At 64.4% G+C, this 115,343-nt stretch carries 102 protein-coding genes (2 of these 102 running past the window's edge); 24 read left to right on the forward strand and 78 right to left on the reverse strand.

Annotation, left to right across the window (positions count from 1 at the left end; genetic code table 11):
- Both DOM54_RS11765 and DOM54_RS11770 read left to right on the forward strand, forming a co-directional pair.
- Positions 1-215, forward strand: the 3' end of a protein-coding gene (locus DOM54_RS11765; RefSeq protein ID WP_110716484.1) for a DNA topoisomerase III. The gene continues 1,813 nt to the left of window position 1, outside the view; 215 of the gene's 2,028 nt are visible here — the last part of the coding sequence; the start codon falls outside the window, past its left edge; the stop codon is at positions 213-215.
- Between the two features lie 26 nt (positions 216-241).
- Positions 242-1,165, forward strand: a complete 924-nt coding sequence (locus DOM54_RS11770) for a ketopantoate reductase family protein (RefSeq protein ID WP_240613873.1) — start codon at positions 242-244, stop codon at positions 1,163-1,165.
- Positions 1,166-1,239: 74 nt separating this feature from the next.
- Here DOM54_RS11770 and DOM54_RS11775 read toward each other — a convergent pair whose 3' ends face one another.
- The 9 genes from DOM54_RS11775 to cysM form a co-directional block, all read right to left on the reverse strand.
- Positions 1,240-2,670 (reverse strand): sugar porter family MFS transporter, encoded by a 1,431-nt coding sequence (locus DOM54_RS11775; RefSeq protein ID WP_110716486.1) that lies wholly within the window; start codon positions 2,668-2,670, stop codon positions 1,240-1,242.
- Between the two features lie 69 nt (positions 2,671-2,739).
- On the reverse strand, positions 2,740-3,423 hold the full coding sequence (locus tag DOM54_RS11780) for a nucleoside/nucleotide kinase family protein (RefSeq protein ID WP_110716487.1): 684 nt from the start codon (positions 3,421-3,423) through the stop codon (positions 2,740-2,742).
- A 188-nt stretch (positions 3,424-3,611) separates the two neighbouring features.
- The gene (locus DOM54_RS11785; RefSeq protein WP_110709148.1) at positions 3,612-3,917 is read right to left on the reverse strand and encodes a chaperone modulator CbpM; all 306 of its coding nucleotides are present in this window, start codon (positions 3,915-3,917) and stop codon (positions 3,612-3,614) included.
- Positions 3,914-4,903, reverse strand: coding sequence for a DnaJ C-terminal domain-containing protein (locus DOM54_RS11790; RefSeq protein WP_110716488.1), 990 nt, complete (start codon positions 4,901-4,903; stop codon positions 3,914-3,916). Before DOM54_RS11790 ends, DOM54_RS11785 begins: the two co-directional genes overlap by 4 nt.
- Before the next feature lie 92 nt (positions 4,904-4,995).
- Positions 4,996-7,659 (reverse strand): phosphoenolpyruvate carboxylase, encoded by a 2,664-nt coding sequence (ppc, locus tag DOM54_RS11795; protein ID WP_110716489.1) that lies wholly within the window; start codon positions 7,657-7,659, stop codon positions 4,996-4,998.
- Positions 7,660-7,805: 146 nt separating this feature from the next.
- Complete coding sequence (gene mazG / locus DOM54_RS11800) at positions 7,806-8,702, reverse strand: nucleoside triphosphate pyrophosphohydrolase (RefSeq protein ID WP_110716490.1); 897 nt, start codon at positions 8,700-8,702, stop codon at positions 7,806-7,808.
- Positions 8,703-8,710: 8 nt separating this feature from the next.
- A complete protein-coding gene (gene relA, locus DOM54_RS11805) occupies positions 8,711-10,960 on the reverse strand; it encodes a GTP diphosphokinase (protein ID WP_110716491.1) in 2,250 nt (749 codons plus the stop codon).
- Position 10,961: 1 nt separating this feature from the next.
- A complete protein-coding gene (gene rlmD / locus DOM54_RS11810; protein WP_110716492.1) occupies positions 10,962-12,401 on the reverse strand; it encodes a 23S rRNA (uracil(1939)-C(5))-methyltransferase RlmD in 1,440 nt (479 codons plus the stop codon).
- Positions 12,402-12,403: 2 nt separating this feature from the next.
- Entirely contained in the window at positions 12,404-13,300 is an 897-nt protein-coding gene (gene cysM, locus DOM54_RS11815; RefSeq protein WP_110716493.1) for a cysteine synthase CysM, read from the reverse strand.
- Positions 13,301-13,552: 252 nt separating this feature from the next.
- Here cysM and DOM54_RS11820 point away from each other — a divergent pair, with 252 nt between their 5' ends.
- Positions 13,553-16,078 carry a response regulator gene (locus DOM54_RS11820; protein ID WP_162619844.1) on the forward strand — a complete coding sequence of 842 codons (2,526 nt, stop codon included), beginning with the start codon at positions 13,553-13,555 and terminating at the stop codon, positions 16,076-16,078.
- Positions 16,079-16,083: 5 nt separating this feature from the next.
- Here DOM54_RS11820 and pdxJ read toward each other — a convergent pair whose 3' ends face one another.
- The 10 genes from pdxJ to rpoE all read right to left on the reverse strand — a co-directional run bounded on the left by pdxJ (position 16,084) and on the right by rpoE (position 26,674).
- The gene (gene pdxJ / locus DOM54_RS11825; protein WP_110716495.1) at positions 16,084-16,869 is read right to left on the reverse strand and encodes a pyridoxine 5'-phosphate synthase; all 786 of its coding nucleotides are present in this window, start codon (positions 16,867-16,869) and stop codon (positions 16,084-16,086) included.
- 85 nt (positions 16,870-16,954) lie between these two features.
- On the reverse strand, positions 16,955-17,665 hold the full coding sequence (gene recO, locus DOM54_RS11830; protein WP_110716496.1) for a DNA repair protein RecO: 711 nt from the start codon (positions 17,663-17,665) through the stop codon (positions 16,955-16,957).
- Between the two features lie 70 nt (positions 17,666-17,735).
- Positions 17,736-18,635 (reverse strand): GTPase Era, encoded by a 900-nt coding sequence (era, locus tag DOM54_RS11835; RefSeq protein WP_110716497.1) that lies wholly within the window; start codon positions 18,633-18,635, stop codon positions 17,736-17,738.
- On the reverse strand, positions 18,632-19,315 hold the full coding sequence (gene rnc, locus DOM54_RS11840) for a ribonuclease III (protein ID WP_281430470.1): 684 nt from the start codon (positions 19,313-19,315) through the stop codon (positions 18,632-18,634). Before rnc ends, era begins: the two co-directional genes overlap by 4 nt.
- Before the next feature lie 180 nt (positions 19,316-19,495).
- Positions 19,496-20,284 (reverse strand): signal peptidase I, encoded by a 789-nt coding sequence (lepB, locus tag DOM54_RS11845; protein ID WP_110716498.1) that lies wholly within the window; start codon positions 20,282-20,284, stop codon positions 19,496-19,498.
- A gap of 12 nt (positions 20,285-20,296) precedes the next feature.
- Positions 20,297-22,114: a translation elongation factor 4 gene (gene lepA / locus DOM54_RS11850; RefSeq protein WP_110600057.1), complete on the reverse strand. Its 1,818-nt coding sequence runs from the start codon at positions 22,112-22,114 to the stop codon at positions 20,297-20,299.
- A 218-nt stretch (positions 22,115-22,332) separates the two neighbouring features.
- The gene (locus DOM54_RS11855) at positions 22,333-23,748 is read right to left on the reverse strand and encodes a DegQ family serine endoprotease (RefSeq protein ID WP_110716499.1); all 1,416 of its coding nucleotides are present in this window, start codon (positions 23,746-23,748) and stop codon (positions 22,333-22,335) included.
- Between the two features lie 233 nt (positions 23,749-23,981).
- Entirely contained in the window at positions 23,982-25,019 is a 1,038-nt protein-coding gene (locus DOM54_RS11860; RefSeq protein WP_110716500.1) for a MucB/RseB C-terminal domain-containing protein, read from the reverse strand.
- Positions 25,019-25,786: a sigma-E factor negative regulatory protein gene (locus DOM54_RS11865; RefSeq protein WP_110716501.1), complete on the reverse strand. Its 768-nt coding sequence runs from the start codon at positions 25,784-25,786 to the stop codon at positions 25,019-25,021. The genes DOM54_RS11860 and DOM54_RS11865 overlap by 1 nt, the downstream gene beginning before the upstream one ends.
- 282 nt (positions 25,787-26,068) lie before the next feature.
- Positions 26,069-26,674 carry an RNA polymerase sigma factor RpoE gene (rpoE, locus tag DOM54_RS11870; RefSeq protein ID WP_110716502.1) on the reverse strand — a complete coding sequence of 202 codons (606 nt, stop codon included), beginning with the start codon at positions 26,672-26,674 and terminating at the stop codon, positions 26,069-26,071.
- Positions 26,675-27,007: 333 nt separating this feature from the next.
- Here rpoE and DOM54_RS11875 point away from each other — a divergent pair, with 333 nt between their 5' ends.
- Positions 27,008-28,090: a 3-deoxy-7-phosphoheptulonate synthase gene (locus tag DOM54_RS11875; RefSeq protein ID WP_110716503.1), complete on the forward strand. Its 1,083-nt coding sequence runs from the start codon at positions 27,008-27,010 to the stop codon at positions 28,088-28,090.
- Between the two features lie 123 nt (positions 28,091-28,213).
- On the opposite strand, the gene dinG is transcribed toward DOM54_RS11875, so the two are convergent.
- Positions 28,214-30,367, reverse strand: coding sequence for an ATP-dependent DNA helicase DinG (gene dinG, locus DOM54_RS11880; RefSeq protein WP_110716504.1), 2,154 nt, complete (start codon positions 30,365-30,367; stop codon positions 28,214-28,216).
- 123 nt (positions 30,368-30,490) lie between these two features.
- Positions 30,491-31,780, reverse strand: a complete 1,290-nt coding sequence (rhlB, locus tag DOM54_RS11885; RefSeq protein ID WP_110716505.1) for an ATP-dependent RNA helicase RhlB — start codon at positions 31,778-31,780, stop codon at positions 30,491-30,493.
- A gap of 357 nt (positions 31,781-32,137) precedes the next feature.
- On the opposite strand from rhlB, the gene DOM54_RS11890 reads away from it, so the two are divergent.
- The gene (locus DOM54_RS11890; RefSeq protein WP_110716506.1) at positions 32,138-32,374 is read left to right on the forward strand and encodes a hypothetical protein; all 237 of its coding nucleotides are present in this window, start codon (positions 32,138-32,140) and stop codon (positions 32,372-32,374) included.
- Positions 32,374-33,192 (forward strand): exodeoxyribonuclease III, encoded by an 819-nt coding sequence (gene xthA, locus DOM54_RS11895; protein ID WP_110716507.1) that lies wholly within the window; start codon positions 32,374-32,376, stop codon positions 33,190-33,192. Before DOM54_RS11890 ends, xthA begins: the two co-directional genes overlap by 1 nt.
- A gap of 75 nt (positions 33,193-33,267) precedes the next feature.
- Here xthA and DOM54_RS11900 read toward each other — a convergent pair whose 3' ends face one another.
- From DOM54_RS11900 to DOM54_RS11925, 6 genes are read right to left on the reverse strand one after another with little or no spacing between them, the layout of a single operon-like run.
- Positions 33,268-34,479: a tetratricopeptide repeat protein gene (locus DOM54_RS11900; protein ID WP_110716508.1), complete on the reverse strand. Its 1,212-nt coding sequence runs from the start codon at positions 34,477-34,479 to the stop codon at positions 33,268-33,270.
- On the reverse strand, positions 34,479-35,246 hold the full coding sequence (locus tag DOM54_RS11905; protein WP_110716509.1) for an energy transducer TonB: 768 nt from the start codon (positions 35,244-35,246) through the stop codon (positions 34,479-34,481). Before DOM54_RS11905 ends, DOM54_RS11900 begins: the two co-directional genes overlap by 1 nt.
- Positions 35,246-35,653: an ExbD/TolR family protein gene (locus DOM54_RS11910; RefSeq protein WP_110709296.1), complete on the reverse strand. Its 408-nt coding sequence runs from the start codon at positions 35,651-35,653 to the stop codon at positions 35,246-35,248. The genes DOM54_RS11905 and DOM54_RS11910 overlap by 1 nt, the downstream gene beginning before the upstream one ends.
- Complete coding sequence (locus tag DOM54_RS11915; RefSeq protein ID WP_110716510.1) at positions 35,646-36,179, reverse strand: MotA/TolQ/ExbB proton channel family protein; 534 nt, start codon at positions 36,177-36,179, stop codon at positions 35,646-35,648. The genes DOM54_RS11910 and DOM54_RS11915 overlap by 8 nt, the downstream gene beginning before the upstream one ends.
- Positions 36,163-37,584 carry a MotA/TolQ/ExbB proton channel family protein gene (locus tag DOM54_RS11920; protein WP_110716511.1) on the reverse strand — a complete coding sequence of 474 codons (1,422 nt, stop codon included), beginning with the start codon at positions 37,582-37,584 and terminating at the stop codon, positions 36,163-36,165. Before DOM54_RS11920 ends, DOM54_RS11915 begins: the two co-directional genes overlap by 17 nt.
- Entirely contained in the window at positions 37,581-38,378 is a 798-nt protein-coding gene (locus DOM54_RS11925) for a DUF3450 domain-containing protein (protein ID WP_240613874.1), read from the reverse strand. The genes DOM54_RS11920 and DOM54_RS11925 overlap by 4 nt, the downstream gene beginning before the upstream one ends.
- A 404-nt stretch (positions 38,379-38,782) precedes the next feature.
- Here DOM54_RS11925 and DOM54_RS20420 point away from each other — a divergent pair, with 404 nt between their 5' ends.
- The 6 genes from DOM54_RS20420 (at position 38,783) to DOM54_RS11950 (ending at position 43,024) form a co-directional block, all read left to right on the forward strand.
- Positions 38,783-39,067: an AraC family ligand binding domain-containing protein gene (locus DOM54_RS20420; protein WP_240613875.1), complete on the forward strand. Its 285-nt coding sequence runs from the start codon at positions 38,783-38,785 to the stop codon at positions 39,065-39,067.
- 66 nt (positions 39,068-39,133) lie between these two features.
- The gene (locus tag DOM54_RS20425) at positions 39,134-39,634 is read left to right on the forward strand and encodes a helix-turn-helix domain-containing protein (RefSeq protein ID WP_240613876.1); all 501 of its coding nucleotides are present in this window, start codon (positions 39,134-39,136) and stop codon (positions 39,632-39,634) included.
- Between the two features lie 270 nt (positions 39,635-39,904).
- Positions 39,905-41,203: a TonB-dependent siderophore receptor gene (locus DOM54_RS20270; protein ID WP_206019076.1), complete on the forward strand. Its 1,299-nt coding sequence runs from the start codon at positions 39,905-39,907 to the stop codon at positions 41,201-41,203.
- 10 nt (positions 41,204-41,213) lie between these two features.
- Entirely contained in the window at positions 41,214-42,107 is an 894-nt protein-coding gene (locus DOM54_RS20275) for a TonB-dependent siderophore receptor (RefSeq protein WP_206019077.1), read from the forward strand.
- Between the two features lie 73 nt (positions 42,108-42,180).
- Positions 42,181-42,636, forward strand: coding sequence for a hypothetical protein (locus DOM54_RS11945; protein WP_110716514.1), 456 nt, complete (start codon positions 42,181-42,183; stop codon positions 42,634-42,636).
- Positions 42,623-43,024 (forward strand): hypothetical protein, encoded by a 402-nt coding sequence (locus DOM54_RS11950; RefSeq protein ID WP_110716515.1) that lies wholly within the window; start codon positions 42,623-42,625, stop codon positions 43,022-43,024. Before DOM54_RS11945 ends, DOM54_RS11950 begins: the two co-directional genes overlap by 14 nt.
- 213 nt (positions 43,025-43,237) lie before the next feature.
- On the opposite strand, the gene DOM54_RS11955 is transcribed toward DOM54_RS11950, so the two are convergent.
- Positions 43,238-44,164, reverse strand: a complete 927-nt coding sequence (locus DOM54_RS11955; protein WP_110716516.1) for an electron transfer flavoprotein subunit alpha/FixB family protein — start codon at positions 44,162-44,164, stop codon at positions 43,238-43,240.
- A 14-nt stretch (positions 44,165-44,178) separates the two neighbouring features.
- Positions 44,179-44,940, reverse strand: a complete 762-nt coding sequence (locus tag DOM54_RS11960) for an electron transfer flavoprotein subunit beta/FixA family protein (protein ID WP_110716517.1) — start codon at positions 44,938-44,940, stop codon at positions 44,179-44,181.
- Between the two features lie 395 nt (positions 44,941-45,335).
- Between DOM54_RS11960 and DOM54_RS11965 the strand changes: the two genes are divergently transcribed.
- Positions 45,336-47,003 (forward strand): electron transfer flavoprotein-ubiquinone oxidoreductase, encoded by a 1,668-nt coding sequence (locus DOM54_RS11965; RefSeq protein WP_110716682.1) that lies wholly within the window; start codon positions 45,336-45,338, stop codon positions 47,001-47,003.
- A 162-nt stretch (positions 47,004-47,165) separates the two neighbouring features.
- On the opposite strand, the gene DOM54_RS11970 is transcribed toward DOM54_RS11965, so the two are convergent.
- The 15 genes from DOM54_RS11970 to DOM54_RS12040 all read right to left on the reverse strand — a co-directional run bounded on the left by DOM54_RS11970 (position 47,166) and on the right by DOM54_RS12040 (position 60,808).
- Entirely contained in the window at positions 47,166-47,981 is an 816-nt protein-coding gene (locus DOM54_RS11970; protein WP_110716518.1) for a sulfurtransferase, read from the reverse strand.
- Between the two features lie 46 nt (positions 47,982-48,027).
- Positions 48,028-50,307, reverse strand: coding sequence for an ATP-dependent helicase (locus DOM54_RS11975; protein ID WP_240613877.1), 2,280 nt, complete (start codon positions 50,305-50,307; stop codon positions 48,028-48,030).
- A complete protein-coding gene (locus DOM54_RS11980; protein WP_110716519.1) occupies positions 50,304-50,837 on the reverse strand; it encodes a DUF1285 domain-containing protein in 534 nt (177 codons plus the stop codon). Before DOM54_RS11980 ends, DOM54_RS11975 begins: the two co-directional genes overlap by 4 nt.
- Before the next feature lie 58 nt (positions 50,838-50,895).
- A complete protein-coding gene (locus DOM54_RS11985; RefSeq protein ID WP_110716520.1) occupies positions 50,896-51,702 on the reverse strand; it encodes a TatD family hydrolase in 807 nt (268 codons plus the stop codon).
- Between the two features lie 67 nt (positions 51,703-51,769).
- Positions 51,770-52,753, reverse strand: coding sequence for a DNA polymerase III subunit delta' (locus DOM54_RS11990; RefSeq protein WP_110716521.1), 984 nt, complete (start codon positions 52,751-52,753; stop codon positions 51,770-51,772).
- Positions 52,744-53,400, reverse strand: a complete 657-nt coding sequence (gene tmk, locus DOM54_RS11995) for a dTMP kinase (protein WP_110716522.1) — start codon at positions 53,398-53,400, stop codon at positions 52,744-52,746. Before tmk ends, DOM54_RS11990 begins: the two co-directional genes overlap by 10 nt.
- 34 nt (positions 53,401-53,434) lie before the next feature.
- On the reverse strand, positions 53,435-54,439 hold the full coding sequence (gene mltG, locus DOM54_RS12000) for an endolytic transglycosylase MltG (protein ID WP_206019078.1): 1,005 nt from the start codon (positions 54,437-54,439) through the stop codon (positions 53,435-53,437).
- Positions 54,440-54,494: 55 nt separating this feature from the next.
- Positions 54,495-55,301: an aminodeoxychorismate lyase gene (gene pabC, locus DOM54_RS12005; RefSeq protein WP_110716523.1), complete on the reverse strand. Its 807-nt coding sequence runs from the start codon at positions 55,299-55,301 to the stop codon at positions 54,495-54,497.
- 3 nt (positions 55,302-55,304) lie between these two features.
- Complete coding sequence (gene fabF / locus DOM54_RS12010; RefSeq protein WP_110710365.1) at positions 55,305-56,543, reverse strand: beta-ketoacyl-ACP synthase II; 1,239 nt, start codon at positions 56,541-56,543, stop codon at positions 55,305-55,307.
- A gap of 337 nt (positions 56,544-56,880) precedes the next feature.
- Positions 56,881-57,114, reverse strand: coding sequence for an acyl carrier protein (acpP, locus tag DOM54_RS12015; protein WP_110600108.1), 234 nt, complete (start codon positions 57,112-57,114; stop codon positions 56,881-56,883).
- Positions 57,115-57,210: 96 nt separating this feature from the next.
- A complete protein-coding gene (gene fabG / locus DOM54_RS12020) occupies positions 57,211-57,951 on the reverse strand; it encodes a 3-oxoacyl-ACP reductase FabG (protein WP_110716685.1) in 741 nt (246 codons plus the stop codon).
- Between the two features lie 11 nt (positions 57,952-57,962).
- Positions 57,963-58,925, reverse strand: a complete 963-nt coding sequence (gene fabD / locus DOM54_RS12025; RefSeq protein WP_110716524.1) for an ACP S-malonyltransferase — start codon at positions 58,923-58,925, stop codon at positions 57,963-57,965.
- 5 nt (positions 58,926-58,930) lie between these two features.
- The gene (plsX, locus tag DOM54_RS12030; protein WP_110716525.1) at positions 58,931-60,049 is read right to left on the reverse strand and encodes a phosphate acyltransferase PlsX; all 1,119 of its coding nucleotides are present in this window, start codon (positions 60,047-60,049) and stop codon (positions 58,931-58,933) included.
- A gap of 30 nt (positions 60,050-60,079) precedes the next feature.
- Positions 60,080-60,250 (reverse strand): 50S ribosomal protein L32, encoded by a 171-nt coding sequence (gene rpmF, locus DOM54_RS12035; protein WP_110716526.1) that lies wholly within the window; start codon positions 60,248-60,250, stop codon positions 60,080-60,082.
- Between the two features lie 30 nt (positions 60,251-60,280).
- Complete coding sequence (locus DOM54_RS12040; RefSeq protein ID WP_110716527.1) at positions 60,281-60,808, reverse strand: YceD family protein; 528 nt, start codon at positions 60,806-60,808, stop codon at positions 60,281-60,283.
- Between the two features lie 145 nt (positions 60,809-60,953).
- Here DOM54_RS12040 and DOM54_RS12045 point away from each other — a divergent pair, with 145 nt between their 5' ends.
- Positions 60,954-61,562, forward strand: coding sequence for a Maf family protein (locus DOM54_RS12045; protein ID WP_110716528.1), 609 nt, complete (start codon positions 60,954-60,956; stop codon positions 61,560-61,562).
- Here the strand turns inward: DOM54_RS12045 and sppA are convergent.
- Genes sppA through DOM54_RS12060 form a run of 3 tightly spaced genes read right to left on the reverse strand, consistent with a single transcriptional unit; the run spans position 61,550 to position 64,304 of the window.
- Positions 61,550-62,614 (reverse strand): signal peptide peptidase SppA, encoded by a 1,065-nt coding sequence (gene sppA, locus DOM54_RS12050; protein ID WP_110716529.1) that lies wholly within the window; start codon positions 62,612-62,614, stop codon positions 61,550-61,552. The two genes, DOM54_RS12045 and sppA, sit on opposite strands and share 13 nt — an antisense overlap.
- Before the next feature lie 60 nt (positions 62,615-62,674).
- Positions 62,675-63,367, reverse strand: a complete 693-nt coding sequence (locus tag DOM54_RS12055) for an HAD-IA family hydrolase (RefSeq protein WP_110716530.1) — start codon at positions 63,365-63,367, stop codon at positions 62,675-62,677.
- The gene (locus tag DOM54_RS12060) at positions 63,357-64,304 is read right to left on the reverse strand and encodes an RluA family pseudouridine synthase (protein ID WP_110716531.1); all 948 of its coding nucleotides are present in this window, start codon (positions 64,302-64,304) and stop codon (positions 63,357-63,359) included. Before DOM54_RS12060 ends, DOM54_RS12055 begins: the two co-directional genes overlap by 11 nt.
- Before the next feature lie 777 nt (positions 64,305-65,081).
- On the opposite strand from DOM54_RS12060, the gene rne reads away from it, so the two are divergent.
- Positions 65,082-68,489, forward strand: coding sequence for a ribonuclease E (gene rne, locus DOM54_RS12065; RefSeq protein WP_110716532.1), 3,408 nt, complete (start codon positions 65,082-65,084; stop codon positions 68,487-68,489).
- 338 nt (positions 68,490-68,827) lie between these two features.
- Here the strand turns inward: rne and murB are convergent, their stop codons facing one another.
- From murB to DOM54_RS12100, 7 genes are all read right to left on the reverse strand, one after another.
- Positions 68,828-69,862, reverse strand: a complete 1,035-nt coding sequence (gene murB, locus DOM54_RS12070; RefSeq protein WP_110716533.1) for a UDP-N-acetylmuramate dehydrogenase — start codon at positions 69,860-69,862, stop codon at positions 68,828-68,830.
- Positions 69,862-70,356: a low molecular weight protein-tyrosine-phosphatase gene (locus tag DOM54_RS12075; RefSeq protein ID WP_110716534.1), complete on the reverse strand. Its 495-nt coding sequence runs from the start codon at positions 70,354-70,356 to the stop codon at positions 69,862-69,864. Before DOM54_RS12075 ends, murB begins: the two co-directional genes overlap by 1 nt.
- A complete protein-coding gene (kdsB, locus tag DOM54_RS12080) occupies positions 70,353-71,126 on the reverse strand; it encodes a 3-deoxy-manno-octulosonate cytidylyltransferase (protein WP_110716535.1) in 774 nt (257 codons plus the stop codon). Before kdsB ends, DOM54_RS12075 begins: the two co-directional genes overlap by 4 nt.
- Positions 71,123-71,323 (reverse strand): Trm112 family protein, encoded by a 201-nt coding sequence (locus tag DOM54_RS12085; RefSeq protein ID WP_187775931.1) that lies wholly within the window; start codon positions 71,321-71,323, stop codon positions 71,123-71,125. The genes kdsB and DOM54_RS12085 overlap by 4 nt, the downstream gene beginning before the upstream one ends.
- A 205-nt stretch (positions 71,324-71,528) precedes the next feature.
- Positions 71,529-72,593: a tetraacyldisaccharide 4'-kinase gene (lpxK, locus tag DOM54_RS12090; RefSeq protein WP_110716536.1), complete on the reverse strand. Its 1,065-nt coding sequence runs from the start codon at positions 72,591-72,593 to the stop codon at positions 71,529-71,531.
- Positions 72,590-74,329 (reverse strand): lipid A export permease/ATP-binding protein MsbA, encoded by a 1,740-nt coding sequence (gene msbA / locus DOM54_RS12095; RefSeq protein ID WP_110716537.1) that lies wholly within the window; start codon positions 74,327-74,329, stop codon positions 72,590-72,592. Before msbA ends, lpxK begins: the two co-directional genes overlap by 4 nt.
- Before the next feature lie 123 nt (positions 74,330-74,452).
- Entirely contained in the window at positions 74,453-76,759 is a 2,307-nt protein-coding gene (locus DOM54_RS12100) for a DNA internalization-related competence protein ComEC/Rec2 (protein ID WP_110716686.1), read from the reverse strand.
- Positions 76,760-76,906: 147 nt separating this feature from the next.
- Here DOM54_RS12100 and DOM54_RS12105 point away from each other — a divergent pair, with 147 nt between their 5' ends.
- Positions 76,907-77,437, forward strand: coding sequence for a DUF2062 domain-containing protein (locus DOM54_RS12105; protein ID WP_110716538.1), 531 nt, complete (start codon positions 76,907-76,909; stop codon positions 77,435-77,437).
- A 112-nt stretch (positions 77,438-77,549) separates the two neighbouring features.
- Here the strand turns inward: DOM54_RS12105 and DOM54_RS12110 are convergent, their stop codons facing one another.
- Both DOM54_RS12110 and DOM54_RS12115 read right to left on the reverse strand, forming a co-directional pair.
- Complete coding sequence (locus tag DOM54_RS12110) at positions 77,550-78,263, reverse strand: ABC transporter ATP-binding protein (protein WP_110716539.1); 714 nt, start codon at positions 78,261-78,263, stop codon at positions 77,550-77,552.
- Positions 78,256-79,497 (reverse strand): lipoprotein-releasing ABC transporter permease subunit, encoded by a 1,242-nt coding sequence (locus DOM54_RS12115; protein ID WP_110600142.1) that lies wholly within the window; start codon positions 79,495-79,497, stop codon positions 78,256-78,258. Before DOM54_RS12115 ends, DOM54_RS12110 begins: the two co-directional genes overlap by 8 nt.
- 280 nt (positions 79,498-79,777) lie before the next feature.
- Here DOM54_RS12115 and DOM54_RS12120 point away from each other — a divergent pair, with 280 nt between their 5' ends.
- The 3 genes from DOM54_RS12120 (at position 79,778) to DOM54_RS12130 (ending at position 82,798) form a co-directional block, all read left to right on the forward strand.
- Positions 79,778-80,830, forward strand: coding sequence for an agmatine deiminase family protein (locus tag DOM54_RS12120; RefSeq protein ID WP_110716540.1), 1,053 nt, complete (start codon positions 79,778-79,780; stop codon positions 80,828-80,830).
- A 9-nt stretch (positions 80,831-80,839) separates the two neighbouring features.
- Positions 80,840-81,739: a carbon-nitrogen hydrolase gene (locus tag DOM54_RS12125; RefSeq protein ID WP_110716541.1), complete on the forward strand. Its 900-nt coding sequence runs from the start codon at positions 80,840-80,842 to the stop codon at positions 81,737-81,739.
- Positions 81,740-81,886: 147 nt separating this feature from the next.
- The gene (locus tag DOM54_RS12130; RefSeq protein ID WP_110716542.1) at positions 81,887-82,798 is read left to right on the forward strand and encodes a DNA replication terminus site-binding protein; all 912 of its coding nucleotides are present in this window, start codon (positions 81,887-81,889) and stop codon (positions 82,796-82,798) included.
- Positions 82,799-82,858: 60 nt separating this feature from the next.
- On the opposite strand, the gene sthA is transcribed toward DOM54_RS12130, so the two are convergent.
- From sthA to DOM54_RS12180, 10 genes are all read right to left on the reverse strand, one after another.
- Entirely contained in the window at positions 82,859-84,250 is a 1,392-nt protein-coding gene (gene sthA, locus DOM54_RS12135) for a Si-specific NAD(P)(+) transhydrogenase (RefSeq protein ID WP_110716543.1), read from the reverse strand.
- A 73-nt stretch (positions 84,251-84,323) separates the two neighbouring features.
- Positions 84,324-84,581, reverse strand: coding sequence for a (Na+)-NQR maturation NqrM (nqrM, locus tag DOM54_RS12140; RefSeq protein ID WP_110716544.1), 258 nt, complete (start codon positions 84,579-84,581; stop codon positions 84,324-84,326).
- Between the two features lie 11 nt (positions 84,582-84,592).
- Complete coding sequence (locus DOM54_RS12145; protein ID WP_240613878.1) at positions 84,593-85,576, reverse strand: FAD:protein FMN transferase; 984 nt, start codon at positions 85,574-85,576, stop codon at positions 84,593-84,595.
- A 53-nt stretch (positions 85,577-85,629) separates the two neighbouring features.
- Positions 85,630-86,862: an NADH:ubiquinone reductase (Na(+)-transporting) subunit F gene (gene nqrF / locus DOM54_RS12150; RefSeq protein ID WP_110716546.1), complete on the reverse strand. Its 1,233-nt coding sequence runs from the start codon at positions 86,860-86,862 to the stop codon at positions 85,630-85,632.
- Positions 86,863-86,927: 65 nt separating this feature from the next.
- Positions 86,928-87,548, reverse strand: coding sequence for an NADH:ubiquinone reductase (Na(+)-transporting) subunit E (gene nqrE, locus DOM54_RS12155; protein ID WP_110600158.1), 621 nt, complete (start codon positions 87,546-87,548; stop codon positions 86,928-86,930).
- Entirely contained in the window at positions 87,541-88,221 is a 681-nt protein-coding gene (locus DOM54_RS12160; RefSeq protein ID WP_110600160.1) for an NADH:ubiquinone reductase (Na(+)-transporting) subunit D, read from the reverse strand. The genes nqrE and DOM54_RS12160 overlap by 8 nt, the downstream gene beginning before the upstream one ends.
- A gap of 2 nt (positions 88,222-88,223) precedes the next feature.
- Complete coding sequence (locus DOM54_RS12165; RefSeq protein WP_110716547.1) at positions 88,224-89,003, reverse strand: Na(+)-translocating NADH-quinone reductase subunit C; 780 nt, start codon at positions 89,001-89,003, stop codon at positions 88,224-88,226.
- Complete coding sequence (locus DOM54_RS12170) at positions 89,000-90,244, reverse strand: NADH:ubiquinone reductase (Na(+)-transporting) subunit B (RefSeq protein WP_110716548.1); 1,245 nt, start codon at positions 90,242-90,244, stop codon at positions 89,000-89,002. Before DOM54_RS12170 ends, DOM54_RS12165 begins: the two co-directional genes overlap by 4 nt.
- Before the next feature lie 2 nt (positions 90,245-90,246).
- Complete coding sequence (locus DOM54_RS12175; RefSeq protein ID WP_110716549.1) at positions 90,247-91,596, reverse strand: Na(+)-translocating NADH-quinone reductase subunit A; 1,350 nt, start codon at positions 91,594-91,596, stop codon at positions 90,247-90,249.
- Positions 91,597-91,918: 322 nt separating this feature from the next.
- Complete coding sequence (locus DOM54_RS12180; protein ID WP_110716550.1) at positions 91,919-93,370, reverse strand: glyceraldehyde-3-phosphate dehydrogenase; 1,452 nt, start codon at positions 93,368-93,370, stop codon at positions 91,919-91,921.
- 311 nt (positions 93,371-93,681) lie between these two features.
- Between DOM54_RS12180 and mfd the strand changes: the two genes are divergently transcribed.
- Positions 93,682-97,131: a transcription-repair coupling factor gene (mfd, locus tag DOM54_RS12185; protein ID WP_110716551.1), complete on the forward strand. Its 3,450-nt coding sequence runs from the start codon at positions 93,682-93,684 to the stop codon at positions 97,129-97,131.
- Positions 97,132-97,427: 296 nt separating this feature from the next.
- Here mfd and DOM54_RS12190 read toward each other — a convergent pair whose 3' ends face one another.
- On the reverse strand, positions 97,428-98,561 hold the full coding sequence (locus DOM54_RS12190) for a metallophosphoesterase (protein WP_206019079.1): 1,134 nt from the start codon (positions 98,559-98,561) through the stop codon (positions 97,428-97,430).
- Positions 98,562-98,782: 221 nt separating this feature from the next.
- Between DOM54_RS12190 and DOM54_RS12195 the strand changes: the two genes are divergently transcribed.
- Entirely contained in the window at positions 98,783-100,438 is a 1,656-nt protein-coding gene (locus tag DOM54_RS12195) for an FMN-binding glutamate synthase family protein (protein ID WP_110716553.1), read from the forward strand.
- A gap of 25 nt (positions 100,439-100,463) precedes the next feature.
- Here the strand turns inward: DOM54_RS12195 and DOM54_RS12200 are convergent, their stop codons facing one another.
- Entirely contained in the window at positions 100,464-101,453 is a 990-nt protein-coding gene (locus DOM54_RS12200) for a cation diffusion facilitator family transporter (RefSeq protein WP_206019080.1), read from the reverse strand.
- A gap of 134 nt (positions 101,454-101,587) precedes the next feature.
- On the opposite strand from DOM54_RS12200, the gene DOM54_RS20030 reads away from it, so the two are divergent.
- Positions 101,588-101,749, forward strand: coding sequence for a hypothetical protein (locus DOM54_RS20030; protein WP_162619845.1), 162 nt, complete (start codon positions 101,588-101,590; stop codon positions 101,747-101,749).
- An 11-nt stretch (positions 101,750-101,760) separates the two neighbouring features.
- On the opposite strand, the gene DOM54_RS12205 is transcribed toward DOM54_RS20030, so the two are convergent.
- The 4 genes from DOM54_RS12205 to topA all read right to left on the reverse strand — a co-directional run bounded on the left by DOM54_RS12205 (position 101,761) and on the right by topA (position 106,126).
- The gene (locus tag DOM54_RS12205; protein ID WP_110716554.1) at positions 101,761-102,546 is read right to left on the reverse strand and encodes an aldolase; all 786 of its coding nucleotides are present in this window, start codon (positions 102,544-102,546) and stop codon (positions 101,761-101,763) included.
- 136 nt (positions 102,547-102,682) lie between these two features.
- On the reverse strand, positions 102,683-102,925 hold the full coding sequence (locus DOM54_RS12210; RefSeq protein ID WP_110716555.1) for a hypothetical protein: 243 nt from the start codon (positions 102,923-102,925) through the stop codon (positions 102,683-102,685).
- Positions 102,926-103,049: 124 nt separating this feature from the next.
- Positions 103,050-103,508: a DUF6586 family protein gene (locus DOM54_RS12215; protein WP_110716556.1), complete on the reverse strand. Its 459-nt coding sequence runs from the start codon at positions 103,506-103,508 to the stop codon at positions 103,050-103,052.
- A complete protein-coding gene (topA, locus tag DOM54_RS12220; RefSeq protein WP_110716557.1) occupies positions 103,505-106,126 on the reverse strand; it encodes a type I DNA topoisomerase in 2,622 nt (873 codons plus the stop codon). The genes DOM54_RS12215 and topA overlap by 4 nt, the downstream gene beginning before the upstream one ends.
- 552 nt (positions 106,127-106,678) lie before the next feature.
- Between topA and pyk the strand changes: the two genes are divergently transcribed.
- The gene (pyk, locus tag DOM54_RS12225; protein ID WP_110716558.1) at positions 106,679-108,142 is read left to right on the forward strand and encodes a pyruvate kinase; all 1,464 of its coding nucleotides are present in this window, start codon (positions 106,679-106,681) and stop codon (positions 108,140-108,142) included.
- A 92-nt stretch (positions 108,143-108,234) separates the two neighbouring features.
- On the opposite strand, the gene oadA is transcribed toward pyk, so the two are convergent.
- Together oadA and DOM54_RS12235 are read right to left on the reverse strand one after the other, a co-directional pair.
- The gene (gene oadA / locus DOM54_RS12230; protein ID WP_110716559.1) at positions 108,235-110,052 is read right to left on the reverse strand and encodes a sodium-extruding oxaloacetate decarboxylase subunit alpha; all 1,818 of its coding nucleotides are present in this window, start codon (positions 110,050-110,052) and stop codon (positions 108,235-108,237) included.
- Positions 110,053-110,107: 55 nt separating this feature from the next.
- Positions 110,108-111,523: an acetyl-CoA carboxylase biotin carboxylase subunit gene (locus tag DOM54_RS12235; RefSeq protein WP_110716560.1), complete on the reverse strand. Its 1,416-nt coding sequence runs from the start codon at positions 111,521-111,523 to the stop codon at positions 110,108-110,110.
- 137 nt (positions 111,524-111,660) lie between these two features.
- Here DOM54_RS12235 and DOM54_RS12240 point away from each other — a divergent pair, with 137 nt between their 5' ends.
- The gene (locus DOM54_RS12240; protein WP_110716561.1) at positions 111,661-112,647 is read left to right on the forward strand and encodes a LysR family transcriptional regulator; all 987 of its coding nucleotides are present in this window, start codon (positions 111,661-111,663) and stop codon (positions 112,645-112,647) included.
- Between the two features lie 6 nt (positions 112,648-112,653).
- Here DOM54_RS12240 and DOM54_RS12245 read toward each other — a convergent pair whose 3' ends face one another.
- The 4 genes from DOM54_RS12245 to DOM54_RS12260 all read right to left on the reverse strand — a co-directional run.
- Positions 112,654-113,184 carry a GAF domain-containing protein gene (locus DOM54_RS12245; protein WP_110716562.1) on the reverse strand — a complete coding sequence of 177 codons (531 nt, stop codon included), beginning with the start codon at positions 113,182-113,184 and terminating at the stop codon, positions 112,654-112,656.
- A 296-nt stretch (positions 113,185-113,480) separates the two neighbouring features.
- Positions 113,481-114,470: a lipoyl synthase gene (gene lipA / locus DOM54_RS12250; RefSeq protein WP_206019081.1), complete on the reverse strand. Its 990-nt coding sequence runs from the start codon at positions 114,468-114,470 to the stop codon at positions 113,481-113,483.
- Positions 114,471-114,505: 35 nt separating this feature from the next.
- Positions 114,506-115,174 carry a lipoyl(octanoyl) transferase LipB gene (gene lipB, locus DOM54_RS12255; RefSeq protein ID WP_110716689.1) on the reverse strand — a complete coding sequence of 223 codons (669 nt, stop codon included), beginning with the start codon at positions 115,172-115,174 and terminating at the stop codon, positions 114,506-114,508.
- A 5-nt stretch (positions 115,175-115,179) separates the two neighbouring features.
- Positions 115,180-115,343 carry the 3' portion of an HP0495 family protein gene (locus DOM54_RS12260; RefSeq protein ID WP_110716563.1) on the reverse strand. It continues 124 nt past the right edge of the window, so the window shows 164 of its 288 coding nt (coding positions 125-288); its start codon lies off the right edge, out of view; it ends in the stop codon at positions 115,180-115,182.

Consider the following 115,343-nt stretch of genomic DNA (forward strand, 5'->3'; position numbering starts at 1 on the left):
TCAATCAGGCGCTCGCGGCCTCGGCCCAGAGCACGGCGCCGGTTACACCACCACCCAAGCGTGGCAGGCGGGCTACCAGCGGGCGTAAAGCCGGAGCGCGCCGCTCGCGGGGCCATAACTCATCGAGCAGCAGTCGGTCGACATCCGGCTCATCCAACACCACTCCCAAAGGCAAGCCGACCCGGGCTCGGCGTGCCCGGAAGCCCGACGCATGAGATCGCGATCACGAGCAACCCGCGCGGTGCCACCGACTGACGACGGGAGCTGGCTGATCGTCGGTGCCGGCGCCCTGGGCCAGCTTTTCGCGGCGTCACTGGCCCGACGGTTCCCCATCGTCCTGCTTGGCAGGCAGGCGGCCGAGTCTCCTATCCATCTGCGCAGACCCGACGGCGAAACGTTAAGGATCGCGGTGCCACGCCAGCGACCGGCAGCTTGGGCGGCCGATCGCACCAGCACCGCGGTCCCGACGCTGGTGGTGCTGGCGACCAAGTCCCACGATGCGATGGCCGCGCTGGATGCCCTGGCACCGCGGCTCGCTCCGGCCACCCCGCTGCTACTGGTGCAGAACGGATTTCGGACGCAGCCCGCTATCAGCGAGCGCTGGGCTGGGCCGGTGCTCTGCGCTTCCACCACCGAAGCCGCCTATCGCCCGCCTCCCGGCCCTCAATCCCCGGACGTGGTACATGCCGCCACGGGGACAACCTGGATCGGCGACCTCGCCGACCACCACTTCGCGCTGGCGACCAGCGTCGCCCGCCGGCTTGACCAGGCGGGCATTGCCGCGACGCCCTGCCGGGACATTCGTCGGCATTTGTGGCACAAGCTCGCGGTCAACGCAGTGATCAACCCGCTGACCGCGTGTCATCGCGTCCCCAACGGCGCCCTGGCCCGACCGGCGTTTCGACCACGCGTCACGGCGCTGGTGGCCGAGATCGAACGCATCATGCATGCCGAGGGCGTCGCGCCACCGCCGCAGGGTTGGCAGGCCCTGATCGACGGCGTGATTCAAGCCACGGCCTCCAATCACTCATCGATGCTCCAGGATGTGCTCGCCAATCGCCCCACGGAGCACGACGCGATCCTCGGGCCGCTGGTCGAGGCGAGCCTTCGCCATCGCCTCGATGCCCCCGAACTCCAGGCGCTCTGGCGCGCGGCATCTGCTTAGACCGGGGTGGCGTAAACAACGGGGCCGGTCATCGCGACCGGCCCCGTTGTCCATCCGAGAGTGGCATGGCGCTGTCACTCGGCGGCACTCGTCGCCTCGACCGATGACCGCTTCGAATCGCCCCTGGGCTTGTCCGCCGGAAAGAAGACACCCGCCTTGAGATCGCTCTCGATCTCCTCCAGCGAACGGCCCATCGTCTCGGGTACATAGCGGACGATGAAGACAAGCGCGATCGTGGTGATCACGGCATAGAGCCAGAAGGTGCCGGAAGTGCCGAGCGCACTGATCAGCGACAGCGTCGTCAGTGTCACCAGCAGGTTGAAGACCCAGTGGCTCAACGCGCCCATGCTGGCCCCCTTGCCGCGGACGAACAGCGGATAGACCTCGGCGTTGATCAACCACAGGCAGACGCCGAAACTGCAGTTTAGCGCCATGTAGATTGCCAGGCAGGCCACCAGAGCGTACTGACTGAAGGCATCCTCGGGCGCACCGCCCACGAACAGTATCCCCATTATCACCAGCGCAATCGCCGACCCGGGGACCATCCACAGCAGGAAGCGTTTCCGCCCGATCCGATCGACCAGGAAAATGCCCAGGATGGTCGCCAGATTGATCAGCACTGCGCCGCCGATCGCCGCCAGCACCGAGGCGCTATCGCCGAAACCGGCCTGACTGAGGATGGTTGGCGCGTAGTAGATCAGGGCGTTGTTGCCGGTGATCTGGGAGAACATCGCGATCCCCACGCCGGCCACCAACGCCGGACGGATCCACGGCTGGAACAGATCGCGCCAGGAGCCCTCGGGGCGCGCCGATACCTCCTTGATCTCGGCCATCTCCGACTGCGCCCCCTCCCGGCTGGCACGCACCCGCTCGAGGATACCCAGCGCCTCGGATTCACGCCCCTTGCTCACCAACCAGCGCGGGCTTTCCGGCAGCACCAGCATGCCCAGCATCAGAATCACCGCCGGGACGGTGCCCAGGCCGAACATCCAGCGCCACTGCTCGCCCAGACCGTAGCCCACCAGGTAGGCGACGAGAATGCCGAACACCACCATGAACTGGAACATGACCACCAGCTTGCCGCGGTGCTCCGGCGGCGTGACCTCGGCGATATAGACCGGAATGATCTGCGTCGCGCTGCCGGCGGAGAGCCCGAGAATGAATCGCGCCGCGACCAGCATGGCGACACTGGTCGAGGCCGCCGAGAGGATCGAGCCGGCGATGAACACCGCGCCGACCAGCACGATCGTCCAGCGGCGCCCCAGCCGATCGGAGAGCCGTCCGGTACCCACGCAGCCGACGATGGCACCGAGGATGATCGCACCGGTGACGAGCTGCTTGAGCGTGTCGTCCAGCGCGAACTGCTTGGACAACCCGAGCAGCGCCACGCCGATAATGCCGGTGTCATAGCCGAACAACAGGCCACCAAGTGCGGCCACGACCGACACCATCACGACCAGCCCCTTGCGCTTCGGGCCGCGACCGGCGGCAGCGATTGCATTCATGCTTCTCTCCTTGAAATCGGGCGTCCTGAAGGTTGAGTCGCCCGGCTCGAATGGTGACGACGGGTATTGCTACGTGTCCTTGAATCGAATCCGGCTGCCGCTCCACCACAGCTGGCGGTCGGCGTTGCCGGCCACGGCCTCGATGCGCGCGGCGTTGGGCGCATCGGTCGTGCGAACCCACTCCAGCGCCTGCCGTTCGGTGCGCCCGAACTGGCGGTGGCGGGCGACCAGCCGGGACTCGCGCAGGTCACGGTCGACATCGAGGAACCACACCTCGTCCAGCATCTCCCGCACCTGCGGCCAAGGTTCTTCCCCGAGTAGCAGATAATTGCCCTCGGTAATGATCAGCGAGGTGGGTGGCGCCACCGCGATACTGGCAGCGATCGGCTCCTCGATCTCCCGGTAGAAGCCCGGCACGTAGACCGTCTCCTCGCCATAGCTGGCGCGAAGGCGCCTGAGCAGGTCGCGATAGCCGAACGCGTCGAACGTGTCCGGGGCACCCTTCCGCCCGGCCCGGTCCAGTGCCGCCAGCTGTCGATTGGAGAGATGGAACCCGTCCATGGGGACGATCTGGGCCTGCTCGCCAAGCGCCGCGAAAAGCGCCTCGGAGAGCGTGCTCTTACCCGAGCCAGGCGCTCCCACGAGACCAAGAATTCGGCGTCGGGATGAATCGATTAAGCAACGGGCGGCCTCGAGAATGGGCGGGTCGATATCGATCGATAGCGTCCGCGTCTCGGTGGTGGTGATACGCATTGGGGAATCGCAGGACAGCCGGAAGTGACGACAAGCGTAGCACGCTCATTGTGATGATGAGAGTCGTCCAGCAGCGACACAACCAAAGTCGTAAACTTACTGACACCAGGACTCGGACGGCGAACGACACTCAGCGGATTCATCCCGACGAGTGTCGCGAAGTGCCGTCGCGGCTTCGGTTCGCGGGATCACTCGCCGGCTAGCCGACGCAATCGCGCGACCTCGTCCATCAGTTCCAGCGCCAGTGCCGCGCCGGCCAGGTTGACGCCCAGATCGCGCTGCAGGCGCTGGACGACCCTGACGCGATGCAGGGTCGCACCATAGAACCGCCACTGTTCGCGTTGGCGACCGTGGGGAACGATGACGCCCTCGTCGACCAGTTCGATGACCCACTCGGCATGTACCGTGCAGGTTCGACACAGGTCGCCCAGCGTCAGGACCGGCGTCTCGTCGAGATTGTCGGCCGGGACCCGGGTGAGATCGTGGATGGTCAAGGTGTGTCCTCCGCCGTCGCCCTGGGATTGAAGTTCGCCACCGCTTCCAAGTGCCGATAGGCCGCCTTGACCTCGTCACCCGTCGCGGGCGGCAGCACGATCTTCAAGGCCACGTAGCAGTCGCCCGGTGGCTCGCCGGGAATACCCCGGCCCTTGAGCCGCAGGCGCCGCCCATCCTGGGAGTCCACCGGGACTTTCAGCTCCACCGAGCCCTCGGGTAGCGGCACCGCGATCGTCGCGCCCAGCGCCGCTTCCCAGGGCGCCACGGGCAGGACCAGGGTGACGTCGCGCCCCTCGACCTGGTAGCGCCGGTGCGACTCGAACTCGATCTCCAGATAGAGATCGCCCGCAGGGCCGCCGCCCATGCCAGGCTCCCCCTGGCCGGCCAGACGAATTCGCTGGCCCTGTTTCACGCCCTTCGGAATCCGGACTTTCAAGGTCCGCTGACGCGGTCGGACTCGTCCCTGCTCGTCGAGCTCGCCACTCTGCAGGGTGAGAGTGCGCACGGCACCACGATAGGCATCCTCGAGCGCGATCGACACCTTGGCATGATGATCCTCTCCGCGAGCACGATACCGCCTGCCGCCGGGGTCGCCACTCGAGCCTGCGAAACCCGGGCCCGGCCCTCGACGTTGACCGAACAGCGATTCGAAGAAATCACTGAAGGCGGCATGCTGCTCCTGCGAATAGCCCTCGTGGGTATAACCGCCCCCCCGAAACTCGAACCCGGCATCCCAGTCCGGTGGCGGGCTGAAGTCCTCGCCGGCCCGCTGGCCCTGGCCGACCCGATCGTAGGCGAGACGTTTCTCGGGATCCTTCAGCACCTCGTAAGCTTCGCCGAGCTCCTTGAAGCGGGCGTCGGCATCGGCTTCCTGACTGACGTCGGGGTGATACTTTCGCGCCAGTCTGCGATATGCGCGCTTGATCTCGTCCTGGGCGGCATCCCGCTCCACGCCCAATACCGCATAGTAATCCTTGAACTCCATGCCGCACTCCCGGGAAACAGATCGATGATCGGCCGCATCTCCATGTGGGCCGGTCACTACCGTTATAGCAGGATTCGCCGCCTTTCAGGCCTCTAGCCCGTGTTACGCAAGCCGGCCGCGATACCCGCCATGGTCACCATCAGCGCCCGGGAAAGCTCCGGGGTAATCTCGCCCTGAGCATCCCGGTTGCGCTGTAGCAGCTCGGCCTGGAGACCATGGAGCGGGTCGATATAAGGGTTGCGCACCTCGATCGCCTGACGAATCAGCGGGGTATTCTCGAGCAACTCGCCCTGATCGAGTATCCGCAGCAGAACGGCCTCGAGATCGACCAGTCGCTGACGCAGCGATTCGCCCAACCGGGTCAAGGCGGGGTCATCGACCAGACGCTTCTCGTAGTAGGCGGCAATGAGCGGATCCGACTTGGCCAGCAGCATCTCGAGCATGTCCAGATAGGTGCCGAAGAACGGCCACTGCTCGCGCATCTCGCGCAGCCGGTCGAGCCCGCCCTGCTCCTCGAGCCGCTTCGCGAACGCCTCGCCGCTGCCGAGCCAGGCCGGGAGCATCAGTCGGGTCTGGGTCCAGGCGAAGATCCACGGGATCGCCCGCAGCGTTTCGATACCGCCTTCCTGGCGCCGCTTGGCAGGGCGCGACCCCAGCGGCAGACGGCCCAGCGCGCCCTCCGGCGTCACCGCGCGGAAATAGGGCACGAAATCCGGGTCTTCGCGCACGACACCCACGTAGGCACCGTGGGCGATGGCGGCCAGACGATCCATCTCCTCGCGCCACACTGGCCGAGGCGCGGGCGGCGGCAACAGCGTCGCCTCCAGCACCGCGCAGACGTAGATTTCCATCGACCGCAGCGCAATATCGGGCTGACCGAACTTGAAACGGATCATTTCGCCCTGCTCGGTCACCCGCAGGCTGCCGTTCACCGACCCTGGCGGCTGCGACAGGATCGCGGCGTGGGCGGGGCCGCCGCCACGCCCGACAGTGCCACCGCGGCCGTGGAACAGCGTCAACGCGACGCCGCCGTCGCGACACACCTCGACCAGCCGCTCCTGGGCCCGATACTGGGCCCAGGCCGCCGCCAACTGACCGGCATCCTTGGCCGAATCCGAGTAGCCGATCATCACTTCCTGATAATCGCCGGCGACCTCTCGATATCCCGGCAGTGCCAGCAGACGTTCGATCACGTCACCGGCCCGGTCCAGATCGTCCAAGGTCTCGAACAGCGGGGCGATGGGCAGGCGCACGCCATTGCCGGCTTCCTTCATCAGCAGCGCCACCGCCAGCACGTCGGAGGGTTGCTGCGCCATCGAGATGATGTAGGTCCCAAGCGCCTGGCGATGCTCGCGTCCGATGACCGCAAAGGTATCGAGCACTTCCCGCGTCTCGGCAGAGCAAGCCCAGCGCGGCGGGATCAGCGGCCGCGGCGAGGTCAACTCCTCGAGCAGGAACGCCTGACGGCGCTCCTCGTCCCACTCCCGATAATTACCAAGGTCGAGATATTGGGTCAGTTCCTCGAATACCTGAGCATGGCGGGCGCCATCCTGGCGTACGTCGAGCTTGGCCAGGTTGACGCCGAATACCGCCACCCGTCGCAAGGTATCCAGCAGCACGCCGTTGGCGATGGTCTCCAGACCCACGTCACACAGCGAGCGGTGGCAGGCCAGCAGTGGCGCGAACAGCTGATCCCGCGTTTCGATGATCGCCGCATCGGCGGGGATCTCCCCATCGAGCCGCGCTCGCGCCCATGCCCGTGTCGCCTCCAGCCGGGTCGACAACCGCTTCAGCAGTGCCCGATAAGGCTCCGGATCGTCGCCGACCTCGGCATGGAGCGCATCGTTTGCCTTCCACATCGACAGCTCGGCCTTGAGCTGCTCGAGATCGCGAAGATAGAGATCGGCCGCCATCCAGCGCCCCAGCAGCAGCACCTCCTCGGTCACGCTGGCGGTGACGTTGGGATTGCCGTCGCGATCGCCCCCCATCCAGGAAGCGAAACGGATGGGCGACGCCTCCAGCGGCAATCGTTCGCCAGCCCTTTCCATCAGCAGCGCATCCAGATCGCGATGGAAGGTCGGCACCGCCTTCCACAGTGAATTCTCGATGACCGCGAACCCCCATTTCGCCTCGTCGACGGGGGTGGGGCGTTCATGCCGGATCTCGTCGGTATGCCAGGACTGGGCGATCAGCTCCTCGAGCCGCCCCTGCGCACGCTGGAGCACTTCCGGCTGGTCGCCACTGTCCTCGATGATCTGCAGGCAGTGGTCGATGGCGTCGTATTTCTGGATCAGCGTGCGTCGAATGACTTCGGTGGGATGCGCGGTCAGCACCAGATCGATGCGCATGCCGGCAATCGCGTCCACCAGTTGACGGGGGGACTGGCCGGCTGACGTCGCACGTTGCAGCAGTTCGCCCAGATCGGGCTGGGTCCCGGGCTTGTAATCCTCGACACGTCGAAAGCGTGCCCGGTAGTGCTGCTCGGCGATGTTGGAGAAATTGAGAAACTGGTTGAAGGCGCGGGTGACCGGCAACAATTCGCCCTCGGGCAGCCCCCGGAGGTAGTCTATCAGCTCGCGGCGGTCCGCCTCCTCGGCGCTCTGCCGCCCCTTCTTGGCCAGGGCACGAATCCGTTCGATCCGATCCACGAACTCGTCGCCCAGATCCTTGGCAATGGTCCGGCCCAGGCTGTCCCCCAGCAGCCGGACATTGTCCCGCAACGATTCATGCAGCGACGTTTCCTGTTCTGAACGCATGGTTCCCTCCCGAAATGGCCGAACCGGCACGCCGGCTGTCATGTAGATGGCCGGCGGTCCGACGACGAAGATAGATCGCTCAATGCGTCAGCATAACGATCTGGGGGAAAGAATCGACCGGAACGGAAGCGACATTGGTCGTAAATTTACGACATGGACGAAATGCCCGTGGTGGCCTCTTCCTGTTTCGCCGCCTGCCAGTGGCGTTCCATCTCCTCCAGCGTGGCATCACGGGGGGTGGTGCCATCCCGTGCCAGCGCCCCCTCGACATGGCGGAAACGCCGCTCGAACTTGGCATTGGTGCGGCGCAGTTGCTGCTCCGGATCGCACCCCAGCCGCCGGGCCAGATTGACGACAGCGAACAGCAGATCGCCGACCTCTTCCTGGGCGTGGGCCCGGTCGTCGTCGGCCAGCGCCGATTCGACTTCCGCCAGCTCCTCCCGGATCTTGTCGATGACGCCACCCTCGTCCGGCCAGTCGAAGCCTTCGCCGGCGGCTCGCTTGCTCAGCTTGGCGGCACGGCTCAGCGCGGGCAGCGCCGCGGGAATGTCGTCCAGTGCCGAGAGTCGTTGAGAGGTGGAAGCAACACGGGCCTCGCGCTCCTCGGCCTTGAGTGCTTCCCAGCGAGCCTTGACCCGGCTCTCGGCCACTGGCGGGGTCGTGCCGTCGCCCGCTTTACGACGGGAATTCAGCGTGCCGTCCGGGAAGACATGGGGGTGACGTCGCAGCATCTTCGCCGTCAAGGTATGCACGATATCGTCGAAATCGAAGCGCCCTTCTTCTCTGGCGAACTGACTGTAGTAGACCACCTGAAAAAGCAGGTCGCCCAATTCGCCGGGAAGTTCATCGAACGCTCGGCGCTCGATGGCGTCGGCGACTTCGTAGGCCTCTTCCAAGGTATGGGGGACGATAGTGTCCCAAGTCTGCTTGATATCCCAGGGGCAACCGTGATGCGGATCCCTCAGCACCGCCATCAACGTCAGCAGGTCATCGAGCGAATGGCGGCCATCGTTCGGCGGTGTCGTGGCGTTGCTGTCCTGCATACCGGCTCCTATGCCTGTCCGTGGCCTTGCCGCAGCCGTTTGACGTCAATCACGTTGGGCAACTGCTGGATACGCGAAAAGATGCGCTCGAGCGCTTCCAGCCCCTCGATCTCCAGCGTGATCCGCATCCGCGCGATGTTGTCGAGCTTGTCGGTGACGGTGTTGACGGAAGTCACATTGACCCGATCACTGGAGAGCACGTGAGTCACGTCGCGCAGCAGTCCGGAGCGATCCCATGCTTCGATCTCGATATCCACCGGATACTGGGCGCGCTCTTTCTGGCCCCACTCGACATCGACGATGCGCCTGGGCTCCTCACTGCGGAGCTGGAGTACGTTGGGGCAATCCTGGCGATGGACGGTGACCCCTCGACCCTGGGTGATGTAGCCGATGATCTGGTCGCCGGGCACCGGGTGGCAGCAATTGGCCATTGCCGTCTTGAGATTGCCGACGCCCAGCACGGTGATGCCATCGCTGGGCTCCTTGCCCTGGTGCCGACGAGGCTTGGTCAGCAGGCGATCGAGCTGCTCCTGGTCGTCACTCTCGCCGAACAGCTGCTGGGCCTGATGCAATACCTGGCCAATACGCAGGTCGCCGGCGCCGATGGCGGCATACATGTCCTCAACCGAGGTGTAGTTGACCGCCCCCGCCAGCCGCTCGAGATCGACCCCGTCGATGTCGAGGCGACGAAACTCGCGGTCGAAGATCGCCTTGCCCTCGTCGAGATTCTGCTCCCGCGCCTGCAGCTTGAACCAGGCCTGGATCTTGGACCGAGCGCGGGACGTGCGGACATAGCCGAGATTGGGATTGATCCAGTCCCGGCTCGGCGCGCTCTTGGTCGCGGTCAGGATCTCGACCTGCTGGCCGGTCTTGAGCAGGTAGGTCAACGGGACGATGCGGCCGTCCACCTTGGCGCCGCGGCAACGGTGGCCGATCTCGGTATGCACGCGATAGGCGAAGTCGATCGGCGTCGCGATCTGCGGCATGTCGATGACGTGGCCATCCGGGGTGAACACGTAGATCCGGTCCGGCGCCACGTCGCTTGCCAGCCCCTCCCGGAAATCGCCCACGTCGCCCACTTCTTCCTGCCACTCGAGCACCTGACGAAGCCAGGCGATCTTCTCCTCGTACCCCCGGCTCTTGGCGTCGGTATCCATCCCCTTGTAACGCCAGTGCGCGCAGACGCCGAGTTCCGCCTCCTCGTGCATGGCGAAGGTGCGCACCTGAATCTCGAGCACCTTGTTCTCGGGGCCGATGACGGCCGTATGCAGCGACTGATAGCCGTTCTTCTTGGGGTTGGCGATGTAGTCGTCGAATTCGTTGGGGACGTGGTGCCAACGCGAATGGACCACGCCGAGCGTGGTGTAGCAGTCGGCGATCTCGGGCACCAGGATGCGCACCGCCCGGACATCGTAGACCTGGGAAAAGTCGATGCGCTTGCGCTGCATCTTGCGCCAGATCGAATAGATGTGCTTTGCCCGGCCATCGACCTGGTAGCGCAGGATTCCCTGGCGCTCGAGCAGCGTTTCGAGGGTTTCCACCACCTCGTGGATGTAACGGTCGCGATCGAGGCGCTTCTCCGCCAGTTGCTTGGCGATCGACTTGTACTCGGTTTCGTGCAGGTAGCGAAAGGCCAGGTCCTCGAGCTCCCACTTGACCTGGCCAATGCCGAGCCGATGTGCCAGCGGCGCATAGATATCGAAGACCTCGCGCGCGACGCGCAGACGCTTCTCCCGCGAGGCATCCTTGACCTGCCGCAACATGCAGGTACGCTCGGCGATCTTGATCAGCGCGACGCGAACGTCGTCGACCATGGTCACCAGCATCTTGCGCAGGTTGTCCTGCTGGTTGTGCTGCGACAATCCGTGCTTGGGGGCCTGCAGTTGACTGATCGCGGCCATGCTGAGCACGCCCTCGATCAGCTTGGCGACCTCCTCCCCCATCTGCTTGGCAACGCTCTCCAGGCTCAGCAGTCCGCGGCGGACGCCGCGATAGAGAATCGCGGCCTCCAACGTCTGCTGGTCCAGCTTGAGCTGGCTGAGGATGTCGGCCATTTCCAGGCCGGTCAACAGCGTCTGGTCGGCGAGCGCCTCGTTACCCTGAGTGTCCCGCTCGCTGGCCCGCAGGGCCAGTTGGCAGGCCTGAAGGATACGCCCGGGATCTCGCAGTTCGACCTCTTGCTGCAGCCGCTTCACCCACAGATCCAGATCGACACTGCCATCGTCGACCAGCGGTTCGCTTTCTCGCACCTTCACCATGCTAGTGCCTGCCTCCCGAAGCTGGAGTGTCGTGGCCTTCGTTTCGATGCCTTGGCCGCCCGGAACGGGCTGGCCGTTCGAACAACGCGAGTGATTCCAGATGTGCCGTGTGAGGGAACATGTCGGCCATCGCCAGGCGCGACAGTACGAAACCGCCGGCCAGCAAGAGAGCCGCGTCCCGCGCCAGCGACGCTGGATCGCAGGAGACGTAAGCCACTCGCGTCACGCCGCTCCCCGCCAATCGCCGGCAGATCGCGCTGGCACCCTCGCGCGGAGGATCCAGCAGCACCGTGTCGTGCTCGGCAATCAAGGTATCCACCAGTTCGCCGGGATCACTGAGATCGGCCTGCAGGGCATCGACATCGAGACCGTTCAGCCTGGCATTGTCCCGCAGGCGTTCGACCATCGCATTGCTACCTTCGACAGCGGTGATCCTGGCAGCGCCCTCGGCCAGAGCCAGCGAGAAGTTGCCGATACCGGCGAACAGGTCGAGCAGGGAGTCGTCATGTGCCGGCGCCAGCCAGTCCCGAAGGGTGTCGATCAGCCGCTGGTTGATGTGGGCATTGACCTGCAGGAAGTCGCCCGGCGCCAGCGCCAGCGATATCGGCCGGCGGGACCCGGACACGGTCGTGGCCAGTCGCGGCTGGTCGCTCAGCCAGACCAGCTCGGTCGTCCCCCGCCCGCGGCGAACGGCACAGGCCAGCGCCTCGCGCGCCGCGAACGACCGCCAGCGGTGCTCGTCCTCCGGCACATGGCGCAGTTGGCGGACGACCACGGTGACGATCTCGGCATCGGTCAGCAGCAGCTCGAGATGGCCGACGTGGCGCGGCGCCTCGAGCGTCTCGAGCTGGGCCCGCAGTCGCGGCAGCAGTCTCGCCAGGGCAGGCGCCAGCACATGGCAGCTGTCAATGTCGACCAACTGCTCGCTGCCCCGCGCGCGAAAGCCGAGATGGATCCGGCCCTGGGCGTCGCATTTGACGCCGAGCCTGGCCCGACGCCGGTAGCCGGCGTCGTCGCCCTTCAATATCGCCACGTTTTGCGGGGCATCGATTCCCTGGCGTCCGAGCAGATCGATCAGTACCTCGCGCTTGTGCTCGCGCTGCCCGGCGACGTTCAAATGCTGGAGGTCGCACCCGCCGCAGCGTGTCGCGTGGACGCAGGGCGGTTCGACGCGAGTCGCGGCATCGCTGAGTCGCTCGCGGACATGGGCCTCATCATAGCGCTTGCGCTGACGGTGTATCGCCACCTCGACCCGCTCTCCCGGCAAGGCCGCATCGACGAATACCGTCTTGCCTTCCTCGTCGCGCGCGACGCCACGCCCGTCGTGGGCCAGCCTCTCGATAACCAGCGTGCCCGCTTCCGCAGTCACCGCGGGAGCAGGTGGCGACGCCTGGCGCTCCCGGCGCACGGCCGGCGTTCGTCTCTTTCCCAGCATCGCCATGGTCAGGCTTCCGGCGCGTAGAGGCCGGTGGAAAGATAACGGTCGCCGCGATCGCAGACGATGAACACGATGACGGCGTTGTCGACTCGCTCGGCGACCCGCAATGCGCCCGCCAGGGCACCGCCGGAGGAAACGCCTGCGAGAATGCCCTCCTCCCGTGCCAGCCGGCGCATGTGTTCCTCGGCCTCCTGCTGGCCGATATCGAGTACGCTGTCGACCCGCTGCGGTTCGAAGATCTCGGGAAGATAGGCTTCCGGCCAGCGTCGGATACCGGCAATGCTGGCGCCATCGGCCGGCTGCAGGCCGACGATCTGGATCGAGGGGTTGCGCTCCTTCAGATAGCGCGAGGTCCCCATGATCGTACCGGTGGTGCCCATGGCGCTGACGAAGTGCGTGATACGCCCCGCGGTCTGCTCCCACAACTCAGGGCCTGTGGTGCGGTAGTGCGCCAGAGGGTTGTCGGGGTTGGCGAACTGGTTGAGCGGCTTGCCTTCTCCCCGGGCGATCATCTCGTCTGCCAGGTCCCGGGCGCCCTCCATGCCCGCCTCCTTGCTGACGCCGATCAGCCTGGCACCATAGGCCGCCATGGCCTGCTTGCGCTCGCTCGAGGCATTGTCCGGCATGATCAGGACCATTTGGTAACCCATCACCGCCGCCGCCATGGCCAGCGCGATGCCGGTATTGCCGGAGGTCGCCTCGATCAGCGTGTCGCCAGGAGAGATGTCGCCGCGGGCCTCCGCTTCGCGAAGCATGGACAGCGCCGGGCGATCCTTGACCGAGCCCGCGGGGTTGTTGCCTTCCAGCTTGGCCAGAATCGTGTTGTCGCGTCCGGCGGAGATACGCGCGAGTCGGACCAGCGGCGTATTGCCGACGGTCTGCGCAAGCGTGGGGAATGCCATAGTGAGTGTCCTAGAGCCAGAGCCTGAACGTTTTCGGTCCGCAAACCGATGGTAGAGAGTGGCGACAGTATATCGAAGCCGGCGGGGGACATGACAGCACTCCCCACCCGGTCATCGCGACTTCGGCAATGCTACGACACGATGCTGAAGCCATTTTTTACACCGCGATCGACTGCGGTTACGGCAGACGCTACGGTTTTGACCGTATTCGCCGATAGAATCGATTGGAAACGCAAAGGCTTCGGAAAACTCATGGCTTCACGCTGGCTGATCATTCTCTCGCTGCTGCTATCGGCGCTGCTGCTGGGCATCACCGGGTGGCACGCATGGGACTGGCATCGAGTCAACGACCAGATGCTCTCCCGGCGCCTGCAAAGCATCAATCGTGTGTTCACGCCGTCGTTGGCCGAAGCCGCGCAGAATGAAGACATCGCGCGAGTCCATCAATTGCTGGACCGCCTGACCGATGATCCGGCGATCGTCAACGCCACCTTGCGAGATGACAGCGGCGCCTCACGAGACTTCACCGGCTCCGCGCCTCCCGCGCCACTGGCGACGCTTCCGGCGACCCCGATGTCCTGGCACGAGGATGGCATGCAGCGATGGATACAACCGCTGGGCGACTTCCTGGCGCTGTCATCGTCTCGCAGTTACTGGCTGGACCTGACCCTCGATCCTTCCAGAGCCAGTAAGTATTCGCAAAGCCCCCTCCCCGCCCTGATGCCGATGCTGTCGCTGCTGCTGCTGATACCCGCGGCCCTGGCCTGGCGGCGCTCGGCACGCGCAGCGAGGCACGCCCGAAGCACCCCGGAATCCGACCAGGCGACGTTAGCCGGCAATGCCGAGCCTCTCCCGACAGCCCGCGAGGAGAGCAACTTGACCTACATGAGCCATGAACTGCGCGCGCCACTCTCCGGCCTGCTCGGCTTTTGTCGTCTGCTGGAAAACAGCCCCCTCGACGCGCAGCAGCGCGAGTGGCTGCGCCATATTCACCTGGCCTCCAATGGCCTGCTGGATACCGTCGACCATGTGCTGGGAGATCCCCGTCGCTGCCGGACGAACAACGTGTTCGATATCGCCGAGGTGCTGTGGGAAGTCCTCTGTCTTCAGACACCGCTCGCGCAGGCCAAGCGAATTACCCTGCTGGCCATCGTCTACGACGATGTCCCGCCCCGGCTAATCGGTGCCGACATCGCCGTCCGTCAGCTACTGACCAACTTGGTCAACAACGCCATCAAGTATGGCGGCGAGGGCGACGTCGTCACGCGTATCGTGCTCGAGAACCGGGAAGGCAGCGCCGTGAAACTACGACTGAGCGTGAGCGACGGCGGCAACGCCACCCCCGCCAACCGTGAGCGGCTGCGTCGGCTGATCGCGCAAGGCGAGACCCGCTCCGCCAACGCCGAGGATGGCGTGGGTCTCGCCATCTGCCATCGTCTGGCGGCGGAGATGAATGGTTCTCTGGCGCTGGGTGAGCGTCGGGGCGGGAGCCAGACGATCGTTTCCCGACTCGGGTTCGAGGCCTGCGAGCCCTACGTTCGGCCGGCAGAGTTCGATCTCGGAGGCGCCAGGATCGGTATGTGGCAGCCCCACACGCGCTTGGCCCATCTGCTGGACTACGCCCTGAGACGCTGGCACGCACTGCCGAGAGTCATCGCCACAGCGGATTCCTTGCCGTCCGCGGATGACACGAGTCAGCTACTCATCATCGGCATCGACGACAACGCACTCGCTCCCGCAACTCGGGACCTCTGGCAACAACGCTTCGACGCCATTCCCCAACCTTGCCTGGTGATCGCCAACCTGGCGCCGACGAAGGCCCTGGACTGGCGACTCCCGAAGGGAAGCGTCGTGCTCAGACTGCCGATATCCCGCTACATGCTGGGCCGCACCCTAGCCAAGATGCTCGCGGAGAGCCGCCAGCGAGCCATGCCACCCCGTCCCCGCGTGCTGGTCGTCGACGACGACGAAGTCTCGCAGCACTACCTCGACGCGGTACTGCCCATCATTGGCGCCAAGGTGGTAGTGGCCGGCACCGCGGCAGAGGCCGTCGCCATCGCCTCGGAAACCTCGATCGACCTGGTGCTGATGGATCTGCACCTGCCGGATGCCAACGGCTTCGAGGCCGCGAACCTCCTGCGGCGCTTGAGCGCGGATTGGGCCCGCACGCCCGTCGTCGCCATGACAGCCGGCCGAGACGCCCATGGCCACGACGTGGTAACGAACGATGAGGTCGCCGAGGTCCTGACCAAGCCGCTGGACGAACGCCTGCTGCGGGAGGTACTGGCGAGGTATCTGCCCCTCGCCGAATCGCCGAACACGGAGCCGCAATCGGACACGGCGAGAATCACGCCCGATATAGCCGAGCCGGGACAGGCGGGGGAAGAAGCCGACTTGCCGGCACCGAACTCCCTGGCTCATGCCGGCGACCTGCCGGTCGTCGACAAGGCACAGGCCCGGGAGCGCAGCGGCGGTCGCGAGGCGCTGGTCGTCGAACTGATGACCCTGCTGATCGCGGAGCTGCCAAGGCACCGCCAGGACCTGCACGTCGCCTGGCAACGGCGTGATGTCGCCCTGCTGCGGGAGCGAGTCCACCAGCTCGGGGGCGGCTGTCGCTACTGCGGCGTTCCGCAACTCGCGGCGGCTTGCGACGAGCTGGAGCGGCGCTGTGGTCATGGCGCCATCGACGAATGCGAAGAGGCGTTTCGTGAATTGATAGCGGCCTGCGATCGCCTGACCCTGTGGGCCGAGGACCAGGCGATGACCGACATCAACTGACAGCGCTATTCGTGGTCGTGGTCGTGGTCAAAAGATTCGATCTGGGCTATCAGTCCCGACTCCTGGCCCGCCACCATCAGCCGCTTCATTTCCCCCACGGCCTCCTTGAGCCCGACGAACAGGGCACGGGCGATGATCGCGTGGCCGATGTTGAGCTCGTGAACGCCAGGAATCGCCGCGACGGCTTCGACGTTGTGATAGTGGAGCCCATGCCCGGCATTCACCACCAAGCCCAGCTCACTCGCGAACTCCGCCGCCGCAGTCAACCGCGCATACTCGAGACGACGTGCATCGCCTGTCGCCTCCGCGTAGGCACCAGTATGCAACTCGACCACGGGCGCCCCCACCTCGAACGACGCCTGAATCTGCGCAGGCTCGGGGTCGACGAACAGCGACACCTGGCAGCCCGCCGCCCGCAGCCGCTCGCAGGCGCTGGCGACCGCATCACGACTGGCTACCACATCCAGCCCACCCTCGGTCGTCAGCTCTTCCCGCTTTTCCGGCACCAGGCAGACATCCGCCGGCTTCAGCCGCTCGGCGAGGGTGACCATCTCCTCGGTGACGGCCATCTCCAGGTTCATGCGCGTGTTGAGAACTGCCGCGATCAGTTCGACATCCCGCTCCTGGATATGGCGTCGGTCCTCGCGCAGATGCAAGGTGATACCGTCGGCACCGGCCTCCTCGGCCAGCAGCGCCGCCTGGACCGGGTCGGGATAGCGGGTGCCGCGGGCCTGGCGCAACGTCGCGACATGGTCGATGTTGACCCCCAGTTGAATACGAGTAGCGATCATGAACTGGAACTCCTTGAAGCGGTAAAGAAAGGATAGGGGCAACCCAGGTCGAGGACGCTACCCGCGTCCCGGCGATACCCGGGGGTCAGGCACGCCCCTGACGACGGCGCTGACTGAGTCGCTGCATCAGCTCCCGGGAACGCAATGGCTGATGGCCAATCAGCGGCGCCAGCGCCGCCCGGGTCAGCGCCTTGCTGAGGCCAGCCAGCCCGGGCGCCTCCCAGTCGCCGCGGGCCAGCAGTTTGAGACTGCGGCCATCCCAACCGGGCTGTTGCACGCCAATGGGAGTGAAACGGCGACTTTCGGCGACATAGGTATAACGCGTGGAAGGATCGAGCGGGCTGTCGTCCGTCTCGAGGAAGACCGGTTCGGCATCCAGTGTCTCGAGCAGCGTGATCTCGAGCCGCCTGAGGCTGGTGGCACGTTCGGCCGGCCGGGTAAGCCGTTCGATCGTCCAGGCGTAGATGGCGAAGAGATCACTCGTCGGCAGCCCGACCGGCAGCGCCCGCGTCAGCAGCTCATTGGCGTAGAGTCCGCAGAGCAGGCCCTCGCCAGCCAGCAATACGGCGCTGTGGGTGGTCTCCATCATCCGCAGACGCTTGAGATCGCCGTCGCCGACCCAGGTCAGATGCAGCGGCGCGAACGGCTGCAGCTTGGCGCGGGACTTGCTCCCCGCCCGCTGCACCCCCTGGGCGACGGCGCGAACGTGACCGTGCTCCAGGGTAATGACATCGACCAGGGCGCTGGTTTCCCGATAGGGCCGCTTGTGCAGCAGATAAGCCGGCTGGGGCGTCATTGCCAAGGCCTCTTGAGAGGAGCGCGCAAATCCCTGCTCGAGTCAGTTCGTCGATCGAGCGACCGGCGGGTCAGTCGAGATGGTAGCCAAGGCTCTTGAGCGCCCGGTCATCGTCCGACCAGCCGCGCTTGACCTTGACCCACAGGTTGAGCATGACCTTGCTGTCGAAAGCCCGCTCCATCTCCTGGCGCGCCTCGATGCCGATCTTCTTGATCCGCTCCCCCTTGTCGCCGATCAGAATCTTCTTCTGACCCTGGCGTTCGACCAACATCAACGCGCTGATGTGGATGACCTTGCCCTCGTCACGAAACTCTTCGATCTCGACGGTCATCTGATAGGGCAGTTCGTCGCCCAGCTGGCGCATGACCTTCTCGCGAACCAGTTCGGCGGCCAGAAACCGTTGACTCTTGTCGGTGATCTGGTCATCCGGGAAGTAGTGCACGCCTTCCGGCAGACGTTTGGCAACCTCGCCCTCGAGTTCCGGCACGTTGGTACCGTGCTTGGCCGAGATCGGCAGGATGGCGGCGAACTCGCGCCTGGCGGAGAGCGACTCCAGCCACGGCAGCAAGGTCGTCTTGTCCTCGAGCCAATCGACCTTGTTGACCGCCAGGATCACCGGCGCTTCCACGTGGGTGAGCTTGTCGAGGACGACCTGGTCCTCGTCCGTCCAGCGCGTACGATCGACCAGGAAGACCACGCAATCGACGTCGCGCAACGCCTGGGTGGCCGCCTGGTTCATGAACCGGTTGATCGCCTTGTTGCGATCGCGGGTCTGCAGATGGATACCGGGAGTGTCGACGTAGATGAACTGCGCCTCATCTATCGTCTTGATGCCCATGACCTGATGGCGCGTGGTTTGCGGACGCCGGGAGGTGATGGAGATCTTCTGCCCCAGGATGCGGTTCATCAGCGTCGATTTACCCACGTTGGGCCGCCCGACGATGGCGACGAAACCACAGCTCTGTGTCATTGGCGCTTGCCCTTTGATGGTTCGAGTCTGGACAACGCAAGCTCGGCGGCTTGCTGCTCGGCGATTCGTCGACTGGAGCCTTCACCCAGCGTCGGCGACTCGGCGAGCATGGAGACGTGACACTCGACGCTGAACGTCTGGGCATGTGCCTCGCCCTCCACCGAAATTACCTCGTATCGGGGCAGCGCCTGTTGACGAGACTGCAGGAACTCCTGAAGCCGGGTCTTGGGATCTTTCTGGGTATTGTGCAGATCGATCGCTTCCAACCGGGTCCCGAACCAGGCCAGCACCCGGCTGCGCGCGACGTCCATGCCGGCATCGAGATAGATCGCACCGATTACGCCTTCCAGCGCATCGGCCAGGATGGAGTCGCGCCGATGGCCGCCGCTCTTCATCTCGCCCGAGCCCAGCCGCAGGCACTCTCCCAGCTCGAACTCGCGCGCCACCACGGCGAGGGTCTGGCCCTTGACCAGCCCGGCTCGCAGGCGGGACAGCTGCCCTTCGCGAGCCGCCGGGAAACGCTTGAACAGCGCCTCGCCGATCACGAAATTGACGATCGAATCGCCCAGAAACTCGAGCCGCTCATTGTTGGCGCCGCCCACGCTACGATGCGTCAGCGCCAGTTCCAGCAGCGTCGGATCACGGAAATCGTGACCGATACGACGACTGAAGCCTTGCAGAGGATCACTCACGTCATTCCCATTGAGTCGTTGTCTTTGAAACGAAGAGCCGCTGTATCCGTAGCAAGGCGGGCGCGGGAAGGCCCCGTCGCCTGCCATGCGGATCCTGCCGCCGACCAGCAAGCCCAGGACCGGGCTTCAAGAGGCCCGGCCCAGGATCGATGGCGAGTTATATAAGAATCAGTTTATCTGGCGTACCGTACTGAAGCTAGGCAATCCACCATCCCAGTGCATCCAGACCGCGAACGCCTTGCCGACGATATTCTTCTCCGGCACGAACCCCCAGTAACGGCTGTCGTTGGAGTGGTCGCGGTTGTCGCCCATCATGAAATACTCATGGTCGGGCACCACGATCTCCCGCATCTGCGGGCCGGGGCTCTGCGGGTTATTGAAGATATGGTGGTCGACATCGCCGAGATGCTCTTCGAACAGCTCCTCGCCTGGAGCCTCGGCAGGATCGGGGTCGGTCATCGACTTGGGCACTGGCTCGCCGTTGACGTAGAGCTGCTTGTTCTCGTAACGGATACGATCACCGGGCAGGCCGATGACCCGCTTGATGAAGTTGACCGAGGGATCCTCGGGGAACCGGAAAACCATGACATCACCGCGCTGGGGCTCTCCGACATCCGCGATTTCGGTATTGATGACCGGCAGGCGCAGGCCGTAGGCGAACTTGTTGACCAGGATGAAATCGCCGACTTCCAGGGTCGGGCGCATGGAACCGGAAGGAATCTGGAAAGGCTCGATGACGAAGCTACGCAGTACCAGGACGATCAGTAGCACCGGGAAGAAGGAGCGGGCGTAGTCGACCGGCCAGGGGTCCTTGTAGCCGGCCGACTTCTCATTACCCTGCGCTTCGGCGGCCGCCTGCTGGCGCTGGCGACGGGAACGACGCCAAAACAGGCTGTCCAACAGCCAGACGAGCCCCGTGATGGCGACAGCCAACACCAGTAACAACGAAAAATCCATGAAATGTTTTTCCTACTCGTTCACTTTGAGAACGGCGAGAAACGCATCCTGGGGGATTTCGACCCGACCCACCTGCTTCATGCGTTTCTTGCCGGCTTTCTGCTTCTCCAGCAGTTTCTTCTTGCGCGTGGTGTCACCGCCATAGCATTTGGCGGTCACGTTCTTGCGCAGCGCCTTGACCGTGGATCGCGCGACGACGCTGCCGCCGATCGTCGCCTGGACCGCCACGTCGAACATCTGGCGGGGAATCAGCTCCTTCATCTTGTCGACCAGAATGCGGCCGCGAGAATGGGCGTGATCGCGGTGGATGATCACCGCCAGCGCATCGACGCGTTCCCCATTGATGAGGATATCCAAACGCACCAGCTTGGCCGCGTCGAATCGCTCGAAGCTGTAATCGAGAGAGGCATAGCCCTTGGAGATCGACTTGAGCCGATCGAAGAAATCCATGACGACTTCGGCCATCGGCAGTTCGTAGACGAGCTGCATCTGGCTGCCGAGCACCTGCATGTCGAGCTGGACCCCACGACGGTTGACGCATTCCGAAATGACGTTGCCCACGTACTCCTGCGGAACCAGAATGGTGGCGCGCACGATCGGCTCGCGCATCTCAGACACGTTGGCCATGTCCGGCAGTTTCGACGGATTGGAGATGGTCACCAGGTCGCCGTTGTCCATCAGGATTTCGTAATTGACCGTAGGCGCCGTGGTCAGCAGGTCGATGTCGTATTCGCGTTCCAGGCGCTCCTGGACGATCTCCATGTGCAGCGTGCCCAGAAAGCCGACGCGGAACCCGAACCCGAGCGCGTCGGAGTTCTCCGGCACGTAGTCGAGCGAGGCATCGTTGAGGGCCAGCTTCTCGAGCGCGTCGCGAAAGTCCTCGTAGTCGTCGGAGCTGACAGGGAACATGCCGGCGTAGACCTGCGGCTTCACTTTCTGGAACCCGGGCAGGCGTGGCACGTCCTTGGTCTTGGTGTGGGTAATGGTATCGCCGACCGGGGCGCCCTGGATGTCCTTGATCCCGGCGATGACGAACCCCACCTCCCCCGCCCGCAGGATGCCGGTGGAATTCTGCTTGGGGGTGAAGTAACCGATATCGGTCACCTCCCAGTCGCGACCAGTCGACTTCATCTGGATCTTGTCGCCCTTCTTCAGCGTGCCGTCGAACAGCCGCACCAGCGACACGACGCCCTGATAGTTGTCGAACCAGGAGTCGATGATCAATGCCTGCAGATGCCCCTCTCGATCGCCCTTGGGTGGCGGAATGTCGCGAACCAGACGCTCGAGCAACAGATCGATGTTGAGGCCGCTCTTGGCTGAAACGCGCACGGCGTCATGCGCCTCGAGACCGATGATCTCCTCGATCTCGTGGGCGACTTTATCCGGATCGGCCTGAGGCAGGTCCATCTTGTTGAGCACCGGGAGCACTTCGAGATTCTGCTCGATGGCGGTGTAACAGTTGGCGACCGACTGCGCCTCGACTCCCTGGGCGGCATCGACCACCAGCAGCGCCCCTTCGCAAGCGTAGAGCGAACGAGACACCTCGTAGGAGAAGTCGACATGGCCCGGCGTGTCGATGAAGTTGAGCTGGTAGGTATTACCATCCTGGGCGTGATAGTCGAGCGTGACCGACTGCGCCTTGATGGTAATGCCGCGCTCGCGCTCGAGATCCATCGAGTCGAGCACCTGCTCCTTCAACTCACGCTCCGTCAACCCACCGCAGAACTGGATGATGCGGTCGGCTAGCGTGGACTTGCCGTGATCGATGTGGGCGATGATCGAGAAGTTGCGGATGAACTTCAGTTGCTCGTTGCTTGCAGCGTCTGCCATTTAAGCCTTACCGGTAATTTGTACGCGCGCAGTCCACACGGTGGCACTGTTGCCGAGAAAACGCCGATGGTGTCGTTCTCTTCCAGCGTGCGCTCGATGACGAATGTGGCGCATTGTACCGACATGACCGAGGCAAGGACAGCAACAAGCCCAAAGCACACGGCCCCGCCGAAGCGGGGCCGTGTAGCGGACAGCCATGGGCTGCCGACCGATGCCGGTCAGCCTTTGGCCTTCAGCCGTAGTGCCACGAACAGCGAATTGCCGTCGCGCACGATGCGTACCGGGATGGCACGATCGTCATCCGCCTTCTTGACCGCATCGATCAGTTGGTCGGCGCTCTCGACCGGCTTCTGGTCGAAGCCGACGACCACGTCGCCCGGCTGGATCCCGGCTGCCGCAGCCGCGCCACGCGGATCGACACGGCGAACGAGCGCGCCCTGGTCGATATCCAGTTGCTGTTTCTCCTGGTCGCTGAGATCGCTGATCGCGATTCCGAGCTTGGTCTGGTCGTCGGAAGAACGCGAGGACGGCGCGCCATCGGCATTCATCTCTTCCGGCCAGTCGCCGACGGTGACGTCCACTTCGCGCTTGTCGCCATCGCGCATGACCTGGAGCTTCACTTCGTCTCCCGGCGCCACTTGGCCGATCAGCCGTGGCAGGGTCGTGGAGTCGTCGATATCGGCACCATCGGCACTGAGAATGACGTCACCCGCCTTGAGACCCGCTTTCTGTGCCGGGCTGTCGTCGCTGACATCGGAGACCAACGCCCCGTTGGTACCGTCGAGACCGAACGACTCCGCAAGATCCTTGGAGACGGGCTGGATCACGACACCCAACCAGCCCCGGCTGACATGACCTTCGGTGCGCAGCTGGTCGGCCACGTTCATGGCGACGCTGATCGGGACCGCGAAAGAGAGCCCCATGAAGCCGCCGCTCCGGGTATAGATCTGTGAATTGATACCTACCACTTCGCCGTCGAGATTGAACAGTGGACCGCCGGAGTTACCCGGGTTGATGGCGACGTCGGTCTGGATGAACGGCACGTAGGTCTCGCTAGGCAGCGTCCTGTTGATGGCGCTGACGATACCGGCCGTCACCGAATGGTCAAAACCGAAGGGCGAACCGATGGCGGCGACCCACTCGCCGGCTTCGAGATCATCCGAGTTGCCGATCTTGAGCGTCGGCAGGTCGTTGGCATCGACCTTCAGAAGTGCCACGTCGGTGCGCGGATCCGAGCCTACCAGCTTGGCCGGCAGTTCGCGGCGATCATTGAGCCGTACCGTGATCTCGTCGGCATCCTTGACCACATGGGCGTTGGTCAAGATGTAGCCATCCTTGCGGATGACGAATCCCGAACCCAACGACTTGCGCTCCTCCTCACCCTGGGGCATTCCGGGCATCGGTGGCATCTGGTCTCCGAAGAAGCGGCGGAATATCTCGGGAACATCCTGCTGGCCGTAGGGCCCGGCGGGCGCGCTGACGCTGCTGGTCGTGGAAATGTTGACCACGCCGGGAGCGGCCTGCTTGACCAATTGGGTGAAATCCGGCAGTTCGCGCGCCTGAGCGGCCTGGAAAGCGCACAGGGTGACGACCATCAACAGCCACGGAGCGAACCATCTTGTCATGCGTTCCATTAAACACTCCTAAACACTGGAAAAAGACTTAGGGAGTCACACGTTGAACAGACCGATGCCCGAGGGGTAAAGGTCACGCAAGAACCTCACGCATCGAATCCACGCCGTACCTGGAGTCAGGCAACGGCGACACTCTCATTGATAATAAAAGGCGGCAAGAGTTCAACGGGATGTAAAGTTTCTTTGCAGCGACGACGGCCGCCGGCCCGGTATCGACCGTGGCAGACGCCGACTCAGGAATCGGGATCCGGGGGGCCGACGCCATCGCGCTGCTGCGCTCCGGAGGAGGCGCCGATCACACTGGCACCGCTGCCCTCTCTCTCCTCCCATGTCACGCTCGAGGCGATACGCGCGAGCACTTCCGCAGGCGCCTCGCCCAGCACCAGGACCTGCATAGGCGTGCCCTGGTGAATAACGTGGCGAACCGCAGCGTAAGAAATGCCCAGACGATGGATACCCGCCAGTAGCGGGCGCCGATCTCCCGCCAGGGGTTCGACGAACAGGCTGATGCTGGTCAAGCCATCACTGTACATCCGGTGTTCCGCTCGCGCGCGCTGGCGTGGGCTATCGGGGGGGACCGGCTGCGGCGTGAAACCGTCCGGCAACCATTGCGCCTGCCAGGGCGACTCGCCGGGCGACAGGCCAGGACCGAGGCGAAGAGTGTGGGGATAAAGTGAGGGGGGCTGCAGGTCGGTGATCTGAAAGGTCTCGAGAATCTGGCCGTCGACGCCGATCATTTCGCGTTTCAGCGGCAGCGATGTCTCGCTGTCCAGCCATAGCCGGTAGCCAAAGCGGAGTGCGTCCTGTGGCTCGATATCGAGGCGCCATGCTGAACGACCCGCGATGCGCTCCAACTCCATCGGCTGGAGCTCGTAGTGCGCCGCGATCTGCGCGGTCAAGGCACCCGGCGCAATCCCCGCGGTAAAATCCAGCGCGCCCTGGCTCGAATCCTGGCCGACGCTGCCCTCCTTCCTGACCGCGACGGGCGGGCCGTCGAGAAACCTGGCGATCTCGGTCTCGACACCGTCCTCCACCCGATGAATCAGGCTCAGCGTGCGCACGCCGTCATAGCTGATACGCACCGCTCGCGCCTGGAAGTTGTAGCAGTGACTCGCCCAAAGGCTTCGCTGGAACAATGCCCTAGGAGCGGGGTCGTCACTTGTCGAAGCCAAGTCGCGACAGTCGAAACTCTCCGCGGCCGCTTGCGCCAGCGCGACGCCCGGCAGCGTGCCCAGACAGATCGCCGCGACCCCTAGGTAGCACCGAACCATCAACGCGTTTCCGTGGCTCCCGCTCCGCCCGCTTGCGCGGACAGCGAGCCGGGCGTGCGAAGCAGAGGCATCCAGTTGTCACCCGTGCTGTAGGCGGCACCGACCGAGTGACGTTCGAGATAGGATTGCAGCGTCTGCGCCTGCTCGAGATCGACATTGGGCGACTGGCGGGCATTAGGCGACAGGAACATCGGCTGCATGACCTGCTCGCCGACGGTCATCACACCGTTGCCGCTTCCCGGCCCGCCGCCACCCAGCGAATAGGGCAAGCCACTGGATACCGGCGCCTGCATGGAAGCTTGCATGGCGCCGCCCTGACCGCCGGACATGGTGTCGGCTGCCAACGACGTCTCAACGTCTCCGGCTCGCGAGGCGCTCCCGCCGCTCGCGGCGACATCGGAAGCCGTGGTGGTGTCGCCCTCGAAACGGCCGTTGTACACCTGGACGCCGGTGATCACCATCAGCGATACCGCCGCCGCCACGGCGGCGCCGCCCATCATCGAGAAACCGTGGCGTTTGCCAGCCTGGCCGGCAGGCTCCTGAACCGGCACAGGCTCGTCCGCCAACGCCGCCATCACGTCGCCGGAGATATCGACATCGACGATCGCATCTCGCTCGCGCCGCATCATGCTGCGCGCCAGATGGTATCGACGCCAGGTATCGGATTCCTGCGACGAGGTACCCAATGTCTTGAGTACTCGTCTCAGATCGAACTCATCGGCTTCGTCGTCCATCAATGCGGAGAACGATTCGTGTAGCTGCTTCATAGTCACACCCTCACACTCGCCTTACGGCTTGCCACGTGTTGAATGACGGCGACACCCAGGGCAACACCCGAAGACCTGTCATTGCAGCGGGCTAGCGCTGCAATGCGCCAGTCTTGTTTTTTCGCCACCGACTCCTGATCGCCTGCCGTGTCACCGGTCGACGACACCTTGGCTATCGCCTGCCCCCCCTATGACGACAGAAATCGGCAACAGTTCATTTTCGATTCATCTTTAGCCACCCCATTGCCGACCGGATCGATTCGAGCGCTGCGCCAACGGGACTCAGGAGCCATTGGCAGCGTTCTGGGCGCCATGTTCCAGCAAGGGTTCGATATGTTTGTCGACCGCCTCCCGCGCCCGGAAGATTCGTGAGCGGACGGTGCCCACGGGACACTCCATGATCGTGGCGATATCTTCATAGGAGAGGCCATCGAACTCGCGCAGCGTGATCGCAGTTCGCAAGTCGTCGGGCAACTGTTCGATGGCCGCGAACACGGCCGATTCGAGCTGGTCGCGGGCGATGGCAGCTTCCGGTGACTCGATATCCGACAGCCGCCCGCTCTGGTCGACGATCTCGGCATCACTGATGTCCAGATCGCTGCCCGGCGGCCGTCGCCCCCGGGAGACCAGATAGTTCTTCGCCGTATTGATGGCGATGCGATACATCCAGGTATAGAAGGCGCTTTCAGCGCGAAAGCTTCCCAACGCGCGATACGCCTTGATGAAAGCTTCCTGCGCCACATCCTGCACCTCGGAGTGGTCCTGAACGTAGCGGCTTATCAGCCCGAGAATCTTGTGCTGGTATTTTTTGACCAAAAGATCGAAGGCCCGAGTATCTCCCTTCTGCGCGCGCTCGACGAGTTGCTGATCGGTCTCACGAACACCCATTCAACGCCTCCCCGAACGACTGGGGATGGGACGCGCTAGAGCAGAACAACGATGACGACTATGGTGACTGGGAGACAATACGCTCATGATCCAACCTGGAGCCCCTGGGGCTCGCGATTCAGTGACAGGCGTGCAACTTATAACAGAAACGAAGGATTAGCACGCGAAGCTGGCCCAGTGTTGCCGTTTTGGCCCCTCCCATCAAGCCGCCAATTTTCCGCTCGATTCCCGGGAGACGGCGCCAGCCGGGCTCGCGAAGTTGATTTTTGTACCCTTGAACCTCCATAGTACGCGCTTCACGCGCAGTCACTACCAGAGCCAACGGGTCCCAGCATGTCGGAACAGCAGGTCAACAATCTCAACGTTCTTTCTCAGGATCTCCTGATTACCCCGGAAGCGTTGAAGCAGAACATCCCACTTTCGGAATCCGCCGAACGCACCGTCATCGAAGGCCGCCAGACCATCCAGCGCATTCTCGATCGTGAAGACCCTCGCCTGCTCGTTGTCATCGGCCCCTGCTCGATTCACGACCCGGACGCGGCCCGCGACTACGCCAGGCGCCTACGCAAGCTGGCCGATGCCGTCAGCGACAGCCTCTATATCGTGATGCGAGTCTACTTCGAGAAACCCCGTACCACGGTGGGCTGGAAAGGCCTGATCAACGATCCGCACCTCAACGACTCGTTCGAGATCGAGGAAGGTCTGCATATCGCCCGCCGACTGCTGGTGGATCTGGCCGAGATCGGGCTGCCGCTGGCCACGGAGGCGCTGGACCCGATCTCGCCGCAATATCTGCAGGACTGCATCAGTTGGTCCGCGGTGGGCGCCCGCACCACCGAATCCCAGACTCACCGCGAAATGGCCTCCGGCCTATCCGGCCCTGTCGGCTTCAAGAACGGTACCGACGGCAGCCTCGACGTCGCCGTCAACGCGCTGCAGTCGGTGGCCAGCCCACACAATTTCCTGGGTATCGACCAAGCCGGTCAGGTCGCGGTGATTCGCACCCGTGGCAACGCCTACGGACATGTGGTGCTGCGGGGCGGCAACGGCAAGCCCAACTACGACAGCGTCAGCGTCACCCTCGCCGAGCAGGAGCTGCACAAGGCGGGCCTGAAGGCCAACCTGATGGTTGACTGCTCCCACGCCAACTCCAACAAGGATCCAGCGCTGCAGCCGCTGGTGATGGAGAACGTGACCCACCAGATTCTCGACGGCAACCGCTCGATCATCGGGCTGATGATCGAATCGAACATCGGCTGGGGCAGCCAGAAGGTGCCCGAGGATCGGAGTCAGCTCCAGTATGGCGTGTCGATCACCGATGCCTGCATCGACTGGCCGACCACGGAGCGCACGTTGACGCAGATGGCGGAGCAGCTTGCGACGCCGCTGCGCAACCGCCAGCAGACCGGCGACTGAGCCATTGTCGGCAATCGATCACCCGCAGGGGTCGATATAGCGAAAACGCCCGATGCTGCAATCAGCATCGGGCGTTTTCACGACGACAGATTTTCACACCGGCAGAGGCCTCGCGCCCAGCGATCAGCTTCTGACCGGCTCGCCCGCCTCCACCCCGTCGATCTGACGTCGAAACGGTGGCAGCGCATCCAGCAGCGCCTTGCCATAGCGACGCGTCAGCACGCGCCGGTCCAACAGCGAGATGCGGCCGCTGTCGTTCTCCTTGCGAATCAGCCGCCCGCACGCCTGGACCAGCTTGATCGACGCATCCGGTACCGAGATCCGCATGAACGGATTACCGCCCTGGCTCTCGATCCACTCGGCCAGCGTGGCACCGACCGGGTCGTCCGGTACCGAAAAGGGCAGCCGGGTGATCACCACATGGGTCAGATAGCGCCCCGGGAGGTCGATGCCCTCGGCGAAGCTCGCGAGACCGAAGATCAGGCTGCCCTTGGCGGCGTCGACGGCAACGCGGTGACGCTCCAGCAGCTCTCTTTTCGGCAGTCGATCCTGAGAGAGCAGGCGCGAGGCCCACGGCTCCTCCAGCGCATCGGCGACACTGCGAAGCTGCTTGCGCGACGAGAACAGCACCAGCACCGCTTCATCGTCACCCAAGCCTTCGATGAACTGGACGATCGAGCGATCATGGGCCATGGCATCGCCCGGCTCGACGGCCTCCCGCGGTACGCTGAGAATCGCGCGCGAGTAGTCGAACGGGCTTGGCAGGCGCTGATAACGGTAGCGATTGGCCAGCCCCGCCCGTTCCTGGAGCCGTTCGAAGCGGTTGAGCGCCGTCAGCGTGGCAGACGTCACCACCGCACCATAGCAGCTCCCCCACAGGTGCCGGGCCAGGGTTTCCGCCGCCGACACCGGGCTGGCCGAGAAGGTGAGCTCCGGCTCCCCAGCGAAGTGCTGGAACGTCAGCCAGCGCGCCTGTGGCGCCTGCCCCGCCGGATCCGGCTGGGCCATGGCGGACCACAGCGAGTGTGCCTCCAGGGCGCGGCCATGGAGCAGCGCCATCAGAGGCAGCCAGGGCTCCGCCTGTTCACGCGCAAGCCCGGTGGATTTATCCGGATCGAGGCTCTCGCGCAGGATATCGCTCATCGTCTCGAGATCCCGCGACAGCTCGGCAAAGGGAATCACCAGTTGCTGGGCGAGATCGGCCAGCGGCGCCGGCGCCTTGCCATTGGGAAACCGGAAGTGCTGGGTCTCGTCGCCGGCGCCGGCATCCAGACCTGCGATCCGATGCCCCATGGCATAGACGTCACCCAGTCGCGGTTCCAGCGCCGCGATTCGCTCCGGGAACGCCGCCAGCAGTCGCGCCAGCGTCGGCTGAGCACCCAGCGCGGTATTCAGTTCGGTCAGCGACTTCTTCAGCGTGCGCAGCCAGCGCAGCGCGCCGTTGACCCCGAAGCGATGGTAGAAATGATCCAGCGCCTTGTCCGGCAGGTGATGCCCTTCATCGAAAACGTAGATGCAATCCTTGGGCGACGGCAGCACCATTCCCCCGCCCAGCGCGAGATCCGCCAGCACCAGGTCATGGTTGGCGACGATGATGTCGGCCTGTTCGAGATGCCGGCGCGAGCGGAAATAGGCGCAGGCGCCGAAATGCCCGCAGCGGCGGTTGGTGCACTGGCGATGATCCACGGTCAGCCGACGCCAGTCCCGGTCGTCGATGGCGACCGGCCAGCTGTCACGATCCCCTTCCCAGTTGCCGGAAGCGTAGGTATCGGCCATCTCCTGGATCAGCTGCGGAAAATCCCCGCCGGCATCCGTGGCGATGGTCTGCTCGAACAGCGATAGCGTCGGGTTGGGCTCGGCGCCATCCAGCGCCTGATCGAGCTTGGCCACGCACAGGTAACGGCCGCGCCCCTTGGCCAGTGCGTATTCGAAGTCGAGGCCGCTGTGGGCCTTGAGCATCGGCAGATCCTGATTGAGCACCTGCTCCTGCAGCGCCACCGTGGCAGTGGCGATCACCAGCCGCTTGCCACGGGCCTTGGCCACCGGCAACGCCGCCAACAGATAGGCGAGCGTCTTGCCAGTCCCGGTGCCCGCTTCCAGCACGCAGACGTGTTCGTTGGAGGTCCGGCGCCCCTGCTCGTCCCGCTCGATCGACGCCAGCGTGCGCGCGATCTCCGCGATCATCAGGCGCTGGCCGTAACGCGGCGTGAGCTCCAGTCCTTCGAGCACACGCCGGTAAGCCTCCTGGATTTCCTGCTTGAGGGATTCGTCGAGCATGCGCTTTCCGGGGCGGACTATCTGAGGTGAGATCGCCCACGAGAAGTGGGCGATTGCCATGAGACGATCACGTCGTCCGACAACATCGATTGAACCACGGCGCCGGCCGAGGGCGCCATCGGCTCACGACATCATGGACTCGGGTGGATGCTCGCAGGGGAGCTTGCCGTTGATATAGTTTTCGATCTCGGGCAGCGAGAAGGCATCTTCCTCACCGACGAAGCTGATCGACACGCCCTTGGCGCCGGCACGGCCGGTCCGACCGATACGGTGGACGTAGTCCTCGGGGTCTTCCGGTAGCGTGAAGTTGATCACGTGGCTCACATCCTCGATGTGAATCCCGCGTCCAGCGACATCGGTAGCCACCAGCACAGTGATCTCGCCTTCGCGAAAGCGCTCGAGCGTCTTGATGCGCTGGTTCTGGGGCACATCACCGGAGAGCATGGCGGCGTTGATGCCCTGGTCGCGCAGCAACTGATCCAGCTCGCGCACCAGGTCGCGACGGTTACCGAACACGATCACCCGCTCCATCGCTTCCTGGCGAACCAGGTTGAACAGCAGCTTGCGCTTCTCGTTGTCACTGACCAGATAGACGCGCTGGTCGATGTTGGCAGCGTTGTCGTGGGTCACTTCGATCTCGACGTGAGCGGGATTCTGCGTCCACTGCTCCGAGAGATTGAGGATATCCGGGGTGAAGGTCGCCGAGAACAGGAAGGTCTGGCGCTCCTCACGCTTGGGCGTATAGCGGATGATCCGCTTGACGTCCGGAATGAAGCCCATCGACAGCATGCGGTCGGCCTCGTCCAGGACCAGCACCTCGACCTGGGACAGATCGATATCCCGCTTCTGCTGGAAATCGAGCAGGCGCCCCGGGGTGGCCACCAGAATATCCAGGTTCTTGCTCAGCTGGTCACGCTGCTTCTGGTAGTCCATGCCACCGACGACACTCGCCACATGTAGTGACGTAAAACGGGACAGCGCCTTGGCGTCCTTCTCGATCTGCAGCGCCAGCTCACGGGTCGGCGCGACGATCAGTGCGCGCGGCGTCCCCGGCTTCTGGCCATCCGGCGCTTCCTCTTCCAGGAAGTAGGCCAGCATCGAGATCAGAAATGCGGCGGTCTTGCCGGTACCGGTCTGCGCCTTGCCGACGACGTCGCCACCGAGCAGCGTGTGCATCAGTGCCTCGGCCTGGATCGGCGTGCAGTACTCGAAGCCTTCGGCCTGGATCGCTCTCATCAGCGGGTTCGGCAGGTCGAAATCGTGGAATCGCCAGCGTCCGGCAACGGGCTCGACCTGAAACTGCTTCAGCGACCAGCCCGAAGTGTTCCGCGACTGCGATTTACGTGGCTTGCGCCGACGCCGCTTGGGTCTGCGGTTCTGTGCCGGGGCCTGGGTGTTGTCAGACTCACTCATAGTTATGACGAATGTCCGAAATCGATTGACGGTTTGACTCGCGAGAGCCGGCGCTGTCCGTGCCGGTGGCCGGTAGCACCGTGATCGGCGCGACGGGAGGGGTGTTCACGCCTCCTGGGCGAGTTCTCGACGCGACGAGTGACGATCTCGCGCAGAGACCACCCGGCGCGAGCCGACGGTATTGTACCAGTCTCGCCCGCCAACGTCGCGAGCCCAGTCGATCAACGTCGCGAGCCCAGTCGATCAACGTCGCAGGGCCCGGTTCGGGTATTCGATGGCAGGCGCGGCGCTGGCTGTTAAACTACCCGTCATTCTCTCGCTCTCGATTACCCGCCAAGAAGCTCATAGGTCGCGCGCATGACTCGCAGAAAAAAGACCCGATCGCTGGCCGACAAGGTGACGATCCGCACCGGCAAGCGCAAGGATTACCGCCGCTGGCGCCATGACAATCCCGATGAAGTCGCGCCGTCGCGCCGCTACGTCGACAAGAAGACCCAGCAGCGCAAGCTGCAGGCCGAGCGTAAGCGCCAACGCCAGAGCGCCCCGCCACTCCCCCTGCACAAGCCCGCCAACGACGACAAGGATTCCGACTGATGCGCCTGGTTTCTTTCAACATCAACGGCATCCGGGCGCGGCTCCACCAGCTCGAGGCGCTGATCGAGACGCACGCGCCGGACGTGATCGGACTGCAGGAGACCAAAGTCCAGGACAGCGAGTTTCCCAGGCAAGCCGTGGAGGCCATGGGCTATCACGTCCATTTTCACGGCCAGAAGGGGCACTACGGGGTCGCCATGCTGACCCGGTCCGCACCGGCGGCCGTCCACTACGGGCTGCCGGACGACGGCGAGGACGCGCAGCGCCGGCTGATCGGCGTGACGTTGACCATGAACGATGGCCAGCCCATCACGGTGTGGAACGGCTACTTTCCCCAGGGCGAGAATATCGCCCACCCCACCAAGTATCCCAACAAGCGGGCGTTCTACGCCGGCCTCAACGCCTTGCTCGAGCAACGCCATCGGCCCGATGAACGTGTGGCGATCATGGGGGATTTCAACATATCCCCGGCGGACATCGACATCGGCATCGGTGAAGAGAACCGCAAACGCTGGCTACGCGAGGGCAAGACCAGTTTCCAGCCGGAAGAGCGCGAGTGGCTTGCCCGCCTGAAGGAATGGGGGCTGGAGGACAGCTACCGGCGCTGCCATCCCGATAGCACCGATTTCTTCAGCTGGTTCGACTACCGCTCCAAGGGTTTCGACCGTGAGCCCAAGCGCGGCCTGCGGATCGACTACATCCTGGTGACCGAGCCCCTGGCGAGTGCGACTCGGCGGTCCGGGATCGATTACGACCTGCGCGGCATGGAAAGGCCTTCCGATCACGCACCGGTATGGAGCGAGTTCGATCTCGACTGAGGGAATGTCGACCTGAGTGGCATCGGTAGCAACGACGACGCCCCGAAGCTCGGGGCGTCGTCGGGAATCCGCCTTTCAGCCCAGGGAATCCAGCCACTGCTGCGCCTGCGTCACGCCGGCGGCCTTGGCCTGACGGAAGGCTTCTCGGGCCAGGTCACGCCGATCGAGCTGGGCGGCCGCGATTCCCTGTAGCAGCCAGTCGCGCCCCGATACCTCGCCACCCGCCTGGCGCAGGCTGGAGAGCGCATCCAGCGTCTTCTGCCACTCGCCCCAGCCGTAGGCGATCTCCGCCAGCTGTTGCCAATCCTGCCCGCGACCGGTCCGCTCCGCCAGCGCTCGCCAGGCCGACAGGGCCTCGTCGTGGTTACGAGCTGCCGTCCAGGCCTGCGCCAGAAGCTTCAGGTTGTCGGCACTGGTGTCCAGCCGACCGTCACCCAGCCACTGCGCGAGGTGCTCGGCGGCGCGAGCCGGCGTACCACCGGCGATATGCAGCTTGGCCAGTTGCCGCAGATCCTCTTTCGAGACCAGCACGCCACGTCGCCAGCCGCTCTCCCAGATCGCCGCGGCCCGACCGCTATCGCCGGCTTGCTGGGCCAGACTCGCGGCGCGACGCCAGACATCCGGCGAATCCTGGTCATCGCCCAGTAGCGCCAGAGCATCGTCGAAACGCCCACTCCGCTGATAGACCGTGCTCGCCAACTGACGCTGCGACGAACTCCAGCCCTGGGTTCCGGATTCTCGCAGGCGATCGAGAGACTGGCTGGCCGCGCTCCAGTCATCGAGCGACGCCCGCGCCTGGACCAGCAGCCAGCGCGAGGCATCGTCACCACCACTGCGCTCGACCCAGGCGGTCAGCAGGTCCGCGCCCTGCCGTGTCTGGCCGGCGCGGAGCCGGAGACGCGCTTCCTGCTGCAGCCAGGCGAGCCGGCGAGCGGCGGGGACGCCGTCGATCCGCCGCGCTTCGGCAAATTGGTCCGCCGCCCGGGCGTCCTGGTGACCACGGGCATTGGCCGTGGCAGCCAATTGCAGGAACAGCGCCCGCGCCCAGCGGTCGGCAGCGTTACCGCCCTCAAGCCGCGAGGCGGATGCCGCGGCACGCGCGGCCACTGCCGCATCGTCGCCGGCCTCGAGCTGAGATTGCATGGACTGCAGCGTTCGCACCATGTCCGGACGCAGCGCCGGTCCCTCCGCCTGCGCCAGCGGAACGCCGCCGAAGCCGATCAGGCCCGCTGCCACCAGCGCCAGGCAAGGCTTGCCCAGCCGCCGCACCGTCGTCGAACTCATCATCAGCCCTCCAACTGGAACTGGATACGCTGGGTGGCGCGCCGTACGTCGTCGGCCGGCGGGAACCGCCACTGCGATACGGCCTCTTCCACCGCACGATCGAAGACATTGGCGGGGTCGGCATCGATCACCCGCAAGCTGCCGGTATCGACACGCCCATCCGGTTGAATGATGAAGCTGACCTCGACATAGCCTTCCATGCCGCGACGACGCGCCCGCATCGGGTAGGTCGGATTGACCCGACTGGTCGGCTGCAGCTGGCCGACGTCACGTGGCGAAGCCTGGGTGCCTCGGGGCGGTTGCTGCGGCGCCGGACTCGGCTGCGGCGGCCCATTCGTCGCTTCGGGCGTGGCTTCCGGCTGCGGCGCGGTTTCAGCAACCGTTTCCTGCGTCGGCCGGGCCTCCGGCTCGGGGCGAGGTTCCGGTTCGGGGCGTGCTTCGCTCAGCTCGGGCAGCGTCTCGTCCAGCGTGACGTCCGGCGTCTGCATCGGCGGCATCTGTGGCTCGGGAATCTCCACCGGGCTGGGTGCTTCCACTGCCGGTGGCGGCGCTGCCGCCGGCGGCGGCGGTGGCGCGCTGGGCGGCGGTAACGAGGGGGATGTCGGCGTCGGCTGCGCCGGGTCCTGCTGCGGCGCATCGACCATAGAGATCGCCGTGGGCGTGACGATCTGGGTGCGATCCGGCGCCGGCGGCGCCACCAGCAGCGCCAACAGATAGAACAGCAGCAGCGCCAGCAGCGCACCGCCCGCCAGACCGGCCAGTCTGCGCATCAGCCGGCGTCCCGATTGGCGGCCACGGCAACGTTGTCGACCCCGGCCTGGTGAATCCGATCCATCACCTGGATCAGCAGACCGGTGGTCGAGTTCTTGTCGGCCTGCACCACCACGCTGCCATCGCCGGAGACCAGTTGGGCCACGCGTGCACCGACGCGATGGGCATCCACGGCCTCGCCGTCGACCCACACCGCACCTTCACCGGTGATCGCGACCAGCACCTGGGTGTCCTGGCGCGCCGTCGCTTCGCTGGACTCGGGGCGCTGGATCTCGACCCCACTCTCCTTGATGAAGCTGGTGGTGACGATGAAGAAGATCAGCATGATGAAGACGACGTCCAGCATCGGCGTCAGATCGATGCCGGTCGAATCGTCACTCGCTTCCCGCAAGCGGCGCCTACGCATGAGAGTCCTCCACGGCGCGGGCCATGCGGTCGTGCAGCCGCTGGTCCTCGCGTCGAATGATCTGTTCCAGACGGGTGACGAACAGCAGACCGACCACAGCGACCGCCATTCCGCACAGCGTCGGCAACGTGGCCTGGGCGACGCCATCGGCCATCGCCCGCGCCTGGCTGCTCTCGGTCAGTGCCAGACTGTCAAACACCTGAATCATCCCGGTCACCGTCCCCAGCAATCCGAGCAAGGGGCAGATCGCAATGAGCAGCTTGAGCCAAGGCACCGGCAGGCGCAGCCGGGCGATCAGTTCACGCGTCCACACCTCGCGCAGTGTCAGCGCACTCCAGCTCGAGTGATCGCGACGCCGAATCCAGGCCTCGATCAACACCCGTCGTGCCCGGCGATGGGTGAATCGCCAATAGAACAGCCGCTCCAGCGACATCGCGAACAGCGCCATGGCCACCAGCATGATCACCACCAGCACCTCACCGCCGACGCCGATCAGCCAGCGGATAGGCTCAAGCGTGAGCACCATGGCGACGCTCCTCGGCGTGGGCAGCGGCAGCCGTCTCGGCTTCGAGATGCTCGGCGAGCACGGCGCTGGCGCGGCCTTCCAGCAGGCCGATCAAGCGTCGGCTACGGCTGTTCAGTGCCGTATTGACGAACAGCAGGGGAACGGCCGTGATCAGCCCCAGCACCGTCGTCACCAGGGCCTGGCTGATGCCACCCGCCATCAGTTGGGGGTCGCCGGTGCCGAACACCGTAATCGACTGGAACGTCACGATCATTCCGGTAACCGTACCCAGCAGCCCCAGCAGCGGCGCCACCGCGGCGATCAGCTTGACGATCGGCTGCCCTCGCTCCAGCCGGGGCTGTTCCGCCAGCATGGCCTCATCGAGACGAGCCTCCAGCGCTTCCGGAGCATGATCGCGACCCAAAGCGGCGAAGCGTCCGAGCACCCGGCCCAACGGGTTGTCGTCATGGAGCGTGTCCGGGGTCTGCATCTGGCGGCGCATTCTCGCGCTGACCCGAAGCAGATAGGTGTACTGGACCAGTGCCACCAGCAGCCCGATAAGACCCAACGCCACGATCACGTAGCCAACGTAGCCACCCTGCTGGAAGCGCTGCCACAGTGGGGGCTGCTGAGATAGCGCATCGAGCACGTCACCGTCGGTGGGGTCGATCACGATCTGATTGCCATCGCCCTGCTGGAACGCCTGCAACGCTTGACGCGCGTTGCCCGGCGTCGCCGCGAACACGGCGAGACGGCCATCGTCGCCCACGCGCTGCAGCAGATCGCCGTCGCTGAAGGCGACGGTATCGCCCAGCCGCACCACTTCGCGCTGGCTCACGTCGCCATCCTGACCCGCGACGGGCGCCTGGAACCGCACCCCGCGCCCGCTCTCCGCGACCAGACCCGCCAGATCCCGACGTACGCGTTCGAAAGCCTGCAGATCGACGAGGTCGCGATCGTCGAGACGCGGCGGCAGCGCCGCATCGCCGCCGACCGTCAGCCAGCTCTCGGCAAGGGTATCCCGAAGCTCGCTGGTCTGCTGCTTGACGATGCCGGAGATATCGCCGATATCCCCGGCGTCCTGGGCGCGCTGCTGGCGCAGGTCGGCCAACTGCTGCTGCTGGTCCGACTGACGCGTCTCCAGCTCGTCCCGTCGGGCCTGCGCTTGCTGGAGGCGTTGCTCGGCATCGGTGACCGCCTGCTGCAACGCCTGGCGATCGTCCAGCAGCTTCTCCAGCCGCTGGCTGTCACGCTGTTCGGCGGCTTGGCTATCGGCGCGGAACCTGTCGAGCACCTGCTGCATCGAGGCCGCGGTATCACTTGTCGCCGCGTTGCCTGCCGTGGCACCGGATTGGGCACTGACGGCACCGGGCAGCAGCGTGATCGCCGCGATGGGTAGCACCAACCACCATGAATGACGCCTCATGACTGGCCCTCCGTCGCTGATCGCCCCGCACCGACCACCAGCGAGGCTGGCAGCTGGAGCAGCGCAGGCGCGCTCTGATCCTGAGCGATCCGAATGCCGCGGCGGACCTCGTTGATCTGGTCGCCGTTCAGCGCTTCCCAGTTACCGTCGGCAACGCTCCAGACCCCACCGGCGCGATCGTCCGGGGTGACGTAGTACCAGCCGGTGCGGCCGACGCGCAGGTAGTCGACCTCCCTCGCCATCTGGCTGGCCTGGCCGGCGGCCTCGGATTGCGCGCCCTCGAGCGGTCCACTCCATTGATCCATCTCTCGCCCGTAGGCCAGTTCGGCACGCCAGGCGGAAAAGATACGCTGCAGCTTGTCGGCCTGGGAGGCGTCATCGCGAGACAGCATCTGCTCCAGATCGTCGACGCGGGCCAGTCGCTCGGCACGCAGGAACGGCATGTCCGCCTCGATCATCGTCCGCAGTTGCCCGACCATCTGGCGCATCTCGCCCGGCAACGCCTCGCGGGTCACGGATATCTGTGCGAGCGCCTGCTTTTCGGCATCGATCCGCTTGGCCTGGTTATCGACGATCGGCGCCAGTTCGGCGTTGTAGCTCTCCAGTCGATCGGCCTGCTGATCGGCCTGGCGCAAGCGCTTTAACGCCTCGCGGGTGGCGTCGTCGGCGGCGTCGATGCGCTGCTGGAGCTCGGCCTGGGTCTGCTGCGCCTGGATGCTGGCCTGGCTCAACGAGTCCTGGGCAAGTATCGGGCTGGACGCACTCACGCTGATGGCAGCGAGGCAGAGGGCCAATGCATACCCACCTCTTGTTCGCGGGAAATGAAGCACCACGCTATCTCCTTGCGGATAGGCCGTAACGACGAGGCGGTGAAGAGCGCCGCCGGGTCGGCGGAATGACGAGATTGAATTCGACGCGACACGCTAATACAAACAAGAACAATTATCAATAAGATCAGGTCATGCCGTCCGCGTCTCGCACACTTGGCCCGTAAGTCCATGGGACTTGCGCACGCCGGACACGAGGCCGGCATAAAGGGTGCTTCTTCCGATCAGGAGGAGCCCGGCCCAGAGCGCCAGAGGGCCTGCATGGTCAATCGCCCCCGGCCTGCGCCATGGCTGGACGTCATTGCACAAGTTGCTCATGATACTTTTCAGCCAGGCCAACGCCTCATCTGCCATCCAAGGCTCTATCCATCATGTCGAGCGTGACCATCAATGACCTCAGCGTACCGTGGGATGTCGACAGCCTCTCGCCAGCCGTTGTGGCCTTGAGTGCCGAGTCGGTATCAGCGGACTGGGAAAATGCGAGGCATCAGCACCGCAAGGCGCAGCTCGTTTACTCCGCGCGCGGCATCCTCAACTGCGAAATCGAAGGCGGCATCTGGATAGTGCCGCCGCAGTGCGCCATCTGGATCCCCGGAGACTTGCCCCATTCGGCGCGCGGGGCAGGAGAGACGGAGTGCTACTGCCTGTTCGTCTAGCCTGACGCCGCACCGGACCTGCCAAGAACCTGTTGCACGATTTCCGTATCGCCATTACTGCGCGAATTGCTACTGAGAGCGGCCTGTTTTTCTGATCTGTACGCGCCGGGCGGGCGGGAAGAGCGGCTGATTGCCGCACTGCTCGATGAGCTGGTGGCGGCACCGGTGGAAGACCTGCATCTGCCCATGCCGCGGGACCCCAGATTGCGCCGCCTCACGGAAATGATGCTGGCCGACCCTACAGGCAAAGCCACCAAGGCGGATTGGGCAACGCGTATTGGCATGAGCGAGCGAAGCATGAGCCGTCTCTTGCTGCATGACACAGGCCTGAGCTTCGGGCGATGGCGTCGGCAGTTCCATGTGATTCTTGCGCTTCAACGTTTGACCAGGGGTGAAAGCGTACAAAGTGTGGCGATGGAACTGGGGTATGAAAATGCCAGCGGCTTCGTCACCATGTTCCGCAAGGCGGTGGGCAAGCCGCCAGCGCGCTACCTCTCGGATCGCATGAATGGCGCAACGCTCAATGCCACGCCCGGCGTCGTGCTGCCCAACGCCATTCCCCCCTGATACTGAATTACGACACTCAGCCAGCCTATTTTTCATTACGGCCATGTTGTTAAAACATCATTGGGCTTGGCCTAACTGAATAACAATCTGGCCTAGTTTCGCCATGAGTCCTGTGGGTTTCCATTGTTAAATACGGCATCTAAATGCAAATGGGACTTATTGATGCCATCGTTAACAACTACTGCACCATACCGTTGGCCAAACCATAGGCGCTTGGCGCCCACGATCCCTTCCCATCCAACGTGGCCGTACAAGGGCGTCATCTGGCGCATGCCCCGCACCATGCTGGGCTCGGCAGTGGCGGCGGCAGCTCTCATCAGCGCGCAGGGTGCCTTTGCCGCCGAGCCAGGACAGACCCAGCCCAAGACAGGGAAAACGTCTCAAGCGGTGGTGGCCTTGCCGGCCATCACCATTACCCAGCGCAGGGATATGGCGACCACCGAGGGCACTGGCTCCTACACCACTGGTGAAACGGCGGCGGCAACGCATCTGCCACTGTCGCTGCAGCAAACACCGCAGGCAGTGACGGTGATCACACGCCAACGCATGGACGACCAGCAATTGAATTCGGTGCAGGACGTGCTGGAGAACGCCACGGGCGTGTCGTCGTACCAGTCCGACAGCGAGCGAACGAGTTTCTATTCGCGTGGATTCCTGATCAACAACATTCAGTACGATGGCATCCCCACGGTGGTCGGCGACATCGTCAATGGAAGCGGCATCGGATCTCTCGATACCGCATTCTATGATCGTGTCGAGGTCGTGCGCGGCGCTTCCGGCTTGCTGACGGGCACCGGCAATCCCTCTGCCGCCATCAACTTGGTGCGCAAACGACCCACCCGTGACTTCTCTGCGGCCGCCTCGCTTGGTGCCGGGAGTTGGGACACCTACCGGGGAATGGGCGACATCTCGACACCGTTGACCGAGGACGGCCGCATCCGCGCGCGCCTCGTAGGGACGTACCAAGATGGGCACTCGTACCTCGACGGCTACAAACCGGAGAGGGAGTCGTTCTACGGCATCATCGAGGCAGATCTGACCCCGGACACGACGCTGAGCCTGGGCTATGACCATCAGGAGGTCACGCCAAAAGGCTCTACCTGGGGAGGGTTGCCACTCTGGTTCAGCGACGGTACGCAGGCGGAGTATTCACGCTCCAAGAATTACGCACAGGACTGGAGCCATTGGGACAACACCCACAAGACGGCGTTTGCCGGGATCGAGCACCGCTTTGACAACGATTGGAAACTCCGTGTTATCGCTAACCAGTACCGCACAGAATACGATGCCGAACTGGCCGGCCTGGTCGGTCGTCCCGATCGCGACACGGGACTGGGCTTCTATCCCTCCGGGGCTTATCCGGTAGCGCTGGCGTCTGAAGGTCACAGCCGTCAAAACACCTTCGACATGATGGCGAGCGGCCCTTTCGAGCTACTCGGCCGCCAGCATGAGTTGGTGGCGGGAGCGACGAGTTCGCGCCGCACCGCTAGCCAAGAGGATATCGCGCCGTTCTACGCCGGTATTGCGCCGGTTAATGTCTATGAGCTGCCCTGCCCTTCCCCGCCCTGACTTCGATGCCATGGCGCGGATACCGACCCGCACCCGAATCAAGCAGACCGGTGTCTACAGCGCAGCCCGGTTTTCACTGGCCGATCCTCTGAAACTCATTGTCGGTGGCCGCTTCAGCAGTTACGAAATCGACGACGCCGTCGGTAACTCGTCGGTGCACTACAAGAAGAGTGGAGAATTCACACCGTATGCTGGCTTGATCTACGACATCGACGAGACCTATTCGGCCTACGTGAGCTACACGAGGATATTCAATCCGCAAACCGACTATCGAGACAGCAACGGCAACGTACTTACGCCGGCCAAGGGGAAAACCAAGGAAATCGGCCTGAAAGGCGAGTATCTCGACAAGCGTCTGAATGCGTCGGTCGCCTTGTTCGAGACTGAGCTGGACAACGCTGCGCAGATCGTCGCCGGCACCTACACGCCAGGCGGCGCCCAAGCCTACCAAGGCTCGGATGGAACAAAATCGCGTGGGGTCGAACTGGACTTGCAGGGCGAGCTGGTGCCTGGCTGGAACCTCTACGCCGGTATAGCCCACTTCACGGCGCAAAGTGCCGATGGCGAACGCTTGAATTCGCAGATACCGCGCACCACGGCACAGCTTTTCACCACCTACCAGTTGCCCGGCGCGTGGAACCCGTTGACGCTCGGCGGCGGCGTCAAATGGCAAAGCCGTTTCTACCAGGCGCCCAATACCGGTACTAGCTCATTGGGCGGGGAACAGGGTTCCTACGCATTGGTATCACTGATGGGACGTTACGCCATCACCCAGCAGACCAGCGTGGCCCTCAACGTCAATAACCTATTCGACAAGAAGTACGCGCTACAGAAAGGCGATTTCGACACCGTGGGTTATGGCGCGCCACGCAACCTGATGGTGACGCTGGACTACCGCTATTGATCGGTCCGCTGGCGAGCGCTTCAGCCGTGGGATATCCGCAGGCAGACAACCATCGATTATCGAGAAAGCACCTATGTCTATTCAGTCCACGCTACATCCCGGCCAAGCGCTGGTCACGAACAACCCGAACAAGATTGCCCTGTACTGGGTGACTACAGCCGTGGGTGTCGTGCTCTTTGTGACTTTTCAGTTGTTCTTCTACGTCAACGACTGGGTGAGAGCGCAGGGAGCGACACCGGCAATCACCTTCGCACCCGACGTACTGTGGGTGTTTTCCGCCTTCTACGGGGCTTGGATCGTCACGGTCCTGCTCGCACTGACCGGAACCCGCAGGGCGCAGTGGAGCACCCTGTTGCTCGGTAGTCTGATGGTCGTTCTGAATACCCTCGGCGGAATCTCCGATGGGTTGCGCGACGGTTGGCACATTGCCTTCTCAGCCGTTTTCTTCATCACCTTGCCAGGCGTGTTCGCCATCGCGACCACCTGGCGGGGCCTCAAAAGCCAAGGAGCCAGCCATGTCAATGGATAGTTCTGCCTTCCCTCTGGTCTGGATGCGTTTCACTCAGGAGCCCGGGCATGATCACCACAAGGACTTCGCCGAATTCGAGGCCAACCTGAAGCGCGGGGAACCCTTCGTGCTATTGAGCGATAGCGTACCGGCGGAGGACCATGAACACTCCCCGGAAGAGAAGAAACGCACCGCGCTCTGGATGAAAAAACACAAGGCTGAATTGCGAAGGCTGGTGCTGGCCATGATTCTGATCGAGCCCAGCTCGGCGAAGCGTCTTGGTTTCAAACCCTTTGCAGCCGTTTTCCCCAAGTTCTGGGGCTACCCGCTGTTGCTGGCGGCTTCACGTGAGCAAGCTATGGAGATGGCAAGAGAACTGCTGCCGGCGGATGCCAAGCCATCCCCCTAACGGCCCGCCCTGGCGCCCAATCTCGCATGGCACCCTGCCGCCGCGCCCTGTCACGGCGCGCAGCTGTCGAGCTCGCCTTGGCCTTTGATAAAAGCGCTCGATAAACGAGCGGCAGAGACGCGTGGTGCACTCCGGCAATGTACTGGCCGCCGTCATGCCGACAGGGAAAAGCCGGCGCCCTGGGGCGCCGGCTCGGGTCGAGACGCGGATCGGCTAGAGCTTCTGCTCCAGCTCAGGCAGGATCTCGAACAGGTCGCCGACCAGGCCATAGTCCGCCACCTGGAAAATGGGCGCCTCGTCATCCTTGTTGATGGCCACGATCACCTTGGAGTCCTTCATCCCGGCCAGATGCTGGATCGCACCGCTGATCCCCACGGCGATATAGAGATCGGGGGCAACGATCTTGCCAGTCTGCCCGACCTGCATGTCGTTGGGCACGAAGCCGGCATCGACGGCGGCGCGGGAGGCACCTATCGCCGCACCCAGCTTGTCGGCAATGCCATCGAGGAGCTTGAAGTTGTCGCCGTTGCCCATCCCGCGACCGCCGGAAATGACGACACGCGCCCCGCCCAACTCCGGACGTTCATTCTGGGCCAGCTCCTCGCCGATAAAGCGCGACAGCTCGCTGGAGACCACGATATCCAGGGCTTCGATGGTGGCGCCACCGCCATCGGCCACCGGATCGAATGCCGTAGTGCGCACCGTGATCACCTTGAACGCATCGCTTGACTGTACCGTGGCGATGGCGTTGCCGGCGTAGATCGGCCGCTTGAAGGTGTCGGCGCTTTCGACGCTCAGAATCTCGGAGATCTGGGAGACGTCCTTGAGCGCGGCGACGCGCGGCAGCACGTTCTTGCCTTCGGTGGAGGCCGCGGCCAGCACGTGGCTGTAGTCGTCGGCGAGCTGGGCCAGCAACTCCGCCAGCGGCTCGGCCAGTTGGTGGGCGTAGGCCGGGGCGTCCGCCACGCGAACGCATGAGACGCCGTCGAGCCTGGCGGCTGCCTCGGCAACGCCGGCGACATCGTCACCCGCTACCAGAATATCGATATCGCCGCCGATCGCCAGGGCCGCGCCCACGACGTGGGCGGTACCGGCAGCGAGCTGACCGTCGTGGTGTTCGGCGAGAACCAGAATGCTCATCCCATCCGCTCCTATCAAAGCACTTTGGCTTCGTTCTTGAGTTTGTCGATCAGCTCATCCACGGAGCCCAGCTTGATACCGCCCTTGCGCTCGGCCGGCGTTTCGACCTTGAGCAGCGACAACCCACTGGCGACGGACACGCCGAGCGCCTCCGGCGTGCGGGTGTCGAGCGGCTTCTTCTTGGCTTTCATGATGTCCGGCAGCTTGGCGTAGCGCGGCTCGTTCAGGCGCAGGTCGGTGGTGACCACGGCCGGCAACTTGAGCGCGACGGTCTGCAGGCCACCGTCGATCTCGCGGGTGACGCGAACCTCACCCTCCTCGACCCCGTCGCCGAAAGCGACTTCGGAGGCAAAGGTGCCCTGTCCCATATTGGCCAATGCCGCCAGCATCTGGCCGGTCTGGTTGTTGTCGGTGTCGATCGCCTGCTTGCCGAGAATGACCAGGCCCGGCTGCTCTTCGTCGACGACGCCCTTGAGCAACTTGGCTACCGCCAGCGACTCCACGCGCTCTTCGGTTTCGACGTGAATAGCGCGATCCGCACCCAGCGCCAGCGCGGTACGCAGTTGTTCCTGCGCAGCCTTGGGGCCGACCGTGACGGCGACGATCTCGGTGGCGACGCCTTTCTCCTTGAGTCGAACGGCCTCTTCCACCGCGATCTCGCAGAACGGGTTCATGGCCATCTTGACGTTGGTCAGATCGACATCGGAGTGATCCGGCTTGACCCGGATCTTGACGTTGTAATCGATGACGCGTTTGACCGCGACGAGTACTTTCATGGGTGTCCTCGCTGGCTATTGACAGACCGACCCGGCAGCGTCGGCCGACATCGACGATTGGCGGCCCTGATCGTGGCTTGATGCCGGATAACAGAACGTCGGCTGAGACAGAATCACGCCGACGCCGGCCGGGGTCAACTCGATGCCCTTCGCGCCCCAGGGTGGTGCACCACGGGGACAGCAATGGGCGAAAAATGCGATGATAGCGCATCGACGGCACCGTGCCGAAGCAGCACCTTCGCATAAGGCCAGCGCCGGTTGGCATAACGACAACCCTCTGGCTAACGTAGAGCCATAACAAACGACGGTCCAACGCCGTCGACGAACGGACCGGACAGGCAGCGCGACATGCGCCCTGTCAGCAAGCGAGGAGATCGGGTTTGGAACGTGAATCCATGGATTTCGATGTAGTCATCGTCGGTGCAGGCCCCAGCGGATTGTCGGCTGCGTGTCGCCTGATGCAGCAGGCGAATGATGCCGGACGGGAACTGTCGGTGTGCGTGGTCGAGAAAGGATCGGAGGTCGGTGCGCATATTCTCTCCGGCGCGGTGTTCGAGCCGCGGGCCCTGACGGAACTCTTTCCCGACTGGGCAGAGCGCGGCGCGCCGCTCAATACGCCGGTACTACGCGATGAGCTCTATCTGCTGAAGGACGCCGGCAAGGCGCAGAAGTTGCCCAACGCCGTGGTGCCGAAGTCGATGCACAACACCGGTCCTGGCGGCGACGGCCCCGCCACGAAGAACTATGTCATCAGTGCCGGCAACCTCTGCCGCTGGCTGGCCGAGCAGGCCGAGGGACTGGGCGTCGAGATCTTCCCCGGCTTCGCCGCGCAGCAGCCGATCATCGACGAGGAAGGCATCGTTCGCGGCATCATCACCGGCGACATGGGGGTCGCCGCCGACGGCAGCGAAACGGCCAATTACATGCCAGGCATGGAACTTCGCGCCAAGTACACGCTGTTCTGCGAGGGGGCCCGCGGCCATATCGGCAAGCAGTTGATCGAGCACTTCGGTCTCGATGCCGATCGCGACCCCCAGCACTACGCCATCGGCTTCAAGGAGCTGTGGGACGTGCCCGCCGCTCAGCACGAACCAGGCCTGGTGCTGCACGGATCCGGCTGGCCCCTGGATGACAAGAACCATGGCGGCGACAGTCACGGCGGCTGGTTTCTGTACCACGGCGACGACCAGCAAGTCATGCTCGGGCTGATCGTCGACCTGGCCTACCGCAACCCGTATCTCTCGCCCTTTGACGAATTCCAGCGCATGAAGCACCACCCCCTGCTGGCGCGTCATTTGACCGGCGGAAAGCGCGTGGCCTACGGCGCCCGTGCCATCACCAAGGGGGGCGCCAACTGTCTGCCCAGGATGACCATGCCGGGCGCCCTGCTGCTGGGCTGCGATGCCGGCACGCTCAACTTCGCCAAGATCAAGGGTATCCATACCGCGATGAAGTCGGGGCTGGTCGCGGCGGAAACCGTGTTTGCCACCCTCGCCGCCGGCGACGAGGGCGGCAAGGAGCTCACCGATTTCACCTCGGCCTGGGAATCGAGCTGGGCGTGGCGGGAGCTCGAAGCCAGCCGCAGCTTCGGCCCGGCCATTCACAAGTTCGGTACCGTGGGCGGCGGCGCTTTCAATTTCGTCGATCAGCTGCTTGGCGGCAAATTGCCCACGCAGCACGACACCACCCCGGACCACCGGCTGCAGACCGCGGCGGAGTCGTCGCCGATCGACTACCCCAAACCGGACGGCAAGCTGTCGTTCGACAAGCCCTCATCGGTGTTCCTGTCGAACACCAACCACGACGAGAACCAGCCCTGCCACCTCAGGCTGAGCGACCCCGATATCCCGATCGAGAAAAACCTGCCGACCTACGCCGAACCCGCCCAGCGCTACTGCCCGGTAGGCGTCTACGAGGTGGTCGAGGAAGCGGGCGAGCCCCGGTTCCGGATCAATTTCCAGAACTGCATCCACTGCAAGACCTGCGATATCAAGGATCCATCCCAGAACATCACCTGGGTGGCGCCGGAGGGCGGGGGCGGCCCCAACTACCCCAACATGTAAGCTCGAAGCTCGAAGCTCGAAGCTCGAAGCTCGAAGCTCGAAGCTCGAAGCTCGAAGCTCGAAGGCAGCATAAAGCAGACCGCCCCAAGCCAATGCCTGGGGCGGTTTTTGGTTCCCGCTTCGAGCTTACCACCGGGAACGCGGCGCTGGGCGAAGCCGGGCCTAGTCGCCGGTCGCGACCGGCCTGGCAGGGTCGCGAATCCACTCGCTCCAGGAACCCACGTAGAGCCGCGGCAGCGGCAATCCGGCAACGGCGTAGGCCAGGATGTTGTGGCAGGCGGTCACGCCGGAGCCGCAGTAGGCCGTCAGCGTTTCGGCCCGGGGCAACTCCTCCGCCAGCCGCCGTGGCGATTTGAAATGACCGTTCCCATCGAGATTGTCGCTACAGGGCCGACATGTCGCCCCCGGAATATGGCCCGCGACGGGATCGAGGGGTTCCTCGACGCCACGGAAACGGGACAAGGCTCTGGCATCCACCAGTTGCCCGCCTCGTTCCGAGAGCACGCCCACCGAGATCAGCGCCTGATCATCGAACGCGGGGCGCCACTGGCTCCGCCCTCCCGATTCAACGTGAGTCTCCACGAGCTCCCCTGCCGCCAGCGCCCAAGCGTTGATACCCCCGTCAAGGACACGGACGGCAGGATGGCCCGCCCAGCGAGCGATCATCCACCACGCCCGTGCTGCCGCCAGCTGTCCTCCACTGTCGTCGTAAACCACGATCGGTCGTTCGGGAGTGACGCCCATGGCTTGGAGCGTGGCGGTGAACGTATCGGGTGAGGGCAACGGATGGCGACCACCCTCGCCCGGCGGCGCCGAAAGGTCTCGTTCGAGATCCAGAACGAGGCTGCCGGGAAGATAGCGACGGGCTGGCATCCGCTCGCCGCCTCGGGACACCCGACAATCGAATATCAGCGGCGGTTGATCGCCGGCGAGACTGCGCTGCAACTCTTCCACCGTCACCAGCACGGATGCGTTCATCACTTCCTCCCCCAGCGTCGTCGATCGAAGCAGACAGTCTGGCCCATCACGAGCGTTTCGTCAGCGGCGCGCGCACGGCGATCAGGCGGCGGCGCCCAGCCGAAGCGAAGCGCACGTCGATCACCGGGTTGGCAGCATTGCCTTCGACCACCAGCACCTCGCCATCACCGAAGCTGGCATGTCGCACCCGGTCTCCGACCTGCCACGGCGCCGCGCCGAGCGACCCGGCACCGGTTTCGGCAGCCGGCGGTGACGCCACCGGCTGACGGGCGTGCAGCGTGAGCGAACGCCCCAGGTGTTCCAGGTCCGCGCACGCCTGGCCGATACGCGCCAGATAGGTGCCGATCATTTCCGGCTCGCGAACCGCGATGCCGGTCTCGCTGCCGCTGCGGATCGCCCGGTCGATTCGACTGCAGTCCTCTACCGCGGTCTCGTCGAGGAATCGGCTCGGCCGGTGATCACCGCCATCCTGAACCAGCAGCAGACGTTCCCTGGCTCGGGTAATGGCCACGTAGTAGAGCCGCCGCTCCTCCTCCAGCCGCTCCGGCGACAGCGGATTGTCACGGCTGAAATGGGGGAAATCCTCCTCGTTGAGCCCCCATACCGCAACCAGCGGCCACTCCAGCCCCTTGGCGCCGTGCACCGTACTGATCAACACGCCATCGGGGCGATTCTCGACCGGGTTGCGCAACAGCTCGATGAACGCCTCGGGATCGTTGGCCAGCTCTCCCGCCTGCTCGATCAGCACGTCGAGCAGCCGCACGTCATCATCGCCCTTCTCGCGACGCGCCGCCGAGCGACGCAGAATTTTTTCGGCATCGATGGCGTCGACCACGTGCTCGAGCAGCTTGGCCGGTGGCCACGATGCCAGCTTGGGAAGCTCGCACAGCAGTTGCCACCGCCGTTTGAGGTGCCGGCGCTGACCGGGTTTGAGACCCGCCAGGATCGAAGCTTCGCGAGCCGGCCACTGCTGGGTGCGGGCGAGTTCGCCGACCAGCCGGCGCACGCGGTCCTGGGCCACGAAGGTCGTCGGCTGGGAGAACAGCAGCGCCAGATGGGCGGGATCCTGCAGCCGCTGCGGCTGCCGGGCCAGTTGAAGGTAGCCCGCCAGGGCCTGAACCAGCGGCAATCGGAACACGAAGCGCTCCTCCTGCGCCAGCCGAAACGGCACGCCGGCCCGCAGCAGTTGCAATTGTACCGAGACCGATAACGACCAGCTGCGCACCAGCACGCAGGCTTCGTCGCTGTGTCGACCCGCTGCGTGCCAGCGCTGCAGCATCTCCAGCAGCGCGCTGGCACCGACACCGGTCTGGACTTCGGTCAGGGGATTGCCGGGGGCCGCCAGACAGAGCTGGTCCCAGCGCTGGCGGTTGTGACGAATCGCGTGGTTGGCGGCCAAGGCCAGGGCATGGCCGTGTCGGAAGGTATAGGAGAGCGGGTACTCGCAGGCACTACCGAATAGCCCGTCGAATCGTGACAGCATCGCGTCGGGCCGCGCACCGCGCCACTCGTAGATGCACTGATTGGCATCGCCCACCGCCATGACCTGGGCCTGCTGGCCGGCGAGGATCTTGAGCAGCCGCAGCTGGGCTTCATTGATGTCCTGGTATTCGTCGACGATCACATGTCCCAGAAAGCCCTCGACCCGGCGGCGCGCACCGGCGTGCTCTTCGAGACACCGCAACGGACGATGGAGCAAGTCCGCGTAGGTCATCTGCCCGGCGACTTCGAGCAGCGATTCCACCTTCTCGAAGGCGTCGATGAAGTGCCGCTCGTCGGCGGCATAGCCAAGCTTCTCGAACAGTTCGGCCGGCGTGACGACCTCCGCCTTGACCAGATCGCAGAACTGACCGAACGCCTCGAGCCGATCCGCGTCCAGGGCCGCCTCGCGGGTCTCGCCATCGGCCGATGCCAGGCTCTGCATCACCGCCTGTCGTAGCAGCCGCTCCCGCTGCCAGTCGGCCTGCAGCAGCTGGCGCGGCGGCAGGTATCCCCAGCGTGTCAGGCTCTGGGTCAGGCGATGACCGATCGAGTGGAAGGTTCGCACCTCCGGTAGCGGGACGCTCGGCGGCGCCTCCCGCGTCAGCTTGGCGCGAAAGTCGTCCCTCGCCGCGCGGTTGAACATCAGCACCAGAATGCGCCGCGGATTCTCGCCGTTGGCGAGCAGGTGCAGCACCCGCTTCACCAGCGTGGTGGTCTTGCCGGCGCCGGCTACCGCCGCGACCCGCGCGTGGCCGTGGCGATGGCCGACCACGGCGCGCTGTTCGGCGGTCAACCCGTCGGCGGGCGCCCCGTCCGGCAGCATCGAGGGAACCCGATCGTTCATGGCGCCTCGTCGTCGATCCGACCCAGCGCATGCCATACGCCACCGCTCCACAACCCCATCTCGCCATCGCGTTGCACGGACAGTTCGACCCAGCGGTAATAAAGGTTGCGGTGCAGGCGCGCAAGCAGACCGTGGCGAACGGGCAGGGCAGGCAGTAGATCGCCCCCTGGGCCGCTGACCAGTGTCAGGCGATGGGTCGCATCCAGCGGCACCCGGTCGCCGCCAGCGGTGACCGCAACCCAGTCGGCCCCGGCCCGATCGGCATCGATGATCAGCAGCGGCAGATCCTCGACGACGATACGGAGTTTCTCAACGGGGGTGACCAGATAGTAGTCGCCATCGGCTTCCCGGCGGAGCACACGGCTCAACAGCCCGACCAGCGCGGACCGCCGTATCGGCGATCCCTCGTGGATCCACTCCCCGTTGGCCGAGATGATCAGGTCCATGTCGCCGCAAAAAGGCGGATCCCACTGCGCCAACGGGGGGATCGACCGCGGATCGAACTGCTGGAACAGCGTGTCGAGTTTCATCGTGCCCTCCTTGATGGCGCGCCGGCGTCGTTGCCTGCATTGTCGCCGGTGAATGCGTTCACACGAACGGGTTGTCGGCCTGCCCCTCGGGGGCGCAGCCGGGGAACAGCCGATAGAAGTTGGCTCGGGTCTGCATCGCCACCTCGTCGACGGTGATACCTCGTTCGCGCGCAATGCACTCGGCAACTTCGACCACCCATTGTGGCTCGTTGGGACGGCCGCGATGAGGAACCGGCGCGAGGAACGGGCTGTCCGTCTCGATCAACAGGCGATCCAGCGGTACCCGTCGAGCCACACCGCGCAGCGCCTCGGCGCTGGCGAACGTGACGATACCCGACAGCGAAATATAGAAGCCCAGCCTCAAGGCCTCCCGTGCCATTTCCAGGTCTTCGGTAAAGCAGTGGAGCACCCCGCCCACCTTCGGGTCGAGATGTTCGCGGATCAGGGCCAACGTCTCGTCACGCGCCTCTCGGGTATGGATCACCACCGGTAATTCGAGTTCACGGGCCGCCCGGAGATGAGCCACGAAACGCTGGCGCTGGGTCCCTCGCGGCACGCTGTCGTAGTGAAAATCAAGACCCGTTTCGCCGATGGCTACCGCCCCGTAGCGGTCGGCACAGGCCTGGATCGCCTCGCTGTCGGGCTCCTGGGCCACTTCGTGGAGCGGATGCAGGCCGACGCTGATGTCGACATCGTCATGGCGGCGCGCAATCCCGGCCAGGTTGGGCGCCCCTTCCAGCGACGTCGAAATCGCCAGGAAACGTCGGACACCCCGGCCCCTGGCAGCTTCCAGAGCCGCGTCGAGATCGCCGCCGTAGGGCGTCAGATCAAGGCGATCGAGATGACAGTGAGAGTCGACGAACATGAAGATTTCCAGGGTAGATAGACACGAATGCTCCGCGACGACGCCACCATCGGCAACGTCGACACGCTCAGGATCGCAGCAGCGCCGACCAGCGGACCAGCCAGGCTTCGAGCACCAGCTGCGGGTTCGGATTGCCACCCGCCGCCAGCAGTCGACGCTGCTCGCGGGCATAATCCAGCAGCCGGAACCAGTCGCGCACGCGGGCGTTCTTGACCGCCTGACGATACAGCGGCAGCAGATCGCCGTTGCGCACCCTGCCGGGGTCTCCCGACAGACCGAGCCGGATCAGATCCTCCAGCCAGGCGATGCCGTACCATAGTATGCGATCGAGCGACTGCGCATCGAGCCTGGCAGCCTCCCCCACCGGTTCGCCGCCGCGCACCAGTGCATCGAACAGCTCGCGCAGATCCTGGCGCAACTGTCGCGCCTCCGCACCGGCCAGCTCCTCGGCCAGCAGCGGGAGCCCCCCGGCCACGCTCAACCAGAAACGCGCCTCGTCGCCATTGCCCAGGCGTTCATGCAGCCAGGGTTCGGCCACCTCCAGCGGGGGCACGGCAAGGCTCCAGTGCTGGCAACGCGAGCGAATGGTCGCCAGCAGCCGCGACGGTATATCGGATACCAGAATGAACAGCGTCCGATCGCCCGGCTCCTCGAGACTCTTCAGCAAGGCATTCGAGGCAGCGACGTTCATCGCCTCGCCCGGCTCGATGCGGATGACCCGGTAGCCGCCCTGCTGGGCGGTCTGGGCGACGAAACCGTTGACCTGGCGGATCGCATCCACGCGGATCTGACGGGATTTCTCGGCAGGCGTCACCGTCAGCAGATCGGGGTGGTAACCGGCCGCCAGCATGCGACAGCCATGGCACTCGCCACAGGCCAGCTCTCCCGGAGCGCGGCACAGCGTCCGAGCGATCAGCGCCTCGACCAGCGGCTGCTTGCCGATGCCCCCGGGTCCGGAGAGCAGCAGCGCATGAGGCAGACGACCGCCATCCTGCAGTTCGACCAGCTTCCGCCATCGGTCGGTCTGCCACGGCAGCGGGCTCATAACCATGCCGACACCCGCTGGTCGAGGCAGCGCTCGATCGCATTCTGGACCGTGTCCAGTGCGGGGCTCGCATCGATGATGGCGAAGCGCTCGCTGTCGCGGGCCCGTTCGAGATAGGCAGATCTGACCGACTCGAAGAACGCTTCCCGCTCGCGTTCGAACCGGTCGAGCTGGGCACCGCGGCTGACGACCCGCTGCGCCGCGACGCCGACAGGCATATCCAGGAGCAGGGTGAGATCGGGCTGCAACCCGTCCTGGACCAGGGTTTCCAGGGTTCGAATGCGCTCGCGATCCAGCCCGCGCCCCCCGCCCTGATAGGCGAAGGTGGCATCGGTGAACCGATCGCAGACGACCCACGCGCCCCGGGTCAACGCAGGCCAAATACACTGGGCAAGGTGTTGAGCTCTGGCGGCGAATACCAGCAGCAATTCGGCGTCGTCGCTCCAGGCCTCCTCCCGCGAGGGGTCCAGCAGGAGTTCCCGGATCGCTTCGGCACCCGGGGTACCGCCAGGCTCACGGGTGCGCACGACCTCGATGCCCTTCGCCGCCAGCCAATCGCAGACGAAGGTGACATTGGTCGTCTTCCCCACCCCCTCGCCACCTTCCAGCGTGATGAATCGGCCGCGCCGCTGTTCGGTATCACCTGCGTTCATGCGGTGTCGTCTCGTCGGTGAGTGGACCGCGAACTCAATCGCGATTCAGGATGTAGCGGCGGACGGCAGCGTTATGCTCCTGCAGCGTCCGCGAGAACTGATGCGACCCATCCCCCTTGGCCACGAAATAGAGAGTGTCGCCTGCGGCGGGATGGACGGCGGCTTCGAGCGACCCGAGTCCGGGCATCGCGATCGGCGTCGGCGGCAGCCCCTCGATGACATAGGTATTGTAGGCAGTTTGCCGCTGGAGATCGGCCCGAGTGATATTGCCGACATAGCTGTCGCCCATGCCGTAGATCACGGTGGGATCGGTCTGCAGGCGCATGCCTTTCTGCAAGCGACGAACGAAGACGCCGGCAATCTCGCCACGCTCCGCCGGCACCCCGGTCTCCCGCTCGATCAGCGATGCCAGGATCAACGCCTGATACGGCGAATCGATCGGCAGATCGTCGTCGCGCTCGTCCCAGACGCTCGCCAGCGTCTGCTGCATCCGGTCGAAGGCGCGGCGCAGGATCTCGAGGTCCGTCACGCCCTTGTGATAGCGGTAGGTGTCGGGAAAGAACTGCCCCTCGGGGAAAGTGTCCTCGTGCCCCAGCGCGGCCATGATCTCCTCGTCGCTCATTGCCGCCGTCCGATGGTCGAGCTTGGAAGCCTTGTCCAGCAGGGCGCGCATCTGCCGAAATGTCCATCCCTCGGGAATGGTAAGCCGATAGGTGACCACCTGATCGCTGGAAAGGTGCGCGATCAGCTGACGACCACTCATGCCCGGATCGAGCTCGAACTCCCCCGCGCGCAACCCCTGGGTCGCCTTGGGCGCAACGCGGGCCAGCAACTGATAGGGCCAGGCCGCCTCGATGACACCGCGCTTTTCGAGATCGTCGATGACGCGAATGAACGCGGCCCCCCGCGGCACTTCGTAGATAATCTGCTCATCGAGCGCTATCGGCCCGTCGAGCTGTTTCTGCCAATAGTGGAATCCGCCGAAGACCACGATCGTGGCAAGCAGCAGTATCCCGATCAGAATTTTGAGGAGACGCATGTCTATCCTTAATCGCCGGAAGCCAAGCATGCGGCTTCCAGGCATGCTACGGGTGTTAGTCGCCGAGGTTCAGCGAATATCCCAACTGTTCATGGGCCGCCTGTCGGAAAGTATCGCTCGTCGCTAGCCGCCACTGCCTGAGGCAGTTGCCGGCGCTGTCATCCAGCCGCCGAATGGGCCACGCGCCCTGAACGCTGTTGATCAGCCAGGCGGCGTCCGCGGCCAGCAAGGTATCGATTCCGACGCGGACCCGATCGATGTCGACGATGGCTTCCAGCGCGCTCAGCAGGGTTCCGTCGACGCCGCAACGATCGAGCAGCGGGGTCTCGAGACGCCCCTCTCGACGCCAGACCAGGTTCATCGCCGTCGCCTCGACCAGGCAGTCTTCCGAATCGAGCAGCAGTCCCTCGGCAATGGCGTCGTCCTGCCACTCCTGCCGGGCAAGGACGTTCTCGAGTCGTGCCAGATGCTTGATCCCGGCCAGACGGGGTTGCCGACCCAGCCGAAGCTCGCAGCAACGAACGTTCACGCCTTCGAACCAGCGTTCGGCGATGGGCTGGAAGGCGGAGATCGTCCACCGCCACCGCGGCTCGGCCGGCTCCGGCGGACGATATCCCCGTCCACCGCTACCCCGGGTGACGATCAGCTTCAGCACCTTGAGGCCGGGCCCGCACTGCGCTGGCAGGGCCTCGAAGGCTGCGAGGTCCAGCCGAGGAAGCGCCAGCCGCTCGATCCCCGCCTGCAGGCGCGCCATGTGCAGCTTCCACAGCAACGGGCGACCATCGCGAACCAGGATGGTCTCGAAAACGCCGTCACCATAGGCGAGACCGCGATCGTCCATCGGAAGCGCTGTATCGCGCATGCGTCAGACCTGGGTGAAGATCAGGGAACCGTTGGTGCCACCGAATCCGAACGAATTCGACAGCGTCGTCCGGATCGGCATTTCCCGGGCATTGTTGGGCACGTAATCGAGCGTGCAACCCTCGTCGGGATTGTCGAGATTGATCGTCGGCGGCGCGACCTGATCGCGAATGGCCAGCACGCAGAAAATTGCCTCGACCGCCCCGGCCGCGCCCAGCAGATGGCCCACCATGGACTTGGTCGAACTGACCGCGACCTGGCGCGCGGCGTCACCCATCACCCGCTCCACCGCCCGACTCTCCGCCACGTCGCCAGCCGACGTGGAGGTGCCGTGAGCGTTGATGTAATGAATGTCGGCGGGATCGATCCCGGCGTCCCGGATGGCGTTGGCCATCGAGGCTGCCGCGCCGCTGCCATCTTCGGGCGGCGACGTCATGTGGAACGCATCATCGCTCATCCCGAAACCGGTCAGTTCTGCATAGATGGTGGCACCCCGGCGCTTGGCGTGCTCGTACTCCTCCAGCACCATGACGCCGGCACCGTCCGATAGCACGAAGCCATCGCGGTCACGATCCCAGGGGCGGCTGGCCGCCTGTGGGTCGTCATTGCGGGTGGACAGCGCCCTCGCCGCGGAAAACCCGCCCAAGCCCAGTGGCGTGGTCGCCATCTCGGCGCCACCGCAAAACATCACGTCGGCATCACCGTAAGCGATGGTTCGCGCGCTGTAGCCGATATTGTGCGTGCCGGTCGTGCAGGCGGTGGTGATCGCGATGTTAGGACCCTTGAAGCCATGCTGGATCGCCAGGCTGCCGGAGATCATGTTGATGATCGAGCCCGGAACGAAGAACGGCGATATGCGACGCGGCCCACCCTTGTGGAGCGAATCGTGGTTGCGCTCGATCATGGGCAGACCGCCGATGCCCGAACCGATGGCGACACCGATCCGGTGTGCGTTTTCCTCGGTACATTCGATACCGGAGTTGCGCATCGCCTGCGTCGCCGCGGCAACCCCATATTGGATGAACAGATCCATCTTGCGAGCATCCTTGGGATTGAGATACTCGCCGATATCGAAGTCCTTGACCGCACCACCGAACCGGGTATTGAAGCCGGTCGTATCGAAATGTTCGATCGGCGCGATGCCACTCTTCCCTGACAGGAGGCTCTTCCAGCTCTCCTCGACCGTGTTACCGACTGGCGTTACCAGCCCCATCCCGGTCACCACCACTCTTCTGCGCGGCATCGAATCTCCTCCGAACTTCCTGATGGCCCTGAAGGCACGATCCGTGAAGCCATCATCGCCTCACGGGACCGAGGACTTCGCCTGGGCCCGACTGGCGCGAATTATACCTGAACAACCCTGGAGATGGGCGTCGCGAACGGTGACTTTGCCCCACCAGCCGCCTCCATGTCCACGCCACGTCGCTCGCCGTGGCTGGGCGCCGTGGCGCAAGCGCTTGCCCCGCCCTATCTCGAAACGGCTTTCAGAACGCAGAAAGCCGCTCTCGTGGAGAGCGGCTTTCTGAACATCGGCACGTCCTGCCCGGTGGTATTCTCCGTATCAACGGAGAATACTGGGCTTACTGATGAGCGACGATGTAGTCGATCGCTTCCTGAACGGTCGTGATCTTTTCAGCTTCTTCGTCGGGAATTTCGGTGTCGAATTCCTCTTCGAGCGCCATCACCAGTTCGACGGTATCCAGCGAATCCGCGCCGAGGTCTTCGGTGAAGGATGAGGTGTTCTGGATATCCTCTTCCTTGACGTTCAGGCGTTCGGCAACAACCTTCTTCACGCGCTCTTCGATGGTGCTCATTATGTCGTTACTCCTAGTGGTACGAATCCGCCAGCTAAAAAGCTGCGGGTAGTTTATAGACCGCCCCCAGACGACGCAACCCGCGTCGCGGGAGGATTACCGCATGTTCATGCCGCCATTAACCTGCAGCGTTTCACCGGTAATATAACCGGCTGCATCGCTTGCGAGAAACCCGATAGCGGCGGCGATTTCCTCCGGCTGCCCCAGGCGAGCCAGCGGAATCTGCCCCAGAAGCGCATCCCGCTGAGCTTCCGGCAAGGATTGGGTCATGTCGGTGTCGATGAAGCCAGGTGCCACGGCGTTGACCGTGATCGCACGCGAGGCAACCTCTCTCGCCAATGCCCGGGTAAAGCCCTCCATGCCGGCCTTGGCCGCAGCATAGTTGGCTTGGCCCAGGTTGCCCATCATCGCCACGACGGAACTGACATTGACGATGCGACCGAAGCGCGCCCGCGTCATCCCCCGGAGACTGGCCTTGGAGACACGATAGACGGACTTGAGATTGGTATCGAGGACCGCATCCCACTCGTCTTCCTTCATTCGCATCAACAGGTTGTCGCGCGTGATACCGGCATTGTTGACCAGGATGGTCGGCGCCTCGAAGGTCTCGGTGATGCGCTTGAAAAGCGCGTCGACACTGGCCTGGTCGGTGACATCCAGCGCCAGCCCCAGCCCTTCGATGCCCTGAGCCTTGAGATCGTCGTCGATCCTGGCAGCGCCGGCCTCGCTGGTGGCGGTAGCAATGACGATGCGTCCCTGCCGACCCAGTTCGTGCGCAACGGCGCGCCCAATCCCACGACTCGCGCCGGTGACCAGCGCAACTCTACGTTCGGTCATGTCATTCATCCTTAAGGCTCTTGTACGTCCAGCGTTTCACGCGCCAGCTCGAGCGCAGCCGTCAGCGTATCGGGATCGTTGACCGCCAGCCCCTTTGCCTGTCGCTGGATGCGCTTGCTCAAGCCAGTCAAGACCTTGCCCGGGCCACACTCGATGAATACGGCAGCGCCATCGTCGAACATGGCGTTCACGCACGCCGTCCAGCGCACCGGACGATAGAGCTGTTCGACCAGCCGATGGCGAAGCGCCTCCGTCGTCTCGGGCACCCGAGCATCGACGTTCTGATAGACAGCATAGCGCGGCAGCTTGAACTCCATCTCCCCCATCGCCTGCTCGACCTTCTCGGCCGCGGGCTGCATCAACGCGCAATGTGAGGGCACCGAGACGGGCAGCGGCAGCGCGCGCTTCGCCCCGGCCTCCTGACACAGCGCGATGGCCCGGTCGACGGCGCCGCGGTGGCCCGCGATGACGACCTGGCCCGGGGAATTGTAGTTGACGGCAGCGACCACCTCCGACTGGGCGGCCTCGCGGCAGGCCGTCTCGACCGCTGCATCCTCAAGCCCCAGAATCGCGGCCATCGCACCCTCGCCCGCGGGCACCGCTTGCTGCATCGCCTCGCCACGCAGCCGAACCAGCCGAACACCCTCCGCGAAGCCGAGGGCACCGGAACAGACCATGGCACTGTACTCGCCCAAGCTGTGGCCGGCCATCATGCTGGGTCGCGGCCCTTCCAGCTCCTGCCATACACGCCAGATCGCCACGCTCGACGCCAACAGCGCGGGCTGGGTACAAGCCGTCGCGTTGAGTTTCTCTTCGGGGCCTTCCTGGACGACATGCCAGAGGTCGTAGCCAAGCGCTTCCGATGCCTCGTCGAATGTCGTGCGAACTACGCTGTAACGTTCGGCCAGTTCACGCAGCATGCCGACTTGCTGCGAACCCTGCCCTGGAAAGACCAAAGCCAGTGATTGCGTCATCGCGCTCACCCTTGAAATGGTGGACCGTCGGATCTCGTCGTGTCGCAAGACCCGCTATCCTCTCGATCGTCGGTGACGATCGACGAGATAACAGGCGTCGTCGAGTCGTGAGACCACGCCGCGCGAAGATGGGCCGGCAATCCGACCTCGACTTCACGCACGGCCCGGTCGATGGCGAAGGCGAAGGCCTGGGCACTGGCATTGCCATGACTCTTCACCACGATACGATTGAGGCCGAGTAGACTGGCACCGTTATGCCGCACCGGATCCAGCTGGGCCTTGAACCGCATCAGCGCGGGTCGCGCCAGCAGAGTCACCAAGCGTGTCGACCAATGGGACTCGAAGGTTTCCTGGAGCCGCTTGAGCAGCATCTGGGCCACGCCTTCGCTCGCCTTGAGCACGGCATTACCCACGAAACCGTCGCAGACCACCACATCGACCGAACCAGAAAAGATCGCATCGCCCTCGATATACCCGACGTAGTCGAAGTCGCTGCCGCCGCGGGCCTTCAGGAGCGCGTCGGCCTCGCGCACGCGGGCCGCGCCCTTGCTCGCCTCGACACCGACATTCAACAACGCCACCCTGGGTATCGCCACGCCATCGACGACCCGCGCCATCACGGCTCCCATGTGGGCGAAGTCAACAAGATGTCGGGCATGGACATCGACGCTGGCCCCCAGATCGAGCAGATAACACCGCCCTCCCTTGCGGGTCGGAACCGCGGTACTGATTGCCGGCCGCGAGATACCGGGAACGCTCCCCAGCTCCCGCCGCGCCAGCGCCACCAGCGCGCCCGTATTGCCACAGGTGATGCCGGCATCGGCCTCGCCATCACGCACCGCTGCCAACATGCCGAACAGGCTGGTCGCTGAAGGATCGTCGAGGGCCTCCATCGGCGGTGTGGACTGGAGTACGACTCGCGGCGCATCCACCAGTTCCAGGCGCCCGGCCAGCGGCGCCTCCGACGCGTCGCCGGCCAACTCCGCGAGCAGCGAGCGAAGCTCCGCCTTCGGACCGAACACCGTGGGCTCGAGTTCCGGATGGCGTTTCAACGCCAGCAGCAGACCACCAATAGTCGTGCGGGGACCGAAGTCCCCGCCCATGGCATCGATGGCGATGCGCACTGCTCTTCTACCAAACGCCCCGACGTCTGTTTAAACGTCGACGACCTTGCGACCACGATAGTAGCCATCGGGGGCAACGTGGTGGCGGCGATGCGTAGTACCGGTTTCCTGATCCTGGGACAGCGTCGGGGTGGTCAGTGCATCGTGTGCGCGACGCATGCCTCGCTTGGAACGGGTCTTACGATTTTGTTGAACGGCCATGATATGACTCCAACGTCAATGTCTTCGGGTTCAGAGTTTTCCCTTCAACGACTTCAGCACGTCGAAGGGGTTGTCAGGGCGGGCAGCCTCTTCTACCGAGGCTTCACCGCTGCTCAATTGCTCACGGGAGACGGCACACTCCGCCTCGTCGTGATAGACCACCTGGGGCAGACTGAGGATCAACTCGTCCTCGACCGCCTCCAGCAGGTCCAGCTGTTCATTGTCGACCAGCACCGGCTCGTAGTCGCTGGGCACTGTCGCCGCCAATGCATCATCGCTGACGACAGCCAACTTGAAGTGGCTGGCGACCGATACCGCCATCGGCTGCAGGCAACGCCGGCACGAAATCATGAGATCCGCTTCCAGCTCCCCATCGATCAGATGACGACGCTGCGTATCGATGTCGAATTGCAGCCTGACGACGGCATCGCCCTGCTGCGGCCCGATCTCGATCTCGAGGCGAGCCAGTTTCTCGAGGTCGACAAGCCCCTCGATCGTTTCTTGGTTAGCCGCTGCCCGATAGGGCTCGACGGTCGGGGGAAGTCGTCTGGTCAACATAGGCGCGACATAATAGGGATTTGCCGGGGCCCTGTCAAAGCACTCGGAACGCGCTATCCTGTCGCCCGACAAGGCATTCCCGTGCGGGCCGGACGATCCTTTCCGCTCCCGCGATGCCGCCTACCCGATTATCAAGGAGCAGCCGATGTCCCGCCTGGTACTCGCTTCCAGCTCTCGCTATCGCCGCCAACTGTTAGACCGGCTGGGACTCCCTTACGTCTGGTCCTCGCCCGACATCGATGAAACCCGTCGACCGGGAGAAGACGCCGAGAGTCTGGCTCATCGATTGGCGCTCTCCAAGGCCCAGGCGGTTTCCGCCGACTACCCCGACCACCTGATCATCGGCTCCGACCAGCTGGCGCTGTTCGACGGCGACATACTGGGGAAGCCCGGCAACTTCGACACGGCCTGCGCCAACCTACGCCGCTTCTCAGGGCACAAGGTCAGTTTCATGACGGGCCTTGCCCTGATCGACACTCACAGCGGGCGCCACCGAGTCGTTCACGACACCTACCACGTCTGGTTTCGAGCGCTGAGTGACGAGGAAATAGAGGACTATGTCTCCCGCGACCAGCCCTACGACAGCTCGGGGAGCTTCCGAATGGAGGGGCTTGGCATCGCCCTATTCGAACGCTTCGAGGGTAACGACCCCAACACGCTGATCGGCCTCCCCCTCATCAGGCTGTGCGAGCTGCTGAGAGAGGCTGGCGTCAACCCACTCAGCAATGACCGACAAGACCGTCAGGGTAGCTGATAGCGCACTGGCGACGCGGCGCTGTCCAGACCCACCCAGTGGGCCGCCGCGCTGGTGAGCTTGTTGGAGACCAGCGACCAGGGATCGAGGGACGGGGTGTAATCCTCGAGACTCACCTCCCCCAGACGCGCCCGCGACAATTGCTCAAGGTTGGCGATATCATCGACCAGCCCCAGCGACTTGGCCTGCTCGCCGGTCCAGACCAAGCCGGAAAACAGCGCTGGATCGTCGCTCAGGCGGTCACCACGCCCGGCCTTGACGGCCTCGATGAACTGCCGGTGCGTGGTATCCAGCACCGACTGCCAGAACTCGCGCTGCCCCGCTGATATCTGCGAGAACGGATCCATGAAGGCCTTGTTTTCCCCGGCCGTGAAGACACGACGCTCGACACCGATCTTGTCGATCGCGTGCTCGAGGCCGAACCCTGCGCTGATGACCCCAATCGAGCCGACCAGGCTGGCCGGCGAGGCGTAGATACGATCCGCCGCCGAGGCCATGTAATAGGCGCCGCTGGCACCAATGTCCTCGATGACGGCCAGAATCGGCTTGTCGCCCTGGGCCTCGAGATAGCGAATTTCGTCATAGACGCGCTGCGACTGGACCGGGCTCCCGCCGGGACTGTTGACATGCAGCACCACGGCATCGGCATTGGGAGCCTTCCATGCCCGCTGCAGCCCCTTGATGATACGCTCGGCGTTGGCCTGGCCATTGGCGTCGATGGGCCCACTGACCTCGACGATACCGAGATGCCGGCGACTGGGGGACCCGCCATCGCCCTGGGCCAGGAACATGGCATAGGCACTCAGACACAGTCCCGCGATCACGACCAGCGCGAACAGCAGCCGAAAGAAGATCTTCCAGCGCCGCGACCGCCGCTGCTCGGCGAGCACGCCGCCGACCCACCGATCCATCATTTGCACTTCGGCCAGCCGCACCGCATCGGCGCTGGCCGGCTCGCCATCGCGAGTCGCATCCGCCGCCTCGCGCCGCCCGGCCTCCGACCGGCTCAACTCAGGCCCCTGCGTCCAATCATCACGTCGATCGTCGCTCATTTTCGTCTCCTTGCTGAATTCCCGCGCCCAGGGCCTATAAAAGGTCGGCAGACGACGACGTCAGACCAGCAACCACTCGACGACCGACGGAAAGTCATCGGCGACGAACCTGGGGTCGCTGCGCTGCAGACGCTGGCGTTCGTGCACGCCGTAGGTCACCGCGATGCGATCCATGCCGATGGCCCTGGCCATCTCCAGATCATACTCGGTGTCGCCGATCATGACGGCCTCGGCGATGGGCACGCTGCACTCGGCCAGCAGCTCCTCGAGCATCTGGGGGTGCGGCTTCGAACGCGTGAGATCGGCGGTACGGCTCGCTGCGAACCAGTCGCCGCAGGATTCGTGACCGAAGGCACGATCCAGCCCGCGACGGCTCTTGCCGGTCGCGACCGCCAGCCGACACCGGGCATCGCGGCGCAGGCACCCAATACCCTCCACCACACCGGGGAAAAACGGGGCCGGTATGCGATCGGCGACCCGGAACTGATGGCCATAGGCTTCCCGCAATCGATCATGGGCGGAGGGCGCCACCCCCGGAAAGAGTATGGCGACGGCTTCCGGCAAGCCCAGCCCGATGATATCGCGCACGGCGGCATCGCTCGGCACCGGCCACTGCAATTCCCGCGCAGCAGCCTGCATGCAAGCCACGATGCGCGCCGCCGAATCCATCAGCGTACCGTCCCAGTCGAAGATCACCAGCGAGTAGCGACAGCGCCGCGATACGCTCTCGCCGGCGAGCGCCTCAACCGCCATGACGGGCACGCTCCAGCACCTTCTCAAGTCCCGGCTCCAGAGGGGCTCTCGCCTGCACCGGCCGCCCGGTCTTGGGGTCGGGGAAGGTCAGGGTCAACGCATGCAGGAACAGGCGATCCAGGCGCAGGGATCGCGCGAGGCGCGCACCCTCGGCGCTACCGTACTTGTCGTCCCCCAGCAGCGCGTGTCCGGCATGCGCGGCATGGACGCGGATCTGATGGGTGCGCCCGGTCACCGGTTCCGCCTCGATCAACGTGACCTTCGGGAACGTTTCACGCACCGCGAAGCGGGTTCGCGATACCTTGCCATTGTCGTCCACCCGCACCCGACGCTCGCCGTTGCCTGCGTCGTACCGCTCCAGCCTGGCGCTGACATAGTCGCGCCGCGCCGGCCAGCGCCCCTGCACCAGAGCCAGATAACCCTTTTCCATTCGGCGCTCGCGCAGCGCGGTATTGAGCGACAGCAACGACTCGCGGTTCTTGGCCAGCAGCAGGCAACCCGAGGTGTCGCGATCGAGGCGGTGAACGAGTTCGAGGAAATCAAGGTCCTCGCGCACCTGGCGCAGCGCCTCGATCAAGCCGATCTTGACGCCACTGCCGCCATGCACCGCCAGCCCCGACGGCTTGTTGATGACCAGCCAGTCGGGGCCTTCGATGACAACGCTGCCCGCCAGCAGGTTACGCAGGCTCTCGCTGGCCTCCTTCACTGCACTCTCCGGCGCCAGCCTCAGCGGCGGCACGCGAACCACGTCACCGGTCTGAACGCGGTAATCCGCCTTGATACGCTTCTTGTTGACACGCACCTCGCCCTTGCGAACGATGCGGTAGATCAACGACTTCGGCGCGCCCTTCAGGCGCGTCCGCAAGAAATTGTCGATTCGCTGCCCCTGCTGGGACTCGCTGACCTCGATAAACTGCACTTCCTGGCCTTCGGCCATGCTCGACTCCCTCGACGGCACTGCGCGGCGACACCAGCGCGCCGCCGGCCGCCATTCTAACGCACGCAGCCGGTAGCGCGAGCTCAATTGCCGCTACCTCGGCATTACTGTTATATTGCGGGCTCACTCGGTGGGTTTATCACCCATTCAGGCGTCAGCGACTGCATAGGCTGGCCGAAGTGAAAAAATGTCTCGATCCTCCAGAGAGTTAACGAAGCCAACCGCTCACGGCTGCTGGAGTGATCAAAACACGTTTGGAACGCCAGGCCCCGACTCGACCGTGCGACTGACCTCAGCTCGCCATGCTCGCGGGAAATCCACAGGTACCAGTGGAAGGCGTCGCCGAACCGAACAATGCCAAGTGATATAGACGGCAGTCTGCAGGACCGGATGCGTCGACGAAAAACGCGCCGTGACATGTCCTGCCACCGTTTCGTACTCAACCCATGTTCGTGTAGCGTCCCTAGCAAGCAGGTAATGAAATCAAAGATGTAATGGTAATGAGCAAGCACGCCACTGGGCTCGACGAGCGTCGACCCGAATTCGCACCGATGGCCGCATCGCGCCGTTCGACCTGCGTTTTTCGGACATTCCCCTCGAGTTCCTGACGCGGGTCTTCAGCGTGTTGCACGCTGAACTCGTTCTGGCACACCCTCTGCGCCTGCTTGCCCTGCCGGGTCGCTTCACCAATGTGCGCGAGCACAGCACGACCGCTTGCGGTTCGTCGTCGCCGATTGCAGCACGCCTTCCACCGGCACGCTCAATTAGCGAGACCGTATGAAAAGAATGCTCATCAATGCGACACAGCCGGAAGAGCTGCGCGTCGCACTCGTGGATGGACAACGCCTTTACGACCTGGACATCGAATCCGGTGCCCGGGAACAGAAGAAAGCCAACATCTACCGGGGCAAAATCACCCGCCTCGAACCCAGCCTCGAAGCGGCCTTCGTCGACTTCGGCGCCGATCGCCACGGCTTTCTGCCGCTCAAGGAAATTTCCCGCGAGTACTTCTCCAAGGACCCCTCGGGCCGACCCAACATCAAGGAAGTCCTGAAAGAGGGTCAGGAAGTCATCGTCCAGGTCGACAAGGAGGAGCGCGGCAATAAAGGCGCGGCGCTGACGACCTTCATCAGCCTGGCGGGACGCTTTCTGGTCCTGATGCCCAACAACCCCCGCGCCGGCGGCATCTCTCGCCGGATCGAGGGTGAGGAGCGCAGCCAGCTCAAGGATGCCATGGGTCAATTGACCCTGCCGGACAAGATGGGCGTGATCGTGCGCACGGCGGGTATCGGCCGCTCCCCCGAGGAGCTGCAGTGGGATCTCGACTACCTGGTTCAGGTGTGGGATGCGATCACCACCGAAGCGGTCAAGCGCCCTGCCCCGTTCCTGATCTACCGCGAGTCGAACGTGATCATCCGCGCCATGCGCGACTACCTGCGCCAGGACATCGGCGAGGTGCTGATCGACAGCGCGGACGTACACGAGGAAGCGCTGAGCTTCATCCGTCAGGTGATGCCGTCCTACCAGCAGAAGATCAAGCTCTACACCGATGACGTGCCGCTGTTCTCGCGTTTCCAGATCGAGTCCCAGATCGAGACCGCCTATCAGCGCGAGGTCAAGCTGCCCTCGGGTGGTTCGGTCGTCATCGACCATACCGAGGCGCTGGTCTCGATCGACATCAACTCGGCACGCGCCACCCGTGGCGCCGACATCGAGGAGACCGCGCTCCAGACCAATCTGGAAGCCTCCGATGAGATCGCCCGCCAATTGCGGCTGCGCGACATCGGTGGCCTCGTGGTCATTGACTTCATCGACATGTCGCCGGCACGCAACCAGCGCGAGGTCGAGAACCGGGTTCGCGATGCCCTCAAGCTCGACCGCGCCCGCGTCCAGATCGGCCGTATCTCGCGCTTCGGACTGATGGAGATGTCGCGCCAGCGGCTTCGCCCTTCGCTGGGCGAGACCAGCGGCGTCGTCTGCCCCCGCTGCGATGGCCAGGGCACCATTCGCGACGTCCGCTCCATGGCGCTGTCGATCCTCCGCCTGATCGAAGAAGAGGCGATGAAAGAGCGTAGTGCCCAGATTCGCGCCATTTTGCCGGTGCCGGTGGCGACCTACCTGCTCAACGAGAAGCGCAACGTTCTCTCCGACGTCGAGCGTCGCCAGAACGTCAAGGTTCTGCTGCTGCCGAACCCGGAGATGGACACGCCACACTACGACGTCCAGCGCCTCCGTGACGACCATGTCTCCGAGGATGGCGACGAGACCAAGTCCAGCTTCGAGCTTTCCGTCGACAGCGACCTGCTAAAGGAGCCGGAAACGACGCTCTCCAAGCCGATCCAGCGCACCCAGGCCGCCGTGCAGACGGTCCAGCACACGGCCCCGGCTCCGGACTCGCTGCATCAGGAACCCGAGAAGAAGGTCGCCCCCCAACCCGCCGCCGAGAGCACGGCCACGCCAGCAGCAACGCCGACTCCGCAGGCCCAGGCGGCCAACGGCGGCCTGATGCAGCTCTTCAGGGGCCTGTTCGGCCGCCGCCGTGCCGACGAGGAAGCAGCGGGCTCCAGCGATGCCTCCGGCCAGCGTAATCAGGGCAGCCAGGGTGGCAACCGCTCGGCGGGCGCTTCCCGCGGCAGCAATGCAGACAACGGCTCGGCCAACTCCCGCCCTTCCCGGCCGACGGGCCAGAAGAGCGACCAGCGGAGCGATCGCGATAGCAGCGGGAAGCGCAGCGACAGCGCCTCCCGCAGCAACGACGGCAATGCGCGAGGCGACAACAACGCCCGTGGTGGCGATGGCAATCGCCAGGGCAACAATCGTCGCCGTCGCGGCCAGGATGATCGTCAGGGCGGCAGCGACAGCCGTAATGACAATCGCCAGAGCCAGGGTCGTCAGCCGCGTCAGGACAACCGGCAGGACGGCCGCGGCAAGACGGACAAGACCGGCAACGAGGCAAAGGCCGACACCGCGAAGACCGACACCACCAGCCCTTCCGGCAACGTCAAAACCCCGCGCACCGACAACCGCGACGCCTCGCCCGCGCCCAGCGCTCCCAAGGAGACTGGCGAGAGCAAGCCGAAGCGGACACGCAACAATCCGCGCAACCGCTCGCGCAAGCACGCCCTGAACCCGGCAGCCGCCGAGGAGCAGCAGAAGCTGCAGGCGGCAGCGGCGGCCGATACCGGTGACGACGCCAAGTCGGTCGGGGCCGAATCGCTCCAGGACCAGACGGCCTCTTCCGAGCGCCAGGCCCCGGTGGCCGAGGCCAAGAGCGAGGAAAGCGAACGCTCGCGCGCCGAACAGGCCGAACCGACCGCGACCACGAGCGAGCCGAAAGAGCCCCGATCCAGGACCAAGCCCGCCAAGGCAGCCGCGTCTGGAAAGGCGGCTAACCCGCGGAAGTCGGAGCGGACCAAGCCGACATCCTCCGAGTCGGTCTCGACGGACAGCGCCCCTGAGACATCCGTCTCGGACGAGGATCAGGTAGTCAAGGCGCAATCCGAGGCTGCGATCGAAGCGGACCAGAAGGCCACGCCGACGGAGACCGTTTCGGAAACCAGCCAGCGGGCGGACAATCACGACGTCGCTGCCGACGCCACGGCCGACTCCGCCGAGCGGCCTGTCGAAGCGCCAGCGTCCGCCGAGGCCAGCACGCCCGAAAAGACCACATCGCCGGCAAGCCCCTCGGCGAGCGATGAAGCCGCCAGCCAGTCGACAGCTGGCGAAGAGGCGTCGCAACAGGAGCGTGTCGAGACCTCACCGGCTCAGGAGGCGATTGCCCAGTCGACGGCATCGACCGAGGAGAGCCCGGCGTCGGCTGCTCCCGCCGGACCGATCGCGGACGAGACGGCAGACCAGCCTGTCCCGGACGCGACCAAGGCCGACGACGTCGAGCCCGAGGAAAACGCACCGCGTGACACCACACCGGTAGCGCCGGTATCCGAAGCGTCGGCAACGCCCGCCTCAACCGAGGATGACACCGGGACAGCGGCTCCGACCCAGGATCAGGCGCGTCAAGCCGAGGCCAGCGCGGCCCCGGCCGATGAGCGTCCGATCAAGGCCACGGAAAGCCCGGCGGCCAGCCAGCCTGGTGACGAGAGCGAACCCCGACGACCACGTCGTCGGCGGGCGCATAACGATCCGCGTGAAAAGCGGCGTCGCGAGACCGGCCAGGGCGACAACTGAGTCGCCCCCAGCCACGAAAAAGCCCAGACAGCGATGTCTGGGCTTTTTTTGATTCCCGGGGTCCGCGCCCCCGATCCATTCCAACGCCCGAACCGGCCCAGGGGCCGTACGAAAAGTCGGCCAGCGAAGGCCAGACCGAGGCGCGGAGCCAAGGCAAAATCGGCGAAGACGGACCGGGCTGGCGCACCGGTTTACGAGGTGGAAATGCGTATTTTGACGGGGGTGCCTAGCTAGGGGGCGCCGAGTTCTGGCTGGCGTTCCAGCCGATGTTAACGCCGTACTGCCGAGCGCAGGCCGTTCTCGCACGGAACCTAGCACTCGGCAGCACGTCTGCCCGCTCAGATGGCCGCGGTCTGGATGCAGCGAGGCTCACGCTCGAGCGCCACTCCGAATGCCGCCTGCACGGCGCCGACGATTCTCTCGGAGAACGAGAGCAGCTCTGCCAGCGACCCTCCACCGAAATGGACCAGCACCAGCGCTTGGCGATCGTGGACACCGAACGCCCCTTCCCGAAGGCCCCGCAGCCCGCACTGGTCGATCAGCCAGCCGGCGGCCAGCTTGACCCGGCCATCCGGCTGCGGGTAATGCGGCATCGAAGGCGCCGCCGACAACAGCCGCTCGGCCTGGGTCCGCGAGACCAATGGGTTCTTGAAGAAACTGCCGGCGTTGGGCGTGACGAGCGGATCAGGCAGTTTCTCCCGGCGAATGGCGCAGATCGCCTCGAAGACCGCCCGCGCGCTCGACGGGTCGGCGACGCGATCACCCAGTGCGCCATACTCCAGCTTGGGCGCCGGCCGTGTGGAGAGCGTCAGCCCCAACCGGGTGATCACGACCTGGTTGGCCAGTTCGTGCTTGAAAACGCTGTCACGATAGTCCAATTCACACGCCTCTCGGCGCAGTCGGCGACGCTGACCGTCTCGTCGATCGACCAGTTCGACCCAGTCCAGCACATCCCCAATCTCGACACCATAGGCGCCAATATTCTGTATCGGTGCCGCGCCGGCCAGTCCCGGTATCAAGGCGAGGTTCTCGATCCCCCACAATTCGCGTGCCACGCAGCGCTGGACCAGCGCATGCCAATTGACGCCAGCACCTACCTCGACGTGCACGGCGCCGCCTTCACCCGCCATGAACGACACGTCATCGAGTTCCGCACGCAACGTAAGCCCTCCCACTATCGGTGGCAGCAACACGTTGCTCCCTCCACCGAGCACCGTGAGGTCCCAGTCGTGCCGATTGGCGAGTTCCACGCCTTGCACGACGTCGCACTCGCGACGGGCGAGCCAGAAACGCTCTGCCCGGCTCGGCAGTGCCAGGGTGTTGGCGTGACGTAGATCGTGATCGACCTGCAGCTCGGGAATCGGGTCCGGCATCAGGCGCCGCCCACACGCTGCCGAAGCGACGCCGTCAACCCATCGACGGCAAGCTCGAGTTGATCCAGCACCCGGAGAAACCCCGCCTCGCCGCCGAAATATGGGTCAGGCACATCCGTGTCCGGCTGGTTGGCGTAGTGGAGCAGGCGGGAGACCCTCGCGCGGCTACCTTCAGGCCGACGCGCCAGCACCTGATCGAGATTGTCGGTATCCATCACCAGAATCTCGTCGAACTGCGCGAAGTCCTCCTGCACCAACTGGCGCCCACGCAAGCCGCTCAGGTCGACGCCGCGCTCCGACGCCGCCCGGACGGCGCGGGGATCCGGGGCCTGACCGATATGCCAGGCCCCGGTGCCGCAGGAGTCGACCTCGATGCTAGCGTTGAGGTCCTCGTCCTGAAGACGCTTCCTGAGCATGCCCTCCGCCGTCGGCGAGCGACAGATGTTGCCCATGCAGACGAACAGGACCCGCCATACGGGACGCGAATCACTCATGCCCTCTCCCGCTGAGAAAAATGCTGACGCACCCGTTCCAGGTCCTCCAGGGTGTCGACGCCGCCAGGCAGGGACGAAGAGACCGTTGCCACCTGAATGAGGTGGCCGTGCTGCAGCGCCCGCAATTGCTCGAGCTGCTCGAGCTGCTCCAGCGGCGCCGGTTGCCAGGTGACATAATCGCCCAGGAATCCAGCACGATAGGCGTAGAGACCGACGTGGCGCAGCCAGGCGTCCGTCTCCAATCGTGTCGGCGGCTGGGTCTTCCAGGCATTGCGATCCCAGGGGATCGGCGCCCGGGAGAAATAGAGCGCCCGCCCGCTCAAGTCGGTCACGACCTTGACCACGTTGGGGTTGAACAGCGTATCGACATCGTGAATCGGCTCGGCCAGCGTCGATACCGACGCCCGCACGTCGGACGCGAGGCGCTCCGCGACGAGATCGATCACCGAGGCCGGCAGCAGCGGCTCATCGCCCTGGACGTTGACTACGATGGTCTCGTTCGGCAACGCCAGCTTGGCGCTGACCTCGGCCAGACGATCGGTGCCAGAATGGTGATCGTCACGCGTCATGACGACCTCGGCGCCGAACCCCCGGGCCGCCTGTTCGATACGCGCATCGTCGGTGGCGATCACGATCCGCGATGCGCTGCTCTCCCTGGCCCGCAACCATACGTGCTGGACCATGGGCAGCCCGTCGATATCCATCAGAGGCTTGCCCGGAAGGCGGCTGGAGCCGAAGCGGGCCGGAATCACGACAACAAAATCGCTCATGACGTCGGGGCCGCCTTGCCGAGCTTTTCCTCGGTCGACATGACGCGCGCCTCGCTTTCCAGCATCACCGGGATCCCGTCTCGAACCGGATAGGCCAGCCCGCTGACCGAGCTCTTGAGCTCCTGACGTTCGCGATCGAAGGTCAACTCGCTATGGCTGACCGGACAGATCAACATCGTCATCAATTCCTTATCCATGATCATTCCTTATCGGAGATTCCGAGTACGTCGGCGCGTTCATCAAGCCAGCGCCGAGACATGTCAACATGATCGCGCCATCGTCGCCGATACGCCAGAGAGGCGCGACCCGAATCTGGGCTCCGCACGACGACGGCCTGCGCTCGGCACCACGGCGCTGACAACCGTCTAGAGCGCCGACCCGGTCCGTTCTTCAATGCTTGCCTTAGCTTCGCGCCCCGGTCTGGCCTTCGCTCATCGACTTCTCGTGCAAACCCTGGTCACGCTTCCAACCCTCGACCCGATTGGCCCACCAGGTGACGAAAGCCGGTTCGGGTCTCGCTTCCACATCCAGCGCCCAGCAGCGGTCGTCGACGAAATCCGTGCATTTCACGGCGTCCTTGGCCGTCATGATTACCACCGAGGCCTCCCTGGGCAGGTCCGCCACCGAGAATCGATGATGGTCGCCGAAAGCGTGTTTCTCATGGGCGATCCCCAGGGCTTCCAGCGTGTCGAAAAAGCGCTGCGGATGGCCGATACCGGCCAGTGCCGCCACCGCTTCGCCCGACGCGAATGGCGGATGCTCGACGGGATGGCGCTCGTCGCTCGCCAGGTGTCGCCATGCCACGGGAGAGAGCACCAGCGAAAAACGGGGCGCTTCGCCCTCTTCATCGTCGGCCGGCGGGACGTCCCCGCCGTTGCCGATCAACGCATCGACGTCGCGCAAGCGCCGGAGGGGCTCCCGGAGCGGCCCTCGCGGCAGGCAGTGCCGGTTCCCAAAGCCGCGCCGTGCATCGACGACGACCAGTTCCAGCATGCGCCCCAGGGCGTAATGCTGGAGACCGTCGTCGGCGACCACGATATCGCACTTCGCATTCTCGATGAGCCAGCGCGCTGCTCGGGAACGATCGGGGTCGACCACCAGCGGCACCCCGGTCTGTCGGGCAAGCATCAGCGGCTCGTCACCGCTCTGCGCCACCGGCGTCTCCGCGGTCACCGCCAGCGGGTAGCGTTCGGCCTTGCCACCGTACCCCCTGGAAACGATCCCCGGCCGCCAGCCGTTGTCGCCCAGCCAGCGCACCAGCCAGGCGACCAGCGGCGACTTGCCGGTCCCGCCCACCGAGAGATTGCCCACCACGACCACCGGCACCGGCGGCCGCCATACCGTCCGGCGCCCCGTCCGATAGGCCTCTCGCCGGCGTGCGACGATGGCGCGATAGAGCCACTCCAGCGGTGCCAGCAGGCCGAGCCAGGCCGAGCCACGATACCAGGCTCGCTCGAGCGGGGTCACACCTCCTCCTGAAACTGGAGCTGATGCAACGACGCGTAGGCACCGCCCTTCTCCAGCAGCTCGGCGTGAGTGCCGCTCTCGATCAGACAGCCCTGATCCATGACGGCGATTCGATCGGCGCGCTCGATGGTCGACAGCCGGTGGGCGATGACGAACGTGGTTCGACCCTGGCAGACCACCTCCAGCGCCCGCTGGATGTAGCGTTCGGACTCGGTATCCAGCGCCGACGTCGCCTCGTCGAGTATCAATACCGGCGCATCCTTGAAGATGGCCCGGGCTATTGCCAGACGCTGGCGCTGGCCACCGGAGAGCATGACGCCGTTGTCGCCGACCACGGTGTCGTAGCCTTTCGGCAACTGTTCGATGAACTCGTGGGCGTAGGCCGCCTTGGCTGCCGCCTCGATCTGCTCGCGGCCGGCATCGGGTACGCCGTAGGCGATGTTGTCGGCGATCGTGGTGTTGAACAGCGTCACCTGCTGGGAGACCAGGGCGATCTGCTGGCGCAACGGCGACAGGCGATACTCCTGGATATCGACTTCATCGATCAGGATGCGACCGTCGGTAGGCCGATAGAATCTCGGCAACAACGACATCAGCGTCGACTTGCCGCTCCCGGAGCGCCCGACGATGGCGACCATCTGGCCAGCGGGGACCTCGAGATCAATACCCTTGAGCACCTCCGGCTGGTCTTCGTCATAGGCGAACCGCACCCCTTCGAAGCGGACGTCACCCTTCAATCGCTGAGGCATCCGGCCGCCCTCGTCGTGTTCCGTCGGGCGGCTGAGCAGGCCGAACAGCTCCTGGGACGCAGACAGGCCCTTCTGGATGATGCTGTTGACGTCGGTCAGCGAGCGAATCGGCTTGGCCATCAGCGACGCTGCGGTGATGAAGGCGACGAATTCGCCCGGCGTCATGGCGTTCATCAACTCCGGCGCCATCGCCAGCCACACCAGACCTGCCAGTGCCAGGGCCACCAGCAACTGGATGACGGGCGTACTGGTCGCCTTGGTCATCGCCTCCTTGATACTTTGCTCGCGGTTGTAGTTGCTGGCGGCCTCGAAGCGGCGCTTTTCATACTCCTCCGCGCCATGGGTCCGCACGACCCGATAACCGGTCAGCGCCTCGGAGGCGACGTGAGTCACGTCCCCCATCGAGTTCTGGATACGTCGGGAAATCTTGCGGAAGCGCTTGCTGGTGTAGCGCACCACCAGGCCAATCAACGGCGTCACGCACATGAAAATCAGCGTCAGCAGCCAGTTGGTCCAGAACAGATAGCCGATCAGGCCGATCACGAACAGGCCTTCCCGCAGGATGATCGTGATCGCATTGGTGGCGGCGCCCGTCACCTGCTCGACGTGATAGGTGACCCGGGAGATGAGATGGCCACTGGAGTGCATGTCGAAGAAACGGCCCGGCAGGTGCAGCATGTGGTTGAAGACGTTGCAGCGCAGCCGGTGCACCACATTACGCGCCACGTTGCTCATGAAGTAGGTGCCGAGAAAGGTTCCGACCCCTCGGGCGGCGAACATGCCGATCACGAATAGCGGCAGGAAGTAGCGAAACGCGGCATCGGGATGCTGTATCCCGTCGATCAGCCGCTTCATCATTTCCGCCAGAGCCGTGCTCGAGGCGGCGTAGATGGCATAGCCGACCACCGCCAGGGCGAACGAACGCCACTCTACGCGGACGTATTCTAGAAGGCGTCGATAGAGTGCCAAACTGGAAGCTTGCGACACGGTAACTCCGTTCGACTGGGAAAAGGTCTGGCCCGCGGCGCTGCGAGCACCGTTCAGCCAGGCCGCCGAGGGGACGAGCGTCGATGCAGTCCTGCTCCGCCGTCGTGCGCCCCGGGGCGACCATCAGGGGCTGGATTCTACCCCAACATCCCCGACGTCGACAGCCGACCGCCGCGACCATCCCGGATGGCGCTGGGTGGAGACCTCGAGGCCTGATCGCGTCAACACGACACGTACCGCGCCATCATAAGCCGTGTTCCAGACCCGGCTCCCGGCATCGACGAAGCGTTGCACGACCGCCGGCGCCGGGTGGCCGAACGGATTGCCGCGTCCGCTGCTGAAGATCACCTCGCGCGGGCGCGTCGCCGCGACCAGGGTCGGTGACGAGCTGGTGGCGCTGCCATGATGGCCTGCCACCAGCACATCCAGGCGGCGACGCCCCAGCGGCCCACTTTCGAGCGCATTGACGAACTCACGCTCCCGTCCCGCCCCCGCGTCACCGGTGATCAGCACCCGGCGCACGCCCAGCGTCACCAACAGGACGCAGGAGCGGTCGTTGGCGTTGGCGGCGATATCGCCGGCCGGGGGCGAGAGAAAATGCCATGACGCCTCCCCATCCCGCCAGCCGCCACCAGCCTCGCAGTGACGCGACGGCAACCCCAGATCGTTGCCGCGAGGCGCCCACCAGTGCTCCACCCGATGCTCTCGGCGCAGCGCGGCGATCCCCCCCGAGTGATCGGTATCGCTGTGGGTGACGACGACATCGTCGAACCGCTGGCCCGGCGGCCACAGTAGGGAGGCCGGCATGAACCCCGAACCGAACCGGGGGCCGGTATCGACCAGTACGCGCCGCTCCTGCGTCTTCAGCTCGACCAGTTGCCCCTGGCCAACATCATAGACGGTGACGACCAGTTGGTTCCGTTCCAGGCCAGGCGCCCGCAGCAGCGTGACGAATATCAGCAGCGATGGGCAAGCCCACGCCCGCGTCGACCGCTCTACACCGGGCAGCAGCCACAGCAACCCCCACAGCATCAAGGCCAAGGCGATCGGCCAGCGCCACCAGGAGGCGGGGATCCACGACGGCCAGCTGTCGGCGGCGCCGGCGAGAACGGCGGCCAGCATTGTCGCCAGTTGATCGAAGGGCCACCAGACACCGCTCGCCAACGCCTGCCAGCCGCTGAAAAGCCAGCCCACGAACCCGAGCGGCACCATCACGCTACCCACCAGCGGCACGGCGAACAGATTGACCAGCGGCGCCACTGGCGACAGGCGTCCGAAGGCGAGAAGCACGGCTGCCGCCATGAACGGCGCCAGCAACCACTGGCTGCGCAGCAACGCAATCCCCCAATCTCTCCAACCGGAGGGACGGGGGCGTCCCGACCACGCCATGATCAACACGGCAACGGCCAGAAAAGAGAGCCATAGGCCCGGCCGCCAGGGCGCGAGAGGATCACTGATCACGGTCAGCGCCAGGGCCAGCCACCAGGCCTGCCACCAGCCGGGAGCGTGACGTCCGCTGGCTGCCCAGAGCCCGACCGCGGTCATGATCGCGGCCCGGGTGGCGGGAGGCTCGAAGCCGGCCAGGCCAGCATAGGCGAACGCCGCTGCTCCCGCCCCGACCCACGGCCAGACCGTCATTCGCCAGGAAAGTGGCTGGAACCAGCGCGACAGTCCCCGGAGAATCCATAACACAAGCGTCGCGACGAGGCCGACATGCAACCCCGAGATCACCATCAGATGCGTCGTGCCGGTGGCATTGAGAAGCCGCCAGTCGTCATCGTCGAGCCGGTCTCCCGCACCGAGCGTCAATGCCGCCAGCCAGTGCTTGCCTCGGGGTGACAGCGCCATCTCCTCCAACTGGCCAAGCGCCAGCCGGCGCAGGGAGAAAGCGGCCCCGTCGAGGCGTAGTGGCGACTCGTCGCGAACGTAACCGAGCGCCTGAATCCCCTCCCGCCAGAGCCAGGCGCCGTAATCGAAGGTATCCGGGTTGGAGAACCCTAGCGGCTCGCGCAGGCGAGTATTGAACGACCAGCGCTCCCCCGATCGCAACTCAGGGGCGCCGTACCAGGACAACCTGACCCGCGTGGCCGCGGGACAGGCGTCATCCGGCTCGGCCGGACGGCAGCCATCGACATCGAACAGGAAGCGGGAACGGCGCTGATCGGCGTCCAGGGACAGGATGCGACCAGTCAGCACGAACTCGTGCCCCGCCAAGGAGGGAGGCAGAATGCCGTGGCGCTGCTGCCCGACATCATGAGCACAAGCCAGGAAACCCAGCATTGCCAGGCCTCCCCACAGCGACCGCCTCCGGAGCGCCAACGCCAGGCCGAAGCCAGCGATGGCCAACGGGACGCCCCAGAGCGAGGCTTCCGCGCCGCCAATGCGCTGACCGACTAGCGCGCCAGCGATCGCGGCCAGCGCCAATGGCATGGCCCAGCCGGTACGACGGCCCCATGCCCAGGCCCGTCTTTTCGCTTCAACGGCCGGCAAGGCCAAGGCTTCTCGATGGAGGAGTTAACATGGCGGGCCCTTGGGGTTGTATGGATAATGGGCCTTCTTCGTCCAGCGAGCGGCCTCATGTCTCGTCGATGGTTACAACGCTACATTCCCAGCCAGGAGAGGCTGCAGCGCACTCGTTCGCTGCGATTCATGCACCACATGCTGGGCGATCCGGCGATGTGGGTACTCTCTCGCCGTAGTGTCGCCAACGCCTGCATGGTCGGCCTGTTCGCGGCGATGCTGCCCATCCCCGGCCAGATGCTGCTGGCGGCGTTCGGTGCCTACTGCCTGCGCGCCAACCTGCCGCTTTCCGTCAGTCTGGTCTGGCTAACCAATCCCCTGACCATGCCGGTGGTGTTCTACTTCAACTATCGGGTCGGCGCCTGGGTCATGAACTATCCCGCGCGCCAGGTCCCGGATCACATCACCACCATGTGGATCGCCGAGCAGATGGCTCACATCATCCTGCCGCTGGCGGTCGGCTCGGTCATCGTCGGACTGGTGCTGGCCACCGCCGGCAACGTTCTGGTGCGGTTGATCTGGCGGTTCCAGATCTACCGTAGCTGGCGCAAACGCGCCAGACGGCGGCAGCGCCGGCAGCGGAAGTGAGCGCCGACGCGCCGAATCCCTCGGTACCATGCCCCGCGAGCGCGCGGAGGCCAAAAAAAAGCCGCCCTGGACTATTGATCGTCCAGGACGGCTTCGGCTTTAGCCGACGGGATCAGACAGCGCTCAATTGGCCTCGGTCCAGGCGCATCGTGCGATCCTGGTGCGCCGCCAGCGACATGTCGTGCGTGACCACCACGAACGCGCAATCGGTGGTCGCCGCCAGTTCATCCATCATGGCGAGGATATTGGCCGCCGTATCCTGATCCAGGTTGCCGGTGGGCTCGTCCATCAGCACCAGGCTGGGATCGGTGACCAGCGCCCTGGCGATGGCCACGCGCTGGCGTTCACCGCCCGACAGTTCGCCCGGCTTGTGCGCGCCTCGCGGCGCCATCCCGACCCGATCCAGCAGTTTCTGCGCCTTGTCGACCGCGACTTTGCGCGTCTGGCCGCGAATGATCAGCGGCAGCGCGACGTTTTCCGCGGCGGTGAACTCCGCCAGCAGGTGATGGAACTGGTAGACGAAGCCGATATAGCGATTGCGGAAGCTGCCCAGTGCCGCCTCGCCCAGCCCCGCCAGCGACTGGCCACCGATGATGACCTCGCCCCCGCTCGGCCGATCCAGGCCGCCAAGGAGATTGAGCAGCGTGGTCTTGCCGGAGCCCGAACTGCCGACGACGGCCACCCGTTCGCCGGCCCGCACCTGCAGATCCAGATGGTCCAGAACGGTGAGGTCCTGCGGCCCCTCGCTGTAGATCCGCGTGAGCTGGCGGCAGTCGAGCATGATGTTGTCTCCGCTTGCGGGTGACCGGGAGTCGAGTTCACTCATAGCGCAGCACCTCCGCTGGCTGGATTCGCGCCGCTCGCCAGGCCGGATAGAGCGTCGACAGGAAGGTCAGGCCGAAGGCGCTGGAGACGATCACGACGAGATCGCTCATTTCGAGCCGCGATGGCAGATAGCTGATGAAATAGACATTGGGGTCAAGGAACTGAATACCGGTGGCGGCCTGGAACCAGGCAATGATATCGGACACCGTCAACGCCAGAATGACGCCCGCGATGACGCCGATCACGATACCGATGATCCCGATCGCCAGGCCCTGCACCACGAAGATGCCCATGATCGATTTCGGCTTGGCGCCGATGGTGCGCAGGATCGCAATGTCCGCGTGCTTGTCGGTAACCACCATGACCAGCGTCGAGACGATGTTGAATGCCGCCACCGCGACGATCACCATCAGCAGCAGGCCGATCATGTGTTTTTCCATCTGGATCGCCTGGAACAGGTTGCCGTGGGTGTAGGTCCAGTCGAGGCCGCGATAGCCTGCGCCCAGGTTCGAGACGATGTCCCGCGTTACCGGGCCCGCCTTGAACAGGTCGTCGAGCTCCAGACGCAGCCCATCGACCTTGTCGCCAAGCCGAGCCAGTGTCTGCATGTCCTCGATATTGGCATAGGCCAGATTGGCGTCCAGGTCGGCCCCCACCTTGAAGATGCCGCTGACCGTGAAGCGTTTGAGCCGTGGGAAGACACCACCAGGCGTGATCGATGCCTCGGGCACCAGCAGCGTGACCCGGTCTCCCACGCCGACGCCGAGATTGCGCGCCAACAGCGAGCCAAGCACCACGTGCCAGCTGCCGGGTGACAGGTCGTCGAGCGAACCAGCCTGCATGTGCTGGCCGATGATCGAGACCTTGCGCTCATATTCCGGCTGCACCCCGGTGACCATCGCCCCCTGGGTGCGGCCACTGGCCGAGAACATACCCTGCTGCTGCACGTAGGGCGCGGAGGCGATCACGTCCTTGTGCTGGTCGACCTTCTCGGCCAACGCCTTCCAGTCCTGCATGCCGCCCTGCTGCTCGATGCGGGTATGCGGCACCATGCCCAGCACGCGAGTGCGGAGCTCATGATCGAAGCCGTTCATGACCGACAGCACCAGGATCAGAACCGCGACCCCGAGCGCCAGCCCGAGCATGGAGGTGAGTGAAATGAAGGAGATGAAGTGGTTACGTCGTTTGGCCCGAACATATCTCAGGCCCACCAGAAAGGGTAAGCGATCAAGCATCAGGTAGGGTTCCTTGTCAGCAGCGGCTCATGTTACGGGTTTTGACGGTTGCGGCAAACGCTCGTCTGCCAAGCGATTTGTCGCTTGCCAGCCACATCCCCCACGCTAGACTGTCACTCCGTCGGCGATTGGGCGGCGGATACCGTGGAACGGCGGCGATGTCGAAAGCCCCCCGACAGGAGTTGGTCGACCTCTTGCAGCGCCACGCTCAAGCTCTACAATGCCGCGTCCTCGACATCGGCTCTGACGCACACCGGCCCTTATGCGCAATGGAGACACCATGACCCTGCGTCTGTTCCCCGAATGGCACCCGCAAGACGCGATCCAACTGACCTGGCCGACGCCGACCAGCGACTGGGCGCCGCTGCTCGAGCATATCGAGGCGACGCTGGAGGCGATGGTGGTCGCGATCACGCGCTACCAGCCGGTGCTGATCGTCGTCCACGACGATCGCCAGCGGGCTCGCCTGGGCGCCCGATTCGCCTCGCTAGGGGTCGATGCCGCCCGTTACCATCTCGCGGTGGCGCCCAGCGATGACACCTGGGCACGAGATCACGGCCCGATCGCCATCGAACGCGACGGCACCATCGAGCTGCTCGACTACGTCTTCACCGGCTGGGGCGGCAAGTTTCCAGCCGAACGCGACGATGCGCTGACCCGGGCGCTGGCCGATCAGCAACTGTTCGCGGCCGCCGTGGTATCGCAAGCGCTGATCCTCGAGGGCGGCGCCATCGATACCGATGGCGAAGGCACCCTGCTGACGACTAGCGCCTGCCTGCTCAACCCCAATCGCAATCCGGGCCTGGATCGCGACGCGATCGAAAACCAGCTTGCGGAGCAGCTCGGCGTTTCTCGCGTGCTGTGGCTCGAGCACGGCCATCTCGAGGGCGACGATACCGACAGCCATGTCGATACGCTGGCGCGTTTCTGCGATCCCGCAACGATCGCCTACGTACGCTGCGATGACCCCGACGATGTGCACCATGAAGCGCTGATGGCCATGGAAGAGGAACTCAAGGCCCTGCGGCGCGAAGATGGCTCGCCCTATCGTCTGCTGCCGCTGCCGTGGCCCAAGCCATGTTTCGACCCGGAAGACGGGCATCGCCTGCCGGCGACTTATGCCAATTTTCTGATCATCAACGGCGCGGTGCTGGTGCCAACCTACGGTGACGCTGCCGATTACCGCGCGCTCAAGGTGCTCGACGAGGCCTTCCCCGGTCGCGACGTGATACCGATCGACTGCCGTGCCGTCATTCGCCAGCATGGCAGTCTCCACTGCCTAACCATGCAGCTGCCGCGAGGTTCGCTGAACCCCGCACTCTTCCCAGGTTAAGGAGAGACAATGTCCAAGACACTCAAGATCGGTCTGGTGCAGCAGCAGGCCTGGCCGGAAAAACAGCGCAGCCTCGATGCGAGCGAAGCCGGCATCCGCGAACTCGCCGCCCAGGGCGCCGAACTGATCCTGCTGCAGGAGCTGCACGCGACCCACTACTTCTGCCAGTCCGAGGACACCGCGCTCTTCGATCTCGCCGAGCCGCTGGACGGACCGACCGGGCAGAAATTGGCCGAGCTGGCTAGAGAGCTGGACATCGTCATCGTCGGCTCGATCTTCGAGCGCCGCGCCGCCGGCCTCTATCACAACACGGCGATCGTGCTGGATCGCGCCCGAGGCCGCGTCGGACACTACCGCAAGATGCACATTCCCGACGATCCCGGCTTCTACGAGAAGTTCTACTTCACCCCGGGCGACGAGGACGCGAGCCAGGGGTTCGAGCCGATCGACACCTCCGTGGGCCGCCTCGGCGTACTGGTTTGCTGGGATCAGTGGTATCCGGAAGCCGCCCGTCTCATGGCCCTGGCGGGCGCCGACCTGCTGCTCTACCCCACGGCGATCGGCTGGACGCCCTCGGACGACGCCGCGGAGAAGCAGCGCCAGAAAGAGGCGTGGACCTTGATCCAGCGCTCTCATGGCGTCGCCAACGGCCTGCCGGTCCTCGTCGCCAACCGCGTCGGCCATGAAGCCGATCTATCGCAGGTTGGCGAAGGCATCGACTTCTGGGGTGGCAGTTTCGTCTGTGGTCCTCAGGGCGAATTTCTGGCCCGCGCCGGCGAAGCGAGCGAAAACCTGCTGGTCGATGTCGATCTGTCGCGCAGCGAGGACGTTCGCCGGATCTGGCCCTACCTGCGCGACCGTCGCGTTGACGCCTACGCCGACCTGACCCGCCGCTACCGCGATCGCTGACCCGGACTCGTCGTGTGGTTGCCGCCGGAAACGGCGGCAGCGCTTTTCGCCCACATTCGCTACTGACATCGATTCACCGCTTCCCGACGCTTGTAACAGCAGCTAGGATAACGGTATAAACCAAAAGCCACCCCTTGGGACCCGTCAATGGAACTGCAGTATCGCTTGCTGGCCGAGCTGGAATCCGACTTCGACCACCTGATCGATGCAGTCGAGCATCTGGCAACGGCCTACGCTGGCGATCCTACTCCCGCCTGGGCACTCGGCGATTCGGTCGTCGACGCCAGCTGGCTCCGTCATGCCTTGACCGATTTCTGGTATCAGGATGGACAGGATGGTCGTGAAACGCGCAACTACATCGGTGTGATCGTCGCCGGACCGGTGATCATGGAAGCGGTCGAAGCGGTCAATCACGCCAAGGCAGGATTTGCCGCGACACTGAAACGTATCCGTCACTCGGCGCCGAGACTGATCCCCGAGATCAAGGCCGTCCTGCCCTTCCGGCATCCGGTGCTGCATGACCACCTGCGGGGCCAGGGGCTGGCCCGCCTGCATCTCAAGCAGTGCTGGCGCCAGCTACCGGTCGCCGACGCGCCGCTCTCGCGCATCCGGCTTGCGTGGTACACCAGCGGCCGCTCGATCAAGCGTCTCAGCGTTGCCGATGCGGAAGCCCGATTGAATCAGATGGACCTGGCGGCACAGCACATTCAAATTCAACTGCGCAAGCTCGCCGACATCCCCAGCGACGAACCCCTGGCACAGATCCAGCAGCAGGCGCCGGTGATGCGAGCCAACCTGTTCTTCCGCGAGGCGCTGGAGGATGGGCGCATGCGTCGAGCCATGAACCTGCCGCTGCCGCTGTTCATTCCCGACCCCGCGCTGAAGCTCCCGCATCTCAACGACCCGCCGGCACATCCGCCGAAGACGCGAACCCGCGCCCGCCGATCCGATCAGCGGTTGGAGGATGATGTGTTTTTGAAGAGCCTGCGTGTCTACCGCTATCGCAATCCGGCTCTGCAGATCGCTATCGAACGTCAGCAAACGGCAGAGACGCCGTGATTCGACTCGCCTGCGTCAGTCTAGGCGCGCCCGAGGGCCGGACGCGCTGGCTGGCGGGGTTCAAAACAGTCGGTTCAGTCCATTCTGGGCCGCGATGCGATAAGCCTCGGCCATGGTGGGATAGTTGAAAGTGGTATTGATGAAGTAGCGAAGCGTGTTCGCCTCGCCCTTCTGCTGCATGATCGCCTGGCCGATATGGACGATCTCCGACGCCTGGTCGCCAAAACAGTGGATCCCCAGTATCTCCAGCGTCTCGCGGTGGAACAGGATCTTGAGCATGCCGGCGGTGTCGCCGGTGATCTGCGCGCGGGCGGTATCCTTGAAGAATGCCTGAGCCACTTCGTAGGGCACCTTGGCTTCGGTCAGCTCCCGCTCGGTCTTGCCCACCGAACTGATCTCGGGAATCGTGTAGATTCCGGTAGGAATATCGTCGACGAAGCGAAAATCCTCGCCGAGGAACTCGTCGCTGGCACTGCGACCCTGGTCATAGGCCGCGCTCGCCAGGCTCGGCCAGCCGATCACGTCCCCCACCGCAGAGATGTGCGGGATCGCCGTGCGATAGTGGTCGTCCACCTGCAACTGGCCGCGGCCGTTGGCTTCCAGCCCGATGTTTTCCAGCCCCAGTTCGTCAGTATTGCCGGTGCGCCCGTTGGCCCACAGGAAGGCATCGGCGCGCAGGCGTTTCCCCGATTTGAGGTTGACTACCACCCCCGCCTCGTCGCCCTCGACGCTCTGGTACTCCTCGTTGTGGCGAATCAGCACGCCGTAATTGCGCAGCTCATAGGAGAGCGCATCACTAATCTCGTCGTCGAGGAACGACAACAGCCGCTCACGGGTGTCGATCAGGTCGACCTTGACGCCCAGGCCGGAGAAGATGGAGGCGTACTCGGACCCGATCACGCCGGCACCGTAGATGATCAGCGTGCGCGGCGTATGCGACAGACCGAGGATGGTGTCTGAGCAGTAGATCCGTGGGTGACGGAAGTTGACGTCCGCCGGCCGGTAGGGGCGCGACCCGGTGGCGATCACGAACTGCGGTGCACTGAGCTCTTCCGCTCCTTCGTGATTGTCCCGGACCACCACAGTGTGTTCATCGCGGAAGCGGGCCACGCCGAAGAACAGATCGATGCGGTTGCGGGAATAGAACTTGGTGCGGAGTTCGACCTGCTGGTCGATCGTCACCCGGGAGCGCTCCAGGACCTTCGGGAACGAGAACCAGCGGGGCTCGCCAATATCGCGAAACATGCGGTTGGTGTTGAACTGCATGATCTGCTTGACCTGGTGCCGCAGCGCCTTGGAGGGGATGGTTCCCCAGTGCGTGCAGTTGCCACCGACCGAGGACTGCCGCTCGACGATGGCAACACGCTTGCCATGCTTCGCCGCGTTGATTGCCGCGCTCTCTCCCGCGGGCCCCGAGCCGATGACCACGAGGTCGTAATTGTGAACTGCCATGTGCTTCGCCTACTCCTTACCCGATGGCTTACGATTCGATTGGCTCGTGGCGACGCCGTTTCCCAGCATGCTGCTAACGCTTGACCGCGTTGTAACCCAGGTCCGCGCCGCGATTCTCGTCGCTGCGCCGACGTGCTCCAGCCAGGTTCTTGCGGCTCTCCTCCTCGCAGACGTCATCGTTGCCGCCGCAGATTTCGCACCCGTTCTTCAGCCCCAGCGTATTGAGACCACCGCAGGAGCCCGCGAGAGGCTTGCGTCCGAGGATGACGCCGATCGCCATGCCGCCGACCAGTAGCAGCATGATGGCAAAGGCCAGAATCCAGATCGTCATGACTGATCCTCCTAATCCGAGTCTTTCAGGTAGCGCTGAAACGCAGTCGAAGCCCGAGTTTCAAAGCCATCCGGGGTTTTGACAACGAGATAGACCGCCAAGTTTTCCCGTTCGGCCATGGCATAGCCCGCGTCCGGCCCCATCACGTCGATCGCCGTGGCCAGCGCATCGGCCGTCATGCAGTCGGACGTGACCACCGTCACCGAGACCAGATGATGCTGGATGGGCCGGCCGGTGCGCGGGTCGATGGTGTGGGAGTATCGCTTGCCATCGCTTTCGAAATAGTTACGGTAGTCGCCCGATGTCGCCACGGCCGAATCATCCAGCTCTATGATACGCTGCACGCTACGCTCGTTCGAGATCGGTTTTTCCACCGCGATCCGCCACGGCTCGTCGCCGGGCTTGCTGCCTCGCGTGCGGATCTCCCCACCCACCTCGACCAGGTAGCGCTGCACATCCAGGGCATCCAGCGCCCGCGCCACGGCATCGACCCCATACCCCTTGGCAATGCCCGACAGATCGACATAGACCGGCTTGGTCTTGGTCAGGGTGTCGCCATCGAGCTTCAGCGCCTGGTAGTCGACCTCTTGCAGCGCCTTGGCGATGGCGTCGTCACCGGGCACGCGATCCGGATGCTTGTCCGGCCCGAACCCCCACAGGTTCACCGCCGCCCCGACCGTGACATCGAAGGCCCCATCGGACATGTCACCTATCCGAATGGCCTCGCGGATCACTTCCGCGGTCTGCGGCGAGAGCTGGAACAGCTCTCCGACCGGCGCCTGATTGAACCTGGAAAGCTCGGAGTCCGGCTTGTAGGTCGACATCAGGTGGTCGACCCGATCCAGCGCCGTCTTGACCGCACGCTCGATGTCGGCGAGCTGGTCGTCGTCGTAATCGCCGTAGAAGGTGACATGGAACCCGGTACCGAAGATCGGCCCCTCCAGCCGATAGGACTGGGGATCACGCTCGCACCCGGCCAGTAGTGCGAATAGCAACAGGGCCAATCCCAGAAGGATCGGCCCTGTCGCTCGGCGCCGTTGCGATCCGATCATCCGCCGAAGTCATCCAGCATGATGTTCTCCGGCTCGACGCCGAGATCGGTCAGCATCTTGATCACCGAGGCATTCATCATCGGCGGACCGCACATGTAGTACTCGCAATCCTCCGGTGCCGGGTGGTCCTTGAGATAGTTCTCGTAGAGCACGTTGTGAATGAACCCGGTTGGCCCTTCCCAGTTGTCTTCCGGCTGAGGGTCGGAGAGCGCCAAATGCCACTCGAAGTTGTCGAACTCTTCGGCCAGTTGGTCGTACTCTTCGTTGTAGAACGTCTCCCGCCAGGAGCGCGCACCGTACCAGAACGACATCTTGCGCGAAGACTTCAGTCGCTTGAGCTGGTCGAAGATATGGCTTCGCATCGGCGCCATGCCCGCACCGCCGCCGATGAAGACCATCTCGGCGTCGGTATCCTTGGCGAAGAATTCGCCGAACGGCCCCATCACGGTCACCTTGTCGCCCGGCTTCATGGCGAAGACGTAGGTCGACATCAGCCCCGGCGGATGGCTCGACTTGGGCGGCGGCGTGGCAATGCGGATGTTGAACTTGAGAAGCCCCTTCTCTTCCGGGTAGTTCGCCATCGAGTAGGCGCGAATCACCTCCTCGTCGCTCTTGTGCGAGATGTCGAACAGGCCGAATTTCTCCCAGTCCCCGCGGTACTCTTCCTCGATATCGAAGTCCGAGAACTTGATGTCGTAGGGCGGTGCCACCAGCTGCACGTAGCCGCCGGCCCGGAATGCGACTTCCTCGCCCTCCGGCAACTTGAGGTTGAGCTCCTTGATGAAGGTCGCGACGTTGGGGTTCTGCGTCACCTCGCATTCCCACTTCTTGACCCCGAACACCTCGTCGGGGACGCGGATCTTCATGTCCTGCTTGACCGGCACCTGACAGGAGAGACGCCAGCCTTCCTTCTTCTCGCGCAGCGTGAAGTGAGACTCTTCGGTCGGCAGGATCGAGCCGCCGCCGTCACTCACCTGGCACTTGCACTGGGCGCAGGAGCCGCCGCCGCCGCACGCCGAGGAGAGAAAGATCCCGTTGGCGGCGAGCGTCTGCAGCAGCTTCCCCCCAGCCTGGGTGGTCACGGTGTTGTCAGGGTCGCCATTGATCTCGATCGCCACGTCGCCGCTGCTCACCAGCCGGCTGCGCGCCGCCAGAATGATGGCCACCAATCCCAGCACGATCACGGTGAACATGACGACGCCGAGCACGATGATGGATGTATCAACCATGTCGGATTCCTATATTCCTGTTTGCGGCGGCGCCGCTGTCACGACGCCACCCGGTCATGTTGGTGTCAGAGCTGAATGCCGGAGAAGGACATGAAGCCCAGCGACATCAACCCTGCCGTGATGAAGGTGATGCCGAGACCCTGCAGGCTGCCCGGTACATCGCTGTACTTGAGCTTCTCGCGGATACCCGCCAGCGCCATGATGGCCAGCGCCCAGCCAGCGCCGGCGCCAGCGCCGTAGATCACCGACTCGCCGAAGGTATAGTCGCGCTGCACCATGAACAGCGACGCCCCCATGATGGCGCAGTTGACCGTGATCAGCGGCAGGAACACGCCCAGGGCGTTGTATAGCGCCGGCACGAACTTGTCGAGGAACATCTCCAGGATCTGGACGATGGCGGCGATGACGCCGATGTAGCTCAACAGTCCCAGGAAGCTAAGGTCGATGTTCTCGGCCCCTTCCAGGCCGGTCCAGCTCAGCGCACCCGCCTTGAGCAGGTAGTTCAGGATCAGGTTGTTGACCGGCACGGTGATCGTCAGGACCACGATCACGGCGATGCCCAGGCCGATGGCCGAGGAGATCTTCTTGGACACGGCCAGGAAGGTACACATGCCGAGGAAGAAGGCCAGCGCCATGTTCTCGACGAAGACCGCCTTCACGAACAGGCTGAGATAGTGCTCAAACATTGGCGGTCTCCTTGATCTTGGCCTTGCTGTTGGCAACGATGCGGTATTCGGTCTTCTCGATCTGCTCCGGGTTGAACCAGCGCAGCACCCAGATCATCAGCCCGATGACGAAGAACGCGGATGGCGGCAGCAGCATCAGGCCGTTGGGCACGTACCAGCCGCCGCTCTGGACCGTCGGCAGGATCGTCAGGCCGAACACGCTGCCGGAGCCCAGCAGTTCACGCACGAAACCGACGATCAGCAGGATCACCGCATACCCCAGGCCGTTGCCGACGCCGTCGAGGAAGCTCATCACCGGTCCGTTCTGCATGGCATAGGCTTCGGCACGCCCCATGACGATACAGTTGGTGATGATCAGGCCGACGAACACCGACAGCTGCTTGGACATGTCGTAGGCATAGGCGCGCAGCACCTGGTCGACCACGATCACCAGCGACGCGATGATCGTCATCTGCACGATGATGCGGATCGACGATGGGATGTGATTGCGGATCAACGATACGAACATGCTGGAGAAGGCCGTGACGACAATCACCGCCAGGCCCATGACCAGCGAGACGCTCATGGAGTTGGTCACCGCCAGCGCCGAACAGATCCCGAGTACCTGCAAGGCAATCGGGTTGTTCTTGAACACCGGTGACAGGACGACGTCTTTCACGGAGTCGGTAGCCATCTTCACGCACCTCCTTGGGAATCGTCGTGGAATCGGGCGAGGTACGGGGCGTAGCCCTCGTCACTCAGCCAGAACCGCAACATGTTGGTGACGCCCCGGCTGGTGAGCGAGGCTCCCGACAGCGCATCGACTTCGTATTCGCCGCTGGCACCGCCTTTCACGAGTTGAATCTGAGGATCCTGGAAATCATCGCCCTCGTAGATCTTCTTGCCGTCCCACTTGGCCTTCCAGCGCGGGTTGTCGACCTCGCCACCGAGGCCCGGCGTCTCCGACTGATCGTAGTAGGATAGCCCCACGATGGTATTGCCGTCGCCACGCACGGACAAGAAACCTTCCATCAGGCCCCACAGCCCCTGACCTCGGATCGGCATGACGATCTGCTCCGGATCGTCGGGATCGCCAACCAGATAGACCGTGGAGTAGTTCTCCTGACGCCCGATGCCGGCGATATCGTCCTCGCCCGACAGCGTGCGAGAGGTCGCCGGATCCTTGGCGGCATCGAACTGGTCGTAGCTGTCCGGATCCAGGTCGTCGGAGTATTCGCCGGTCTTGAGATCGACCACCCGCGGGGTGATCAGCTCGGCGTACTTCTCCTCGACATCGTCGCCCGGCTTGTAGAGCTGGGTCACCTGGAGGATGTTGCTCTTACGATCCAGCTCCTGGTTCTGAACCTGCTTCGGCTTGAGAACCACGGCTGCGGAAGAGACGACCACCGAGCAGACGACGCAAAGTGAGAATGCGACGATCAGCGTCTTCTTGATCGAGTTGTTGCTCGCCATCAGACAGCCTCCTTCTCGGTGGTCGTGGGCGCCGGCGCCAGGCTCGCGAGCCGTTTCTGGCGTCGCCGGATGTTAGCCTGCACGAAGTAGTGGTCGATGAGGGGCGCGAACAGGTTGGCGAACAGGATCGCCAGCATGATGCCCTCGGGGAATGCCGGGTTGACCACGCGAATCAGCACCGTCATTACCCCGATCAGCGCACCGAAGATTAGCTTGCCGCGATCGGTCATGGACGCCGACACCGGATCGGTGGCCATGAACACCATGCCGAAGGCGAACCCACCCAGCACCAAGTGCCAGTACCACGGCATCGCGAACATCGGATTGCTGTCGGAGCCGACGAAGTTGAACAGCGTGGAGGTCAGGATCATGCCGAGCATGACACCGGCCATGATGCGCCAGGAAGCGATACGCGTCAGCAGCAGCACCGCCGCACCGATCAGGATCGCCAGGGTCGAGGTTTCTCCCACCGACCCCTGGATGAAGCCGAAGAAGGCATCCCACCAGCTGTACTGCTGATGCAGGCCTTCCATGCCGTTGAGCGACGCGTTGGAGAGCGCCGTGGCGCCGGTATAACCGTCAGCCGGGACCCAGACGCTGTCGCCGGAGATCTGGGCCGGATAGGCGAAGTAGAGAAAGGCGCGTCCGGTCAGTGCCGGGTTGAGGAAGTTCTTGCCGGTACCGCCGAAGATCTCTTTGCCGATCACCACGCCGAAGGTGATACCGAGCGCCACCTGCCACAGCGGGATGGTCGCCGGCAGCGTCAGCGCGAACAGCACGGAGGTGACGAAGAAGCCCTCGTTGACCTCGTGGCCACGCTTGACCGCGAACAGCACTTCCCAGAAACCGCCCACCACGAACGTGACCAGATAGATGGGAAGGAAGTAGGTGGCACCCAGGACGAAGTTGGCCCAGACGCTCGCCGGATCGTGGCTACCCGCCAGCGCCATGGTCAGCGTCTCGCGCCAGCCATCGATCGCGCTGAAACCATCGGCAATCGCCAGGTTGGCCTGATAGCCGGCGTTGTACATGCCAAAGAACATGGCCGGGAAAGTACAGGCCCAGACCGTGATCATGATGCGCTTGAGGTCGATGCCGTCGCGCACGTGCGTCATGCTCTTGGTGACGCTGGGCGGCGAGTAGAAAATGGTATCGACCGCCTCGTAGAGGGCGTAGAACTTCTCGTACTTGCCGCCCTTCTCGAAATGAGGCTCCAGCTTGTCGAGCGTGTTGCGAATCCCCATCGTCAGGCCTCTTTCTCGATCATGGTCAGGTTGTCGCGCAGGATGGGACCATACTCGTACTTGCCGGGGCACACATAGGTGCACAGCGAGAGGTCTTCCTCGTCCAGTTCCAGGCAGCCGAGCTGCATGGCCGATTCGATGTCGCCAACGATCAGCGAGCGAAGCAACTGGGTCGGCATGATGTCCAACGGCATCACTTTCTCATAGGCGCCGATCGGCACCATGGCGCGCTCGGAGCCGTTGGTCGAGGTATTGGGCGCATAGTTGGGCAATCCCAGGAACTGGGAGACATAGATCCCCATCACCGAATGGCGATTGCGGCCGGGCGACAGCCAGCCCATGAAGGCGCGCTTGTTGCCCTCTTCCAGCAGCGAGAACTGGCGATGGAAACGTCCCAGGAACTGACGGCTTCCCTCGCACTGCGTGCCACCGAAGATCGATCCCGAGATCACCCGAGTCCCCTCCGGCTGCTCGATCTCGCCCTCGAGCAACTCCTCGCTGCTCGCGCCCAACCGCGTCCGGACCAGGCGGGGATTCTTGGCCCGCGGGCCGCCGATGGCCACCACGCGGGTCGGATCGAGGTCGCCCTCGACGAACAGCTTGCCGATGGCGATCACGTCTTGGTAGTCGAGATGCCACACCTGGCGTTGCAGTCCCACCGGCGAGAGATAATGAATATGCGTCCCCACCAGACCGGCGGGATGTAACCCGCCGAAGCCTTGGGCGTCGACGCCTTCGAGATCATCTCCCGGCAAGGGGGTATCGCCACGGCGACACACGAATAGCTTTCCGGGGGTCAGATGCCGAATCACCTCCAGCCCCTGGCGGAAGGCATCGCTGTCGGCATCGATGATCACCCGAGGATCTGCAGCCAGCGGATGGGTGTCGATGGCCGTCACGAAAATATCCGCCGGCACCGCATCGAGCGCCGGGACCCGGGAGAACGGCCGCGTGCGCAATGCTGTCCACAGGCCGGACGCGACCAGTTGATCGACCACCTGCCGGCGTGAGAGCGACGCCAATCCGTCCACCCCATACGCCGTGAACGTTTCGCTCTGTTCTTCTTCATCAAGCTTGATGACGACCGACAACAGGCGACGCTTCTCACCCCGATTGATGGCAACCACTTCGCCGGCACCGGGCGCGGTGTAGCGCACCCCCGGCACCTTCTTGTCGGTGAACAACACCTGGCCCCGCTTCACGCGATCGCCCTCACGGACCTCCATGGTCGGCTTCATGCCGACATAGTCGGACCCGAGCAGCGCGACGTGACGCACGCCGCGCCCCTCGTCGAGACGCTGCTCCGGCGCCCCCGCGACGGGGAGATCCAGGCCTCGTTTGACTTCGATCATAGTCTCGCCCAGTTGTCGAATCTGATATTCGTAAGGAAAGAGCCGACTGACGTCAGGCAGCTTGATTATCCACCGGCAGCGTCGCAGGCGGGAAAGATGACGTCACGGAATTCGATGCTTTGCTTACCAGAAATGAAAGTGGCTTCCGCGGACCGTTGCCTAGGGACCGCACCTAAAAAACGGGCACCAGTATAATGATGCGGGCCTCGGAAGACTACTCGCCGGCATGCCGACCCGGCCGTCGCACCACGAAAAAGTCCCGGCAGGACCGGGACTTTGGACAGCGAAAGCCAATATCTTAGACCAAAGTCGAATCAGCGACTCAGGGCGTGGCAGGCAGGTAACGGTGACAGACTCGCGACATGTACTGAAGAATTCGCACCACCTGACAGCTGTAACCGAATTCATTGTCGTACCAGACGTAGAGCACCGCCTGTCGATCGTTGGCGATGGTGGCCTTGGCATCCAGCACCCCGGCGTGACGGTTGCCGACGAAGTCCGATGACACCACTTCCGGCGAGTCGACATAATCGATCTGCTTGTGCATCGGCGAGTGCAGCGCCATCTGGCGCAGGTACTCGTTGAGCGCCTCGCGGTCGGTCGCCTTGCCCAGGGAGAGGTTCAGGATCGCCATCGAGACATTGGGCGTCGGCACCCGGATCGCATTACCGGTCAACTTGCCCGAGAGCGCCGGCAGCGCCTTGGCCACCGCCTTGGCCGCGCCCGTCTCCGTCAGCACCATGTTGAGCGGTGCGCTGCGACCCCGGCGGTCCCCCTTGTGATAGTTGTCGATCAGGTTCTGGTCGTTGGTATAGGAGTGAACGGTCTCGACATGGCCGTGGACGATGCCGAACTCGTCGTCGATCGCCTTCAGCACCGGAACGATGGCGTTGGTGGTGCAGGAAGCCGCCGAGACGATGCGATCGTCGTCGCCAATGGTCTGGTGGTTGATGCCATGGACAATGTTCTTGAGATCGCCCTTGCCCGGCGCCGTCAGCAGAACCTTGGAGACGCCCCGGGACTCCAGGTGCTGGGCCAGCCCCTCACGGTCACGCCACTTGCCGGTATTGTCGACCACGATGGCATTGTCGATGCCGTGGGCGGTGTAGTCGATCTCGGCCGGAGAGTCGGCGTAGATGATACGGATGTAATGGCCATTGGCGATCAGCGCATGATTGTCGTAGTCGACATCGATCGACCCGGAGAAGGGGCCGTGCACGGAGTCGCGACGCAGCAGGCTGGCCCGTTTCTCGAGATCGTCGCCGCTGCCGCGCACGACGATGGCGCGCAGGCGAAGCAGATTGCCGCCCCCCGCCTTCTCGATCATGATCCGGGCAAGAATGCGCCCGATCCGCCCGAAACCGTAGAGCACCACGTCCTGGGGCTCTCCCCCCATGCCGCTGCTATCATGACAGCCCACGATATCGGCCAGTTCGCGCTTGAGAAACGCCACGACGTCGCTCTCGCCGGCATTCTTGAACGCCACCCCGAGACGGCCGATATCGATGTGCGCCGGCCCCAGCTCGAGCTCGGTCATCGCCCGCACCATCGGCAGCGTATCAGCGACCGACAGTTCAGTACCCTCGACCTTGCGGACGTAGCGATGGTTCTTGAGAATTCGCGTGACGGAGCGATTGATCAGCGAGCGGCCGAACAGCGACGGAATCACGTTGTACTGGCGATAGAGCTTGCCCAGCAGGGGAATCATCTCCTCGGCGCGAGCTTCGTTGTCCTGCCACTGCTGGAAGACGGTATCGAGCTGATCCTGACTCACAAGCTTGTCTCTCTCTGGTCGAATTGGCGGTCGAACAGGCTCGTCGAGCCGGTCGTTCCATCGGATGGTGGGTGTCGCTCGAGCCAGGGCCCAGCCTTGCTGGACGATATCGAGTCGACTCAAAAACCCCATTATTATCTTCACCCTACGAAACAGGCCGCAATCATTGCGTGGTCGCAACTGTTGTAGTTTCACTACAAAGGTCGTAGCCGTCAGCGCCCCCACCAGAGACAAGAAATACGACTTGGCGCCCCCGGCCACGCCACGGCCTGCTATCATCCCTCAACGCAAATTCGTCGCTCGAAAGGCCCATGTCGCACTTCACACCGCTCGCCCCGCCGCTGCCGACCGGCAAGCGCGAAACCACCTATTGCCAACTGCCCCAGGGAAGCGCGATCGCGCTCGCCCTGGCACGGGTCGCCGATGATGCGCCGCTGCTGGTCGTCACCCCCGACACCGCCAGCGCGCAGCGTCTCGAGAGCGACCTGCGCTTCTACGCCTCGGTCCCGGTCATGCCGTTCCCCGACTGGGAAACGCTGCCCTACGACAGCTTCTCACCGCACCAGGACATCGTCTCCGCGCGTCTGCGCACGCTGCGCGAGCTCCAGGAGGGCACGCAAGGGATCGTGCTGGTCTCGGTCAATACGCTGATGCAGCGGCTGCCGCCGCGCGACTACGTGGCAGGCCGCGTGTTGACGTTGGCGACCGGAGAGCGGCTCGACCGGGAAAGCTTCCGCGAGCGCCTCTCCCGTGCCGGCTACCGGGCCGTGGAGACGGTCTACGAACCTGGCGAATATGCCATGCGCGGCTCGCTGATCGACCTGTTCCCGATGGGCGTCGAGGCGCCGCTGCGCATCGATCTGTTCGACGATGAAATCGATACCCTGCGCCGCTTCGACCCCGACACCCAACGCACCCAGGACAAAATCGAGCGTATCGATCTGCTGCCGGCGCACGAATACTCGCTGTCGCGCTCGGCTATCGCCTGTTTCCGCGAGGGTTTCGAGACGCTGTTCGATGTCGATCCGCGCCAATGCCCGCTCTACGTCGATGCGATCAAGGGCATTCCCTCGCCGGGACTCGAACAGTACCTGCCGCTGTTCTTCGAGGAGACGGCCACCCTTTTCGAGCATCTCGCGGACCAGACCCGGGTTGCGCTGCTACCCGACGTCTTCGACGCCGCCGAGCACCATTGGCGCTCGATCGAGGGTCGCTTCGACAACCTCGGCGTCGACCCCACTCGTCCACTGCTGCCGCCGGCAAAAGCCTTCGTGCCCGCCGCCGAAGTCTTCGCGGCGATCAAGCAGCACCCGCGACTCGAGTTCGTGACCGACCCGGAAGCGCCTCACGTCGCCTCCAGCGCGACCCAGTCGCCGCCAGCGGTCGCGATCAATGCCCGGACCCAGCGCCCGCTGGCAACGCTGGAAACTTTCCTCGACTCGCATCGCGACCTGCGCGTCCTGTTCGTCGCCGAGTCCCGCGGCCGACGCGAGGCGCTGGACGAAGCCCTGGCCCCGTTGCACCGCGACATTCCGCACATCGAGAACTGGCAAGATTTCCTCGGTACCAGCCAGCCCCTGGCGATCACTGAAGGCGCATTGGGCGAGGGGCTGTGGCTGGGCGACCCCGCCATCGCGATCATCACCGAGACCGAGCTTTACGGCGAAGTCGTGCGTCAGACCCGGCGCCGAGCCAAGGCCACCGACGACAACGAGCTGGCCGTTCGCCATCTCTCCGAGCTGCGCCCGGGATCGCCGGTGGTCCATCAGCACCATGGCGTCGGCCGCTACCAGGGGCTGGAGATGCTCACCGCGGGTGGCCAGGCGGCGGAATTCCTGGCCCTGGAGTACGCCGGCGGTGCCAAGCTCTACGTGCCGGTCGACAATCTGCAGTTGATCTCCCGCTACGCCGGCGCCAGCGACGAGCTCGCCCCGTTGCACAAGCTGGGCTCGGACAGCTGGGACAAGGCCAAGCGCAAGGCGGCAGAAAAGGTTCGCGACACCGCCGCCGAGCTGCTCGACATCTACGCCCGGCGGGAAGCCAGAGAGGGATTCGCCAGCGACGCGCCCGGCGACGAATACCTGCGGTTCGCGGCCAGCTTCCCGTTCGAGGAGACGCCCGACCAGCATGCCGCCATCGAGGCGGTGATCGGTGACATGACCGCCCCGCGCCCGATGGATCGCGTCGTCTGCGGCGACGTCGGCTTCGGCAAGACCGAAGTCGCCATGCGCGCCGCTTTCCTGGCCGTCAATTCGGGCCGCCAGGTGGTGGTACTGGTACCGACCACCCTGCTCGCCCAGCAGCACTACGACAACTTCCGCGATCGCTTTGCCGATACCGCGGTACAGATCGAGATGCTCTCGCGCTTCACCGGCGGCAAGGGGGAAAGCGACGCCCTGGAGCGTATCGGCGGGGGTCGTGCCGATATCGTCATCGGCACCCACAAACTGCTCTCCCGGTCGGTCAAGTTCTCCAACCTGGGCCTGATGATCATCGACGAGGAGCACCGTTTCGGGGTCGCGCAGAAGGAGCGCCTCAAGCAGATGCGCGCCGAAGTGGACATTCTCACCCTGACGGCCACGCCCATCCCGCGCACGCTCAACATGGCCATGAACGGGATACGGGACCTGTCGATCATCGCCACGCCGCCAGCGCGACGCCTCTCGGTCAAGACCTTCGTGCAGCAGCGCAACGAGCCGGTGGTCAAGGAAGCGATCCTGCGAGAAGTGCTACGCGGCGGCCAGGTCTATTTCCTCCACAACGAAGTCAAGACGATCGAATCCAGTGCCGAGAAGATTCGTGAACTGGTACCCGAGGCGCGGGTCGGCGTGGCCCACGGCCAACTCCCGGAGCGGGCGCTGGAGCGGGTCATGTCGGATTTCTACCACAAGCGCTTCAACGTGCTGGTCTGCTCGACCATCATCGAGACCGGCATCGACGTACCCAGCGCCAACACCATCATCATCGAGCGGGCCGACAAGTTCGGACTGGCCCAGCTGCACCAGTTGCGCGGCCGCGTCGGGCGAAGCCACCACCAGGCCTACGCCTACCTGCTGACGCCACCGCCCAAGGCGATGACCAAGGACGCGATCAAGCGGCTCGAGGCCATCACTCAGAGCGACGACCTCGGGGCCGGCTTCACCCTCGCCAGCCACGACATGGAGATCCGCGGCGCCGGCGAGCTGCTCGGCGACGAGCAGAGCGGCCAGATGGAAACCGTCGGCTACAGCCTCTACATGCAGATGCTGGATCGCGCGGTCAAGGCCATTCGGGCCGGCAAGACGCCCAACATCGAAGCGCCGCTAGACGACGGCACCGAAATCAGCCTCAACCTGCCGGCATTGATTCCCGAGGACTACCTGCCGGACATTCAGCAGCGTCTGATCATGTACAAACGGATCAGCAGCGCGGCCGACGAAGCGGCACTCAAGGAACTCCAGGTGGAGATGATCGACCGCTTCGGACTGCTGCCGGCGCCGCTCAAGACGCTGTTCCGGCAGACCGGGCTGCGTCAGCGGGCGGAGCGCCTGGGGATCGCCAAGCTGGAAGCCGGGGCCGAGCGCGGACGCGTGATCTTCGGCCCGGATCCGCGGGTCGACCCTATGACGCTGGTCGAGATGATCCAGCGCCATCCCGCCGAGTACAAGCTCGACGGTGCCGATACCCTGCGCTTCCACGGCGACATGGAGAAGGAGGAGGATCGCTTTCAGCGCGTCGACCAGTTGCTGGAGACGTTCAACCGCAAGGCAAAGGCGGCTTGAGCTGGCGGGGAGCGGCGCTCAGGCGGTCCCCGCCGGCGGCAGCGCGGCTCCCCCGATCGCCGTGCCGACGATGGTCAGGATCATTAGGAACAGCAAGCCCGAGCGGCCGGCCAGATGAGAGTCCGCATAGGCCTTCGTCAGCCGAGAGGAGTACGCCGCTTAGCCGATCAGCAACAGAAAGCAGACCGCTACGACGACATCGAGAATCCAGCGCGCCGTCGAATCGAACATGGCCCCGGCCTTTGCCGTTGTAGTCGGATTCAGCCTAGCCGCCCGTCACCGGAATGCGAGGCGGTTCAGCCCGCTTCCGGCCCGCAGGTCAATCGAATCCGAGTGATCTCCGACGACGCACCAAACCGCATCGGCGGCCCCCAGTAGCCAGTACCCCGACTGGTGTAGACCCACATCCGCCCCTGCTTCCCCAGCCCGGCCAGGAACCGGTTGGCCCGGCGCGCCAGCAAGCTCCAGGGCCACATCTGGCCGCCATGGGTGTGCCCGGAGAGCTGGAGATCGAATCCAGCCTCCGCCGCCTCGGGCGCGGAGTTCGGCTGGTGGGCAAGCAGCAGTCTGGTGGCTCCCTCCGGGATCCCCTTCGCAGCGGCCACAGGATCGCTACGATGCGCCGCGACGTAATAGCCGCCCGTCAGATCGGTGATGCCGGCCACCGCCAGCACGCTCCCGTCGTGCTCAAGGCATTCGAATTCATTGACCAGCACTCGCAGGCCCAGGCGGCGAAGCGCCACCACCCACGCTTCGGCTTCACTGTAATATTCGTGATTGCCGGTGACGCAGAAGGTGCCGTACCGGGAGCTCAGATCGGCCAGCGGCGCGACCTCCCCCTCCAGCTCGGTGACACGGCCATCGGTCAGATCCCCGGTGATCGCGACCATGTCCGGCGCCAGGGCATTGCAGCGCTCGACGATACGCCGGAGATGGCCTCGCTTGATCGTCGGACCGACGTGGAGATCGCTCAGTTGCAGGATGACGAACCCGGCCAGCGCCGGGGGGAGCCCGGCCACGGCAACGGACACCTCGACGACGCGCGGGACCCGCCGCGCCTGCCAGACGGCGTAAGCCGACAGCAGCAGGGTTGCCGCCAGCACGACCCAGGCAGTGAGGGAGATCACGCTGCTCGACGGCGCAGCGACAAGCCACCACCCCGCCAGCAGCACGTCACGAGCGAGAGTGAGCTGGAGCAGGAACGAGAAGATGCCGGTCATCAAGGCGACAGGCCATGCCAGCCAACGTCCGTTGAGCCAGGTCACCCTGATCACCTGGGGTATCGCCAGCGCGCTGCAGAGCAGGTAGCCGGCCACGATGATACTGACCCAGGTGTCCGCCGACAGCCCCGGCAGCAGGCGCCAGCCGACGTAACCGTGAAGAACCAGCAGGATCAGTCGCAGACGCAGGAACGATCGATGATGTCGCAAGTGCGGCATTCCTTGCATTGAGTGCGAAAAACTCCGACGTATCGGAATTCGAAAGGTCGACGAGTCACAGCAGCCCCATCGACTCAGGGGTGCTAGCGTCCGAAACGGTGTCTCAAAATAGCGTCGAGTGGCGTTGGCCGCAACGCTGGGCGTTGCGCTATTCTTGACCGCGGCGACGCCCAGTGTCGCCGTTACTTCACCTGCCCGGAGCCGATGTCCGCATGAGCCAAGCCACTGGCCTTTCGCGTCTGCCACTACGCAACGCCGCCTTCATTGCCAGCCTATGCCTGCTGGCCGTTTCCCTGCTCGGCCTCACCTCATCCTCCCACTGGTGGTGGGGCGTCGCGATCTTCGGCGGGCTGTCATGGCTCGGGTTGCACGACACTCGCCAGAAGCGTCGCACCATCAGCCGCAACTATCCGATCCTGGCCCACTGCCGCTATATCCTCGAATCGATCGGCCCCGAGATCCGGCAGTATTTCATCCAGTCCGATCTCGATGAGCGCCCGTTCTCCCGTGAACAGCGCGCCGTGGTCTATCAGCGGGCCAAGAACGAAAGCGACAAGAAACCTTTCGGCTCCCTGATCGACATGTACGCCCCCGGTCACGAGTGGATCAACCACTCGCTGCGCCCAACCCACATCGAGGACTGCGACTTCCGGGTCCAGGTCGGCGGCAGCCTCTGCAGGCGGCCCTATGCCGCCAGTGTATTCAACGTCTCGGCGATGAGTTTCGGCTCGCTCTCCGGCAACGCCATCGAAGCGCTCAACGCCGGTGCCCGCAAGGGCGGTTTCTATCATGATACCGGCGAGGGCTCCATCTCCCGCTACCATCGGATTCACGGCGGGGATCTGGTCTGGGAGATCGGTTCCGGCTACTTCGGTTGCCGCCACGACGACGGCAGCTTCAACGAGGAACGGTTCGCCGCCAACGCGTGCGACGAGCAGGTCAAGATGATCGAAATCAAGCTGTCCCAGGGCGCCAAGCCAGGCCACGGCGGCATCCTGCCGGCGGCCAAGGTCACCGCCGAGATCGCCGAGGCTCGCGAGGTGCCCGTGGGCGAGGACGTGGTTTCGCCGGCCGGCCACAGCGCCTTCTCGACGCCGCTGGAACTGATGGCGTTCATCGGCCGGCTGCGCGAACTCTCCGGCGGCAAACCGGTCGGTTTCAAGCTCGCCATCGGCCATCCCTGGGAGTGGTTCGCGATGGTCAAGGCGATGCGGGAGACCGGTCAGCGCCCCGATTTCATCGTCGTCGATGGCGGCGAGGGTGGCACCGGCGCGGCGCCGCTCGAGTTCATCAATCGTCTCGGCGTACCGCTGACCGAAGCCCTGATGCTGGTCCACAACAGCCTGGTCGGCGCTGGCCTGCGCGAAGAGATAAAGGTCGGTGCCGCCGGCAAGATCACCTCGGGGTTCGATATCGCCCGGACCCTGGCACTGGGTGCCGACTGGTGCAACGCGGCGCGCGGCTTCATGTTCTCGCTGGGCTGTATCCAGGCGCTCAACTGCCACTCCGACAAGTGCCCCAGCGGCGTGGCGACCCAGGACCCGAGACGCAGCCGCCATCTGGACGTCGCCGACAAATCCGAGCGGGTCTACAACTTTCACCGCAACACGCTCAAGGGGCTGGCCGAGATGCTGGCCGCGGCCGGGCTGCAGCACCCCGCGGAACTGGGCCCGGAGCATATCATCCGGCGCGTCTCCGCCGACGAGATCCAGTCTTACGACAAGCTGTTCACCTTCCTGAAGCCGGACGAGCTGCTAGACGGTAACAGCCGACACGTCGTCTTCCAGAACTACTGGGAGGAAGCGCGCTCGGACTCCTTCCTGCCCCCCGCCCAGATCGCCGAACTGCGGCTGACCAAACTGCGCTGAAACCTCAAACCCGACGGGCGGCTGGCTACTGGCTGCCGTCCCGTTCGGCACCGCCTTCACGCCCTATCGCTTCCGTCTCCACAGGATCGAACCCCGCGCTGGGTGCGGCCCAGCGCCGGTCACCGGTGAACAGCGTCTCGACCAGCACCGGTGTCGATATCCGGCGCACGCCGGCATCGAGCGTCGCCCGCCACCGATCCGCCTCGGCGATCGAGAGCGGATGTCCTTGTTCGAGCACGACGTGCACGGTGACGTACAGCAGCCGGCCCGGCCGTACCATCCGGATGTAGATGGCCTCGGTGGGAAGCGGTGCCAGCGCCGACGTCAGTGCGGCCCGGACAGGTTCGGCGATGGCAGGCTGTGGCGAACGGTTCAGCAGCTCCAGGATCGCGCGCCTGGCAACGCGGATGGGAACCCCCAGGCAGAGCAGCACAACAGCGATCACCAACCACGAGTCGACATAGGGCACGATGGCGTGCCAGCCAAGGGCCTGGGCCACGGGGATCAGGCAGAAGGCCAACAGCACCGCAGCCGAGATCAGCGCATTGACCCGCCAGTTTTCGATGTCGGCCTCGAGCAAGGGGCTGCTGACATGCCGGCTGATGCGTTTCAGCGCGAATGCCGTCGCTACGCACGACGCGGTCGCCACGCCCGCATAGACGATCGAGATACCGGCCGCGATCGCATTGCCACCGGTCAGCAACGCCGTGACGGCATTGAACAGGGCCAGTGCCGAGACACCCAGCATGAGCAGGCCCTTGCAGGCGTTGACCATCGACTCGAAGTAGCCGTAACCGAACGGATAGGTTTCGTCATCGGGGGAGAGGGCCAGACGCCCTACCCGTAACGTGAAAAGACCGACCACGGCATAGATCGCGTTGAACAGGCCATCGAGCAGAATCGCCTGGGAGCCTGACAGCGCGGAGATAATCAGCGCCATGATTCCAATGAACGCGGCCACGGCCATGGAAAGGCGAAGTGCACCGCTCTCGGAGACTGGCTGGCCTGTCGCCATTGCACCCCCTCCCCCCGAATACGCTCTCGATATCATTGAGTCACCAGGCCACCGGACGACGCAGCGTCCTTCACGATCTGTATAATGCGCCGTCAACGAAACGCCACACTATCGACTCAGGAGCCGCCAGCTCGATGGCCAACTACGCTTGGGTAATCTCCATGCTCGCGATGACCGTCGCGTTCCCCACTTTCTTCCTCTTCAGCGCCACACGACGCCGCAGCCTGCTGGTGATCGCGCTGGTCTCCGTGGTGACCGCCATCGTCACGGCGCTGATCGCAGGGCTGACCCAGTAGTATCGGGCGCGTCACTCGGCATAATCAGGCGCCGAACGCGCCAGCCGTCGGCGCACGCTCAACAGATGCAGCCTGGCGCTCTCCGGATCCTCTGCACGCATCTGAGCTGCGGTCCGGGCGGCGACCTCCGGCGGCACCGGCAGCACTTCCCTGCCGGATGCCATCGCCTTGAGCTGTACCTCTGCGGCGCGCTCCAGGAAGTAGAGATCGTCCCAGGCCTCGGCAATCGTCGGCGCGGTCACGATCACGCCGTGATGACGCAGAAAGGCCACATCGGCGTCCCCCATGGCGGCCGCGATCCGATCCCCTTCCGCAACATCCAGCGCCAGGCCGTTATAGCACTCGTCGACACAGGTCCGGCCATGAAACTTCAGTGCGGTCTGCCCCGCCCACAACAGCGGTTCTCCCGCGATCATGGTCAGCGCGGTGGCGTTGGGCATGTGCGTGTGAAAAGCGGCCCGAGCGCCGGGCTTGTGCCGGTGCAGCCGCGCGTGGATGTAGAACGCGGTCGCCTCGGGCACGCCATCACCGGCCAGGACCCGGCCGTGGAAATCGCAAATGAGCAGACTCGAGGCGGTAATCTCCTCGAAAGCCCAGCCATAGGGATTGACCAGAAACAGATCGTCCCGCCCGGGCACCAGCGCCGAGAAATGATTGCAGATACCTTCCCCCATCCCCAGCGCCGCCGCAATCCGGAAACAGGCCGCGAGATCTCTCCGCGCTTCCCGAATCGCCTCGCTGTCGAGCGTCTCGGTCACGCCGCCGACCGACGCGGCAGCCGTTAACTGCTGAGCCATTGCCTGGACTCCTATGATGATTGCCGGACGGCAGGGAAATCGAGATCGCCCGGGTGAAGGCCGAGAACGACGGGAAAGTCGCCGGAACCTACTGGCAGCGGCCTGGTCGGGCGCTGCGCAACCCTGGGAAGTGGCACTAGTGCACGGTGGCAGGCGCTTCCTCCGCGGCGTCTTCTTCGTCGCCCTCCCAGAGATGGGTGCGGGTGATCGCATGGTCGAGCATTTCGCGCGCCACATCGAAGCGGCTGCGGCGCAGCAGTTCGACCGCTTCCTCGGAAAAACGGATCGAGACCAGCGGCTCGCCCGCTGCCTCCGCTGGACGCAGCACCACCTCGCCATCGGCGAGTTCGACGATTTCCAGAATCGCGGTATCGGACACGGCTAACCTCTCTTGTCGTGGCGGTGACGACACAAGTCAAAGATGAGACCAATAAAAAACGACCAGAGCCTGGGCCCCGGTCGTTGATGTCTTCATCCAGCCTAACATGGCCAACCGGCGCCAGTCACCATTCGCGACTGCCTTCGCGCAGCTCCGAGAGCAGCGTCTTGAATTCGCCCACGCACCAGCGCAGGGCGTCTCCCAGCGCGGGTTCGCCGCCACTAGCGATCAATCCGGTACGCGTGTCGCGACGGGCCGCGCCGTCGTCACCGTGGAGTGCCGCCAGGCGTGACAGCAGCAGCGAGAGCCAGCTATCGGGGTCACCGGCCAGCGCCCGCAGGCGCTCCAGTTCGGCGACGCTGGCCGAGGTCGCCCCCAGCCAGGCGCGCCAGCCATCATGAGCCAGGTCGGTATGCTCGGTGACCTCACGCAGCAGCGCATTCAGCGCCAGCTCCAGTTGACCCAGCGCGCCCTCCTCCAGCGCCATGCGACGCGCCATCGCCTGTTCGTCGTCGCCCGGCTCGATCGCCAGCAGCAGCTCGGCCTGATAGAGCAGCTGGTTGGTGCGGGCCGGCGACGTCATTTGCGCTTGTCCTCCACCTGCCAGCGCCCATCTTCATAGACCGCGCGCCAGCCGGTCGCCTTGCCGTCTTCGTCGGTCATCACAAACTGGCTCTTGGCCTTGCGCGAGAAGCGGATCTGCGCGGGCCGGCCATCCGGATCCTCGCTCGGCGCCTCGAGCAGGAAGTGATACTTCTCCGGCAGGGCGTCGGCATGCGCCTTGAGTTCCTTGACCAGCGGCGGGCGTGTCTCCCGGTTCTTGGGAAACTGGCTGGCCGCCAGGAACAGGCCGCTGGCGCCGTCACGCAGCACGTAGTGGTCGTCGACCTTCTGGCAAGGCAGCTCCGGCATCGGGATCGGATCCATCTTGGGAGGCGCGACCTCGCCGCTTCTCAACAGCTTGCGGGTATTGCCGCAAGCCTCGTTGGTGCAGGCGAAGTACTTGCCGAAACGCCCGCTCTTGAGCTGCATCTCGGAACCGCACTTGTCGCACTCGATCACCGGACCGTCGTAACCCTTGATCCGGAAGCGCCCCTGTTCGATCTCGTAGTAACCATCGTCGTCGTTGCTGATGTAGAGCTTGCGCCCCTCGTCGATGAGATAGCTGTCCATCGCCGTACCGGTGTTCGGATTGCGCCGCTTGGCACGCAGGGCCTCCGTCTCGGCGGCCTCGTCGGCCTCGGCCGGCACCGCCTCCTCTCCCGGGATCAGGTCAATGGTGGTCTTGCAGCGCTCCTTCGGTGGCAGGTTGTAGCCGGAGCACCCCAGGAACACGCCAGTCGATGCAATCCGAATCTGCATCGGCCGGCCGCAGGTCGGACAGGCGATATCGGTCTCGACCGGCTCGTTGGGCCGCATGCCCTCCTCGCCCTCGGCACGCTCCAACTTGCGCTTGAAATCGGCATAGAAAGCATCGAGAAGCCGCTGCCACTGCTCGTGCCCCTCGGCAACCTCGTCGAGACGGTCTTCCATCCGCGCCGTGAATCCGTAGTCCAGCAGGTCGTTGAACGACTCCACCAGGCGATCGGTGACGATCTCGCCCAGCTTCTCGGCGTAGAAACGCCGGTTGTCGAGCTTGGCGTAGCCCCTGTCCTGTATGGTCGAGATGATCGCCGCGTAGGTCGAAGGGCGTCCGATCCCGCGCTTCTCGAGCTCCTTGACCAGGCTGGCCTCGGTGTAGCGCGCGGGGGGCTTGGTGAAGTGCTGCTGCGGGTCGATCCGATCGACCGCGAGACTTGCGCCCTCGCCGATATCCGGCAGCTGGGTCTGCTCGTCCTTCTTGGCGATCGGCTTCATCACCCGGGTATAGCCGTCGAACTTGAGCACGCGACCACGGGCCTTGAGCTCGAAGCCCGAGGTCTCGATCGTGAGGGTGGTGGCGAGATACTCCGCCGGCACCATCTGGCAGGCCACGAACTGACGCCAGATCAACTCGTAGAGCCGCTGGGCGTCACGCTCGACGGGCAGGTCGTCGGCCCGCTGGCTGACATTGGAGGGACGAATCGCTTCGTGTGCCTCCTGGGCATTCTGCTTGCTCGAGTAGCGATTCGGCGCATCCGGCAGGTAACGCTCGCCGAACTCCGATTGAATGTAGTCGCGCACCCCGGTGACCGCATCCTGGGACAGGTTGGTCGAGTCGGTACGCATATAGGTGATGTAGCCGCCCTCGTAGAGCCGCTGGGCCAGCGTCATGGTCTTCTTGACCGAGAATCCAAGACGCCCGCTCGCGGCCTGCTGCAGCGTCGAGGTGATGAACGGCGCATTGGGCTTGGAACTGGTCGGACGCGTTTCGCGACTGGTGACTTCCAGGGCGTCCTGACGCAGCGGGGCGATGCGCTCCAGGGTCTCCTGCTCGGAAGTCGGCCGGAATGCCTCACCATTCTGACGCACGACCTCGAAGCGTACCGGCTCGCCATCGGCGGTAACGGTATCCGCGTGTACGTCCCAGAACTCTTCCGGCACGAAGGCCCGGATATCGCGTTCCCGATCGACGATCAAGCGCACCGCCACCGACTGGACGCGCCCCGCCGACAGCCCTCGAGCGACCTTGCTCCAGAGCAGCGGGGAGATCATGAAGCCGACCACGCGATCCAGGAAACGCCGGCTCTGCTGCGCCTCGACCCGGGCGATATTGAGGGTGCCGGGCTGTTTGAAAGCTTCCTGGATGGCGTTCTTGGTGATCTCGTTGAAGACTACCCGCTTGTAGCGGGAGTCGTCGCCACCAATGGTCTCTTTCAAATGCCAGGCGATCGCTTCTCCCTCGCGATCCAGATCGGTCGCGAGATAAATAGTGTCGCTCTTGTCGGCGAGCTTCTTGAGCTCGTCGACCACCTTCTCCTTGCCCGGCAGGATCTCGTAGTTGGCCCGCCAGCCGTGTTCGGGATCGATCCCCATGCGGCGGATCAACTGATCCCACTGCTTTTGCTTCTTGTAGCTCGCCTTCTCGTCCGGCGACATCTTGCGCGTGATCGCCGCCTGCTTGGCGCGCTCCTTGGGATCGCTGGCCTGCTTGGAGGAACCACTGGTCGGCAGATCACGAATATGCCCGACGCTCGATTTCACCACGAAATCGTTGCCGAGATACTTGTTGATGGTCTTGGCCTTGGCCGGTGACTCGACGATAACCAGTGACTTGCCCATAGCGCTCCTGCTTCTTTATATCGTGCGGCGATTTGATATCGTGCGGCGACCGATGACGTGCTCGACGGCCGCCTGGCTACCAGGGCCGGCCGGAAAATCCGCCTACCCTACCCTAGCCTTTCCCGAGGCGCCAGCCGTAGCTCGACTTTGAGCAGCAACGACAGCACCATGTCAATGGCCTTTCATCATGGGGCTGACGGGATGAATTCCAAGCGGCGAATACGGATTGCCCATGCGTTCTCTACCCTTCCTTTCATGTCCGGCCCTCGCCGGCACGCGACACTCGGGCAGAGTTCGTCATCACCCTGTCGCGCGGCCGTGATGCGATGCCAGTGGCTGTCGTCGGAACGCGCGCCATCTCGTGACGGCGCGACGTTTGTCGATAGTGTGGCCCTGTCGACGGTGGACCTGTCTATGATGAAATAGCTCATCAATGGGCTCCGGACAGGATGGCCCGCTTGTTGTAAAATAACCACATGCCATCGCCGCGTTTCGATTCCCCGATTTCCCGGCGCGGCGAGACGATTTCACTCAGTTGCCAGGAGAATTTCCATGCAGCACGCGTTTCACGGCCCGATTCGCCGCACCAAGATCGTCGCCACCCTGGGACCCGCCACGGATCGCGAGGGAGTATTGGATGCGATCATCGAAGCCGGGGTCGACGTCGTTCGCTTGAACTTCTCCCACGGCAATCCCGAGGATCACCGGCGCCGCCTCAAGGCCGTGCGCGAGGCGGCGGATCGTCACGGCCGCGCCGTGGCGGCACTCGGCGACCTGCAGGGCCCCAAGATCCGGATCGCCCGTTTTGCCGCCGAGGGCGGCGTAAAGCTGGAGAAGGGACAAGCCTTCATACTCGACGTCTCGCTGGACCGCAACGCCGGCGACAGCGAACGCGTCGGTTGCGACTACGAGGAGCTGGCGGACGACGTCGAGGCGGGCGACAAGCTGCTGCTCGACGACGGCCGACTGGTACTCGAGGTCGAGCGCATCGACGGTCCCCGGATCCACACCAAGGTCGTTGTTGGCGGCAAGCTGACCAACAACAAGGGTATCAACAAGCAAGGTGGCGGCCTGTCCGCGGCAGCCCTGACCGACAAGGACAAGGAAGACCTCAAGACGGCGATCGACATCGGCGTCGATTACCTTGCGGTCTCGTTCCCGCGCAGCGGCGCCGACATGCAGTACGCCCGCGAGCTGCTCGGCGAGGCCGGCCAGGAGATCGGTCTGGTCGCGAAAATCGAACGCGCCGAGGCGGTCGCCGACCCGGAAACCCTGGACGACATCATCCGTGCCTCGGAAGCCGTCATGGTTGCCCGCGGCGACCTTGGCGTCGAGATTGGCGACGCCCAGCTGATCGGGGTCCAGAAACGGATCATCGCGCGTGCCCGGACCCTCAACAAGGTGGTGATCACCGCCACCCAGATGATGGAATCGATGATCGAGTCGCCGCTGCCGACCCGGGCCGAGGTCTTCGACGTCGCCAACGCAGTGCTCGATGGCACGGACGCGGTCATGCTGTCGGCGGAGACCGCCGCCGGCGACTATCCGGTGGAAACCATTCGCGCCATGAATCGGCTCTGCCTGGGCGCGGAGCGGGAACGTGCCGCACAGCAGTCCCAGCACCGCATCCACGAGGGTTTCACTCGCATCGACGAAACCCTGGCGCTGTCCGCCATGTACGCCGCCAACCATCTCTCCGGCGTGGTGGCAATCGCCTGTTTGACCGCCTCAGGCTACACGCCGCTGATCGCTTCGCGCATCCGCTCCGGACTCCCGATCGTGGCGCTGGCCGAGACGCCCATGGTACAGCGTCGCATGGCCCTGTACCGGGGCGTGGTGTCACTGGTCTTCGACAGCTCGCGCTTCCCGTTGACCGAGATCAATGCCGGCGCGATCAAGGAGCTGGTCGACCGCGGGCTCGCCGACAAGGGCGATCACGTGATTCTGACCCGGGGCGACCACATGAACGCCCATGGCGGCACCAACACCATGAAGATCATCCAGGTCGAGGAATAGGCCGCGCGTCAGCCGGCACACGACCGATCCACGTGAAAGAACGCGGAGCCTGGGCTCCGCGTTTTTCGTCATGCCGTCAGTGACCGGGACCGCTACTCGATTTCGACCAGGACCTCGCCGGGCGTCACCCGGTCCCCCTTGGCCACGTGGACGGCCTTGACCGTACCACCGATTCTCGCCTGGACCTCGGTCTCCATCTTCATCGCCTCGGTGATCAACACAGCCTGCCCTTCCTTGACGCTATCGCCCTCGGCGACCAGCACGTCGACGATATTCCCCGGCATCGACGTGGTGACGTGTCCCGGAGAGCTGGCCTTGGCTCGTCCACCGCTCTTGCCTTCCTGGACGAACTCGTCCTTGGCCTCGAACACGACTTCCTCAGGCATGCCGTCCAGCGTCAGATAGACCCGGCGCTTGCGGCCACTGCCGCTGCCGACACCGGTGATCTGCACCTCGTATGACTCGCCGTGGACGTCGATCACGAACTCGGTCGGCACGCCCTCGGACACCGGCCGACCGCCGCCTGAAGCCTCGGCCGCCGGAATCGGTTCGGCCACCAGGGTGCCGTCGCGCCGCCCCTGCAGGTACTCCCGACCGAGGTCGGGGAACATGGCGAAGGTCAGCACGTCCTCCTCGCTGTTGGCGAGATCGCCGATCTCCTGCTCGAGCTTGGCCATCTCGGGCTTGATGTGGTCGGCGGGCCGGCCATCGTCGACCGACTCGTTGCCGATCGCCTTGCGACGAACCTCCGCATTCACTTCCGCGGGCGGCTGGCCGTAGCCGCCCAGCAGGTACCGCTTCACTTCGTTGGTGATCGACTTGTAACGCTCGCCGGTCAGCACGTTCATGGCGGCCTGGGTACCGACGATCTGCGAGGTCGGCGTCACCAGCGGCGGATAGCCAAGATCGGCACGGACCTTGGGGATCTCGTCGAATACGTCCTGGATCCGGCCCAGGGCATTCTGCTCTTTCATCTGATTGGCGAGATTCGACATCATCCCGCCTGGCACCTGCCAGATCTGCACGCTGACGTCCTCGCGGGTGTACTCGCTTTCGAAAGCCGCGTATTTCTTGCGGACCTCGCGGAAGTAGTCGCCGATCTCCTTCAACGCCACTAGGTCCAGGCCGGTGTCGTAGGGCGTGTCCTGGAACGCTGCCACCATCGCCTCGGTCGACGGATGACTGGTACCTCCGGCAAAGGCGGAGATGCAGGTATCGATATGTCGACACCCCGCCTCGACCGCCTTCATCTGACTCAGGGACGCGAGCCCGGATGTCGCGTGCGCGTGGAGATGGACCGGAACGTCTACCGCCTCGACCAGCGCCTCCACCAGCTCGCCGGTCGCGTACGGCGTCAGCAGACCCGCCATATCCTTGATCACGATGGAGTCGGCTCCCATGTCGACGAGTCGCTTGGCCTGCTCGACGTACATCTCACGGGTATGAACCGGGCTGACGGTGTAGCAGATCGTCCCCTGGGCGTGCTTGCCGCTGGCCTTGACCGCTTTCATGGCGGTCTCGAGATTGCGCAGGTCGTTCAACGCATCGAAGACCCGGAAGATGTCGATCCCGTTGTCGGCCGAACGCGCGACGAAGCGCTCGACGACATCGTCCGCGTAGTGACGATAGCCGAGCAGGTTCTGACCCCGCAGCAGCATCTGCAGCGGCGTGTCGGGGAGCGCCTCGCGGAGCGACTGCAGGCGTTCCCAAGGGTCCTCCTTCAGAAATCGTACGCAGGCGTCGAAAGTGGCACCACCCCACACCTCCAGGGAGTGGAACCCGATCGCGTCGAGCTTGGCGCAGATCGGCAGCATGTCCTCGGTGCGCATGCGCGTGGCAAGCAGCGATTGATGCCCGTCTCGCAGAACGACATCGCTGATCTTGACGGATGACGGCTCGGCTTGGTTCATTCTTGTCTCCTGATTCTGGTCCCGATCGATTCGTCGTGTTCCAAGTGGGTCCCGCTCAGAGCCCGGCGTGGGCCGCGATGGCAGCCGATATCGCCAGGGCGATCTCCTCCGGATTGCGCTTGACGGAGTAGTTGAGCAGTTCCGGATGCGCGGGGACGAACCCGGTATCGAACTGGGCAGCGCGGAACGCGGGATGGCGGAGGATTTCCTGATAGTAAGGCGCCGTGGTCTTCACCCCTTGAAGGCGCATGTCGTTCAGCGCCCTGATGCCCCGGTTGAGCGTCTCCTCCCAGGTCATTCCCCAGACGATCAGCTTGAGGCACATCGAGTCGAAGTACGGCGGGATGGTGTAGCCGGTATAGATCGCGGTATCGGTGCGGACACCGGGGCCACCGGGTGCGTAGTAGCGCGTGATGCGGCCGAAGCTGGGCAGGAAGTCGTTCTTGGGATCCTCGGCGTTGATCCGGAACTGGATCGCGTAGCCCTGGTGGCGAATGTCCTCCTGGCGGTAGGCCAGCCTCTCCCCCGCGGCGATGCGCAACTGCTCGCGAACGATGTCGACCCCGGTGATTGCCTCGGTAATGGTGTGCTCGACCTGAACCCGGGTATTCATCTCCATGAAGTAGACTTCGTTGTCCTTGACCAGGAACTCCACGGTACCGGCGTTCTCGTAGTTCACCGCGCTGGCGGCGCGGACCGCCATCTTGCCGACGTAGCTGCGTTGTTCCGGGGTCAACTGGGGGCTGGGGGCGATCTCGATCAGCTTCTGGTTGCGGCGCTGGATCGAGCAGTCGCGCTCGAACAGATGGATGACGCCGCCATGACCGTCCGCCAGCACCTGGACTTCGATGTGCAGCGGATCGACGACGCACTTCTCCATGAACACCTCGGCGCTACCGAACGCCTTGGTCGCCTCGGAGATCACCCGATCCCACGCCTGGGTCAGTTGATCGGGCGTGTCGCAGCGACGAATGCCTCGCCCGCCGCCACCGGACGTCGCCTTGAGCATGACCGGATATCCGATCTCCTCCGCTACCGTCAGTGCTTCCTCGCGGTTGGCGAGATTGCCCTCGGATCCCGGGGTGATGGGCACGCCGGCTTCCCGCATGGCCGCTCGTGCCGCCGTCTTGTCGCCCATCTTGGCGATGACCTCGGCACTCGGCCCGACGAAAGCGATACCGGCCTCGCTGCAGATCCTAGCGAACTCGGCACTTTCGGACAGAAATCCGTAGCCGGGATGGATGGCGTCGCAGCCGGTTTCCCGGGCCAGATTGACGACTCGCCTCGGGTCCAGATAACCCGCCAGCGGCTCCTCTCCGACGAAATGCGCCTCGTCGGCCCCTTTGACGTGCAGCGAGAAACGGTCAGGCTCGGTATAGATCGCGACCGAACGGATGCCCATCTCGGCACAGGCCCGTACAATACGCACGGCGATCTCGCCACGGTTGGCAATCAGCAGCTTCTTGAACACCGTAAGCTCTCCCGGTAGGCGGATGAACGTTGGTTACCGTTTACCCTACGCTAGCCACCCGGGACCCAATAGAAAAATTGATATTTTTTTGCCAACCTATAAGCTCTACCTTATACCTGACCGCGAGAGCGTAACGAATGTCGAGACCCAACCTGCTCAATCGCCTGACATTTCGTCAGCTCCAGGTCTTTCAGGCCGTCCACCGGCAACAGTCCTACTCACGCGCGGCGGAGCAGCTGGGCCTGACGCAGCCCGCCGTCAGCGCCCAGATCCGGCAGCTCGAGCAGGCCCTGGCCCAGCCACTGTTCAAGTATGCCGGCAAGACGCTTCACATCCTGCCGGCCGCCGATGCCCTGGCAGCTTCGGTGCAGTCGATCTTCGGCCAGGTCTCCAGCCTCCAGATGGAGCTGTCGGAACTGGCCGGCACCATACGCGGCGAACTCAACCTGGCCGCCGTCTCGACCGCGCAATACGTGGTGCCGCACATTCTGGCCCGCTTTCGCGCCCGCTATCCGGAGGTCCAGATTCGGTTGCGCGTCTGCAACCGGGGGCAGGCACTCGAGCGGTTGGCGGAAAGGCGAGATGATCTCGTGATCATGGGCATGGTGCCGGACGACCCCAATCTGGTCTTCATGCCCATTCTGGACAACGAATTGATTCCCGTGGTGTGGCCGGGCCATCCACTGGTGACCGCCGAGAGAGCCACCCTCGAGGATTTCGCGAGGCACTACCTGCTGATGAGGGAGCCGGGGTCTGGAGCCCGAACGGCCTTCGAGGATTTCGCGGCACGGGAACGCATTTCACTCCCCCACACCATCGAACTCGGCACCAACGAGGCCATCAAGCAGGGGGTCATGGCGCATCTTGGAGTCGCCGTGCTACCGAGACTGGCGGTGCAACTGGAGCTCGCGTCGGGCTTGCTGGCGAGCCCGGCGATACCGGGCTTCCCGCTGCGGCGCTCGTGGTGCACGGTCTACCCCAAGGATCGCTACCCGACACCGGTGACGGAACTCTTTCTACGTTTCGTGCGCGAACTGCTGCCGGAGCTGAACGCCCATTTCCGGGCCCCCATGACGCCAATCGAGACGCCGACCTTACTCTGCCTTCCCGCCGACGATGGCTAGAATCGATCAGGCCTGAGCCTGCACCTCGCGAAGGTTGGCGCGAACACGCAGCACGTGCAGCTGGATCAACTCCTCGGCCTGGGCGGCAAGCAACTTCATGCGCTGCATACTGGTCTCTTCGAACGTGCGCGGGAGCGTGTCGATCAGACAGAGGGTACCGACACAGATATCCGGCGCCACGAACAGCGGATAGCCCGCATAGAAGCGGATGAACGGCGCCCCCGTCACCAGCGGGTTGTCCGAAAACCTGGGGTCTCGCAACGCGTTGTTGACCACCATCGGCTGGCCGTCGGCCACGACGTGGCCGCAGAACGAGATACGCCTCGGCGTCTCGCACACACTCAACCCCTGACGTGACTTGAACCACTGCCGGTCTTCGTCGATCAGCGTGATCAACGATATCGGCACGTCGAAAATCTGCGTTGCCAGCTCCGTCAACCGGTCGAAGCCTTCATCCGCATTGGAATCGAGCAGTTGCAGGTCCTGCAGGGCGCTCAAGCGCTCCTTCTCCCGCCCGGGCATGCTAGGTGCGATCATAGTTTGACTCTTCAGTACGGACACATCATGGGGGGTTGTATGGATATCATCGTAGTCGCGTTCGATGAGATGGCCACGGCACGGACGCCACTCATCGAGCCGAGATGATTGATTGAAAATCCTGTCTCGCGCGGAACGAATCACTACTGCAGTACGCCGCTACCGCGACACCGGATGCATCGACACCCGAAAAACCATCGCCGGCCAACCCCGCGCTGCGGGAATCATGCGCCAGACACGGCACGGGCCCACCGATGGCGACGGTGGGCCCGGCCGATATTCGCTTCAGAGGGGCGTTACTTTACTTCGACCCCGTGGGCCTGCTTGTCGGCGTGGTACGAGGAACGCACCAGCGGCCCGGACGCGACATGGGTGAATCCCATGCTTCTGCCCTGCTCGGCGAACCAGTCGAACGTCGTGGGATGGACCCAGCGATCGACGGGCAGATGGTTGCGAGACGGCTGCATGTACTGCCCCAGCGTCAACATGTCGACGTTGTGCGCACGCAGGTCACGCATGACCTCGATGACCTGCTCGTCGGTCTCGCCCACCCCGAGCATCAGCCCCGACTTGGTCATGACTTCCGGGCGGCGCGCCTTGTAACCCTTCAACAGGTCCAGCGACCACTGATAGTCGGCGCCGGGCCGCACCTTGCGGTAGAGCGACGGCACCGTCTCCAGATTGTGGTTGAAAACGTCGGGCGCCTCGCCTTCCAGAATGTCGAGCGCCACCTGCATCCGGCCGCGAAAATCGGGTACCAGAACCTCGATCTCGATCTCCGGGCTGTCACGCCGGATCTCGCGAATGCAGTTGGCGAAGTGCTGCGCGCCACCGTCGCGCAGATCATCCCGATCCACCGAGGTCACGACGACATAGTTGAGCCGCATTTCGGCGATGGCTTCAGCCAACTCGCGCGGCTCCTTCTCGTTGAGCGCATTGGGTCGACCGTGCGCGACATCGCAGAACGGGCAGCGGCGAGTGCAGATGTCACCCATGATCATGAACGTCGCCGTACCGCCGCTGAAGCACTCGCCCAGATTGGGGCAGGATGCCTCTTCGCACACGGTGTGCAATCCGTGCTTTCGCAGCGTCTGCTTGATATGCGTCACCTGCGGGGAAACCGGCATCCTGACCCTCAGCCAGTCCGGCTTCTTCGGCAGCGTTTCGGTCGGAATGACCTTGACGGGAATCCGCGACACCTTGTCGGCACCGCGCAGTTTGACACCCCGCTCGGCGCGAGCAGGCTTCTTGGCCGCGGGCGTTTGCATCACTGTCGTCTCGGTCATAGGTCCCTTCCTGATAGGTCTTGGAGCGCCGGTAGCTACACGGTCGCTACCGGTTCAAAAGCTTGTGGCCACCGGGGTTTCGCTTCGAGCTCCACCGCCAGCCGCTGCGCGAGGCAGTCGGCCAACCTCGTGGCTTCACGGTCAAACGAGATCGGCCCGGGTAGATGATCGCGCAGTTGAGTCATCCTCAGGTCCGAATAGCCGCACGGATTGATGCGAGAAAATGGAGAAAGATCCATATCGACATTGAGAGCGACCCCATGAAAGCTGCACCCCCGCCGAATCCGCAGACCCAACGAGGCAATCTTGTCATCGCCGACATACACCCCCGGGGCGTCAGGGCGCGCCTGCGCCAGGATGCCGTGGCAGGCCAGCAGATCGACGACAGCGCCCTCGAGCAACGTCACCAGCTCGCGCACGCCCAGCCCCCGGCGACGAACGTCCAGCAGCGGGTACAGCACGATCTGGCCCGGCCCATGATAGGTCACCTGCCCGCCTCGATCACTGGCCACCACCGGGATATCGCCAGGCATCAACAAGTGCTCCGGCTTGCCCGCCCGCCCTTGCGTGAACACGGGTTCATGCTCGACCAGCCACAGCTGGTCCGGCTCCTGGCTATCGCGACCATCGGTAAAGCGCGACATCGCCTGCCAGACCGGCAGGTAGGGCTGGCGTCCGAGGCGGTAGAGTGACAGCGCGGACATCGGCGTCATAGCACCATGTGAACCCGACCGGTCGCTTTCAGATCCTGGAACAGCGCATTCAACTGCTCCTCTCCAGTGGCCCGAATGACCACGCGGAGTGACTGAAATCGGCCATTGCGGCTGTCCGACAATTTGATCGACGCCGTATCGAATCCTGGCGCATGACGTT

It is taken from the genome of Salinicola acroporae (assembly GCF_003206615.1).
GTDB classification, from domain to species: domain Bacteria; phylum Pseudomonadota; class Gammaproteobacteria; order Pseudomonadales; family Halomonadaceae; genus Salinicola; species Salinicola acroporae.

Excerpts from the sequence above, each read along its gene's own strand:
- DOM54_RS12205 (WP_110716554.1), bottom strand. The coding sequence starts at position 102,546 with ATGGCTCAGCAGTTAACGGCTGCCGCGTCGGTCGGCGGCGTGACCGAG.
- DOM54_RS11980 (WP_110716519.1), bottom strand. The coding sequence starts at position 50,837 with ATGAAACTCGACACGCTGTTCCAGCAGTTCGATCCGCGGTCGATCCCC.
- nqrE (WP_110600158.1), bottom strand. The coding sequence starts at position 87,548 with ATGTTTGAGCACTATCTCAGCCTGTTCGTGAAGGCGGTCTTCGTCGAG.
- DOM54_RS12110 (WP_110716539.1), bottom strand. The coding sequence starts at position 78,263 with ATGAGTGAACTCGACTCCCGGTCACCCGCAAGCGGAGACAACATCATG.
- DOM54_RS11955 (WP_110716516.1), bottom strand. The coding sequence starts at position 44,164 with ATGAGCATTCTGGTTCTCGCCGAACACCACGACGGTCAGCTCGCTGCC.
- DOM54_RS20030 (WP_162619845.1), top strand. The coding sequence starts at position 101,588 with ATGGCCAACTACGCTTGGGTAATCTCCATGCTCGCGATGACCGTCGCG.
- DOM54_RS12040 (WP_110716527.1), bottom strand. The coding sequence starts at position 60,808 with ATGTTGACCAGACGACTTCCCCCGACCGTCGAGCCCTATCGGGCAGCG.
- DOM54_RS11975 (WP_240613877.1), bottom strand. The coding sequence starts at position 50,307 with ATGAACGATCGGGTTCCCTCGATGCTGCCGGACGGGGCGCCCGCCGAC.
- DOM54_RS11775 (WP_110716486.1), bottom strand. The coding sequence starts at position 2,670 with ATGAATGCAATCGCTGCCGCCGGTCGCGGCCCGAAGCGCAAGGGGCTG.
- sppA (WP_110716529.1), bottom strand. The coding sequence starts at position 62,614 with ATGAGCGACGATCGACGTGATGATTGGACGCAGGGGCCTGAGTTGAGC.
- topA (WP_110716557.1), bottom strand. The coding sequence starts at position 106,126 with ATGGGCAAGTCACTGGTTATCGTCGAGTCACCGGCCAAGGCCAAGACC.
- DOM54_RS11780 (WP_110716487.1), bottom strand. The coding sequence starts at position 3,423 with ATGCGTATCACCACCACCGAGACGCGGACGCTATCGATCGATATCGAC.
- rne (WP_110716532.1), top strand. The coding sequence starts at position 65,082 with ATGAAAAGAATGCTCATCAATGCGACACAGCCGGAAGAGCTGCGCGTC.
- lipA (WP_206019081.1), bottom strand. The coding sequence starts at position 114,470 with ATGACCGAGACGACAGTGATGCAAACGCCCGCGGCCAAGAAGCCTGCT.
- DOM54_RS11855 (WP_110716499.1), bottom strand. The coding sequence starts at position 23,748 with ATGGAACGCATGACAAGATGGTTCGCTCCGTGGCTGTTGATGGTCGTC.
- DOM54_RS11860 (WP_110716500.1), bottom strand. The coding sequence starts at position 25,019 with ATGGTTCGGTGCTACCTAGGGGTCGCGGCGATCTGTCTGGGCACGCTG.
- DOM54_RS11970 (WP_110716518.1), bottom strand. The coding sequence starts at position 47,981 with ATGAACGCATCCGTGCTGGTGACGGTGGAAGAGTTGCAGCGCAGTCTC.
- DOM54_RS12160 (WP_110600160.1), bottom strand. The coding sequence starts at position 88,221 with ATGGCTACCGACTCCGTGAAAGACGTCGTCCTGTCACCGGTGTTCAAG.
- cysM (WP_110716493.1), bottom strand. The coding sequence starts at position 13,300 with ATGGCATTCCCCACGCTTGCGCAGACCGTCGGCAATACGCCGCTGGTC.
- kdsB (WP_110716535.1), bottom strand. The coding sequence starts at position 71,126 with ATGAGCGATTTTGTTGTCGTGATTCCGGCCCGCTTCGGCTCCAGCCGC.
- DOM54_RS12115 (WP_110600142.1), bottom strand. The coding sequence starts at position 79,497 with ATGCTTGATCGCTTACCCTTTCTGGTGGGCCTGAGATATGTTCGGGCC.
- nqrM (WP_110716544.1), bottom strand. The coding sequence starts at position 84,581 with ATGACGATCTGGATTCTGGCCTTTGCCATCATGCTGCTACTGGTCGGC.
- rpoE (WP_110716502.1), bottom strand. The coding sequence starts at position 26,674 with ATGGGTGTTCGTGAGACCGATCAGCAACTCGTCGAGCGCGCGCAGAAG.
- lepB (WP_110716498.1), bottom strand. The coding sequence starts at position 20,284 with ATGGATTTTTCGTTGTTACTGGTGTTGGCTGTCGCCATCACGGGGCTC.
- DOM54_RS11910 (WP_110709296.1), bottom strand. The coding sequence starts at position 35,653 with ATGCGTAGGCGCCGCTTGCGGGAAGCGAGTGACGATTCGACCGGCATC.
- acpP (WP_110600108.1), bottom strand. The coding sequence starts at position 57,114 with ATGAGCACCATCGAAGAGCGCGTGAAGAAGGTTGTTGCCGAACGCCTG.
- mazG (WP_110716490.1), bottom strand. The coding sequence starts at position 8,702 with ATGCAGGACAGCAACGCCACGACACCGCCGAACGATGGCCGCCATTCG.
- sthA (WP_110716543.1), bottom strand. The coding sequence starts at position 84,250 with ATGGCAGTTCACAATTACGACCTCGTGGTCATCGGCTCGGGGCCCGCG.
- DOM54_RS12170 (WP_110716548.1), bottom strand. The coding sequence starts at position 90,244 with ATGGGGATTCGCAACACGCTCGACAAGCTGGAGCCTCATTTCGAGAAG.
- DOM54_RS11985 (WP_110716520.1), bottom strand. The coding sequence starts at position 51,702 with ATGTTCGTCGACTCTCACTGTCATCTCGATCGCCTTGATCTGACGCCC.
- fabD (WP_110716524.1), bottom strand. The coding sequence starts at position 58,925 with ATGACGCAATCACTGGCTTTGGTCTTTCCAGGGCAGGGTTCGCAGCAA.
- pabC (WP_110716523.1), bottom strand. The coding sequence starts at position 55,301 with ATGCGCGATACAGCGCTTCCGATGGACGATCGCGGTCTCGCCTATGGT.
- dinG (WP_110716504.1), bottom strand. The coding sequence starts at position 30,367 with ATGCTCGACGAATCCCTCAAGCAGGAAATCCAGGAGGCTTACCGGCGT.
- DOM54_RS12055 (WP_110716530.1), bottom strand. The coding sequence starts at position 63,367 with ATGGCGGTTGAGGCGCTCGCCGGCGAGAGCGTATCGCGGCGCTGTCGC.
- DOM54_RS12105 (WP_110716538.1), top strand. The coding sequence starts at position 76,907 with ATGTCTCGTCGATGGTTACAACGCTACATTCCCAGCCAGGAGAGGCTG.
- DOM54_RS11820 (WP_162619844.1), top strand. The coding sequence starts at position 13,553 with ATGGCTTCACGCTGGCTGATCATTCTCTCGCTGCTGCTATCGGCGCTG.
- DOM54_RS20275 (WP_206019077.1), top strand. The coding sequence starts at position 41,214 with ATGGCGCGGATACCGACCCGCACCCGAATCAAGCAGACCGGTGTCTAC.
- DOM54_RS20420 (WP_240613875.1), top strand. The coding sequence starts at position 38,783 with ATGTCGAGCGTGACCATCAATGACCTCAGCGTACCGTGGGATGTCGAC.
- DOM54_RS11865 (WP_110716501.1), bottom strand. The coding sequence starts at position 25,786 with ATGAAGCAGCTACACGAATCGTTCTCCGCATTGATGGACGACGAAGCC.
- mltG (WP_206019078.1), bottom strand. The coding sequence starts at position 54,439 with ATGCGTCTCCTCAAAATTCTGATCGGGATACTGCTGCTTGCCACGATC.
- DOM54_RS11920 (WP_110716511.1), bottom strand. The coding sequence starts at position 37,584 with ATGAGGCGTCATTCATGGTGGTTGGTGCTACCCATCGCGGCGATCACG.
- DOM54_RS12100 (WP_110716686.1), bottom strand. The coding sequence starts at position 76,759 with ATGCCATTGGCGCTGGCCGCGATCGCTGGCGCGCTAGTCGGTCAGCGC.
- fabF (WP_110710365.1), bottom strand. The coding sequence starts at position 56,543 with ATGCCGCGCAGAAGAGTGGTGGTGACCGGGATGGGGCTGGTAACGCCA.
- DOM54_RS11990 (WP_110716521.1), bottom strand. The coding sequence starts at position 52,753 with ATGGTTATGAGCCCGCTGCCGTGGCAGACCGACCGATGGCGGAAGCTG.
- DOM54_RS12175 (WP_110716549.1), bottom strand. The coding sequence starts at position 91,596 with ATGATCGAAGTCAAACGAGGCCTGGATCTCCCCGTCGCGGGGGCGCCG.
- DOM54_RS12215 (WP_110716556.1), bottom strand. The coding sequence starts at position 103,508 with ATGACGTCGCCGGCCCGCACCAACCAGCTGCTCTATCAGGCCGAGCTG.
- DOM54_RS12195 (WP_110716553.1), top strand. The coding sequence starts at position 98,783 with ATGAGCCAAGCCACTGGCCTTTCGCGTCTGCCACTACGCAACGCCGCC.
- DOM54_RS12075 (WP_110716534.1), bottom strand. The coding sequence starts at position 70,356 with ATGAGTGATTCGCGTCCCGTATGGCGGGTCCTGTTCGTCTGCATGGGC.
- lipB (WP_110716689.1), bottom strand. The coding sequence starts at position 115,174 with ATGTCCGCGCTGTCACTCTACCGCCTCGGACGCCAGCCCTACCTGCCG.
- DOM54_RS12200 (WP_206019080.1), bottom strand. The coding sequence starts at position 101,453 with ATGGCGACAGGCCAGCCAGTCTCCGAGAGCGGTGCACTTCGCCTTTCC.
- DOM54_RS11900 (WP_110716508.1), bottom strand. The coding sequence starts at position 34,479 with ATGATGAGTTCGACGACGGTGCGGCGGCTGGGCAAGCCTTGCCTGGCG.
- pyk (WP_110716558.1), top strand. The coding sequence starts at position 106,679 with ATGCAGCACGCGTTTCACGGCCCGATTCGCCGCACCAAGATCGTCGCC.
- pdxJ (WP_110716495.1), bottom strand. The coding sequence starts at position 16,869 with ATGATCGCTACTCGTATTCAACTGGGGGTCAACATCGACCATGTCGCG.
- DOM54_RS12240 (WP_110716561.1), top strand. The coding sequence starts at position 111,661 with ATGTCGAGACCCAACCTGCTCAATCGCCTGACATTTCGTCAGCTCCAG.
- era (WP_110716497.1), bottom strand. The coding sequence starts at position 18,635 with ATGACACAGAGCTGTGGTTTCGTCGCCATCGTCGGGCGGCCCAACGTG.
- recO (WP_110716496.1), bottom strand. The coding sequence starts at position 17,665 with ATGACGCCCCAGCCGGCTTATCTGCTGCACAAGCGGCCCTATCGGGAA.
- DOM54_RS12245 (WP_110716562.1), bottom strand. The coding sequence starts at position 113,184 with ATGATCGCACCTAGCATGCCCGGGCGGGAGAAGGAGCGCTTGAGCGCC.
- DOM54_RS12125 (WP_110716541.1), top strand. The coding sequence starts at position 80,840 with ATGTCCAAGACACTCAAGATCGGTCTGGTGCAGCAGCAGGCCTGGCCG.
- DOM54_RS11875 (WP_110716503.1), top strand. The coding sequence starts at position 27,008 with ATGTCGGAACAGCAGGTCAACAATCTCAACGTTCTTTCTCAGGATCTC.
- ppc (WP_110716489.1), bottom strand. The coding sequence starts at position 7,659 with ATGCGTTCAGAACAGGAAACGTCGCTGCATGAATCGTTGCGGGACAAT.
- tmk (WP_110716522.1), bottom strand. The coding sequence starts at position 53,400 with ATGAACGCAGGTGATACCGAACAGCGGCGCGGCCGATTCATCACGCTG.
- DOM54_RS12085 (WP_187775931.1), bottom strand. The coding sequence starts at position 71,323 with ATGGATAAGGAATTGATGACGATGTTGATCTGTCCGGTCAGCCATAGC.
- DOM54_RS12120 (WP_110716540.1), top strand. The coding sequence starts at position 79,778 with ATGACCCTGCGTCTGTTCCCCGAATGGCACCCGCAAGACGCGATCCAA.
- DOM54_RS11790 (WP_110716488.1), bottom strand. The coding sequence starts at position 4,903 with ATGGAGTTCAAGGATTACTATGCGGTATTGGGCGTGGAGCGGGATGCC.
- rpmF (WP_110716526.1), bottom strand. The coding sequence starts at position 60,250 with ATGGCCGTTCAACAAAATCGTAAGACCCGTTCCAAGCGAGGCATGCGT.
- DOM54_RS11915 (WP_110716510.1), bottom strand. The coding sequence starts at position 36,179 with ATGGTGCTCACGCTTGAGCCTATCCGCTGGCTGATCGGCGTCGGCGGT.
- DOM54_RS12045 (WP_110716528.1), top strand. The coding sequence starts at position 60,954 with ATGTCCCGCCTGGTACTCGCTTCCAGCTCTCGCTATCGCCGCCAACTG.
- rhlB (WP_110716505.1), bottom strand. The coding sequence starts at position 31,780 with ATGAGTGAGTCTGACAACACCCAGGCCCCGGCACAGAACCGCAGACCC.
- mfd (WP_110716551.1), top strand. The coding sequence starts at position 93,682 with ATGTCGCACTTCACACCGCTCGCCCCGCCGCTGCCGACCGGCAAGCGC.
- xthA (WP_110716507.1), top strand. The coding sequence starts at position 32,374 with ATGCGCCTGGTTTCTTTCAACATCAACGGCATCCGGGCGCGGCTCCAC.
- DOM54_RS20270 (WP_206019076.1), top strand. The coding sequence starts at position 39,905 with ATGCCCCGCACCATGCTGGGCTCGGCAGTGGCGGCGGCAGCTCTCATC.
- rlmD (WP_110716492.1), bottom strand. The coding sequence starts at position 12,401 with ATGGCGATGCTGGGAAAGAGACGAACGCCGGCCGTGCGCCGGGAGCGC.
- DOM54_RS11965 (WP_110716682.1), top strand. The coding sequence starts at position 45,336 with ATGGATTTCGATGTAGTCATCGTCGGTGCAGGCCCCAGCGGATTGTCG.
- relA (WP_110716491.1), bottom strand. The coding sequence starts at position 10,960 with ATGGTGAAGGTGCGAGAAAGCGAACCGCTGGTCGACGATGGCAGTGTC.
- DOM54_RS11945 (WP_110716514.1), top strand. The coding sequence starts at position 42,181 with ATGTCTATTCAGTCCACGCTACATCCCGGCCAAGCGCTGGTCACGAAC.
- DOM54_RS12060 (WP_110716531.1), bottom strand. The coding sequence starts at position 64,304 with ATGGCCGAAGGCCAGGAAGTGCAGTTTATCGAGGTCAGCGAGTCCCAG.
- DOM54_RS11950 (WP_110716515.1), top strand. The coding sequence starts at position 42,623 with ATGTCAATGGATAGTTCTGCCTTCCCTCTGGTCTGGATGCGTTTCACT.
- DOM54_RS12130 (WP_110716542.1), top strand. The coding sequence starts at position 81,887 with ATGGAACTGCAGTATCGCTTGCTGGCCGAGCTGGAATCCGACTTCGAC.
- DOM54_RS11890 (WP_110716506.1), top strand. The coding sequence starts at position 32,138 with ATGACTCGCAGAAAAAAGACCCGATCGCTGGCCGACAAGGTGACGATC.
- fabG (WP_110716685.1), bottom strand. The coding sequence starts at position 57,951 with ATGACCGAACGTAGAGTTGCGCTGGTCACCGGCGCGAGTCGTGGGATT.
- DOM54_RS11905 (WP_110716509.1), bottom strand. The coding sequence starts at position 35,246 with ATGCGCAGACTGGCCGGTCTGGCGGGCGGTGCGCTGCTGGCGCTGCTG.
- DOM54_RS11960 (WP_110716517.1), bottom strand. The coding sequence starts at position 44,940 with ATGAAAGTACTCGTCGCGGTCAAACGCGTCATCGATTACAACGTCAAG.
- murB (WP_110716533.1), bottom strand. The coding sequence starts at position 69,862 with ATGCCGGACCCGATTCCCGAGCTGCAGGTCGATCACGATCTACGTCAC.
- lepA (WP_110600057.1), bottom strand. The coding sequence starts at position 22,114 with ATGGCAGACGCTGCAAGCAACGAGCAACTGAAGTTCATCCGCAACTTC.
- nqrF (WP_110716546.1), bottom strand. The coding sequence starts at position 86,862 with ATGGTTGATACATCCATCATCGTGCTCGGCGTCGTCATGTTCACCGTG.
- oadA (WP_110716559.1), bottom strand. The coding sequence starts at position 110,052 with ATGAACCAAGCCGAGCCGTCATCCGTCAAGATCAGCGATGTCGTTCTG.